Source organism: Serratia bockelmannii (assembly GCF_051803255.1).
In the GTDB taxonomy this organism is placed as follows: Bacteria; Pseudomonadota; Gammaproteobacteria; order Enterobacterales; family Enterobacteriaceae; genus Serratia; species Serratia bockelmannii.
The window spans coordinates 1,369,885-1,480,649 of sequence record NZ_CP196512.1 but is presented as its reverse complement, the minus strand read 5'-3'; the positions used below and the strand labels follow the sequence as shown (position 1 = coordinate 1,480,649).

The 110,765-nt window shown below is 61.0% G+C and carries 115 protein-coding genes (2 of these 115 only partly in view); 52 read left to right on the top strand and 63 right to left on the bottom strand.

The window, feature by feature from the left end; translation table 11 throughout:
- The 3 genes from ompC to ACSJLU_RS07135 all read left to right on the top strand — a co-directional run.
- A protein-coding gene (ompC, locus tag ACSJLU_RS07145; RefSeq protein WP_025302059.1) for a porin OmpC crosses the window boundary here: on the top strand, window positions 1-255 show its 3' end. The gene continues 843 nt to the left of window position 1, outside the view; the window shows 255 of its 1,098 coding nt (coding positions 844-1,098); the start codon falls outside the window, past its left edge; its stop codon occupies window positions 253-255.
- Window positions 256-434: 179 nt separating this feature from the next.
- Entirely contained in the window at window positions 435-1,286 is an 852-nt protein-coding gene (locus ACSJLU_RS07140) for a GNAT family N-acetyltransferase (RefSeq protein ID WP_127146413.1), read from the top strand.
- A gap of 17 nt (window positions 1,287-1,303) precedes the next feature.
- Window positions 1,304-2,134, top strand: a complete 831-nt coding sequence (locus tag ACSJLU_RS07135; RefSeq protein ID WP_197822195.1) for a 5'-nucleotidase, lipoprotein e(P4) family — start codon at window positions 1,304-1,306, stop codon at window positions 2,132-2,134.
- A 236-nt stretch (window positions 2,135-2,370) separates the two neighbouring features.
- On the opposite strand, the gene ACSJLU_RS07130 is transcribed toward ACSJLU_RS07135, so the two are convergent.
- Window positions 2,371-4,359: a sigma-54 interaction domain-containing protein gene (locus ACSJLU_RS07130; protein WP_053089865.1), complete on the bottom strand. Its 1,989-nt coding sequence runs from the start codon at window positions 4,357-4,359 to the stop codon at window positions 2,371-2,373.
- Between the two features lie 205 nt (window positions 4,360-4,564).
- Between ACSJLU_RS07130 and ACSJLU_RS07125 the strand changes: the two genes are divergently transcribed.
- The 4 genes from ACSJLU_RS07125 to iolE all read left to right on the top strand — a co-directional run bounded on the left by ACSJLU_RS07125 (window position 4,565) and on the right by iolE (window position 8,834).
- Window positions 4,565-6,016, top strand: coding sequence for a sugar porter family MFS transporter (locus ACSJLU_RS07125; RefSeq protein WP_380825815.1), 1,452 nt, complete (start codon window positions 4,565-4,567; stop codon window positions 6,014-6,016).
- Window positions 6,017-6,049: 33 nt separating this feature from the next.
- On the top strand, window positions 6,050-7,057 hold the full coding sequence (locus ACSJLU_RS07120) for a Gfo/Idh/MocA family oxidoreductase (RefSeq protein ID WP_048795070.1): 1,008 nt from the start codon (window positions 6,050-6,052) through the stop codon (window positions 7,055-7,057).
- 9 nt (window positions 7,058-7,066) lie between these two features.
- The gene (locus ACSJLU_RS07115; RefSeq protein ID WP_049208908.1) at window positions 7,067-7,846 is read left to right on the top strand and encodes a TIM barrel protein; all 780 of its coding nucleotides are present in this window, start codon (window positions 7,067-7,069) and stop codon (window positions 7,844-7,846) included.
- A gap of 91 nt (window positions 7,847-7,937) precedes the next feature.
- The gene (iolE, locus tag ACSJLU_RS07110; protein WP_049210261.1) at window positions 7,938-8,834 is read left to right on the top strand and encodes a myo-inosose-2 dehydratase; all 897 of its coding nucleotides are present in this window, start codon (window positions 7,938-7,940) and stop codon (window positions 8,832-8,834) included.
- A gap of 323 nt (window positions 8,835-9,157) precedes the next feature.
- Here the strand turns inward: iolE and ACSJLU_RS07105 are convergent, their stop codons facing one another.
- From ACSJLU_RS07105 to ACSJLU_RS07075, 7 genes are all read right to left on the bottom strand, one after another.
- A complete protein-coding gene (locus ACSJLU_RS07105) occupies window positions 9,158-9,541 on the bottom strand; it encodes a GNAT family N-acetyltransferase (RefSeq protein WP_314727669.1) in 384 nt (127 codons plus the stop codon).
- Window positions 9,542-9,606: 65 nt separating this feature from the next.
- Complete coding sequence (locus tag ACSJLU_RS07100; protein ID WP_043137032.1) at window positions 9,607-10,125, bottom strand: GNAT family N-acetyltransferase; 519 nt, start codon at window positions 10,123-10,125, stop codon at window positions 9,607-9,609.
- 2 nt (window positions 10,126-10,127) lie between these two features.
- Complete coding sequence (locus tag ACSJLU_RS07095; protein WP_060432694.1) at window positions 10,128-10,697, bottom strand: helix-turn-helix domain-containing protein; 570 nt, start codon at window positions 10,695-10,697, stop codon at window positions 10,128-10,130.
- Between the two features lie 70 nt (window positions 10,698-10,767).
- Window positions 10,768-11,079 carry an AzlD domain-containing protein gene (locus tag ACSJLU_RS07090; RefSeq protein WP_043137027.1) on the bottom strand — a complete coding sequence of 104 codons (312 nt, stop codon included), beginning with the start codon at window positions 11,077-11,079 and terminating at the stop codon, window positions 10,768-10,770.
- Window positions 11,076-11,786 (bottom strand): AzlC family ABC transporter permease, encoded by a 711-nt coding sequence (locus tag ACSJLU_RS07085; RefSeq protein WP_043137025.1) that lies wholly within the window; start codon window positions 11,784-11,786, stop codon window positions 11,076-11,078. The genes ACSJLU_RS07090 and ACSJLU_RS07085 overlap by 4 nt, the downstream gene beginning before the upstream one ends.
- 71 nt (window positions 11,787-11,857) lie before the next feature.
- On the bottom strand, window positions 11,858-12,706 hold the full coding sequence (locus ACSJLU_RS07080) for a helix-turn-helix transcriptional regulator (protein WP_025302052.1): 849 nt from the start codon (window positions 12,704-12,706) through the stop codon (window positions 11,858-11,860).
- A 30-nt stretch (window positions 12,707-12,736) separates the two neighbouring features.
- On the bottom strand, window positions 12,737-14,191 hold the full coding sequence (locus ACSJLU_RS07075) for an MFS transporter (protein ID WP_025302051.1): 1,455 nt from the start codon (window positions 14,189-14,191) through the stop codon (window positions 12,737-12,739).
- Between the two features lie 103 nt (window positions 14,192-14,294).
- On the opposite strand from ACSJLU_RS07075, the gene ACSJLU_RS07070 reads away from it, so the two are divergent.
- The 4 genes from ACSJLU_RS07070 to ACSJLU_RS07055 all read left to right on the top strand — a co-directional run bounded on the left by ACSJLU_RS07070 (window position 14,295) and on the right by ACSJLU_RS07055 (window position 16,933).
- Entirely contained in the window at window positions 14,295-14,948 is a 654-nt protein-coding gene (locus ACSJLU_RS07070) for a helix-turn-helix transcriptional regulator (protein ID WP_025302050.1), read from the top strand.
- Window positions 14,949-15,124: 176 nt separating this feature from the next.
- The gene (locus tag ACSJLU_RS07065; RefSeq protein ID WP_025302049.1) at window positions 15,125-15,619 is read left to right on the top strand and encodes a DUF2878 domain-containing protein; all 495 of its coding nucleotides are present in this window, start codon (window positions 15,125-15,127) and stop codon (window positions 15,617-15,619) included.
- A 110-nt stretch (window positions 15,620-15,729) separates the two neighbouring features.
- Complete coding sequence (gene yedA / locus ACSJLU_RS07060; protein WP_439041070.1) at window positions 15,730-16,653, top strand: drug/metabolite exporter YedA; 924 nt, start codon at window positions 15,730-15,732, stop codon at window positions 16,651-16,653.
- Window positions 16,654-16,756: 103 nt separating this feature from the next.
- Entirely contained in the window at window positions 16,757-16,933 is a 177-nt protein-coding gene (locus tag ACSJLU_RS07055; RefSeq protein ID WP_162837922.1) for a hypothetical protein, read from the top strand.
- Here the strand turns inward: ACSJLU_RS07055 and ACSJLU_RS07050 are convergent.
- Window positions 16,921-17,832, bottom strand: coding sequence for a LysR family transcriptional regulator (locus ACSJLU_RS07050; protein ID WP_025302047.1), 912 nt, complete (start codon window positions 17,830-17,832; stop codon window positions 16,921-16,923). The genes ACSJLU_RS07055 and ACSJLU_RS07050 overlap by 13 nt on opposite strands.
- 134 nt (window positions 17,833-17,966) lie before the next feature.
- On the opposite strand from ACSJLU_RS07050, the gene ACSJLU_RS07045 reads away from it, so the two are divergent.
- Window positions 17,967-18,686: an SDR family oxidoreductase gene (locus ACSJLU_RS07045; RefSeq protein WP_380825803.1), complete on the top strand. Its 720-nt coding sequence runs from the start codon at window positions 17,967-17,969 to the stop codon at window positions 18,684-18,686.
- Window positions 18,687-18,692: 6 nt separating this feature from the next.
- Here the strand turns inward: ACSJLU_RS07045 and ACSJLU_RS07040 are convergent, their stop codons facing one another.
- The 9 genes from ACSJLU_RS07040 to ACSJLU_RS07000 all read right to left on the bottom strand — a co-directional run bounded on the left by ACSJLU_RS07040 (window position 18,693) and on the right by ACSJLU_RS07000 (window position 26,442).
- On the bottom strand, window positions 18,693-19,454 hold the full coding sequence (locus tag ACSJLU_RS07040; RefSeq protein ID WP_261464472.1) for a phosphate/phosphite/phosphonate ABC transporter substrate-binding protein: 762 nt from the start codon (window positions 19,452-19,454) through the stop codon (window positions 18,693-18,695).
- 28 nt (window positions 19,455-19,482) lie between these two features.
- On the bottom strand, window positions 19,483-20,256 hold the full coding sequence (locus ACSJLU_RS07035; protein ID WP_261439045.1) for an ABC transporter permease: 774 nt from the start codon (window positions 20,254-20,256) through the stop codon (window positions 19,483-19,485).
- Window positions 20,253-21,188 carry an ABC transporter ATP-binding protein gene (locus ACSJLU_RS07030; RefSeq protein WP_049208912.1) on the bottom strand — a complete coding sequence of 312 codons (936 nt, stop codon included), beginning with the start codon at window positions 21,186-21,188 and terminating at the stop codon, window positions 20,253-20,255. The genes ACSJLU_RS07035 and ACSJLU_RS07030 overlap by 4 nt, the downstream gene beginning before the upstream one ends.
- Window positions 21,185-22,345, bottom strand: a complete 1,161-nt coding sequence (locus ACSJLU_RS07025; protein ID WP_046686654.1) for an ABC transporter permease — start codon at window positions 22,343-22,345, stop codon at window positions 21,185-21,187. Before ACSJLU_RS07025 ends, ACSJLU_RS07030 begins: the two co-directional genes overlap by 4 nt.
- Before the next feature lie 61 nt (window positions 22,346-22,406).
- Window positions 22,407-23,336: a glycine betaine ABC transporter substrate-binding protein OsmF gene (gene osmF, locus ACSJLU_RS07020; RefSeq protein WP_261464444.1), complete on the bottom strand. Its 930-nt coding sequence runs from the start codon at window positions 23,334-23,336 to the stop codon at window positions 22,407-22,409.
- 40 nt (window positions 23,337-23,376) lie between these two features.
- Window positions 23,377-24,408: a fatty acid desaturase gene (locus tag ACSJLU_RS07015; protein WP_261464445.1), complete on the bottom strand. Its 1,032-nt coding sequence runs from the start codon at window positions 24,406-24,408 to the stop codon at window positions 23,377-23,379.
- 89 nt (window positions 24,409-24,497) lie between these two features.
- Window positions 24,498-24,974 carry an OsmC family protein gene (locus ACSJLU_RS07010; RefSeq protein WP_033642352.1) on the bottom strand — a complete coding sequence of 159 codons (477 nt, stop codon included), beginning with the start codon at window positions 24,972-24,974 and terminating at the stop codon, window positions 24,498-24,500.
- Window positions 24,975-25,114: 140 nt separating this feature from the next.
- Window positions 25,115-25,489: a cell envelope integrity protein TolA gene (locus tag ACSJLU_RS07005; RefSeq protein ID WP_089195654.1), complete on the bottom strand. Its 375-nt coding sequence runs from the start codon at window positions 25,487-25,489 to the stop codon at window positions 25,115-25,117.
- A 41-nt stretch (window positions 25,490-25,530) separates the two neighbouring features.
- Window positions 25,531-26,442 (bottom strand): LysR substrate-binding domain-containing protein, encoded by a 912-nt coding sequence (locus ACSJLU_RS07000; RefSeq protein WP_025302038.1) that lies wholly within the window; start codon window positions 26,440-26,442, stop codon window positions 25,531-25,533.
- Window positions 26,443-26,582: 140 nt separating this feature from the next.
- Here ACSJLU_RS07000 and ACSJLU_RS06995 point away from each other — a divergent pair, with 140 nt between their 5' ends.
- From ACSJLU_RS06995 to ACSJLU_RS06985, 3 genes are read left to right on the top strand one after another with little or no spacing between them, the layout of a single operon-like run.
- Window positions 26,583-27,227, top strand: a complete 645-nt coding sequence (locus ACSJLU_RS06995) for a hydrolase (protein WP_004939390.1) — start codon at window positions 26,583-26,585, stop codon at window positions 27,225-27,227.
- Between the two features lie 48 nt (window positions 27,228-27,275).
- Window positions 27,276-27,821: an antibiotic biosynthesis monooxygenase gene (locus ACSJLU_RS06990; protein WP_025302037.1), complete on the top strand. Its 546-nt coding sequence runs from the start codon at window positions 27,276-27,278 to the stop codon at window positions 27,819-27,821.
- A 21-nt stretch (window positions 27,822-27,842) separates the two neighbouring features.
- Window positions 27,843-29,714 (top strand): amidohydrolase, encoded by a 1,872-nt coding sequence (locus ACSJLU_RS06985; protein WP_334671101.1) that lies wholly within the window; start codon window positions 27,843-27,845, stop codon window positions 29,712-29,714.
- A 101-nt stretch (window positions 29,715-29,815) separates the two neighbouring features.
- On the opposite strand, the gene ACSJLU_RS06980 is transcribed toward ACSJLU_RS06985, so the two are convergent.
- The 3 genes from ACSJLU_RS06980 to ACSJLU_RS06970 all read right to left on the bottom strand — a co-directional run bounded on the left by ACSJLU_RS06980 (window position 29,816) and on the right by ACSJLU_RS06970 (window position 31,996).
- Entirely contained in the window at window positions 29,816-30,946 is a 1,131-nt protein-coding gene (locus ACSJLU_RS06980) for a Gfo/Idh/MocA family protein (protein WP_043136982.1), read from the bottom strand.
- A gap of 228 nt (window positions 30,947-31,174) precedes the next feature.
- Window positions 31,175-31,798 carry a glutathione S-transferase family protein gene (locus tag ACSJLU_RS06975; protein ID WP_025302034.1) on the bottom strand — a complete coding sequence of 208 codons (624 nt, stop codon included), beginning with the start codon at window positions 31,796-31,798 and terminating at the stop codon, window positions 31,175-31,177.
- Window positions 31,799-31,813: 15 nt separating this feature from the next.
- The gene (locus tag ACSJLU_RS06970; protein ID WP_016928567.1) at window positions 31,814-31,996 is read right to left on the bottom strand and encodes a DUF1127 domain-containing protein; all 183 of its coding nucleotides are present in this window, start codon (window positions 31,994-31,996) and stop codon (window positions 31,814-31,816) included.
- A gap of 180 nt (window positions 31,997-32,176) precedes the next feature.
- Between ACSJLU_RS06970 and ACSJLU_RS06965 the strand changes: the two genes are divergently transcribed.
- The 3 genes from ACSJLU_RS06965 to ACSJLU_RS06955 all read left to right on the top strand — a co-directional run bounded on the left by ACSJLU_RS06965 (window position 32,177) and on the right by ACSJLU_RS06955 (window position 35,382).
- The gene (locus ACSJLU_RS06965; protein ID WP_380825791.1) at window positions 32,177-33,613 is read left to right on the top strand and encodes a PLP-dependent aminotransferase family protein; all 1,437 of its coding nucleotides are present in this window, start codon (window positions 32,177-32,179) and stop codon (window positions 33,611-33,613) included.
- 81 nt (window positions 33,614-33,694) lie between these two features.
- Entirely contained in the window at window positions 33,695-34,720 is a 1,026-nt protein-coding gene (locus ACSJLU_RS06960) for an AraC family transcriptional regulator (protein ID WP_149570239.1), read from the top strand.
- Window positions 34,717-35,382, top strand: a complete 666-nt coding sequence (locus ACSJLU_RS06955; RefSeq protein WP_043136971.1) for an epimerase — start codon at window positions 34,717-34,719, stop codon at window positions 35,380-35,382. Before ACSJLU_RS06960 ends, ACSJLU_RS06955 begins: the two co-directional genes overlap by 4 nt.
- A gap of 10 nt (window positions 35,383-35,392) precedes the next feature.
- On the opposite strand, the gene ACSJLU_RS06950 is transcribed toward ACSJLU_RS06955, so the two are convergent.
- Window positions 35,393-35,815 (bottom strand): NUDIX hydrolase, encoded by a 423-nt coding sequence (locus ACSJLU_RS06950; RefSeq protein ID WP_049203903.1) that lies wholly within the window; start codon window positions 35,813-35,815, stop codon window positions 35,393-35,395.
- Between the two features lie 106 nt (window positions 35,816-35,921).
- On the opposite strand from ACSJLU_RS06950, the gene sseA reads away from it, so the two are divergent.
- Window positions 35,922-36,767 carry a 3-mercaptopyruvate sulfurtransferase gene (gene sseA, locus ACSJLU_RS06945; protein WP_043136964.1) on the top strand — a complete coding sequence of 282 codons (846 nt, stop codon included), beginning with the start codon at window positions 35,922-35,924 and terminating at the stop codon, window positions 36,765-36,767.
- Here the strand turns inward: sseA and ACSJLU_RS06940 are convergent.
- On the bottom strand, window positions 36,764-37,633 hold the full coding sequence (locus ACSJLU_RS06940) for a LysR substrate-binding domain-containing protein (protein WP_261464448.1): 870 nt from the start codon (window positions 37,631-37,633) through the stop codon (window positions 36,764-36,766). The genes sseA and ACSJLU_RS06940 overlap by 4 nt on opposite strands.
- 105 nt (window positions 37,634-37,738) lie before the next feature.
- Between ACSJLU_RS06940 and ACSJLU_RS06935 the strand changes: the two genes are divergently transcribed.
- The 5 genes from ACSJLU_RS06935 to ACSJLU_RS06915 all read left to right on the top strand — a co-directional run bounded on the left by ACSJLU_RS06935 (window position 37,739) and on the right by ACSJLU_RS06915 (window position 40,793).
- Window positions 37,739-38,308, top strand: coding sequence for a DUF4865 family protein (locus tag ACSJLU_RS06935; RefSeq protein WP_141997551.1), 570 nt, complete (start codon window positions 37,739-37,741; stop codon window positions 38,306-38,308).
- A 76-nt stretch (window positions 38,309-38,384) separates the two neighbouring features.
- Window positions 38,385-39,620, top strand: coding sequence for an FAD-dependent oxidoreductase (locus ACSJLU_RS06930; protein WP_049208920.1), 1,236 nt, complete (start codon window positions 38,385-38,387; stop codon window positions 39,618-39,620).
- Between the two features lie 68 nt (window positions 39,621-39,688).
- Entirely contained in the window at window positions 39,689-39,949 is a 261-nt protein-coding gene (locus ACSJLU_RS06925) for a type II toxin-antitoxin system Phd/YefM family antitoxin (protein ID WP_016928576.1), read from the top strand.
- A complete protein-coding gene (locus tag ACSJLU_RS06920; protein ID WP_049203897.1) occupies window positions 39,909-40,256 on the top strand; it encodes a type II toxin-antitoxin system RelE/ParE family toxin in 348 nt (115 codons plus the stop codon). The genes ACSJLU_RS06925 and ACSJLU_RS06920 overlap by 41 nt, the downstream gene beginning before the upstream one ends.
- 24 nt (window positions 40,257-40,280) lie before the next feature.
- Window positions 40,281-40,793 (top strand): GNAT family N-acetyltransferase, encoded by a 513-nt coding sequence (locus tag ACSJLU_RS06915; RefSeq protein WP_164099761.1) that lies wholly within the window; start codon window positions 40,281-40,283, stop codon window positions 40,791-40,793.
- A gap of 22 nt (window positions 40,794-40,815) precedes the next feature.
- On the opposite strand, the gene ACSJLU_RS06910 is transcribed toward ACSJLU_RS06915, so the two are convergent.
- Complete coding sequence (locus tag ACSJLU_RS06910; RefSeq protein WP_439041069.1) at window positions 40,816-41,328, bottom strand: DUF2165 family protein; 513 nt, start codon at window positions 41,326-41,328, stop codon at window positions 40,816-40,818.
- Window positions 41,329-41,463: 135 nt separating this feature from the next.
- Here ACSJLU_RS06910 and ACSJLU_RS06905 point away from each other — a divergent pair, with 135 nt between their 5' ends.
- Both ACSJLU_RS06905 and ACSJLU_RS06900 read left to right on the top strand, forming a co-directional pair.
- Window positions 41,464-41,727: a type II toxin-antitoxin system ParD family antitoxin gene (locus ACSJLU_RS06905; RefSeq protein ID WP_004939442.1), complete on the top strand. Its 264-nt coding sequence runs from the start codon at window positions 41,464-41,466 to the stop codon at window positions 41,725-41,727.
- Window positions 41,675-42,010 (top strand): type II toxin-antitoxin system RelE/ParE family toxin, encoded by a 336-nt coding sequence (locus ACSJLU_RS06900; protein ID WP_342096500.1) that lies wholly within the window; start codon window positions 41,675-41,677, stop codon window positions 42,008-42,010. The genes ACSJLU_RS06905 and ACSJLU_RS06900 overlap by 53 nt, the downstream gene beginning before the upstream one ends.
- 7 nt (window positions 42,011-42,017) lie before the next feature.
- Here the strand turns inward: ACSJLU_RS06900 and urtE are convergent, their stop codons facing one another.
- The 15 genes from urtE to trpS form a co-directional block, all read right to left on the bottom strand.
- Window positions 42,018-42,716, bottom strand: a complete 699-nt coding sequence (urtE, locus tag ACSJLU_RS06895; RefSeq protein WP_261464451.1) for an urea ABC transporter ATP-binding subunit UrtE — start codon at window positions 42,714-42,716, stop codon at window positions 42,018-42,020.
- A 12-nt stretch (window positions 42,717-42,728) separates the two neighbouring features.
- The gene (gene urtD, locus ACSJLU_RS06890; RefSeq protein ID WP_147822953.1) at window positions 42,729-43,535 is read right to left on the bottom strand and encodes an urea ABC transporter ATP-binding protein UrtD; all 807 of its coding nucleotides are present in this window, start codon (window positions 43,533-43,535) and stop codon (window positions 42,729-42,731) included.
- The gene (gene urtC, locus ACSJLU_RS06885; protein ID WP_025302022.1) at window positions 43,532-44,608 is read right to left on the bottom strand and encodes an urea ABC transporter permease subunit UrtC; all 1,077 of its coding nucleotides are present in this window, start codon (window positions 44,606-44,608) and stop codon (window positions 43,532-43,534) included. Before urtC ends, urtD begins: the two co-directional genes overlap by 4 nt.
- The gene (urtB, locus tag ACSJLU_RS06880; RefSeq protein WP_099816748.1) at window positions 44,608-46,188 is read right to left on the bottom strand and encodes an urea ABC transporter permease subunit UrtB; all 1,581 of its coding nucleotides are present in this window, start codon (window positions 46,186-46,188) and stop codon (window positions 44,608-44,610) included. The genes urtC and urtB overlap by 1 nt, the downstream gene beginning before the upstream one ends.
- Window positions 46,189-46,244: 56 nt before the next feature.
- Window positions 46,245-47,513, bottom strand: a complete 1,269-nt coding sequence (gene urtA / locus ACSJLU_RS06875) for an urea ABC transporter substrate-binding protein (protein WP_025302020.1) — start codon at window positions 47,511-47,513, stop codon at window positions 46,245-46,247.
- Between the two features lie 35 nt (window positions 47,514-47,548).
- The gene (locus ACSJLU_RS06870) at window positions 47,549-48,259 is read right to left on the bottom strand and encodes a GntR family transcriptional regulator (protein WP_342096501.1); all 711 of its coding nucleotides are present in this window, start codon (window positions 48,257-48,259) and stop codon (window positions 47,549-47,551) included.
- A 14-nt stretch (window positions 48,260-48,273) separates the two neighbouring features.
- Entirely contained in the window at window positions 48,274-51,894 is a 3,621-nt protein-coding gene (gene uca, locus ACSJLU_RS06865) for an urea carboxylase (protein ID WP_342096502.1), read from the bottom strand.
- A 2-nt stretch (window positions 51,895-51,896) separates the two neighbouring features.
- Window positions 51,897-53,726 carry an allophanate hydrolase gene (gene atzF, locus ACSJLU_RS06860; protein WP_342096503.1) on the bottom strand — a complete coding sequence of 610 codons (1,830 nt, stop codon included), beginning with the start codon at window positions 53,724-53,726 and terminating at the stop codon, window positions 51,897-51,899.
- Window positions 53,727-53,978: 252 nt separating this feature from the next.
- Window positions 53,979-57,122, bottom strand: a complete 3,144-nt coding sequence (locus ACSJLU_RS06855; protein ID WP_164068166.1) for a right-handed parallel beta-helix repeat-containing protein — start codon at window positions 57,120-57,122, stop codon at window positions 53,979-53,981.
- Between the two features lie 188 nt (window positions 57,123-57,310).
- On the bottom strand, window positions 57,311-57,775 hold the full coding sequence (locus tag ACSJLU_RS06850) for a DUF1456 family protein (protein WP_004939471.1): 465 nt from the start codon (window positions 57,773-57,775) through the stop codon (window positions 57,311-57,313).
- Between the two features lie 109 nt (window positions 57,776-57,884).
- Entirely contained in the window at window positions 57,885-58,784 is a 900-nt protein-coding gene (gene phnE, locus ACSJLU_RS06845) for a phosphonate ABC transporter, permease protein PhnE (protein WP_169540383.1), read from the bottom strand.
- A complete protein-coding gene (gene phnE / locus ACSJLU_RS06840; protein ID WP_021503954.1) occupies window positions 58,781-59,644 on the bottom strand; it encodes a phosphonate ABC transporter, permease protein PhnE in 864 nt (287 codons plus the stop codon). The genes phnE (ACSJLU_RS06845) and phnE (ACSJLU_RS06840) overlap by 4 nt, the downstream gene beginning before the upstream one ends.
- A gap of 78 nt (window positions 59,645-59,722) precedes the next feature.
- Window positions 59,723-60,655 (bottom strand): phosphonate ABC transporter substrate-binding protein, encoded by a 933-nt coding sequence (gene phnD / locus ACSJLU_RS06835; protein WP_025302014.1) that lies wholly within the window; start codon window positions 60,653-60,655, stop codon window positions 59,723-59,725.
- A 47-nt stretch (window positions 60,656-60,702) separates the two neighbouring features.
- The gene (gene phnC, locus ACSJLU_RS06830; protein ID WP_019454697.1) at window positions 60,703-61,536 is read right to left on the bottom strand and encodes a phosphonate ABC transporter ATP-binding protein; all 834 of its coding nucleotides are present in this window, start codon (window positions 61,534-61,536) and stop codon (window positions 60,703-60,705) included.
- A gap of 117 nt (window positions 61,537-61,653) precedes the next feature.
- Window positions 61,654-62,661 (bottom strand): tryptophan--tRNA ligase, encoded by a 1,008-nt coding sequence (gene trpS / locus ACSJLU_RS06825; protein ID WP_043136919.1) that lies wholly within the window; start codon window positions 62,659-62,661, stop codon window positions 61,654-61,656.
- A gap of 290 nt (window positions 62,662-62,951) precedes the next feature.
- Between trpS and ACSJLU_RS06820 the strand changes: the two genes are divergently transcribed.
- Window positions 62,952-63,827, top strand: coding sequence for an NAD(P)-dependent oxidoreductase (locus ACSJLU_RS06820; RefSeq protein ID WP_025302011.1), 876 nt, complete (start codon window positions 62,952-62,954; stop codon window positions 63,825-63,827).
- 32 nt (window positions 63,828-63,859) lie between these two features.
- Here the strand turns inward: ACSJLU_RS06820 and ACSJLU_RS06815 are convergent, their stop codons facing one another.
- From ACSJLU_RS06815 to ACSJLU_RS06805, 3 genes are all read right to left on the bottom strand, one after another.
- A complete protein-coding gene (locus ACSJLU_RS06815; RefSeq protein ID WP_043136914.1) occupies window positions 63,860-64,387 on the bottom strand; it encodes a cysteine hydrolase family protein in 528 nt (175 codons plus the stop codon).
- 25 nt (window positions 64,388-64,412) lie between these two features.
- The gene (locus tag ACSJLU_RS06810) at window positions 64,413-65,516 is read right to left on the bottom strand and encodes a suppressor of fused domain protein (protein WP_025302009.1); all 1,104 of its coding nucleotides are present in this window, start codon (window positions 65,514-65,516) and stop codon (window positions 64,413-64,415) included.
- Between the two features lie 163 nt (window positions 65,517-65,679).
- On the bottom strand, window positions 65,680-66,552 hold the full coding sequence (locus tag ACSJLU_RS06805; protein WP_025302008.1) for an oxygenase MpaB family protein: 873 nt from the start codon (window positions 66,550-66,552) through the stop codon (window positions 65,680-65,682).
- A gap of 242 nt (window positions 66,553-66,794) precedes the next feature.
- Between ACSJLU_RS06805 and ACSJLU_RS06800 the strand changes: the two genes are divergently transcribed.
- From ACSJLU_RS06800 to ACSJLU_RS06785, 4 genes are all read left to right on the top strand, one after another.
- Window positions 66,795-67,238, top strand: a complete 444-nt coding sequence (locus ACSJLU_RS06800; RefSeq protein ID WP_016928596.1) for an acetyltransferase — start codon at window positions 66,795-66,797, stop codon at window positions 67,236-67,238.
- A gap of 262 nt (window positions 67,239-67,500) precedes the next feature.
- Entirely contained in the window at window positions 67,501-68,526 is a 1,026-nt protein-coding gene (locus ACSJLU_RS06795) for a methionine ABC transporter ATP-binding protein (RefSeq protein ID WP_380825766.1), read from the top strand.
- Window positions 68,519-69,187: a methionine ABC transporter permease gene (locus ACSJLU_RS06790; protein WP_004939505.1), complete on the top strand. Its 669-nt coding sequence runs from the start codon at window positions 68,519-68,521 to the stop codon at window positions 69,185-69,187. Before ACSJLU_RS06795 ends, ACSJLU_RS06790 begins: the two co-directional genes overlap by 8 nt.
- 19 nt (window positions 69,188-69,206) lie before the next feature.
- Window positions 69,207-70,025 (top strand): MetQ/NlpA family ABC transporter substrate-binding protein, encoded by an 819-nt coding sequence (locus ACSJLU_RS06785; RefSeq protein WP_043136906.1) that lies wholly within the window; start codon window positions 69,207-69,209, stop codon window positions 70,023-70,025.
- A 35-nt stretch (window positions 70,026-70,060) separates the two neighbouring features.
- On the opposite strand, the gene ACSJLU_RS06780 is transcribed toward ACSJLU_RS06785, so the two are convergent.
- The gene (locus ACSJLU_RS06780; protein WP_025302005.1) at window positions 70,061-70,705 is read right to left on the bottom strand and encodes a TetR/AcrR family transcriptional regulator; all 645 of its coding nucleotides are present in this window, start codon (window positions 70,703-70,705) and stop codon (window positions 70,061-70,063) included.
- A 176-nt stretch (window positions 70,706-70,881) separates the two neighbouring features.
- On the opposite strand from ACSJLU_RS06780, the gene bhsA (ACSJLU_RS06775) reads away from it, so the two are divergent.
- The 3 genes from bhsA (ACSJLU_RS06775) to dapF all read left to right on the top strand — a co-directional run bounded on the left by bhsA (ACSJLU_RS06775) (window position 70,882) and on the right by dapF (window position 72,577).
- Entirely contained in the window at window positions 70,882-71,139 is a 258-nt protein-coding gene (gene bhsA, locus ACSJLU_RS06775; protein WP_016928600.1) for a multiple stress resistance protein BhsA, read from the top strand.
- A gap of 191 nt (window positions 71,140-71,330) precedes the next feature.
- Window positions 71,331-71,588: a multiple stress resistance protein BhsA gene (gene bhsA / locus ACSJLU_RS06770; RefSeq protein ID WP_016928601.1), complete on the top strand. Its 258-nt coding sequence runs from the start codon at window positions 71,331-71,333 to the stop codon at window positions 71,586-71,588.
- 113 nt (window positions 71,589-71,701) lie between these two features.
- Complete coding sequence (gene dapF / locus ACSJLU_RS06765; RefSeq protein ID WP_167324930.1) at window positions 71,702-72,577, top strand: diaminopimelate epimerase; 876 nt, start codon at window positions 71,702-71,704, stop codon at window positions 72,575-72,577.
- Here dapF and ACSJLU_RS06760 read toward each other — a convergent pair.
- Both ACSJLU_RS06760 and ACSJLU_RS06755 read right to left on the bottom strand, forming a co-directional pair.
- Window positions 72,552-73,850, bottom strand: coding sequence for an SLC13 family permease (locus ACSJLU_RS06760; RefSeq protein ID WP_380825761.1), 1,299 nt, complete (start codon window positions 73,848-73,850; stop codon window positions 72,552-72,554). The genes dapF and ACSJLU_RS06760 overlap by 26 nt on opposite strands.
- Window positions 73,851-73,934: 84 nt before the next feature.
- Window positions 73,935-74,840, bottom strand: coding sequence for a GNAT family N-acetyltransferase (locus tag ACSJLU_RS06755; protein ID WP_197832372.1), 906 nt, complete (start codon window positions 74,838-74,840; stop codon window positions 73,935-73,937).
- Window positions 74,841-75,340: 500 nt separating this feature from the next.
- Between ACSJLU_RS06755 and amyA the strand changes: the two genes are divergently transcribed.
- Window positions 75,341-76,831, top strand: coding sequence for an alpha-amylase (gene amyA, locus ACSJLU_RS06750; protein WP_260515388.1), 1,491 nt, complete (start codon window positions 75,341-75,343; stop codon window positions 76,829-76,831).
- Between the two features lie 120 nt (window positions 76,832-76,951).
- Window positions 76,952-77,800: a PA4780 family RIO1-like protein kinase gene (locus ACSJLU_RS06745; RefSeq protein WP_142105549.1), complete on the top strand. Its 849-nt coding sequence runs from the start codon at window positions 76,952-76,954 to the stop codon at window positions 77,798-77,800.
- A gap of 9 nt (window positions 77,801-77,809) precedes the next feature.
- Here ACSJLU_RS06745 and ACSJLU_RS06740 read toward each other — a convergent pair whose 3' ends face one another.
- Window positions 77,810-78,028 (bottom strand): DUF7661 family protein, encoded by a 219-nt coding sequence (locus tag ACSJLU_RS06740; RefSeq protein ID WP_025301999.1) that lies wholly within the window; start codon window positions 78,026-78,028, stop codon window positions 77,810-77,812.
- A gap of 69 nt (window positions 78,029-78,097) precedes the next feature.
- Here ACSJLU_RS06740 and ACSJLU_RS06735 point away from each other — a divergent pair, with 69 nt between their 5' ends.
- Window positions 78,098-78,925, top strand: a complete 828-nt coding sequence (locus ACSJLU_RS06735) for an AraC family transcriptional regulator (RefSeq protein ID WP_025301998.1) — start codon at window positions 78,098-78,100, stop codon at window positions 78,923-78,925.
- On the opposite strand, the gene ACSJLU_RS06730 is transcribed toward ACSJLU_RS06735, so the two are convergent.
- From ACSJLU_RS06730 to lsrG, 3 genes are all read right to left on the bottom strand, one after another.
- Entirely contained in the window at window positions 78,901-79,491 is a 591-nt protein-coding gene (locus ACSJLU_RS06730; protein WP_025301997.1) for a LysE family translocator, read from the bottom strand. The genes ACSJLU_RS06735 and ACSJLU_RS06730 overlap by 25 nt on opposite strands.
- Before the next feature lie 83 nt (window positions 79,492-79,574).
- Window positions 79,575-80,480, bottom strand: coding sequence for an EamA family transporter (locus ACSJLU_RS06725; RefSeq protein ID WP_025301996.1), 906 nt, complete (start codon window positions 80,478-80,480; stop codon window positions 79,575-79,577).
- 87 nt (window positions 80,481-80,567) lie between these two features.
- Window positions 80,568-80,861, bottom strand: a complete 294-nt coding sequence (gene lsrG, locus ACSJLU_RS06720) for a (4S)-4-hydroxy-5-phosphonooxypentane-2,3-dione isomerase (RefSeq protein ID WP_033642299.1) — start codon at window positions 80,859-80,861, stop codon at window positions 80,568-80,570.
- 193 nt (window positions 80,862-81,054) lie between these two features.
- Here lsrG and lsrK point away from each other — a divergent pair, with 193 nt between their 5' ends.
- The 6 genes from lsrK (at window position 81,055) to ACSJLU_RS06690 (ending at window position 86,605) form a co-directional block, all read left to right on the top strand.
- Window positions 81,055-82,620 carry an autoinducer-2 kinase gene (lsrK, locus tag ACSJLU_RS06715; protein ID WP_439041068.1) on the top strand — a complete coding sequence of 522 codons (1,566 nt, stop codon included), beginning with the start codon at window positions 81,055-81,057 and terminating at the stop codon, window positions 82,618-82,620.
- 220 nt (window positions 82,621-82,840) lie between these two features.
- Window positions 82,841-84,025, top strand: a complete 1,185-nt coding sequence (locus ACSJLU_RS06710) for an MFS transporter (RefSeq protein WP_197770503.1) — start codon at window positions 82,841-82,843, stop codon at window positions 84,023-84,025.
- Window positions 84,026-84,084: 59 nt separating this feature from the next.
- Window positions 84,085-85,002: a LysR family transcriptional regulator gene (locus tag ACSJLU_RS06705; protein ID WP_049203865.1), complete on the top strand. Its 918-nt coding sequence runs from the start codon at window positions 84,085-84,087 to the stop codon at window positions 85,000-85,002.
- A 54-nt stretch (window positions 85,003-85,056) separates the two neighbouring features.
- The gene (gene yajD / locus ACSJLU_RS06700; protein ID WP_004939576.1) at window positions 85,057-85,398 is read left to right on the top strand and encodes an HNH nuclease YajD; all 342 of its coding nucleotides are present in this window, start codon (window positions 85,057-85,059) and stop codon (window positions 85,396-85,398) included.
- Between the two features lie 272 nt (window positions 85,399-85,670).
- A complete protein-coding gene (locus ACSJLU_RS06695) occupies window positions 85,671-86,306 on the top strand; it encodes an AAA family ATPase (RefSeq protein ID WP_025301991.1) in 636 nt (211 codons plus the stop codon).
- A complete protein-coding gene (locus ACSJLU_RS06690; RefSeq protein ID WP_033642294.1) occupies window positions 86,303-86,605 on the top strand; it encodes a hypothetical protein in 303 nt (100 codons plus the stop codon). Before ACSJLU_RS06695 ends, ACSJLU_RS06690 begins: the two co-directional genes overlap by 4 nt.
- 40 nt (window positions 86,606-86,645) lie before the next feature.
- On the opposite strand, the gene ACSJLU_RS06685 is transcribed toward ACSJLU_RS06690, so the two are convergent.
- From ACSJLU_RS06685 to ACSJLU_RS06665, 5 genes are all read right to left on the bottom strand, one after another.
- Entirely contained in the window at window positions 86,646-88,889 is a 2,244-nt protein-coding gene (locus ACSJLU_RS06685) for a xanthine dehydrogenase family protein molybdopterin-binding subunit (RefSeq protein ID WP_197835258.1), read from the bottom strand.
- A 2-nt stretch (window positions 88,890-88,891) separates the two neighbouring features.
- Window positions 88,892-89,344: a (2Fe-2S)-binding protein gene (locus ACSJLU_RS06680; RefSeq protein WP_060447591.1), complete on the bottom strand. Its 453-nt coding sequence runs from the start codon at window positions 89,342-89,344 to the stop codon at window positions 88,892-88,894.
- A gap of 16 nt (window positions 89,345-89,360) precedes the next feature.
- Window positions 89,361-90,692, bottom strand: a complete 1,332-nt coding sequence (locus tag ACSJLU_RS06675; RefSeq protein WP_342096505.1) for a c-type cytochrome — start codon at window positions 90,690-90,692, stop codon at window positions 89,361-89,363.
- Window positions 90,689-91,213: a MarR family winged helix-turn-helix transcriptional regulator gene (locus ACSJLU_RS06670; protein ID WP_049208938.1), complete on the bottom strand. Its 525-nt coding sequence runs from the start codon at window positions 91,211-91,213 to the stop codon at window positions 90,689-90,691. Before ACSJLU_RS06670 ends, ACSJLU_RS06675 begins: the two co-directional genes overlap by 4 nt.
- Window positions 91,214-91,381: 168 nt before the next feature.
- Window positions 91,382-92,137: a CDP-diacylglycerol diphosphatase gene (locus ACSJLU_RS06665; RefSeq protein ID WP_342096506.1), complete on the bottom strand. Its 756-nt coding sequence runs from the start codon at window positions 92,135-92,137 to the stop codon at window positions 91,382-91,384.
- Between the two features lie 238 nt (window positions 92,138-92,375).
- Here ACSJLU_RS06665 and ACSJLU_RS06660 point away from each other — a divergent pair, with 238 nt between their 5' ends.
- Window positions 92,376-93,176, top strand: a complete 801-nt coding sequence (locus tag ACSJLU_RS06660) for an alpha/beta fold hydrolase (RefSeq protein ID WP_080350744.1) — start codon at window positions 92,376-92,378, stop codon at window positions 93,174-93,176.
- A 28-nt stretch (window positions 93,177-93,204) separates the two neighbouring features.
- Here the strand turns inward: ACSJLU_RS06660 and ACSJLU_RS06655 are convergent, their stop codons facing one another.
- The 8 genes from ACSJLU_RS06655 to ACSJLU_RS06620 all read right to left on the bottom strand — a co-directional run bounded on the left by ACSJLU_RS06655 (window position 93,205) and on the right by ACSJLU_RS06620 (window position 102,622).
- Window positions 93,205-93,930, bottom strand: coding sequence for a substrate-binding domain-containing protein (locus tag ACSJLU_RS06655; protein ID WP_025301983.1), 726 nt, complete (start codon window positions 93,928-93,930; stop codon window positions 93,205-93,207).
- A complete protein-coding gene (locus ACSJLU_RS06650; RefSeq protein ID WP_089180660.1) occupies window positions 93,923-94,702 on the bottom strand; it encodes an ABC transporter ATP-binding protein in 780 nt (259 codons plus the stop codon). Before ACSJLU_RS06650 ends, ACSJLU_RS06655 begins: the two co-directional genes overlap by 8 nt.
- The gene (locus tag ACSJLU_RS06645) at window positions 94,695-95,696 is read right to left on the bottom strand and encodes a FecCD family ABC transporter permease (protein ID WP_049208942.1); all 1,002 of its coding nucleotides are present in this window, start codon (window positions 95,694-95,696) and stop codon (window positions 94,695-94,697) included. Before ACSJLU_RS06645 ends, ACSJLU_RS06650 begins: the two co-directional genes overlap by 8 nt.
- Window positions 95,693-96,742, bottom strand: a complete 1,050-nt coding sequence (locus tag ACSJLU_RS06640; protein WP_025301980.1) for an ABC transporter substrate-binding protein — start codon at window positions 96,740-96,742, stop codon at window positions 95,693-95,695. Before ACSJLU_RS06640 ends, ACSJLU_RS06645 begins: the two co-directional genes overlap by 4 nt.
- Window positions 96,743-96,928: 186 nt before the next feature.
- Window positions 96,929-97,321 carry a hypothetical protein gene (locus ACSJLU_RS06635; RefSeq protein ID WP_025301979.1) on the bottom strand — a complete coding sequence of 131 codons (393 nt, stop codon included), beginning with the start codon at window positions 97,319-97,321 and terminating at the stop codon, window positions 96,929-96,931.
- A 971-nt stretch (window positions 97,322-98,292) separates the two neighbouring features.
- Window positions 98,293-99,216, bottom strand: a complete 924-nt coding sequence (locus ACSJLU_RS06630; protein ID WP_043136840.1) for a DUF7916 family protein — start codon at window positions 99,214-99,216, stop codon at window positions 98,293-98,295.
- A 75-nt stretch (window positions 99,217-99,291) separates the two neighbouring features.
- Window positions 99,292-101,589: a beta-glucosidase BglX gene (gene bglX / locus ACSJLU_RS06625; RefSeq protein WP_197825071.1), complete on the bottom strand. Its 2,298-nt coding sequence runs from the start codon at window positions 101,587-101,589 to the stop codon at window positions 99,292-99,294.
- Between the two features lie 112 nt (window positions 101,590-101,701).
- Window positions 101,702-102,622: a LysR substrate-binding domain-containing protein gene (locus tag ACSJLU_RS06620; protein ID WP_060432645.1), complete on the bottom strand. Its 921-nt coding sequence runs from the start codon at window positions 102,620-102,622 to the stop codon at window positions 101,702-101,704.
- A 118-nt stretch (window positions 102,623-102,740) separates the two neighbouring features.
- On the opposite strand from ACSJLU_RS06620, the gene ACSJLU_RS06615 reads away from it, so the two are divergent.
- Complete coding sequence (locus tag ACSJLU_RS06615) at window positions 102,741-103,895, top strand: pyridoxal phosphate-dependent aminotransferase (protein WP_380825745.1); 1,155 nt, start codon at window positions 102,741-102,743, stop codon at window positions 103,893-103,895.
- Window positions 103,896-103,929: 34 nt separating this feature from the next.
- Window positions 103,930-104,709 carry an ABC transporter substrate-binding protein gene (locus tag ACSJLU_RS06610; protein ID WP_025301975.1) on the top strand — a complete coding sequence of 260 codons (780 nt, stop codon included), beginning with the start codon at window positions 103,930-103,932 and terminating at the stop codon, window positions 104,707-104,709.
- Window positions 104,710-104,743: 34 nt separating this feature from the next.
- Here ACSJLU_RS06610 and ddlA read toward each other — a convergent pair whose 3' ends face one another.
- Window positions 104,744-105,847, bottom strand: a complete 1,104-nt coding sequence (gene ddlA / locus ACSJLU_RS06605) for a D-alanine--D-alanine ligase (RefSeq protein WP_015377061.1) — start codon at window positions 105,845-105,847, stop codon at window positions 104,744-104,746.
- A 169-nt stretch (window positions 105,848-106,016) separates the two neighbouring features.
- Here ddlA and ACSJLU_RS06600 point away from each other — a divergent pair, with 169 nt between their 5' ends.
- The 6 genes from ACSJLU_RS06600 to ACSJLU_RS06575 form a co-directional block, all read left to right on the top strand.
- Window positions 106,017-106,220 carry a ParD-like family protein gene (locus ACSJLU_RS06600; protein WP_006324220.1) on the top strand — a complete coding sequence of 68 codons (204 nt, stop codon included), beginning with the start codon at window positions 106,017-106,019 and terminating at the stop codon, window positions 106,218-106,220.
- On the top strand, window positions 106,217-107,011 hold the full coding sequence (gene map / locus ACSJLU_RS06595) for a type I methionyl aminopeptidase (protein WP_380825741.1): 795 nt from the start codon (window positions 106,217-106,219) through the stop codon (window positions 107,009-107,011). The genes ACSJLU_RS06600 and map overlap by 4 nt, the downstream gene beginning before the upstream one ends.
- 125 nt (window positions 107,012-107,136) lie before the next feature.
- A complete protein-coding gene (dld, locus tag ACSJLU_RS06590; protein ID WP_025301973.1) occupies window positions 107,137-108,843 on the top strand; it encodes a D-lactate dehydrogenase in 1,707 nt (568 codons plus the stop codon).
- A 228-nt stretch (window positions 108,844-109,071) separates the two neighbouring features.
- Window positions 109,072-109,497: a PAS domain-containing protein gene (locus ACSJLU_RS06585; protein WP_023447580.1), complete on the top strand. Its 426-nt coding sequence runs from the start codon at window positions 109,072-109,074 to the stop codon at window positions 109,495-109,497.
- Window positions 109,498-109,502: 5 nt separating this feature from the next.
- Window positions 109,503-109,844, top strand: coding sequence for a flavodoxin domain-containing protein (locus ACSJLU_RS06580; protein WP_439040406.1), 342 nt, complete (start codon window positions 109,503-109,505; stop codon window positions 109,842-109,844).
- On the top strand, window positions 109,745-110,765 hold the 5' portion of the coding sequence (locus ACSJLU_RS06575) for a flavodoxin domain-containing protein (RefSeq protein ID WP_439041067.1). 260 nt of this gene lie beyond the right edge of the window; only the first 1,021 of its 1,281 coding nucleotides appear in the window; the start codon lies at window positions 109,745-109,747; its stop codon lies beyond the right edge, outside the window. The genes ACSJLU_RS06580 and ACSJLU_RS06575 overlap by 100 nt, the downstream gene beginning before the upstream one ends.

Below are 110,765 nucleotides of genomic sequence, written 5' to 3'. Positions count from 1 at the left end.
ATTGAATTGGTCGCGCAATATCAGTTCGACTTCGGTCTGCGCCCATCGCTGGGTTACGTTCAGCAGAAAGGCAAAGATATTGAAGGCATCGGCGATGTCGATCTGGTGAAATATTTCGACGTGGCGGCGACCTATTACTTCAACAAAAACATGTCCACTTATGTCGAATATAAAATCAACCAGCTCGATGACGACAACAAGCTGGGTCTGAAAAACGACGACGTCGTTGTTCTCGCCCTGACCTACCAGTTCTGATGTGATGAATGAATAACCACCACTGCAAACTTTAGCGTCACTTGATACCCAGAGTTTTATTTCGCCGGGCGGCTGCGTCCGGCTTTTTTGTTTTTATTTTCCCCGCCAACGAATCCCCCCGCTTGCCTTGCAAAACAAACGGGTCTACATGTATAGCTTTCCCCCGAGCGGAATCAGCCATGCACAACGACGGACGCTTCGACTTCCACAACGCCGTGCGCTACAGCAGCGACGAGCTGGCCAATATCCTCACCCACTGTTTTGAAAACTACATTGTACGCTTCGTGCTCGACGGGCCGACCTTCGCCGCCCGCTTCGGCGCCGAAGACCTCAGCCTGAACGACAGCCTGATCGTCACCCATCGCCAGGAACCGGTGGCGGTGGCGCTGATCGCCCGTCGCGGCCGACACAGCCGGGTCGCGGCCTTTTCCATACGCCCCGAGATGCGCGGTCAGGGGCTGGGTAAGGCGCTGATGCAGCGGGTGGTGGCGGATGCCCGTCAGCGCAGCGACCATCGGCTGTCGCTGGAAGTAATCGAAGGCAACGAAGCCGCGCTGGCGCTGTACCATCGCGCCGGACTGCGCATCGTGCGCACCCTGACCGGCCACCAGGCGCCGGCGGAAGTGCCGCCAGGCACGGCGGTGCTGCAGGCGGTCGATCCGTTGACCGTCAGCCATCGCCTGACGGCGGAAGGCGCCACCGACCTACCCTGGCTGATTGCCCCCGAATCGCTGTTCAAGCTGCCGGGCACACCGCGAGCCTATACGCTCAATCGTCAGGCCTACGCCGTGGTGATGCCCGGCGCCGAGCACTGCTGGCTGCGCCTGATCTACGTGCCCCCGCAGCACCGCGGTCAGGGGCATGCCCGCGCCTTGCTGGCCGCCCTGCAAGCGCAGTTCGCCCCTTTGCCGCTGACCGCCAACGTCTTTGTGCCCGAGGTGGCCGCCCCCTTCTTTACGCATCTTGGCTGGCGTCAGGAGCCCCTGCGCCAGTTCGAGATGGATATGCTGCTGGACAGCCCACAAGACTAAAACCGAGAGAGAGAACGATGGCAGGAAAACAGGCAAGGAAACTCACCCTTGGCGCGGCAGTTGGCGTCGCGCTGCTGACGCTGGCCGGTTGCGCGCAGCCGCCGTATACCGACGCTCAGGCCCAGCAGCAGCTGGCGGATCAGTCGGTGCTGGCGGTGAACTGGTTCCAACAGTCCGGTGAATACCAGGCGCTGGCGCATCAGGCGTTCAACAGCGCGCAGCGCGCCTTCGATCAGGCCAAGGCCGCACCGGGCCGCAAAAAGGCGGTGGTGGTCGATCTGGATGAAACCCTGCTGGACAACAGCGCCTACTCCGGCTGGCAGGCGCAGCAGGGCCAGCCGTACGACGGCGCCACCTGGGCCCGGTGGACGCAGGCCGAACAGGCCGGCGCGGTGCCGGGTGCCGTGTCGTTCGCCCTCTACGTTAACGCTCATCAGGGAACAATGTTCTACGTCTCGAACCGCAAGCAGAGCGAATACGCTGCCACGGTGGCCAACATGCAGAAGCTCGGCTTCACCGGCATGTCGGAAAAGACCGTCTTGCTCAGTACCGACACTTCCAATAAGCAGGCGCGCTTCGACGCCATCAAACAAGCCGGCTATGACATCGTGGTGTACGCGGGCGACAACCTGAACGACTTCGGCGCCGCGACTTACCACCAGGATAATGCGCAGCGCCGGGCGTTCGTCAGCGAGAACCAGAACAAGTTCGGCACCGAATTCATCGTGCTGCCCAACCCGCTGTACGGCGATTGGGAAAGCGGCCTGGCCCGCGACTACAACAAGCTGACGCCACAGCAGAAGCTGCAGGTGCGCCAACAGGCAATCAAAGCCTGGCACGGGCGCTGATTCAGGAATAGGGAGGAATGCTCCATATAACCTAATATTTTGTCAAAAAAGGATTAACGGCGCATGCCGCCGAACCAATGGGGACGTTAGTTCGGCGGCATGAACATGAAGAAATACGGATGCTCAAATTTTGAGTTGCGGGTACCAGAAATGTGAGAAATCGGCCATGGTTAGGCGAAGCAAACAGCAAGTGAGGAAAACAGACTGCCCATATTGAGCGGCCGGTTACCTCTGGTTCAGATTTCATGGTTCAACCTGCGGTAATCACTGGGTTCAATCCCATATCGCTTCATCTTGTTATACAACGCACCGCGTGAGAGATTGAGCGCGATGGCAACTTGGCGCATGTTGCCCTGTTTGTCCATCAGGCAGAGCTCGATTAGCGCCTTCTCGCCATCCTTCAGATTAAAACTTTTTGCGTTCTCGCGTGGTATGCCTAAATCAAAATTGGTGGGCAGACGAAGCTCCTCAGGGAGATCCTTGGCCCGGATATCGTTCGTATCGGTCAGATTAATTGTTCGCTCAACGATATTTTCCAGTTCACGCACATTTCCGGGCCAGTCGTAGTTTTCCATCAACTGCAACGCCGAACCGGAAAATAGTGCGCGTTCACGATTGAGTGCGCGACAAATTTTTTCACAGAACCAGTCAGCTAGCTCTTTGATATCTTCTTTTCTTGCACGCAATGGCGGAATAGGCAGGTTGATCACGTTCAGGCGAAAATAGAGGTCACGCCGGAATGAGCCATGCTCAATATCTCTTTTCAAATCGCGGTTGGTTGCGGCAACAATTCGCACATTCACTTTCAGCGGCCGCTTACCGCCGATACGCATCACTTCACCCTCTTGCAAGACTCGTAACAGGCTTGCCTGTGCATCGAGAGGCATATCGCCGATTTCATCGAGGAAAAGCGTTCCCCCATCTGCCAGTTCAAACTTTCCGGCAGCCCCACCACGTCTGGAGCCAGTAAACGCACCATCCTCGTAGCCAAACAATTCGCTTTGCACCAGATCGCGCGGAATTGCACCGCAGTTAACAGCCAGGAATGGACCGGTATTGCGATTGCTTCCATTATGGATGGACTGAGCAAATAGCTCCTTGCCCGTGCCGCTCTCACCCGTCAGAAGCACTGTACTGTCACTGCGCCCAGCGTTACGCGCTTTGTTGCGTGTGTCCTGCATCACTCGTGACTGGCCGAGAATCATGTCAAAGTTGTAACTGGCGCTGCTGCCAATAACGCGACGCGTCATATCACGCACGCGTCGGTTATCTCGCATTGAAATGACGCGACCACCTTCCGGCATGACGACAACCGAGATCACGCATGAGATGCGCGAATCAGGGCCTGGGCAAAGTGTGATGTTGCGATCTTTGCAGGCTGTCAGCTCCTTCAATGAGCAGTTTTCGGGCAGCAAGACGTCATCAACATCACGGAAGCGAACATCTTCTTGTATGTCCAATACCTGGCGGGCATAGCGGTTTAACTGTCGAATCGTGCCTTGCTCGCTGACGACCAACACCCCTTCATTGAGCGATTCCATCACCGACTCCTGCTCATTGACCAGATGACGCAAAATCAACTGCTGTGAAATGGCTTCGGCAGCGGCCTGAACCGTCCCCAATGTGTGGTAGTGAAAATACCCAGGATTGGCAGTCAACGTCAGAACGCCCAGCATGACGCCGTTTTCATCCCTGATGGGGGCTGCCGCGCAGTGCTTCCCTCGAACGCGCAGCGCTTCTTTATAGTTTTCTGCGCTCAGCATATAGACCAGCTTGTTCTCTTTCAGGCAGCGACCGGTGCAATTAGTACCTGATATAGCCTCGCTAAGAATACTGCCTACTGGCGTTAAATCCTGGCCACAATAATGCAGTGTCACGCCATTGGCATCGGTCAGATTGATGTGTCCATCGGGGTTGTAGGCAAGTAGATTACGCATGATGTCCCGCGCGATTGAGATTAACAGCACATTACGCGCCATTATTCTGCGAAGTTCGCCTTCATCGCAGAACTGGTATTCAAAGCAATACGCATCAATGTTTTCGGTGTGGCTGCGTAACCATGAAGCGTGAATAGCCGAACGCAAGCCTTGGGGCGTATCACCCTGTTGGAAAGCTTTCCAGGCCAATCCCAGCTCTTCAATGTACTCGGCAAACCCCTGTTCATGGTTCAGCTTAGCAAGCAGCCCCCATTCCTCGTTCCAGGCCTTCTCGTGAATATGGTTCATAAATTTCATTCCACCTGATTTTGAACATGTTCATTCTATAGGCACTTTATGGAGACATGTCTTTTTTATAAACACTTTGTGATCGATATCTTTTTTTATTTCCTTTTAAAACAGATAAATGCGACTTGGCACACCCATTGCTAAGCAGATACGTCTTACCTACAAAGACTAAAACTTAAAAAGACCAACGTGGAGAGGTAATGAAATGTCTACACGAAAACACAATGTACCTTACCTGATATTCATCTGTGCAATCGCTTCAGTTAGCGGGATCATCCTCGGCTATGACGCCTCCGTCATTTCAGGCGTTATTGATCCTCTGACCGAACATTTATCACTCACGCCAGCGGAAAGTGGTTGGGCTGTTTCTAACGTAATTTTTGGATGTGTTATCGGTGCCTGGGGGGTCGGACGCCTCACTGACCGTATTGGCCGTAAAGCAACACTGATCATCACCGCTGTACTGTTTGCCATTTCAGCCATCGGTGCGGCTTTAGCAACTGATCTGACCTGGTTCGTTGTTTATCGCATGATTGGCGGGCTGGCTGTAGGGATGGCCTCTGCCGTTACACCACTCTACATTGCAGAAGTGTCTCCCAAAGATCTGCGCGGGCGCATGTTAGGCATGCAGCAAATGCTGATGGTGAGCGGCCAGTTGGTGGTGTATGTGGTGAACTACCTGATCTCCAAAGGTGCTGCTCATGAATGGATTGTGTCTATGGGCTGGCGCTGGATGCTGGCATCTGCACTGGTTCCCTGCGTGCTGTTCCTCGTTATGGTCTTCTTTATGCCGGAATCACCCCGCTGGTATGCAATGCATAACAAGAAAGAGAAATCACTGAAAGTGCTGACCTCTCTTTCTAACGCCGCACATGCTGAGCGCCTGTATACCAAAATCCGCAGTTCCATTGCTGCTGATTCAGCTTCGTCCGGTGAACCAAATCAGCGCGGCATTCTGAAAGATAAAAAAGCTTCCTACATCTTATGGATTGGCTGTGCCATCGCCGTGCTTCAACAGGTTTCCGGTATCAATATCCTGATGTATTTTGCGCCGTCTCTTCTGCAAAACGTCACTGGTAGCACACAAGACTCGTTATTCCAGAGTATTTTTCTCGGTGTGGCGCTGTTAGCCGGTGTGAGCATCGCGCTTGTTGCCTTTGACCGCGTGGGCCGTATTCCTTTACTGCGCTGGGGTGCTCTGGGATGCGCTGCCTTTTTGTTCTTCACTTCCTGGGCATTTATGAAAGAAACCAAAGGCTTTCTGCCGGTGGTGGGATTAGTGGGCTTCATCTTTGTCTTTGGCCTGTCATGGAGCCTTGGTGCGTGGCTGCTGATTTCTGAGATTTTCCCGAACCGTATGCGCGCAGTCGCGATGGGCTACGCCTTCTGTTCTCTTTGGGTATCTAACTTCATCGTGACGCAAAGCTTCCCAATGATGAACCGCAGTCCAGCACTGGTGGAGCACTTCCACGGCGCCTTCCCGCTGCTGTTATGTGGTGGATTCAGCGTCATTGCTTTCTGGTTCGTTGGCCGTTTTCTGCCCGAAACCAAAGGGGTATCGCTGGAGCACATCGAACCACTGATGCTTTCCAAATCTCGTCGTTTTGGCCATAAGCAGCAACCGCTCATCACACCAGAATCTGTATCGCAAAAGTAAACCGTAAGTACCCTACATATTGAGGAGAGTTTCATGTCTATTAAAAATATTGTGCGCGTTGGTCTGATTGGCGCAGGTCGTATGGGCAGTTTCCATGGTGAGACAGTCGCTCAACGTATTCCAGGCGCAACCTTGGTTGCAGTGGCCGATCCCGTTCCAGGCGCAGCCGAGAAACTGGCTGCTAAACTGGGCGCACAAAAATCCTATACCGATCCGCAGGCGATGCTGAGTGACCCCGAGATCGACGCAGTCGTCATCGCATCTCCAGCGCGAACTCACGCTGAGCTAGTTGTGGCAGCAGCAAAAGCAGGTAAAGGCGTGTTCTGTGAGAAGCCAATGGCGGTGACGCTGGAAGAAGCGGATAAAGCCATCAACGCAGCTAAAGAAGCCGGTGTTGCATTACAGGTTGGCTTCAACCGTCGTTTCGTAAGTGGTTTCGCTGCCGCTTATGAAGAAATCAAGGCGGGTAAAATTGGCGTGCCTCAACTGTTACGCTCAACCACGCGCGACCCAGGCTTGGGCGATCCTACCCCCATCCCACACTGGACAATTTTCCTGGAAACCCTGATCCACGACTTCGACATCCTGCTGCACCTGAACCCAGGCGCAAAACCAACTCAGGTTTATGCTGTAGCCGATGCGTTAGTACGTCCGGATTTTAAAGATCGCGGATTGCTGGACACCGCCGTAGTAAATATCCGTTTTGATAACGGCGCGATCGCCACTGCTGAAGCCAACTTCCAGGCCGTGTATGGCTACGATGTCCGTGGAGAAGTGTTCGGCAGTAAAGGCATGCTTCAGGCTGGCAACATCAACGTGAACAACTGTGTGCGTTACACTGCTGACGGCATTTCTATCGAAACGGCTCGTCGTGATACCGATCTGCTACGTGACGCTTATGTGGCAGAGCTGACAGACTTCGTTCGTTGTGTGGCTACTGGTGAAGCCCCGAAAGCAACAGGCGAAGATGCACGTAATGCGCTGGAAATCGCTTTGGCATGTATCGCTTCCGTTCAACAGTCCCAGCCGATCACTCTCTAAGGATTACACATGTCTAACTACTCATTGTCCGTCTGCGCTGAAATGGTGTTTCTCGACCTGCCATTTATTGAGCGTGTAGAACGCATTCACGCTATGGGCTTCGGCGTTGAAATATGGGACTGGACCAAGAAAGACATCGATGCACTGGTAAAAACCGGTGCCCGTATTACTTCGATGACCGGCTATATCTCAGGCAACCTGACTGATGACGAAGAGATTGCTCAGCTGCTCTCTAGCGCCAAAGAGTCGATTGAAGTTGCTCGTCGCCTCGGCTGCCTAAATCTGAACCTGCATGGGACAGGTCTGAACAACGTGGGTTTGCCCGTAAAACCCGTTGAAGTTGTAACCGGTGCGATGTGGCTGAAGGCAAAAGAAACACTGGATGCGCTTGCTGCTTTGGGCGAAAAGGCGGGTAAGGTTTTCACACTGGAAAACCTGAATACTGCCGTTGACCATCCGGGAACACCTTTCGCGAAAGCGGAGGACACTCTGGCGCTGGTTACTGCGGTTAACAGCCCATACCTGAAAATGAACCTCGATATTTATCACGCGCAAATCGGTGAAGGTAATCTGATCGAACTGATCCAGAAAAGCGAAAAGCACATTGGTGAAATCCAGGTTGCTGACGTGCCTGGTCGTAAAGAGCCTGGTACAGGTGAGATCAACTACAAAGCCGTTGCCCGCGCTCTCCAGGGCATCAACTACCACGGTGTAGTCGCGCTTGAAGGTTGGGCATCTGGTGATTCTGTGGTGGCGTTGGAAGCTTTCCGCGAAGCGTTCTCCCTGTAATGTCTGACGTTCTTCAGAACCTCTGAGAACTTACTTAGCATCGCTTCTCAGGTCATCGGAAGCGGTGCTTTTTATTTTGAAGGATAGAGTTATGAACTTATCAAAGCGTATTCGTGTTGGCGTGAGCCCACTGTCTTGGACGAATGACGTGCTTGAAGATCTTGGTGGTGATATTCCACTGGAAACCTGCTTAGAAGAAGCCGCTGCTGCCGGCTATGAAGGGATTGAGTTGGGACGTAAATTCCCCAGAACGATTAACAAACTCCAGCCGATTCTTTCCGATGCAAAACTCAAACTGGCATCCGGCTGGTATAACGGATTCCTTGCTGAACGTAGCTTTGATGAGGAGCTTGAAGCCGTTCACGATCACGCATTACTTCTGAAGTCGCTTGGTGCGAAAGTCATGGTTTATGGTGAATGCGGAGGCATGCCGGGTAGTGCGCCATTAGATGAACCATTATCGCTTTCTCCAACCCTGGAGAACATCAGTCTAGAGCAATACGCGCAAAGGGTGAATAACCTGGCTGCCTCACTACAGAAAATTTACGGCTTGCGTCTCGCTTATCATCACCATTTGATGATGGTGGTCGAAACCAACGATGAACTGAAAGCATTTCTGGAAGCAACCGATGATTTAGTGGGTATCGTACTGGATTGCGGCCATGCAACAGTTGCTGGTGTGGACATAGGTTGGGTACTTGAAAATTATGGCAACCGTGTTGCCCACATCCATATGAAGGATGTCCGTGGTGATGTGTTAGACAATGTTATTAACAACGACATGAGCTTTAATGATGCTGTGAGGACCGGCTTGTTCACAGTTCCAGGAGATGGCATCGTTAATTACATACCAGTAATTAATTTCCTCAAAAATTCAAACTATAAGGGGTGGATAATTATCGAAGCAGAACAAGACCCTGAAAAAGCGCCCCCATTAGAGACGGTAAAAAAGGCGCGAGCATGGGTTCAAAAAGAGATTGGAATCTGAGCTAATACAAATAAAAAGTAGCCACCGAGTGACTATGTAGGGTCGATTGGCGCTCTTTGAACGCCCAGGCTGCTGACGAACCCCACGTTTTTGCATGGGGTTCTTCTATTTTAGCGACTGCAAGTCGCGGTCGCGATATTTTTGAGCCTGTACATAAAGTTGTGTAATTGCCTGATTTTGATATGTTCAACCCAACATCAAAAGAAGGTTAATTTGTGGACAAAAATCGTAGCGGCATCCGCTCTGTGATTTAATCTAGCCGTAACCTAAGCAGCAAGGCACGGATCTTCAATGTCAAATGGTTATAGGAGCTTGCAACATCATTACAGAACTTTTTCGAAACAGACCGCCTGCGCGTTACCTCGATAACGGCCATAGTTCTCGCGTACCCGATACCCCTGAGCCAGATAAAATTTGATGGCACGCAGGTTGACTCTTCGGGTTTCCAGCCACAGTTGTCGATACCCCAACCATCGAGCCTGCTGTTCCAGAGCATGCAATAATTTACGACCAATACCATTGCCAGGCTCACGTACATACATTCGTTTTAACTCTGCAACGCCCGACGTTAATCGACGCAGCGCTCCACAAGCTACGGCTTCATCGGCAGCATTGCGTACCAACATAAAACAACCTCCATCCGCTTCTATAGAAGCAGGATCAAACGAGGATGTACCGCTATCGCCGGTGATCTCAGCCAGTTGCACCGACAATTCCGCCATCAGTGCCAATGCGTCTGGGCTATCGACTTCACTTAATAGTATCCGAAGCCTCACAGCAGTTTGTACATATAGCAGGTGGCCTCCAACGCCCCGCCATCGCTGGCGCGGGCGTATTGCGGGATATCGCCCGCCGCCTCGAACCCCAATTGACGGTACAATCCCTGCGCCGCGCTGCCGCTCAGGGTATCCAGCACCAACAGGCTGCGCCGATGACGCGCCGCCAGCGCCTGCACTTCCTGCATCAACAGCCGGGCGATGCCCTGCCGCCGCGCCTGCGGATGCACCATCAGCTTGACCACTTCCGCCCGGTGACGGCCGTTGTCCGGCATCGCCAACAGCAGTTGCACGGTGCCGACCGGCCGACCGTTCTCGAGCGCCACCAGCATCGCACGCTCTCCCCGCACCAGGGCCGGCAGCAGCCCCAGCCAAAACGCCTGCGCCTGTTCCAACGTAAAGGGCATGACAAAACCGATGCTGGCGCCGTGCGCCACGCTGGCGTGCAGCATCTCGGCCAACTCGGCCATGGCACTTTGCGCCGCATCGGCGTCCCACTGTTGCAATTCAATCATGGCTATGGCCTGCAGATAACGAGCGTGTAATGGGCCGGCTCATCGCCGGGGACATGGAAACGGGAGGCGCCGAACAGGCGGTAGCGCAGGCAGTCGCCGGGCGACAGCCGGAAAACGCGCCCTTCCAGGGTCAATTCCAGCTGCCCGGACAACAGCCAGAGGTGATGCTCCAGCGCTGGAATCGACGGCAGGTCGTAATCGATCTGCGCGCCGGCATCCAGCCGGGCTTCGATAAACTCGGCCTTATACAATGCGCCGGGCGGGGAAACGGAGCGACGGTGAAAACCGCTGGCCCGATCGACCCACACCGGCTGTTGCGGCGGCCGCAGCAGCTCCGGCGGTTCGTCTTCGATTTCGCTCAGCAGGCGCGACATGGTCAACCCGTAGGCGGCGCACAGTCGGTTCAGCAGCGACGCCGTCGGGCTGGTTTCGGCGCGCTCCACCCGCGAGAGCGTCGCCCGGCTAAGGCCGGTGCGCTGCGCCAACTCCTCCAGCGACCACGCCCGCTGCTGGCGCAAATCCGCCAGCCGCTGCGCCAACCTCAGGTCGGCCGTCTCCAAACCATTATCCACCGCTCATACCTCGCCTAAAAAATCTCATAAAAGAGAAATAATCTCAAATTAGAGATATGGCAAGCGAATTTTAAAAAATGCCGCGCAGCGCGATGAAAATCAGCATGCTCAGCAACACCACCGCCAGCATATTGCGTAGAAAGAACGCCAGTATCACCGCAAACACCGCCCCCCACAGGTAAGGGTTATCCGGCGCGGCGCGCAGCTGGTCGCCGCTGAAGGCGACAATCGGCCCGCAGATCGCCGTCAGCACCGCCGGCACGGAAAAGCTCAGCAGGGTTTTAACGCGCGGCGACAGACGCAGCGGCAACCCGGGCGCCAGAAAACAGTAGCGGTTGAAAAACACCACCAGCCCCATCAAAACGATCGTCAGCCAGATCATCGGCGCCCCCCGCTGCACAGCAGCCCGACCAGCATCGCCGCCACGGTGGCGATCACCAATGCGCCCGGCGTCTGGAAATGGTGCAACACGATGGAAAGCAGCAGTGCGGTCAGCACGCAGGCCAACACCGGCAGGCTGCGCACCAGCGGCACCACGATGGCGATAAAGGTGGCGGCGATGGAGAAATCCAACCCGTAACCGTCCAGATCGCCGGCGCTGCCGGCGGCCACGATGCCAAGCAGCGTGGAGAGAAACCAGCACAGGTAAAAGGTCAGCCCGGCGCCCAGCGCATACCAGCGGTTGAAACGCGCCGGCGTCTGTTCGCCGGTCAGCGCGAACAGTTCATCGGTGAGCAAGAATCCCAGCGCCAGCCGCCAGCGCAACGGCAGCGGCGCGATACGCTCCCGCAGCCGCAGCGCGTAAAGAAAATGCTGGGCGGTGACGAAAAAGGTCGACAGCAGGATCGCCAGCAGCCCGGCGCTGCCCTTGATCATGCCCATCGCCACCAACTGCGACGCCCCGGCGAACACGATGGCCGACATGCCCAGCCCCTGCGCCGGCGTCAGGCCACTTTGCAGGGCCATCGAGCCCGCCAGTACTCCCCACGGCACCACCGCCAGGCACAGCGGCAAGATAGCCACCCCGCCCTGCAGCGCGGGGCGCAGGCGGGCGGAGGGCGGCGTGATGAGGGGGATTGAATCAGTCATGGGCTTCTCCTTGAGTTGAAGAAGCCAGCTTACGGCGCAGGCGTACACGGGTATTGCACCCGATTGCCCGGCTATTTCAGCGATTTGACGTAGTCGCCCGGCGTGACGCCCATCGACTTGCGAAAATGGCGGTGGAAATGGCTTTGATCGTGAAAGCCGCAGCTCAACGCACTGTCCAGCACGCTGTTGCCGGCCTTCAGCATGCCGCGCGCCTTGCGCAGCCGCGCCTGAATTTGATAGGCGTGCGGCGGCAGGCCGGTGGCCTGCTGAAACTGCCGCAGCAGGTAATAAGGACTGAGCGCCACGCGATCCGCCAGCTCCAGCAGCGAAATGTCCGCCTCGGGGAAATCGTCGAGAAAGGCTTTCACCCGCGCCACTTGGCTTTGCGCCCGGCTCTGCGGCGCAGGATCGATACGGCTTTTGCCGTGCCGCAGCATCAGCCAGGTCAGCGCCGAGAACACCATGGTCTCCTTCATCAGCCGGTTCTCATCGCTGCGCAGCAGGCTGAACGCCATGCGCAACTGGCCAGCCAGGCCGACGTCGTGCACCACCGGGTTGGGAAAATAAGGCGTCGCGCCGGCGCCGGTTTTCAGATCGCGCGATAAAAAGGCCAGTAGCTCCGGCGCCGGGTACATCGCCTGATACGACCAGCCCTCTTCGGTGGCGGAACTGCCAGTATGAATATCGTCGGCGTTGACCAGAATGATGCTGCCCAGCGGCGCCACGTGTTCGCCGCCGGTGCGGTAGAAGCGCTGGGCGCCATCGTCGATGACGCCCACGCAGAAGCCTTCATGGCTGTGGCGCGAGAAGGTTTGGCGGCGGTAGGTGGCCTGCAGCACTTCCAGCCCGCCAAGATCGTCGACGTGCATAAAATGGGCCTGCTCCCGGGATGCTTTGCGCGCTATGCCTTCCGCCTTCATCTTGCCTACCTCCGCTGAATGAGAGGCATTCTAGCACTCGCGCGAGGGCGGGTTTTGTACAAAATTGCCCGTCTCGGCCCCCGGCGGCGCGATCGCCGCGCAGCGCCAGGCGCTGAATACCGCCAGCAGCGGCGCCAGCGCGAACGCCAGGAACAGCCAACGCGCCGCCGATGCCGCGCCCGTCGCGCCACCCGGATCGTTCAGCCCCGCCAGGTTGGCGATCATCCCGGCCAGCGCCGCACCGAATGCGGTGGCGAACAGCTGCACCGTGGTAATTGAAGCGCCGGCGATATCTTTGTCCGCTTCAGGCGCCACCTGCAAAATGCGCGTCAGCAGGTGCGGCCAACCGAAGCCGATGCCGAATCCCACCAGCAACAGCGCAATGACGATCGGCGCCAACGCCTGCCAGTGGCCGCCGGACGGCATCGGCATCAGGATCGCCAGCGCCAGCAAGCCCACCAGCACGAACAGCGGCCCGCTGACGATCGCCCGGCGAATGCCCGCTCCGCGCCAGCCGGAGCTGAGGATCTCGGACAACGTCCAACCGGCGGCCATAGCGGCGGCGATATAGCCGGAGATCAGCGGCGACTGGCCGTGCAGCAGCTGCAGGAAATAAGGCACGAAGATTTCGCTGGTCATGCCGATCACCAGCAACGCGGTCGTGATGTACAACGCCGCCAGCGATGAGCCGCGCCGCAGTGCGCCGTGCGGCAACAGGCGGGCGCGCGAGTGCGCTTCGCGCTTCAGCAACCAGGCCATCAGCACCAGCGAGAGCGCGATGCCCGCCAGGTTGATCCAGGCACTGTGCGCCAGGCTGCCGGCGGACACCACCAGCACCGCCACGGTCAGCAACAGCAGCTGTGCGGTCGGCAACGGTGCGGCCGCCTGCTGCGCTTTGCCCTTGGGCAGGATCAGGAAGGTAAACGCGGCGTACAGCGCCATGATCGGCAGCAGAATGCCGAAGGCCCAGCGCCAGGCGTTCAGTTCGGCGAAAATACCGCCTACCGCCGGCCCCACCAGGGTGGCGATGCCCCACATCGCCGAGATGAGCGCCATGGCGCGCGGCCACAGCCGCTGCTCGAATACCAGATTGATCATCGCGTAGGAGAGCGCAAAGATCAGCCCGCCACCAAAGCCCTGCACCGTGCGGCCGATCAGCATCACCGGCATGCTCGGCGCCAGCGCGCACAGCGCCGCCCCGGCGATGAAGAACAGCGAAGCCACCAGATAGGCGCTGCGCGCACCGTAGCCGCTGAGCAAGCGGGCCGACAGCGCGGAGCCGAGGATAGACGCCACCACGAACAGCGTGGTGTTCCAGGCATAGAGATCCAGCCCGCCGATATCCTGCACCACCGAGGGCAAGATGGTGGTGGCGACCAGAATATTGATGGCATGCAGCGCCACGCCGAGCGAGAGCGCGATCGCACTGGCCGCATTTTTGCCAGAGAAAAGGTCGCTCCAGCGGCTATCGTCATGGGTTATCACGGTTGTCGTCCTGTTTTCAGAGGAATGGCATTGAGTTGATCATAAGATTGCGTTAAATTTAACAAGAGTTATCTTGGAATAAGTTAGGGCGAGGCGGAGAAATATGTCAAGAATAAACTTGGAAAATAGCGGAAAGACCGCACAATCGGTCAGTGACCGCTTGCTGACGCTATTGAAAACCCGCGGCCCGCAGCAAGCTTCTGACGCAGGAAAGGTGCTCGGCACCACCGGTGAGGCGGCCCGCCAGCAGTTCGTCAAGCTGGCGAAAGAGGGGCTGGTCGAAGCGGTGGCGGAAACGCGCGGCGTAGGCCGCCCGGTACAGCTGTGGCATTTGACCTCGGCCGGCAATGCGCGCTTTCCCGATACCCATGCGGACCTGACGGTTCAGCTGCTGCGCACCGTGCGCGACAAGCTGGGCGAACAGGCGCTCGACGTGCTGATCGAAACCCGCGAGCAGGAAAACCGCATCAACTACAAGCAGGCGATGATTGGCGCCGCCGATCTGCAGGAGCGCGTGGCGCGCCTGACCGAGATCCGCTGTCGCGAAGGGTATATGGCCGAATGGCGCCAGGAGGAGGACGGTGCCTATCTGCTGGTGGAAAACCACTGCCCGATTTGCGCCGCTGCCACCGTCTGCCAGGGCTTCTGCCGGGCGGAGCTGAGTATCTTCACCGAAGTGCTGCAGGCGCAGGTGGAGCGCGCCGAACACATTCTGGCCGGCTCGCGCCGCTGCGCCTACCGGATTTCGCTCCTGTAACACCGGTTTTTGCCCACGTTTTCAACCGGTACAGATTATTCTGCTTGTGCACCCCGCACCTTCCCTTCTAAGGTTGAATTAACGAACATTCAGGCAAACAGCGGGCCTCGCGCCCGCTTGGCAAATCCGTCGGCGCTAAGCGCGCAGCGGCAGAGTAACCCCACGGGAGTTGAACGATGAAGAAGCCGCATGCCGGATTCTGGCTGGCGACGCTGGGACTGGGCGTTTGCTGGCTGCTGGCGCTGCTGACTCGCGATCGGCTCAACGGCCTACTGCTGGCCGGCGCGGCGCTGGCGCTGATCTTTACCCCTGCCACCCGCCGTAAGGGCGCGGCTCTGGCTGCCCTGGGCGGTATCGGCATGGATGGGCTATGGAGCTACAGCGGCGTGCTGCACTACAGCGGGCAACACGGCCTGCCGCTCTGGACCCTCGCGCTGTGGATCGGCTTCGGCTGCTGGTGGTATTGGCTGCTGGACGTGGTCAGAGCGGCGCCCTGGCCGCTGGCGGTGCTGGGCGCCGCCGTCGGTCCTTTCGCCTACGCCGTCTCCTGGAAGCTGGGCGTGTTACTGCCCGGCGTGCCGCCGGAGTTCATGCTGCTGTTGCTGGCCGTCGGCTGGTCGATTTACCTGCCGGCCGTCAGTTGGCTGCAGTGGAAGCGGCGGAACAGCTGAACGGCTTGCGGCAGTCGGGAAAAATAATGCCGAAAGCCATTGCTTATCGGTTGCCCAATCGGGTTTACTGAGCGTTCTAATAATAATCATCCCTGCAAAAACACATCCCTATGCTTAGCCAACAAAGCCGTAGCGTCCTGCCGTTGATCGGGGCGTTATTCACGTTATATATCGTTTGGGGTTCCACCTATTTCGTCATTCGCCTCGGCGTCGCGCAGTGGCCGCCGCTGATGATGGCCGGGATTCGCTTTCTGATTGCCGGCATCGTGCTGTTCAGTTTCCTGGCCTGGCGCGGCCACGCGCTGCCGACGCCGAAGCAGTGGCTGGCCGCCGGCGCCATTGGCATTCTGTTGCTCGCGGTAGGCAACGGCCTGGTGACGGTGGCGGAACACCAACATGTGCCGTCCAGCATCGCCGCGGTGATGGTGGCGACGGTGCCGCTGTTCACCCTCTGCTTCAGCCTGCTGTGGGGCATGCGCAACACCAAACTGGAATGGGCCGGTATTGCGCTCGGGTTAGTGGGCATCGTGCTGCTCAACACCGGCAACAACCTGGTGGGCAACCCGACCGGCGCGCTGTTGATCTTGCTGGCGTCGGCCAGTTGGGCCTTTGGCTCGGTATTGGGATCGCGCATCTCGCTGCCGGCCGGGCCGATGGCCGGCGCGGCGGAGATGCTGGTCGCCGGCGTGGTGTTATTGGTCGCCAGCCGGCTGAGCGGCGAGCACCTGGCTCAGATGCCGAGCACCGGCGGCTTTCTGGCGCTCGGGTACTTGATTGTCTTCGGCTCGATGCTGGCGATCAGCGCCTATATGTTCTTGTTGAAGAATGTGCGCCCGGCGGTCGCCACCAGCTATGCCTACGTCAACCCGGTGGTGGCGGTGCTGCTCGGCATCGGCTTTGCCGGCGAATCGCTGGCGCCGCGCGAGTGGCTGGCGCTGGTGATCATCGTGGCGGCGGTGGTGCTGGTGACGCTGGGAAAATACCTGTTCGCCCGCCCGGCCAACGTACAGGCCATCGACTGCGAACGGCGGTGATCACAAAGGGCGGTCTGCGGGCCGCCGTTAAAAACGATTCTTGTTTCACCCGGCGAAGGGGCTATAATTCCCGCTGTTCCAAGCAACCTGCGAAATTATTCCTATGCTGAAAAAAGCGTTCCTCATCGTCATCGCCCTGTGCGCCTTCGGTTCTCTGGGCGGCGTATTCCTCGCCGGGCTGAACATCTACACCCGTTCCACCACCCCGCATGAAGAAAGCGCGCCTGCCGGGGATACCGCCGCCACGCCGGCGCAAACCGAAACCCTTCAGGCCAAGTGATCGTCCATCCAACGCTGACAGCGCTGCTGTAAAAAGCGCTGCAGCTGCCTGACGCGTTCCGACACCTGCGAGCGATGCGGGCAGACCAGATTGATCGGCACCGCGTCGCTGCGCCATTCCGGCAACAGCTGCACCAGCCGCCCGGCACGAATGTCGGCCACCACGTCGATCGCCGACTTGCGCACCACCCCGTGGCCAGCCAGCGCCCAGCGCCGCGCCACCTCGCCATCATCGGTAAAATAGCTGCCGTTCAACGGCACTTCGATCAGTTCCTCACCGCGCCATAGCCGCCATTCCACCTGTCGTTTGCCGCTGGGCTGATACACCAGAATGCTGTGCCGAACCAGATCGGCCGGCGTTTGCGGCGCGCCATGCCGCCGCAGGTAATCGGGGCTGGCGCAGATCAGCCGCCGGTGCTGCGGCAAAATGGGCAGCGCCACCAGCGAAGAGTCGGCCAACGGCCCGAAACGCAACGCCACGTCCACCGGTTCGCGAAACAGATCGGCCTGCCGATCGTTGATCAGGAGCTGCAGCTGAATATGCGGGTGCTGCAGGCGGAACTCATCCAGCCAGCAGAGCAGCAAATTGCGGCCAAAATCCGACGGCGCGGAAATCTGCAGTACCCCGGACAGCCCCTGATGCTTCTCGCGGATCGCCTGCTCTCCTTCGGCCAACGCGCCCAGCGCCAGGCGCGCGCTGTCGAGATAGCGGGCGCCCTCCTCCGTCAACCTCAGGCTGCGGGTGGAACGCACCAGCAGCCGCGCGCCCAGCTGCTGCTCCAGCCTTTTCACCGCGATGCTGGCCGCCGCCGGCGTCATGTCCAGCGCGCGCGCCGCGGCGGAAAAACTGCCGCCGTCCACCGTGCGGACAAACACCTCGAGATCGACAAATGAGGTCATGTATTTCCCCTCTTTTTAGCCCAATCAATTATTAATATTAATTTACAAGTGTTTGCTATTAGGCGGGCTTTTTTCCTCATTTTCAATCAGGAAAGATAGATCCCGTTGAAACTTACCTAAAAAGAGGCCTTAACATGACGATTCCCGACTCCCCCCTGAAACGACAAAAGCTGGTGATCCTGGGCGGCACCAGCGGCATTGGCGCCGCGGTGGCCTACGCGGCGGCGGCGCGCGGCGCTGAAGTGGTGCTGGCTTCGCGTCGCCTTTCCCACGCCGGGGAGAAAAACGACGCGCTGCATCTGATGCAGGCCGACCTGACCGATGAAGCATCACTGCATGCGCTGTTTGCCGCCGTCGGCGCTTTCGACCATCTGGTGATCACCGCCGGGCCGTTGGTGGACGCGAAACCGCTGGCGGAAACTGCCTTTGAGCAGGCGCAGGCCGACTTCAACGTCAAATTCTGGGGCAGTTTGCGCGCGGTGCAGGCGGCGCTGCCGACGCTGGCGCCGCAGGGCTCGATCACCCTGACCTCCGGCCAGCTGTCGCGGAAATACCTCAACGGTCAGTTGGTCAAAACCGCCATCAACGCCGCGCTGGAAGCGGTCGGCAAACAGCTAGCGAAGGAGCTGGCGCCGCGGCGGGTGAACGTGGTCAGCCCCGGCATCACCGCCACCGAAGCCTACGACGGCATGAGCGCCGCGCAGCGTCAGGCGCTGTTCGAGCGCGTAAGCGGCAGCCTGCCGGTCGGCCGGATCGGCCAGGCGGCCGACGTCGCGGCGGGTTACCTGCTGGCGATGGAGAACGGTTTCGTCACCGGCAGCGTGATCGACATCGACGGCGGCGGCCTGCTGTAACGGCGGCTAGAGCGCCGTCACGCCCTGTGCGGCGGCCTGCTGCTCCAGCACGGTGATAATCTGGTAGGCCGAGCGCGGCACCAGGCTGAAATCGCCGATCAGCAGGCGGTCGCTGACCGCCTCATCCAGCATCGCTCGGGCGCCGGCGCGCAGGATGTCCACCTGTTCCGGCGGCGTGCCGGCTGCGGTGATCAGCGGCAAACCGGGCACCGCCGCCGTGCGGCCGATGATTTTCAGTCCCTCCAGCGCCTGTGGCTGCGCGCGGCGCAGCAGTTCCATGCTGATGGAATCGATGGCGGCGATATCCGCCTGCCCGCTGCGGATCAGCTTCAGCGACTGGTAATGCGCCCCGGAGGCGATAGCCGCACCGAAGAATTTCCCGTCCTGCGCCAGCGGCGCGATCAGCGCGCGCAAGCCGTTGTAGCCGGACTGGGAATCGGTGCTGTTATACACCACCGTCCGGCCGCGAAAATCCGCCAGCCGTTCGCCGGAGTCGCCCGCGCGCACCACCAGCCAGCTGCGGTAATTTGGCCCGTCGCACCCTTCCACCCGATAATGATAGGTTCCGATCAGCTGCACCTGCGGCAGGCTGCTGACCAACGGATAACCGCAGGTTTGGCTGAGCAAGAGATCCTCGCGCCGCCAATGCTGCGCCAGATCGTCCGGCCAGCTAAGCCGTTCCGGCGCCGCTGGCAACCCCAGCCGCAGCAGCTTGCCGCGCAAGACCTGCCAGAAGGATTCGGCCTGCTCCCGGCCAACGCCGTACATCGGTAGAGACACCTGCATCATTTCCCCCTTACCCCGCCGGAGTGGTCGCCAGCGTCTGCTGGCGCCAGGCGGTGAGATAACGCACCCAACGTTCGAACAGCATATCGGTGATAATAGCCAACAACGCCACGACCGCCGCGCCCTGGATCACATAGGCGGTGTTAAACCCGCTCAGGCCGATGATGATCGGCGAACCGAGCGTTTTGGTACCGACGGTGGAAGCGATGGCCGCCGTGCCGATGTTAATGATCACCGACGTGCGGATCCCGGCGACAATCACCGGCGCCGCCAGCGGCAGTTCAACCCGCCACAGAATTTGCCAGGTGCTCATCCCCACGCCGCGGGCGATCTCGCGCGTGGCGGGCGGTACCGATTCGATGCCCGCCAGCGTGCCCTGCAGGATCGGCAGCAGGCCGTACAGCACCAACGCAATGATCGCCGGCTGCTCGCTGAAGCCCATCACCGGCACCGCTACCGCCAGCACCGCCACCGGCGGGAAGGTCTGCCCCACCGCCACTACCGTTTCCACCAGCGAACGAAACTCCCGGCCGCTGCGTCGGGTCACAGCGACGCCCGCCGCCACGCCGATTACCACCGCGATCAGGCTGGAGATCGCCACCAGCGACAGGTGCGCCCCCACCAGCGCGATAAAGCTGTCCTGCTGATAAATGGGCCGCTCCAAATCAGGGAACCAGGCGGCGAACAGGCCGCGCAGATGATCCATGCCGAACACCAGCGCCAACAGCAGCGCCAGCGTCCAGGGCAGCGGATCGCGCAGCAGGCGCCCGATGCGCCCGCTCATGACAGCGCCTGCCCGGCGATCAGATCGTTGAAATGCAACACCCCCAACGCTTCGCCCCGTTCATCCACCACCGGCAGGCAGTCGCTGCCGCGCGCCACGAACACCGACAGCGCCTCGCGTAGGCTCATGGCGGCGGCGATCGGCTCGCCCCCAGCGACGCCGGGCCGCACCCGCTCCGCCACCGTACCCAGCGACAGCAGCTTGATGCCGCGATCGCTGCGCCCGAAGAAATCGCGCACGAAATCGTTGGCCGGGGCGGTCAACAGCGTCAGCGGCGTGCCCTGTTGCACCACCCGCCCCTGATCGAGCAGCACCAGGCGATCCGCCAGGCTCAACGCCTCGTCGATGTCGTGCGTCACCAGCACAATGGTGCGGCCCGAGATCTGATGAATACGGGCGATCTCCGCCTGCAGCGCCGCGCGGGTGACCGGATCCAACGCGCCGAACGGTTCGTCCATCAACAACACCTCGGGATCGGCGGCGAGCGCGCGCGCCACTCCGACCCGCTGCTGCTGCCCGCCGGAAAGCTGGTGCGGGTAGCGACGGCGAAACAGATCCGGCTCCAGATGCAACAACTCCAGCAACTCGGTAACCCGATCGCGGATGCGCGCACGCGGCCATTTCAGCAGTTGCGGCACGGTGGCGATGTTCTCCTCCACCGTCCAGTGCGGGAACAGGCCGATCGACTGGATCGCATAGCCCATGCGTCGCCGCAGATCCTGCGGTTTGAACGACTGGATCTCTTCGCCGGCAAAGAGGATCTTGCCCCGATCGTGTTCGATCAGGCGATTGATCATTTTTAACGTCGTGGACTTGCCAGAACCCGAGGTGCCAATCAACACGGTGAATTCGCCCTCGGCGATGTGCAGCGTGAGATCGTCGACCGCCGGCTTGCCCTGAAAAATTTTGCTGACTTGCTCAAAGTGAATCATCGGCGCGATACGTCCAGGATTGAAACCCAAAATTTAAACAGCGAATCGACGATGACCGCCATCATGACCACCGGGATCACCCCCAGCAGAACCAGATCCAGCGCGCTGCTGAGCAGCCCCTGGAACACGATGGCGCCAAAACCGCCGGCGCCGATCAACGCCGCCACCACCGCCATGCCGACGGTTTGCACCGCCAGGATGCGCACGCCGGTCAGGAACAGCGGCAGCGCCAACGGCAGCTGCACGCGCAGGAAGATCTGTCCGCGCGTCAGCCCCATGCCGGTGGCGGATTCGATCACCCCGGCCGGCACGCTTTGCAGCCCCGCCACTACGCTGCGCACCAGCGGCAACAGCGCGTACAGCACCAGCGCCACGATCGCCGGCGCCATGCCGATGCCGCTGACGCCGTGCTCCGCCAGCCAGGGCACCGCCGTCGCCAGCCCCGCCAGCGGCGCGATCAGCAGGCCGAACAGCGCGATGGAAGGCACGGTCTGGATAATGTTCAGCGCGGAAAAAATCGGCCTCTGCCAGCGCTCGGAGCGAAAACACAGCACCCCGAGCGGCACGCCGATCGCCAGCGCCGGGGCCATCGTCGCCAGCAGAATGGTCAGGTGCTGCAACAGCGCGGCGTCAAACACCTCCTGACGATTGTGGTACTCCTTCAGCAGCGACAGCTGATCGAGCTGATGCCCGAACAGCAGCAGCGCCGGCGGCACCAGCACCAGCGCGTTGCCCAGCATGCGCCACAGGTGCGACGCGGTGAGGCGCGCCATGGCGTCGGCCGCGATCAGCAGGCTCAGCGCCATCGTCAGCCAGCAGCCGCTGCCCCAAGAGGTGCGCGCCAGGCGCGACCCCTCCTGCGCCAGGCGTTCGGCGGCCTGCCCACTGATCCAGAAGGCCAGCGTCAACACCCCGCAGGCGGCCAGCGCCGCCAGCAGCGCCCGCCCCCGCGTCGGCGGCAACAGGCTGAGGATCGCCAATGCCGCCAGCGGCAACAGCAGCCACAGCGCCGGGCCGTGCAGCAGGGAGAACAAGGAGAGGCTTTTGCCCGACAACAGGCGATTGGGGGCATAACTGAGGAACGGCAGGCCGAACGCGGCCAGCAGCAACAGCATGAACAGCGTCAACAAGACGCGATGTTTTACGGCGATAGTCAAAGAAACGCTCCGGCTCCCTCGGTTAACCCCCTCTCCCGACGGCAGAGGGGGCACCTCGGCATTATCCCTTAACAAACCCTTTCTCTTTCAGGTAAGCGGCCGCCACCTGTTTGGCGTCCTGGCCTTCCACGGCGATCTGCGCGTTGAGCTTTTGCAGCGTCGGCCCGTCCAGTGAGGCGAACACCGGCTTCAGCAGCTCAGGCAGATTGGCGTGCGCTTTCAGCGCCGCTTCGCGCACGATCGGCGCCGGCGCGTATATCGGCTGTACCCCTTTCGGGTCCGCCAAGGTCTGCAACCCCAGCGCCGCTACCGGGCCATCGGTGCCGTAGGCCATCGCCGCGTTGACGCCGGAGGTCTGCTCCGCCGCCGCCTTGATGGTCACCGCCGTATCACCGCCGGCCAGGGACAGCAGCTGATCCTGATTCAGTTTGAAACCGTAGGCGCTCTGGAACGCCGGCAGCGCATCCGGCCGTTCGATAAATTCCGCCGAGGCCGCCAGCTTGAACTTGCCGCCACCGTTGATCCACTTGCCGAGATCCGACAGCGTTTTCAGATGATTGGCCTCCGCCACGTCCTGGCGAATAGCGATGGTCCAGGTGTTGTTGGCCGGCGCCGCGTCCAGCCAGACGATTTTGTTTTTGTCGTAGTCGAGCTGTTTCACTTTCTCGAAGCCGGCCTGGGCGTTCTTCCACGCCGGATCTTTCTCATCGGAGAAGAAAAACGCGCCGTTGCCGGTGTACTCCGGGTAGATGTCGATCTCACCGGAGGTGATGGCGCCGCGCAGCACCTTGGTGGTGCCGAGCTGCAGCTTGTTGGTGGTCTTGATGCCGTTGGCTTCCAGCACCTGCACGATGATGTTGCCGAGCAGCGAACCTTCGGTATCGATCTTGGAGCCGACGCGCACCGAGTCGGCCGCCTGCGCCAGGCCGCCGGTGGCCAGCAGAGCCAGCACGACGGCAAAGGAACGTCCGCGTGATAAGGTGATTGCCATACTTTTCCTCTGGTTATACGTTTTCCGGCTCATGGGCCAGTTAGGTTGGAAAATCCTGAGAAACGCGCTTCCAGCGCGCAATAAATTTTTCCGTCGGCAGGGCATCGCCTTCCCCCTGCGGTTCATCGGCGCGCAACGGATGCACGCCAACGTCGATCGGCGTCAGGGCGTAATCGCGCAGCCACTCGCCGTAGCCTTGCGTGACAAATCCCTGACTGCGCCGCTGATACGCCTCGCGCTCCGCCAGATAGACGTCGCGCAAACCATACCAGGGCAGGCCGGGCAGATCGTGATGCACTAAATGGTAGTTCAAATTGAGAAACAACAGCCGCCACGGCCAGCCCGCCTCATTAATAATAGAACGTGCCTGCGGTGCGTCCACGGCGCGGTGCTCAAAAAACGATCTCACCTTGGTCAGCGCCAACGCCGGATAGCTGATGGCCAACAGGTAAAACGCCGTGCCGATACCCTGCATCTGCAACCAGTGCAGCAGTACCGCCAACAGCGACAGGTGCGCTAACCACCTCGCCCAGGCGCGCCACTCCCCTCCGGCGAGCGCTTTCACCGCCCCGGCCAGGGTCGCGGCAATATCCAGCGCCGGGCCGAGGAGCACCCGGCCGATCAGCGTATTGCGCACCGCGGCCAACAGCGGCAACAGGCGGGGATAACGCCGCCACTGCGCGGCGCTGAAGTAATAGCTTTCGGGATCTTCGTGCGGATCGGTCAGGTGGTCGTTGCGGTGGTGGCGCAGATGCGAATCGCGATACAGCCCATAGGGATACCACACCGCCAGCGGCAACAGGCCGAACAGCTGATTGACGCGCGGCCAGCGCGTCGGGTGGCCGTGGATCAGCTCGTGTTGCAACGACAGGTACCAGGTGGTCAGGAGGATCAGCAGCGGTGCGCCAAGCCACGGGCCCAGCGCCTGCCAAGAATACGCCACGCCGAACCAGCCGCCGTACACCGCCGCCATGATCCCCCAGGTGGGCAGCTCCAGCCGCCAATGCCGGCGCCGATAAAGCTGCCTGATTCGTTCGCGCTGTTCGGGGTGCAAATAGTGGGCGTGGGACATGCTGCGGCTCGCGGTAAGAGATTTTCTCTCAGTATCCGTGAGCCGTTGCGGCGTTCAAAATAACGAAAATGGCAAAGCTAAGTGAAAATTCAGCGGGTTGCGTACGCGGCCTGCGGCTCACACGCCACCGGGAAATTCACCGAGTTGGCGATAAAGCACAGGTGATGCGCCTTCTCGTGAAGCTGTTGCGCCAGCTGCAGATCGTCGCCATCGCGCACCGTGACCTGCGGCCGCAGCGTCACCGAGGTGAAAAAGCCGCCGCGCGCGGCGTCTTCGCGCATCACGCCCACGGCATCGTCCTGATAGGCCAGCACCGAAATCCCCGAGGTGGCGCACAGATGCAGGTACCATAATTTGTGGCAAGCGCTGAGCGATGCCACCAGCAAATCCTCCGGATTCCAGCGCGTCGCGTCACCGCGGAAGGCCGGATCGGCTGAGCCGGCGATATCTGCCTTGCCCACGGCGCCGATCAGGTGATCGCGTCCATAAGCGCGATAATCTTCCGTGCCTGCGCCCAGATTCCCCTGCCAGGTCACCGAGACCTGATAATGATGCTCGCCTTTCATGTCTTTTGCTCCCGTTGGCCGGCCAATGAAAAATTGTCTGGGTGCATGCCCGGAGAACACTATTGGCGGAAAAGCGTGAATACGCAAACGGCGAAACGAGAAAAAACGGGCCGCGCAGGCGGCCCGTCGGTCACATCCCTTCAGGGAACGAAATCGAGCACCACGGCGTTGAACAGCGCGTACTCGGTGGCGTTGGCCATCGGCGGAAACTGCGCGTGCTGCACCGCCGCGCTGGCCGCCGCACACAGGGGCGCATCGCCCCTCACGATCTTGCTGCTCACCAGCTTGCCGTCCGGCCGCAGCCGTATGCTGATGGTGCAGCGTTGGCCGCGCGCGTGTTCCGGCAAACGCAGCTCGCGGCTCACCGCGTTATGCACCCGCACCGGATAGCTGAGCGGCATCGCAGTCTGCGCCTCGGCCTGCGGCCCCGGCAACGGGGTGCCGGCCTGATGGCCGGCCCCCGCGCCGCAGCCGCTCAACAACAACAGCGCCAACAGGCTTAGTGTCTTTTTCATTCCCGATGTCCTTATTGGGGATTAATCTTTATCGAGCGCCCTTACTGCGCCGCTGGGTAAGCCTCACCGTCATCCGCGTAACGCTGCAGGCGCTCGCGCCACCACTTGGCCGCCAGGCCGCTGGCGCTTTCACGCCAGCCGAAATAGGCAGCGTCGCTGCAGCGCTCAGATTCAACGCGTTTCGCTACCAGTTCGCCGCTGTTCAGGTAAGGTTCCGCCAGAGAACGCGGCAGATAGCCACAGCCCAGCCCGGCCAACTGCGCCTGCAGTTTGGCGTCAAAGCCGAAGACCGTCAGCGTATCCTGTTCTTCCAGCAGGTTCAGGCTCTGCGGCGCGTTGACGCGCGAGGTATCGCGCACCACCACCGCCCGGTGCTGACGGATCTCATCCTTCGGCAACGGTTCCGGCAGCGCCGCCAGCGGATGCTGCGGCGCGACGGCGAACACGTAATCCAGCTGCCCCAGGCGGCTGAACGCATAGCCCACCCGCGACGGCGGCTCGCAAATGGCGCCGATGATAATGTCGGCGCAACCGTAAACCAGCGACTCCCAGGAACCGGCCAGCACCTCGTGGCTGAAACGCAGCCGGGTATGGTGATGCTGCCGATAGAACTCGTCGATCAGCGGCAACAGGCGGGCAAACGGGAAGGAGGCGTCGATCCCGAGCGTGATCTCGCTTTCCCAGCCGTTCTCCACGTAGCGCGCCTGCTGTTCCAGATCCTGCGCCGCGCGCAGCAACACCCGCCCTTTTTCCAGCATCAGCTTGCCGGTATCGGTGAACTTCGCCCGATGGCCGGAGCGGTCCAGCAGGGTGATGTCGAGATCGTTCTCGAGCTTTTGCACCATATAGCTCAGTGCCGAAGGGGTTTTAAACAGTGCGGCGGCCGCGGCGGCGAAAGATCCGTGCCGGTCCAGCGCGTCCAAAATCAGCAGCGCTTCCAGGTTTAATCTCATGCTTTCTCCCGTGTATAAAAAAACTCAACAAGTCGGCAAAAATTCTGCGGTATCTTTGAAATCGCCCTCTGCCTACCATGGGTTTTATCGGCGTTACACTCATCAGATGTTCAACCGAAATATCACTGGGAAGGTAAATTATGTCCAAGTTTCAACTGCTTGATAAAGACAATTCCGCACTGATTTTTATCGATCATCAACCACAAATGGCCTTCGGCGTGGCTAATATTGATCGTCAGCAACTGAAAAACAACGTTGTTGGTTTGGCGAAGGCAGGCAAGATTTTCAACGTCCCCACCCTTTTCACCTCGGTCGAAACCGAAAGCTTCAGCGGCTATATCTGGCCGGAACTGCTGGCGGTACACCCTGAAATCACCCCGATTGAACGTACCTCGATGAACTCCTGGGAAGACGCGGCCTTCGTCAAAGCCGTGGAAGCCACTGGCCGCAAAAAGCTGGTGATCTCCGCGCTGTGGACCGAAGTCTGCCTGACCTTCCCAGCGCTGATGGCGCTGGAAGCCGGCTATGAAGTGTATGTGGTGACCGACACCTCCGGCGGCACCTCCGTCGATGCGCACGAACGCTCGATCGATCGCATGGTGCAGGCCGGCGCCGTACCGGTGACCTGGCAACAGGTGCTGCTGGAGTACCAACGCGACTGGGCACGCAAAGACACCTACGACGCGGTGATGGCGCTGGTGCGCGAACACAGCGGCGCGTACGGCATGGGCGTCGACTACGCTTACACTATGGTGCACCACGCACCGGCCCGCACGGTGAAATAATTCCCCTTGCCCCGGCCCCGCGCCGGGGTATTTTCAGGAGTCGGTTTTATGGCCCATCCGCAGCATGTCACGCTGGTGATCACCCACCGTTTGGCGCCGGGGAACGAGCAGGCCTATGAGGCCTGGCTGAACCGCATCATGCCGAACGCCGCGGGCTTCACCGGCCATCTGGGCGTCAACGTCATCCGCCCATCCGACAGCGAACAGGCCTATACGGTGCTGGTCCGCTTCGACAATGTCGACAATCTCTACCGCTGGCTCAACTCGCCGCTGCGCAAGCAATACATCGAAGAAGTCACTCCGTTGTTGCTGGAGAACGACCATATCGAGATCCGCCCCGGCGCGGAGTTCTGGTTTACCCCACCCAACCCCAACGTGCGCCAGCCGCCCCAGTGGAAGCAGTTCATCATCACCCTGCTGGTGATCTTCCCTTCCACCAATCTGGTGCCCTGGTTTTGGGGGCTGGCGCTGCCGCAGCTGGACGGCACGCTGCTCGGCCATTTTCTCAATGACGCCACCGTGGTCGCCCTGGTGGTGTACCTGTGGATGCCCATCGTGACTCGCGTCTTTCATCAATGGCTGATCCGCCGCTAGGCGGTTCGCCGGGAGAATGTTATGAACCACCACGCTTCATTGATCATCACCAACGGCAAATTTCACACCGTCGATCGCCAAAATCCTACCGCACAGGCGGTCGCCATCCGCGACGGCAAGTTTATGGCGGTCGGCAGCGAAGCCGAAGTCATGCAACACGCCGGGCCGGAAACCCAGGTGATCGATCTGCACGGCCACACCGCCATTCCGGGCCTGAACGACTCGCACCTGCACCTGATCCGCGGCGGCCTGAACTACAACCTGGAGCTGCGCTGGGAAGGCGTGCCTTCGCTGGCCGACGCGCTGCGCATGTTGAAAGAGCAGGCGCTGCGCACGCCGAGCCCGCAATGGGTGCGGGTGGTCGGCGGCTGGACCGAGTTCCAGTTTGCCGAACGCCGCATGCCGACGCTGGACGAAATCAACCAGGCGGCGCCGGACACGCCGGTATTTATTCTGCATCTCTACGATCGCGCGCTGCTCAACCGCGCGGCGCTGAAAGTGGTCGGCTACACCAAAGACACGCCGAACCCGCCGGGCGGGGAGATCCAGCGCGACGCCAACGGCAACCCGACCGGCATGCTGATCGCCAAACCCAACGCCATGATCCTGTACGCCACGCTGGCGAAAGGGCCGAAGCTGCCGCTGGAACAGCAGGTCAACTCCACCCGCCAGTTCATGCGTGAGCTGAACCGCCTCGGCCTCACCAGCGCCATCGACGCCGGCGGCGGTTTCCAGAACTACCCGGAGGATTATCAGGTGATCGCCGAGCTGCACGAGAAAAAGCAGCTGACCATCCGTATCGCCTATAACCTGTTCACCCAGCGGCCGAAGCAGGAACTGGAAGACTTCGAGCTGTGGACTGATATGCTCAAGCCAGGCCAGGGCACCGATTTCTATCGCCACAACGGCGCCGGCGAGATGCTGGTGTTTTCCGCCGCCGACTTCGAAGACTTCCTGCAGCCGCGCCCGGATCTGCCGCCGGGCACCGAAGACGAGCTGGAGCGGGTGGTGCGCCATTTGGTCGAGCACCGCTGGCCGTTCCGCCTGCACGCCACCTATGACGAGTCCATCAGCCGCATGCTGGACGTGTTCGAGAAGGTGAACCGCGACATTCCGTTCAACGGGCTGCACTGGCTATTCGACCACGCCGAAACCATTACCGAACGCAATATCGAACGGGTCAAGGCGCTGGGCGGCGGCATTGCGGTGCAGCATCGCATGGCGTTCCAGGGCGAATATTTCGCCGATCGCTACGGCATCGAAGCCACCAAACATACGCCGCCGGTAGCGAAAATGCTGGCGGCTGAGCTGCCGGTCGGGCTGGGCACCGACGCCACCCGCGTCGCCAGCTACAACCCGTGGACGGCGCTGTACTGGCTGGTCTCCGGCCGCACCGTCGGCGGCATGGCGATGTACGACGACAGCGCCCGTCTGGATCGCGAAACGGCGCTGATGCTGTGGACGCAAGGGAGCGCCTGGTTCTCCACCGAACAGGGCAAGAAAGGCCAGATCAAGGTCGGTCAGTTGGCGGATATGGCGGTGCTGTCGCAGGACTATTTCAGCGTGCCGGAAGAGCAGATCAAAGGCATCGAGTCGGTGATGACGGTGGTGGATGGCAAAGTGGTCTACGCCGCTGGCAGCTTCTCGCCGCTGGCGCCACCGCCGCTACCGGTGCTGCCGGAGTGGTCACCGGTCACCCAAGTGCCGGGCCATTACCGCTCCGCGCCGCCGTCGGCGGCAGCCCGCGTCGGGGTCGTGAGCCAGGCGCACCAGTGCTGCGGCCCGTGCGGCGTACACGCGCATCAGCATGACATTGCGCGCCGCTCCAGCATCCCGGTGTCGGACGAGAATGCCTTCTGGGGCGCGTTCGGCTGTTCGTGCTTCTCGTTCTAAGTTGCCAGCCCAGCAACTTATTACGTAACTAGCTTAATAAGATACTAAGTTAGTAAAGTAGCAAATTAATGGCGCTGTCCGCGGAGAGCGCCATTTTATTGTCAATCGCGGTTGATCTCCAGCCAGCACCGCTGCTCGGCGGAGGCGGCTATCGCATCCAGCACGCAAGACACCTTCCAGCCTTCTTCAAAGTCCGGCCACATGCGATCGCCCGCGGCGATGCCGTTGACCAGATCGCGGATCTCCACCGTCTTCTGATCGTTAAAACCAATGCCGTGCCCGGCGCTGATGCAAAACGCCGCATAGTCCGGGTGCTTCGGCCCCACCAGCAGCGTCTTGAACCCCTGCCGCTCCACCGGTTCATCGTGCCGATACAGCTTCAGCTCCGCCATCCGTTCCTGGGTATAGCTCAGCGTGCCTTTAGTGCCGGTGACCACATAGGTCAGCCCCATCTTGCGCCCGCAGGCGATGCGCGACGTTTCGATCGTGCCCATCGCCCCGCCGGCGAAACGCAGCAGTGCACTGGCCTGATCTTCGTTTTCCACCGGCAGCAGGCGCGCCGGGTCTTGCGGGTCCGGGCGCTGCTTGATCACGGTCTGCATATCGCCAGAGACCGCCACGATATCGCCCACCAGGTAGTGCGCCATATTGACGATATGCGCCGCCAGATCCCCCAACGCGCCCAGCCCGGCGCTGGCGCGGCGGCAGTGCCAGTCGATCGGCGTGCGCGGGTCGGCCAGGTAATCCTCATTGTGGGTGCCGTAAAAATGCACCACCTCGCCGATTTCGCCGTTGGCGATGATCTCGCGCGCCAGCTGGCTGGTCGGGTTCTTCATGTAGTTGAAACCGACCAGCGTTTTCACGCCCTTGGCGCGGGCGGCCTGCACCATCTCCGCCGCGTCGGCGGCGTCCAGCGCCAGCGGTTTTTCCGAATATACGTGCTTGCCGTGGCGGATCGCCTCCAGCGCCATCTCTTTGTGCAAGAAATTAGGGGCGCAGATGTCTACCACGTCGATCGCCGGATCGGCCACCAGCTGCCGCCAGTCGCCGGTCGAACGCGCAAAGCCGAACTCGGCCGCGCGCTGCGCCGCCAGCTCGGGCGTCACCTCCGCCAGCATCTCCAGCACCAGATCCCCTTTAAGGGGAAATACCGTGGGGGCCTGCGCATAAGCGATAGCGTGACAACGCCCGATATAGCCGGTGCCGATTAACCCAACGCGTACCTGTTTCATCATTTTCTCCCGTGACCGAAATTCTGTGTAGAACCAGGCGCGGCTCAATGAAACGCGCCGATTGATAACGGGTTTATATGGAATATAAATTTCAATAACAAGCACGCGGGAAAATAAAGTTCATATTCGTGATGCCGTTCATGAAACGTTGACGGGATGATGCAATGAGGAAAGCCCGGACGCGGCTGGTCGTATCCGGACGGGATAAAATGAACCATTTATTTCATATTACGGCAAACCGTTGGCACCGTGTTGCACGTAGCCAGGGCGTTGCAGCAGGCGCTGCTGATAGGCCGCCAGCGCCGCATAATTCGGCCGCTCGAACGGCGTCATCAGCCAGCGGTTCAGCGACAGCCCCAGCACCACGTCCGCCAGCGTGAAGGTAGCGCCGGCGGCATAAGGGCCGTGCTGCGCCAAATGCCTGTCCAGCAGCCCCATCAGCCGATTCCACTCGCGTTCGGCGGCGGCCAGGCTGGCGGCATCCTGATAATCCGCATGCCCACGTACCCGCGACATGAACACATAGCGCCAGGCGCCGTTCAGATCGGTGGCCTGCCAGTCCATCCACATCTCCACCGCCGCGCGCGCGCCGGGTTCCTGCGGCAGCAGATCGCGGCGCCCTTCCCGCCCCACCAGATAGCGGCAAATGGTGTTCGACTCCCACAGCACCCGCTCGCCGTCAATCAGCACCGGCACCAGGCCGTTGGGATTCAGCGCCAGAAACGCCGGCTCCTGCGTGGAGCGAAAGCCGCTGCCCCAGTCTTCCCGTTCCAGCGTCAGCCCCAGCTCCTGACAGGTCCATAACACTTTGCGCACGTTGATTGATGAAGCCTTGCCCAAGACTCTCAGCATCGGTTTTCCTCTTATCTATTCTTTCCAGAAAGGTTTACATCCTTCACGCAGCGCTTCTGCACGCGACAAACCAATATCGATCAGCCGCGCATCGTCCAGCAATAATAATTCTTTTCGCGTCCTGTAGCGTTGCAGATACAGACGCCAGCGTGACCCACCGAATGAGCGCCGCCGCGGCGCGCCAGTAAACAGAGCCATCTTGTTATTCTCCCTGATGTTTTCGCGTTGCAGTCATCATGCTCGCCGAGAGAAAAACAATACAGATTCACGCTGGCGCTATTTTTTTCATACAGCTGCACCAAAAAACCCACTGAATGGTTTACTTTGAAAGCATCTGTACCGGTTTTTTAATTCTTACCGCCGATGAGAGGCCTCTGTATGACACGCTACGCCACGCTGGCCGCCATTCTCAGCCAACGCATTCAGCAAGGGTTGTATCCGGCCGGCCATCGCCTGCCTTCGGTGCGCGCATTGAGCCAGGAGCACGGCGTCAGCATCAGCACGGTGCAGCAAGCCTACCGGCTGCTCGAGGAACAGCGCCTGGTGGAAGCGCGGCCGAAGTCGGGCTACTTCGTGCATACGCGGCGCGCGCAGGCCGAGCTGCCCGCTATGACGGCGCCGGTGCAGCGGCCGGTGGACATTTCGCAATGGGAGCAGGTGCTGGAGCTGGTGCGCAGCCGGCCGCGCGAAGGCCTGATCCAACTGGGGCGCGGCATGCCGGACGTCGCCGAGCCGACGATGAAACCGCTGATTGTCGCCCTGCGCAACGCCGCCCGCCACGGCGACCTGCGCAGCCTTTATTACGACAGCATTCAGGGCGTGACCGCGCTGCGTGAACAGGTCGCTCGTCTGCTGCTGGATTCCGGCTGCCATATCAGTGCCGATCAGTTGCTGATCACCACCGGTTGCCAGGAAGCGATCTCCGCCGGGCTGCGCGCCGTTTGCCAACCCGGCGACATCGTGGCGGTCGATTCCCCCTGCTTCCACGGCACCATGCAAACGCTGAAGGGATTGGGCATCAAAGCGCTGGAAATCCCCACCGATCCGCTCACCGGCGTCAGCCTGGCCGCGCTGGAGATGGCCCTTGAACAATGGCCGATCAAGGCCATTCTGCTGACGCCCAACTGCAACAACCCGCTGGGCTACATCATGCCCGACGCCCATAAACAGCGGCTGCTGACGCTGGCGCAACGCCACGATGCGGCGATCATCGAGGATGACGTTTACGGCGACATCGCCTATCACTACCCGCGGCCGCGCACCATCAAGTCGTTCGACGACGACGGCCGCGTGCTGCTGTGTAGCTCGTTTTCCAAAACGCTGGCGCCGGGACTGCGCGTGGGCTGGATCGCGCCCGGCCGCTATCTGGAGCGGGTGCTACACATGAAGTTCATCGGCTCCGGCGCCACCGCCACCCAGCCGCAGCTGGCGATCGCCGAATTTATCCGCAGCGGGCACTATCTGCAGCACCTGCGGCGCATGCGCGCCCGCTACCAGCAGAACCGCGATCGCATGACCGATCTGATCCTGAAACACTTCCCGGTCAGCACCCGCGTCAGCCGGCCGCGCGGCGGTTTTATGCTGTGGATCGAATTGGACGAGGCGTTCGACACCCTGCGGCTGAACCGCCATCTCGAGCAGCAAGGCGTACAAATCGCCGTCGGCAGCATTTTTTCCGCCGCCGGCAAGTACCGCAACTGTCTGCGCATCAACTATGCGCCGACGCTGACGACGGAGATCGAACAGGCGGTACAACGGGTCGGCGCCACCATCCAGGCGCTGATGCCGGCCGGCAGTTTGGCGCAATCAGATTAAATCTTGACGCGATCGGATTATCGGCGCACGGACAGGCTGTTTTAGAGTAAGGCCTTCTCTTATCACTGGCAGGCAACAACCATGAGCAGCGATCAAATTCCGGTTTCCAACGCGTTGGCGGTGCGCCTCGCGGCGCAAGGCGTCGATCTCGAACGGGTCGGTCAGTTAGCCGGCTTGCCCGCCGGGCTGCTCAGCGAGCGGCGCGTAAAAGTGCGGTTGACCACCCACCAGTTCTTCGCCGTCTGGCGCGCCCTCGCCCAACTGAGCGACGATCCCGCCTTTGGTCTGCGGCTGGGCGGCGACGTCGCGCCGGAGCATTACGATATCGCGTCAGTCGCCGCACTGCACTCCGCCACGATGGGCGAGGCCCTGCGTAAAGTCGCGCGCTACAAACGGTTGGTGTGCCCGGAAGAACTGATGCTGGAGGAAGATGGCGACAGCGTTCGGCTGCATACGCGTTGGACGATGATCGAGGACCCTACGCCGGAATTGCTGATAGACACCATGTTCGCCTCTATCACCACCCTGTGCCGCCGTGGCACCGGTTTACCGCTGCAGCCCAAGGCGCTTGAGGTGACCCGCCGTCGCGATCCCCACTCGCCGCTGTTGCGCCACTTCGGCTGCCCGGTGCGATTCGATGCGCCGCAGGACGTGCTGGTGTTCGATCGCGCGCTGATGCGGCAGCCGCTCATCACTTATGATCAGGACATGTTGGCGCAGCTGCTGCCGGAGCTGGAGGCCGAGTTGGCCGAGGTGTGCGCCGAGCAAAACTTACCGATGCAGGTGATGGCGATCCTCGGCCGCAGCATGCGCGGCCAGCGCCCCAGCGTCAACAGCGTGGCCGCGGAGCTCTATCTCAGCCCGCGCACGCTGCAGCGCCGTCTGCAACGGCACGGCTACAGCTACCAGCAGCTGCTGGACAAAACTCGCCATCGTACCGCCTGCCGCTTGTTGGCGGATACCGATCTCGAGCCGGGCGAAATCGCCTTTGTGCTGGGATTCGAAGAGCTGAATTCGTTCAGCCGCGCCTTTATTCAGTGGGAAGCGCTGACGCCCAGCCGCTGGCGCACTCAGCGTGCAGCCGACCATCGGGAGGACAGAGCATGAAAGTGATTATCTTCGGCGCCAGCGGCATGGTGGGCCAGGGCGCGCTGCGAGAATGCCTGCGCGATCCGCGGGTCAGCGAAGTGCTCAGCATCGGCCGGCGCCCGTTGGCGCAGAGCCACGCCAAACTGCGCCAGCTTTCTGTGCCCGATCTGCGTGATCTGTCGGCGCTGGAGCCGCAGCTCGCCGGCTACGACGCCTGTTTCTTCTGCCTGGGGATTTCGTCCGCCGGCCTGAGCGAAGCCGAGTATCGCGCGGTGACTTACGATCTGACGCTGGCCGCCGCCCGCCCGCTGGCGAGGCTGAATCCGACGATGGTCTTCCTCTACGTTTCCGGCGTCGGCACCGACAGCAGCGAACGCGGCCGCAGCATGTGGGCCAGGGTCAAGGGCGCCACCGAAAACGCGCTGCTGGCGCTGCCGTTCCACGCGGTGATGTTCCGCCCCGGCGCCATTGTGCCGCTGCACGGCATTCGCTCCAAAGTCCGTACATACGATCTGATTTATCGGCTGTTCAAACCGCTGTGGCTCGGCGCATTGCGGCTGTTTCCCTCGCAGGTGAGCAGCACCGAACGAATCGGGCTGGCGATGCTGGCGGTGGCGCGCCGGGAAACCGCCTTGCGCATCCTGGAGCCGCCGCAGATCAATCAACTGGCGACGCGCTGAAATACCGTCATCAACCGCGCCGCCGCCAATACGCCGCCACCCGGCGGCGCAGATGCTCGATGCCCTGCGGATGCTCAATAAACTGCGCCACCGGCATCATCCGCCAGCGCTGGCCTTCGTCGCCAAAGCGAATGGCGGCGATCTGCGCCGGGGCGATCTCGCCGGCCATAAACCAGGTCGGCGGGGAGCCGGGCAGAACGCCATCGTAGCGCCGCCGCCAGACAACCTGACATTCCGCGATCGTCACGCCGAACTCTTCCTGCGTTTCCCGCTGCACGCACTGCAGCGGCGTTTCGCCGTTTTCCCGCCCGCCGCCAGGCAGATCCCATTGACCGGGCCATGGAATGCCCGGCTTGTCGTCCCGTTGGTAAACCAGCAAGCGATCGTCGCACAGCAGCGCGATCTTGGCCCCGCCAAACGCCTCGTCCGTCATGATTTCTCCGCTCCCGGCCCATCGCCTTTGACCGAACATCATACTTCATCCCCGCGCGGCCTGGTGTATAGTGAAAATCCGTTTTCACAACAGGCGAACAATAACGATGAACTCTCCGTTTCTGGTGACTCCCCAATGGCTTGCGCAACATATCAACGATGAAAATCTGGTGGTGATCGACGTTCGGATGTCGCCGGTGGGGCTAACGCCGAAAAAGGACATGCTTGCCGAGTTCGAACGCGGCCATATCCCCGGCGCGGTCTATTTTGATATCGACGACGTGGCGGACAAAAACACCGCGCTGCCGCACATGCTGCCGACGGCGGCGGAGTTTGGCGCGGCGGTGGGCAAACTGGGCATCAGCGAGCGCGATACCCTGGTGATTTACGACGAGGGCAACCAGTTCTCCGCACCGCGCGGCTGGTGGACCTTCCGCAATTTCGGCGCCGAGCATGTTTACGTACTGGACGAAGGGCTGAACGGCTGGACCGCGCTGGGGCAAGCGCTGGCAACCGGCCCGGCGCAGCCTGCCCCGCAGACGTTCAACGCCCGGTTCAACGCCGACGCGGTGGTGGATATGCGGCAAGTGGAACAGGCGCTAGGCACGCCGGTGCAAATTCTCGACGCGCGCGCCGCGCCGCGTTTCCATGCCGAAGCGCCGGAGCCGCGTCCCGGCCTGCACCGCGGCCACATTCCGGGCAGCATCAACATTCCGTACGGCGAGCTGCTGGAGAACGGCCGTTTCAAATCGCTGGAGGCACTGCGCCAAACCTTCAGCGACAAGGGGGTGGACATCAACGGCCCGATCATCACCAGCTGCGGCTCCGGCGTGACGGCGGCGGTGCTGGCGTTTGGCTTGTTGTCGCTCGGCGCGCCGCAGGTCAAGCTGTATGACGGTGCCTGGAGCGAATGGGGCCAGCTGAGCGGCAAGCAGCCAATCGCCCAAGATTAGGTTTCGATCCGCTCGACCACGATCTGCGCCAGCCGCTGCACGGCGGCCGAAGGCTGATCCTCGGCGCGGTGCAGCACCACGCCGAGTTGGCCAAGAGCGGGCAGCAGATCGGGGGCCAGCGGTGACAGGCCGGGCGGTAAGCCCGCCGCCGTGCGCACCGTGACGCCCAACCCGGCGCTCACCGCCGCCCAAACGCCATTCAGGCTGCGGCTGGTAAAGGCGATGCGCCAGGGAATACCGGCGCGATCCAGCGCCTGCGTCGCCGCGCTGCGCATCAGACAGGGCGCGTCGAACATCACCAACGGCAAGGGCTCATCCCCTTCTCGCCACGGCGCCAGCGCGAAGCCGGGCGAGGCGATCCAGTGCAGCTGCCGCTGCCCCAGCGCCTTATGAAACGGCGTGCTCAAACCGCCATCCCACGCCAGCGACAGATCCAGCTGGCCTTTCAGCACCCAGTCGATCAGCTCGGCATTGCGGGCGATGCGCGCCTCGATGCGCACCTTCGGATTGGCGCGCGCGAAGCTGCCCAACACCTGCGGCAGAAACGTCTCGCCGAAATCCTCCTGCAACCCCAGCCGCACCGTGCCCTGCAGATCCAACCCGCGCACCGCGGCGGCGGCTTCGTCATTGAGCTCCAGCAGACGGCGCGCGTAGCCGAGCAGGGTTTCCCCCGCCTCGGTCATCACCATGCCGCGCCCAGCCTTGCGCAGGATCGGCGCGCCGACCTGCTGTTCCAGCTTTTTCAGGTGGGCGCTGACCGCCGACGTCGAACGCCCCAGCCGTTCAGCCGCCTTGGCGAAGCTGCCCAGCTCGACGCCGGTGACGAAGCTGCGCAAATCCTCGAGATCGAACGTTATTCGCCCCATGCTGACCGTCCTGATTTTTTGAACCATCAATCAAAATAATACCGATTTTACTGATAAAGATGGCGTGTCACGCTCTCCGGGTCAATGTCTTTCCGGAGAATCCTTATGCTCGCGATGCAATACCGTTTCACCCTGCCCGTCGATTACGACATGGCGATCGTCCGCCGCCGTATCGCCGATGTCGGTCACCGGCTCGACGCCTGTCCGCAGCTGATCGTCAAAGCCTATTTGTACGCGCAGTGCAGCGAAGGCAGCGCCGAAAATCTCTACGCCCCCTTCTACCTGTGGAACAGCAGCGCCGGCATGAGCGACTTCCTGACCGGCGAAGGTTTCAAGGGCCTCAGTCAGGCGTTCGGCTGGCCGCGCGTCAATCACTGGCTGCCGTGGCTGACGCATTTCGATCGCCCTCATTTGGCCGAGGCCGCCTGGGCGACCTGTCAGGAGCAGATTATCGCCCCCTACAGCGATCTGCCTGCGCTGCGGCGGCAACAGCAGGCGGCGCCCGGCGCGCTGGCCTCCATCGTGGCGTTCGATCCCGCCGAGTGGCGATTAGTGCGGCTGGATGTCTGGCGTGCCCCCCCGCAGGCACAGCCGCAAAACCGCCAACTGTTCCGCGTCGGCCATCTGTCTGCCCCCTTTGACCACACTGCGCCGCGGGTTGACAGCCAAACTTGATATTGATAATCATTATCAACATTAAACATTCATTTGCGGCTCGCGGGATGCGGGCCGCTCTCCGGGGTCAACCGTCATGTCGTCATCACCAATCACACCTTACGCCACCACCTGCTGCATCGTGGGAGGCGGCCCCGCCGGGCTGATGCTCGGCTATCTGCTGGCGCGGGCGGGGATCGACGTGACGGTGCTGGAGAAGCACGCCGACTTCCTGCGCGATTTTCGCGGTGACACCATTCACCCGTCGACGCTGGAAGTCATGCATCAACTGGGCCTGCTCGACGAACTGCTGACGCTGCCGCATCAGCGCGCGGAATCTCTGCACGCCGAAGTCGCCGGGCGCGACATCAAGCTGGCGGATTTCACCCGCCTGCCGACGCGCTGCAAATTTATCGCCTTTATGCCGCAGTGGGAGTTCCTCAACTTTTTGGCCCAGCAGGCCGCCGCCTTCCCCAACTTCAGGCTGCTGACCTCAACGCAGGTTCACCAGTTGCTGTACGACCGCGGCCAGGTGTGCGGCGTGCTGGCCGACACGCCGGAAGGCCCGATCCGCGTGCGCAGCCAGTTGGTGGTCGGCACCGACGGCCGCAACTCGGTGGTGCGCGAACAGGCGGCGCTCAGCAGCCGATCCTTCGGCGCGCCGCGCGACGTAGTGTGGATGAAGCTCAGCAAGCAGCCGGGCGATCCGGCTTGGTCGATGGGCCACACCGGGCCGAAGCAAAACTTCATAATGATCGATCGCGGCGACTACTGGCAGTGCGGCTACTCGATCGATAAAGGCAGCTTCGACGCGATCCGCCGCAGCGGCCTGGAGAAATTTTTGCTGCACCTCGCCGAGGTGGCGCCATTCCAGGACGATCGCCTGCAGGAGATCGTCGAGTGGGATCAGGTGAAGCTGCTGAGCATCCGCATCGATCGTCTGGATCGCTGGGCCAAACCGGGGGTGCTGTGCATCGGCGACGCCGCGCACGCCATGTCACCGATCGGAGGCGTGGGCGTCAACCTGGCGATTCAGGACGCTGTGGCCGCCGCCAACGCCCTGATCCCGCCGCTGCGCCAGCATCGGCTGCAGCTGAAGCATCTGCTGAGCGTGCAGCGCCGGCGCGAATTCCCCACTCGCGCCATCCAGTTTTTGCAGATCAAAATGAGCCAGCGCAAGCCGGGCGAACGCCGCGCGGCGGGCGGCTCGCGCTTGATCGCCCGCGTCGGCAACAGCCGCTGGCTGCCGCGCCTGTTCGGCCGCATCATCGGCCTGGGTTTTCGCCGTGAAACGCCGCGGCATCTGTCCAACGAAACCTGCCCGCCGGAATAGCATTGGTGATTTTTTCATCGCGCCGTATAATGGTTAAATCGAACGATTTAATTAACTGGAGCGATTAAATGTACGCACTCACCGCGAACGAGGCCAAAACCCAATTCGGCGATTTGCTGCTCAAGGCGCAGCGTGAACCGGTGCAAATCAATCGCAACGGCAAACCGGTCGCCGTCGTCATGTCTGTAGAAGATTACCAGGCGCTGGAAGATCTCAAATTAAGTGCACTGCAGCAAAAAATCGCGCAGGCTACCGCCGAGGAAGACGCCGGTAAGGCGGTAGACGGCGATGCCTTCTTCAACCGTCTGCTCACCGATGAAACAGACTGAGATGCCCGCGTTTCGCCTCACCCCGCAGGCCCAACAAGATCTGCTGGCTATTCGTCATTTCACCATCGAGCACTGGGGCCAAGCGCAATCTCGCCGCTATCTTGAGCAGTTGAGAGAGGTCATGCATCATTTGGCAGATATGCCGGAAGCGGGTAAAGCTCACTTCCACGATCTGGGCGAAGAGATACGCAGTTTTCCTTACGCCAGCCATAGGATCTACTACCGCAACCGCCCTGCCGGCATCACCGTTCTCGCCATTCTGCATCAGGCGATGGTGCCTCACCGGCATCTGGAACAACGGCTGTAATTTTTCTTACTCAAAGGGGCACTGATGTTCACCGTTCGTCAGGCATTGCTGGAAGATTTAACCCTGGTGCGCGATATCGGCATCCGCACCTATCGCGCGCACTTCGGTGAGCTGTGGCACTACCCGCACGAGCTGGAGGCCTTTTTGGCCGAGGATTTTTCCGTCTCCGCGCTGGAACAGACGCTGCGCGATCCCGACGTGTGCTGGCTGTTAGCCTATGAGAATGACGCCCTCGTCGGCTATGCGCGGCTCAACGTCGACAGCCTGCTGGCGCCAACCGAGCACATCGGCGCAGAGCTGCAGAAAATCTATTTCCTGCCGGGCCATGCCGGCAATGGCTATGGCCAGCGCCTGTTCGAACAGGTGCAACAGCGGGCCATCGAGCGCCGGCAAAAGACGCTGTGGCTGGAGGTGCTGCAACGCAACACCGGCGCCCAACGCTTTTATCAGCGCCAGGGATTGAGCATTTGTGGCGAGACCTGCTACACCAGCGCCCAAGGCTCGATAGGCATCTGGTATATGAGCAAGGCGCTGTAACCGCGCCCCGCTCCGCCGTCGTTTAGCGCGGCTCCCGCTGCAGCATCAGGAACAGCAAGGCAAACGCATTGGGCGCCAGGTAGATCAGCGCCCCCAGCTGCACCGCCAGCGGATCCTTCTTGGCCTGCCAGGCCATAAACCAGTCGCCGGCGACCACCATAAAGCCGACGCCCCACACCGCAATTGCGCAAAGCGCCCCCAGCATCGCCCAGGCTTTGCCCTTGGCGAAAGCGGCGTAAGAGCCTTTCAATCGCCCGATCATCAACGCCACGCCCGCCGTCGCGAATAGGCCGGCCAGCGTTTCCAGCGCGGTGATGACCGCCAACCCCAACATGCAGGCCCAGTCGGCGCTGATCGCGCGCCACATCAGCCCCGGCGTTTGATAAGTATCCTGCATGGCGAGCAGCGGCCCCACCGCATTGCGCGCGATGCCGGCGAAATCCGCCGTATTGTTCAACAGGCTAAACAGCCCCCACAGGGCCGGAAACAGGGACAGGACGATGCAACCGAAGCGTGACACAGTGATTTCGTTCATGAATTATCCTTAATGAATAAACGGGTGGCTCCCGTCCTCATGACGGGACCGCTATTGAGATCCTGATAGTTTGACGCGCACAATGTAAGAACTAATCTTACAATGACGCAGCATAGCCGAAAGTGAGGAGGAACAATGGGCAGAACACTAACGGTAGATCTGGGTGACGAACTGCGTAGCTTCGTCGAAGACCTGGTGGCCAGCGGCGATTACCGAACGCCCAGCGAAGTCATCCGCGAATCCGTGCGCACTTTGCGCGAACGTACCGCCGCCTCAAAACTGGAAGAGCTTAGGCGCTTGATCGCCGAAGGAGAGAACAGCGGCGAAGCCGTCGAATGGGATCGTGATGTGTTCATGGAAAGAATACGGAGCAAAGCAAAAGGATGCGCAGGAGAGTAACCGTTCGTCCAAAAGCGCTGGACGATATGGAAGAGATCTATTTTACGGGTTGGCGCACTTTGGCTTGCAGGTGGCCGAAGATTATCTGCGCCGCCTGCATCAGGCTTTCGATAACCTTAGCCACCACCAACTCGGCAAAAACATCGATGCAATCGGCCCCGGCCTATGGGTATTGCCCGTCGCCAACCACCTGATTTATTTTCGACAGCACAGGCGGGAGGTGAATATCATCAGAGTGCTGCATCATTCCCGCGATCCGCTCAGCCAATCCTTTTTCAGCTGACCCAACGTTAAATCGCCACCAGCGCGCGGACGCCGTCCTGTTCCATAGCGCTGCCGGCGCCGCGCTGCACGATGCTGCCGCGCGACATCACCAGATAGCTGTCCGCCAGGTCGGCGGCGAAGTCATAGAACTGCTCCACCAGCAGGATCGCCATATCGCCCCGCGCCGCCAGCTGTTTGATCACCGCGCCGATCTCCTTGATCACCGAAGGTTGGATCCCTTCCGTCGGTTCGTCGAGGATCAACAGCTGCGGTCGGCAGGCCAGCGCCCGGCCGATCGCCAGCTGCTGTTGCTGCCCGCCGGAAAGATCGCCGCCGCGCCGATCCTTCATATGCCGCAGCACAGGAAACAGTTCATAGATCGGATCCGGCACCGCGCGCGCGTCGGCGCCGGAAAAACGCGCCAGCCCCATCAGCAGATTTTCCTCCACCGTCAGGCGCGGGAAAATCTCCCGCCCCTGCGGCACATAGGCGATGCCCGCCTGCACCCGCTGATGCGGCTTTTTACCGGTGATGGTTTCGCCCCGCCAACGGACGCTGCCGCTACGCGCCGGGATCAGCCCCATCAGGCATTTCAGCAGCGTGGTCTTGCCCACGCCATTGCGCCCCAGCAGGCAGGTCACCTCGCCGATGCGCGCCTCGAACGACAGGCCGCGCAGAATGTGGCTGCCGCCGTAATACTGATTCAATTCCTCTACCTGCAGCATGATTACGCCTCCTCAGCGCCCCAGATATACCTCAATCACCCGTTCATCGGCCTGCACCTGCGCCAGCGATCCTTCCGCCAGCACCTGTCCCTGATGCAGCACCGTCACGCGATCGGCAATGGTTTCCACAAACCCCATGTCGTGCTCCACCACCATCAGCGAATGCTTGCCCGCCAGCTCGCGGAACAGTTCGGCGGTGTAGTCGGTTTCGGCGTCGGTCATGCCGGCCGCCGGCTCGTCGAGCAGCAGCAGGTGCGGCTCCTGCACCAGCAGCATGCCGATCTCGAGAAACTGTTTCTGCCCGTGGGACAGCAGCCCGGCGGGCCGGTGGCGCTCATGCCCCAGCCGCAGGGTCTTCAGCATCTCGTCGATGCGGTCGCGCTGCTCGCTGCTTAGGCGGGCGCGCAGGCAGGCCCACACCGACTTACGGGTTTTCTGCGCGATCTCCAGATTTTCGAACACCGTCAGCGCCTCGAACACCGTCGGTTTTTGAAACTTGCGGCCGATGCCGGCGTGGGCGATCTGCATCGGCGCCAGCCGGGTCAGATCGACGGTCTGATCGTAAAACACCCTGCCGCTGTCCGGCCGGGTTTTGCCGGTGATCACATCCATCAGCGTGGTCTTGCCGGCGCCGTTGGGGCCGATCACGCAGCGCAGTTCGCCGACGCCAATGCGCAACGACAGATCGGTCAGCGCGCGAAAACCGTCGAAGCTGACGTTGACGTTGTCGAGCTGCAGCACCGGATCGGTTTGCTGCCGGTATTTGTCCGCCGGCAGCGGATGAGTAAACAGTTCGTCGGTCACTTGCATCACCTTCATGAGGATTTCCTTCGACGCAGCAGGCCAATCACCCCTTTGGGCAGAAACAACGTGACGACGATAAACATCAGGCCGAGGAAAAACTGCCAGTATTCGGGAATGGCCATGGTGAACCAGCTCTTGGCGCCGTTGACGATGCCGGCGCCGAGCAGCGGCCCCACCAGGGTGCCGCGCCCGCCGAGGGCGACCCAAATGGCGGCCTCGATCGAGTTGGTCGGCGACATTTCGCCGGGGTTGATGATGCCGACCTGCGGCACATAGAGCGCGCCGGCCAGCCCGCACAGCACCGCCGACAGCGTCCAGACGAACAGCTTGAAGCCCTTCGGATCGTAGCCGCAGAAGGTCAGGCGGTTTTCCGCATCGCGCACCGCGGTCAGCACCCGGCCGAACTTGCTGCGCGCCAGCGCAAAGCCGATGGCCAGGCTGGCGGCCAGCAGCAGCACCGTCGCCAGGAACAGCGCCACCCGCGTGCCGGCGGCGGTGATGGGAAAGCCGAGCAGCGTAGTGAAACCGGTAAAGCCGTTATTGCCGCCGAAACCGGTCTCGTTGCGAAAGAACAGCAGCATGCCGGCATAGGTCAGCGCCTGGGTCATGATCGAGAAGTACACCCCTTTGATTTTCGAGCGAAAGGCGAAGTAGCCGAACAGGAAAGCCAACAGGCCCGGCACCAGCACGATCAGGCACAGCGCCCAGGCGAAATGCTGGGTGCCGCTCCAGAACCACGGCAGCTCGTTCCAGGAGAGGAACGCCATAAACGCCGGCAGCCCGTCGCCCGCCGCCTGCCGCATCAGGTACATGCCCATGGCGTAGCCGCCGAGCGCGAAGAACAGCCCGTGGCCGAGCGACAGCAGCCCGGCATAGCCCCACACCAGATCGAGCGCCACCGCCACCACCGCGTAGCACAGGATCTTGCCCGCCAGCGTCAGGGTATAGGTGGACACCGCCAGCGGATGATCCGCCGGCAACAACGTCATGAACGGCATGACCAGCAGCGCCAGCAACGCCAGCCCGCCGATGCTCAACGCCAGCCGGGGCGCTTTCTGCACGCCGGTTACGGTCAATGGTTGGCTCATCAGTCAATCACCCTGCCCTTAAGGGCGAACAGCCCCTGCGGACGCTTTTGAATAAACAGAACGATCAGCACCAGGATCAGGATCTTGCCCAACACGGCGCCGATCTGCGGCTCGAGGATCTTGTTGACGATGCCGAGGCCGAAGGCCGCCGCCACCGTCCCCGCCAGCTGGCCGACGCCGCCGAGCACCACCACCAGGAACGAATCGATGATGTAACCTTGCCCCAGCTCCGGCCCAACGTTGCCCAACTGCGACAGCGCCACCCCGCCGAGCCCGGCGATGCCGGATCCCAACCCGAAGGCCAGCATGTCCACCCGCCCGGTGGGCACGCCGCAGCAGGCCGCCATCGCGCGGTTTTGCGTCACCGCGCGCACGTTCATGCCGAGCCGGGTTTTGTTCAGCAGCAGCCAGGTCAACGCCAGCACCAGCAGCACGAACACGATCACCGCGATGCGGTTCCACGGCAGCACCAGGTTCGGCAACAGCTGCACCCCGCCCGACAGCCACGCCGGGTTGGCGACCTCGACGTTCTGCGCGCCGAACAGCACCCGCACCAGCTGGATCAGCACCAGGCTGATGCCCCAGGTGGCCAGCAGGGTTTCCAGCGGCCGGCCGTACAGGTGGCGGATCACCGTACGCTCAAGCGCCATGCCGATCCCGGCGGTGATGGCGAACGCCACCGGCAGCGCCGCCAGCGGGTAGAGCGCCAGCCACTGCGGCGCAAATTGCTGAAACAGCCCCTGCACCAGATAGGCGGAATAGGCGCCGAGCATCAGCATTTCGCCGTGCGCCATATTGATGACGCCGAGCAGGCCGTAGGTGATCGCCAGGCCGAGCGCCGCCAGCAGCAGGATCGAACCGAGCGACAGGCCGCTGAACGCCTGGCCGAGCAGATCGCCGATCATCAGGCGGTGCTGCACGCGCTGCAGGCTGCGCTGCGCCTCGGCGCGCACCGCGGCGTCCGGCTCATTGGCCGCATCGGTCAAGGCTTGCAGCCGCGCGCGGGTTTCCGGCTCGCCCGATTCCCCCAGCAGCCGCACCGCATTGAAGCGCACCTGCGGGCTGGCATCGGCCAATTGCAGGTTCGCCAGCGCAATGCTCAGCGCGTCGCGTACCTGCGGGTCTTTCTCCTGCGCCAGCCGCCGGGTCAACAGCGGCAACTGCTCGCCCTGCGCCTCGCGCTGCAGCGCGGTCGCCGCCTGCAGCCGCACCGCCGCGTCCGCGCTGACCAACCGCTGCGCCGACAACGCGTTGGCAATCAGAATGCGCAGCCGGTTGTTCAGCCACACTTTCTTCGGCTCGCCAACCGGGGCCGCCTCACCTTCAAGCGGCAGATAGCGGTCGCCCTGGCGGATAAAGGCGCGCTTCGCCTCGTCGATCGCCACGGTTTCCTGCTGCAGCCCCTGCAGCAGCGGCAGGCGCGCGGCGTCCGGCTCGGCCGCCCACGCCTGCAGCAGTTTGGCCTGCTGCGCGCGATTGGCCGCAGCGAACTCATCGGCCGGCCCGGCCTGCGCCAGCAGGGGCCAGGCGCACAGCAGCCACAGCCCGGCGCGCAGAGAGGATAAAAACGGAGATTGCATCAGCTGCCTCTTCTGTTGGGCCGGCGCGCGTCGAGCCGCGCCGGCGCTGAGTGACGTTACTTGCCGCCTTTCACCGGGTAATCCGGTTTTTTGTCGTTGCCGGCGATATACGGACTCCACGGCTGCGCGCGCACCGGCGCTTCGGTCTGCCACACCACGTTGAACTGCCCGTTGCCCTCGATTTCGCCGATCATCACCGGTTTGTGCAGGTGGTGATTGGTCTTGTCCATGGTCAGCGTGAAGCCCGACGGCGCGGCGAAGGTTTGCCCGGCCATCGCCGCGCGCACCTTATCGACATCGGTAGTGCCGGCTTTTTCCACCGCCTGCGCCCACATGTGGAGGCCGACGTAGGTGGCCTCCATCGGATCGTTGGTCACCGCGGTGGCGTAATTCGGCAGATTGTGCGCCTTGGCGTAGGCTTTCCACTGGCTGACAAACTGTTTGTTGGTCGGGTTATCCAGCGATTCGAAGTAGTTCCAGGCCGCCAGGTTGCCCACCAGCGGTTTGGTGTCGATGCCGCGCAGCTCCTCCTCGCCGACCGAGAAGGCGATCACCGGCACGTCCGTGGCCTTGACGCCCTGGTTGGCGAGTTCTTTGTAGAACGGCACGTTGGAATCGCCGTTGATGGTGGAGATCACCGCAGTGTTGCCGCCGGCGGCGAACTTCTTGATGTTGGCGACGATGGTCTGGTAATCGCTGTAGCCGAACGGCGTATAGACCTCTTCGATATCCTTGTCCTGCACGCCTTTGCTGTGCAGGAAGGCGCGCAGGATCTTGTTGGTGGTGCGCGGATAGACGTAATCGGTGCCCAACAGGAAGAAGCGCTTGGCGCCGCCACCGTCCTCGCTCAGCAGGTATTCCACCGCCGGGATCGCCTGCTGGTTCGGCGCCGCGCCGGTGTAGAACACGTTCGGCGACATCTCTTCGCCTTCGTATTGCACCGGATAGAACAACAGTCCGTTCAGCTCCTCAAACACCGGCAGCACCGACTTGCGCGACACCGAAGTCCAGCAGCCGAACACCGCCGCCACCTTGTCCTGGCTCAGCAGCTGGCGCGCCTTTTCGGCGAACAGCGGCCAGTTGGAGGCCGGATCCACCACCACCGGCTCCAGCTTTTTGCCGAGCACCCCACCTTTGGCGTTGATCTCGTCGATGGTCATCAGCGCCACATCCTTGAGCGGCGTCTCGGAAATCGCCATGGTGCCAGAGAGCGAACTCAGAATACCGACCTTGATGGTGTCGGCGGCCTGCGCGCTCCAGGCCAGGCCCAGGCCGACAGCGGCGGCGGACAGCGCAAAAGCTTTGATAAAACGACGACGTTGCATAGTTCAAACTCCTGATGTGTGTGAAATCAAAATCGTTACGCCGAGCGCGCGGGCGGCTGAGCCCGCGCCTGGTGCAACATGTGCAGCGTTATTTTTCGCACTTCTGCCTTGCTGACGGCGATATGCTCGCCGAGCAGCGTTTGCGCCTCCCCGCTTTGCCGCCGCAGGATCGCCTGCAAAATGGCGGCGTGCTCGCGGTAGGTGGCGTCCACCCGCGCCTGCTGGGTGAAATCCAGCCGGCGAATGATGCGGATCTTTTCGGTCAGCTCGCGGTGGATGCGCGCCATTTCGCCGTTGCCCGCCGCGGCCACCAACGCCTGATGAAACTGCTCATCGTGCTGCGACACCGCCTTGCCGTCCGCCAGACGCGGCGCTTCGGTCCAAAAACGGCTCAGTGCCGCCAGCGCGTCCGGCGTTTCCCCGGCCGGGCGTTCGCACAGCCGTTTCACCGCCTCTTGCTCCAACACGATGCGCAGGTCGTACAGCTCTTCGAAGTAGGCGAAGTCGAACGGCCGCACCTGCCAGCCGCTGCGAAACAGCACCTCGACATAGCCTTCACGCTCGAGTCGAAACAGCGCCTGGCGCACCGGCGTGCGGCTGGCCGCCATGCGCTGCGCCACGTCGCTTTCGCTGAAGCGATCGCCTGGCAGCAGGCGAAACTCGAAGATGTCGGCCTTGAGCTGCAGATAAATGCGCTCCGCCAGCCCCTCCGGCCGCGCCTTGTGCTCTCCGTTGGTGATTTGCATCATCGCTCCTCCGTTCAGACCGCCTTTTCCAGCCACAGCAGGGCGTCGCCCGGCCCGACCGGCCGCCCCTGCCGGCAGCTGATGCGTTTAACGATCCCGGCGCGCGGTGCGGTGACCGCCAGCTCCATTTTCATCGCCTCGACCACGATCAGCGGCTGCCCGGCCGCCACCGCCTGCCCCGGTTCCACCAGGATCTTCCACACGCTGCCGTTCAGATCGGCGCTGACCCGATCGCCGTCGATGGCGTCTTCTTCCTCCGGCGGCAACAGCTGCGCCTCGGCCTCGTCGTCATCGCTGCGCCAGCGCGCCACTTCGGCGCTGAACGCCTGCTGCTGGCGATGCTGGAAGTCGGCGATCGCCTCGGCGTTGTCGGCCAGGAAACGGGTATAGGCGGCGAAGTCGAATTCGCTTTCTTCGATGCGCACCTGCATGCGCCCTTCACGGAACGCTTCGCGCTGCTCGTCCAGTTCTTGCTCGCTGACCGGGTAGAAGCGCACCTGATCGAAGAAGCGCAGCAGCCAGGGCTCACCGGCGGTGAACTGCGGGTTTTTGAGGAATTTGTTCCAGATCGGCAGCGTGCGCCCCACCAGCTGGTAACCGCCCGGCGAGTCCATGCCGTAGATGCACATGTACATGCCGCCGATGCCGACCGTCCCTTCGGCGGTGTGGGTGCGCGCCGGGTTGTATTTGGAGCTCAGCAGGCGATGGCGCGGATCGAGCGGCACCGCGCAGGGTGCGCCGAGGTAGACGTCTCCCAAACCGAGGATCAGGTAGCTGGCGTCGAACAGAATGTCGCGCACCTGCTCGCGTCGGCTCAGGCCGTTGATGCGCTGAATGAAATCGACGTTGTTCGGCAGCCAGGGCGCCGAGGCGCGCACCGTCTGTTGATAACGATCCACCGCCCCCAGCGTGGCCGAATCTTCGAACGCCATCGGTAGCCACACGGTGCGCGTCGGCACCTTCAGGCGGCTGACGTCCCCCAGTGCCCGTTCACGCGCCAGCAGGCGCTCTAGCAGATCGGCCTGGCTTATCCGCCGGCTGTCGTAGCGGATCTGCAGCGAACGCACGCCCGGCGCCAGCTCCGCCACGCCCGGTATCGCCTCCTCTCGCAGCGACTGCATCAGCAGATGAATGCGCAGCCGCAGCGCCAGATCGAGCACGTTGTCGCCGTACTCCATCAGGATGTAACCGTCCCCCGCCTGGCGATACGCCACCGCCGGGCGCCCGTCCGCCGCCGGCAGCGCCGCCAGTACCGCGGCGGAAACGGTCTCCGCCGGGGCCAGATCCGGCGGCGGCAGGGTGATGGCCTTCACCGCCGCCAGCGCTTCGATGCTGCCAAGCTGCGCCTGCTCCAGCGACTGCGCCTGGCGAAAGCCGATCGGATGGAACCGGATGCGGTCGCCCGACTTCACCTGCCCCACTTTCCACAGCTCGGCCTTGGCGATGGTCACCGGACAGACGAAGCCGCCGAGGCTCGGCCCGTCACGGGTCAGGATCACCGGGAAGTCGCCGGTGAAGTTGATGGCGCCGATGGCGTACTCGCAGTCGTGCACGTTGGAAGGATGCAAACCGGCCTCGCCGCCGTCCTCCCGCGCCCACTCGGGCTTCGGCCCCGCCAGGCGCACCCCGAGGCGGTTGGAGTTGTAATGCACCTGCCAGTCGGTGGCGAAAAAGGCCTCTATCGATTCAGCGGTGAAAAAGTCCGGCGCGCCGTGCGGCCCGTACAGCACGCCGATGTGCCACTGGTCGCCGTAGTGCGGGATCAGGCTGTCGTCCATCGCCTGCGGCGCGGCGATCGGCGCCGGCGTAGTGCTGGCCGCCAGCGCCGGTTGGGCGATCGCCAGCATGTCCGCCACCCGCAAGGTGCGCCCGGCGTGGCCGCCGAACTGGCCCAGCGCGAAGGTGGAGCGGCTGCCGAGATACACCGGCACGTCAAAGCCGTTGCGTACCGCCAGATAGGTGCGGCAGCCTTGCGTAGCACGCCCCAGCGTCAATACCTGCCCGGCCCGCACCGCGATCGGCCGCCAGTAGGCGACCGCCTCGCCATCCAGATCGGCCGGGCAGCTCGCGCCCGTCAGCGCGAGGGTGGCGTCGCAGTGAAAGCGCAGCGTCGGCCCCTGCAGGGTAAACTCCAACCCGGCGGCCGCCGGGTGGTTGCCGACGATGCGGTTGGCCAGCCGAAACGCGAAGTCGTCCATCGGGCCGGACGGCGGCACGCCGATGTCCCAATAGCCGAGGCGGCCGGGATAATCCTGCACGCTGCTGTAGGTACCGGGTTGCAGCACTTCGAGGCAGTGCGGCTGGAAACGCACATCGTCCAGCAGGCGCGTCCAGACGTCGCCGCGCTGAAATTGCGGCGTGGCGATCACCTGCCGCAGATAGTCGAGGTTGGTGGCGATGCCGTGCAAACGGGTCGCCGCCAACGCCACGCGCAATTTTTCCAGCGCCTGCGCCCGATCGGCGCCGTGCACGATCAGCTTGGCGATCATCGGGTCGTAAAACGCCGACACTTCGCTGCCGGTCGCCACCCAACCGTCGAGGCGCACGTCGTCAGGGAAATGCACCTCGGTCAGCACGCCGGGGCTGGGCTGGAAGTTTTTCAGCGGATCTTCGGCGTAGAGGCGCACTTCGATCGCCGCGCCCTGCGGCGCGCGTTGCAACGCCGCCCAATCCAGCGCGTCGCCCGCCGCCACCTGCAGCATGCATGCGATCAGATCCAGGCCGGTGACCATTTCTGTAACCGGGTGCTCGACCTGTAAGCGGGTGTTCACTTCCAGGAAATAAAACTCGTCGCGCGCGGCGTCATAGATAAATTCTACGGTGCCGGCGCTGCGGTAATTCACCGACTCGCCCAGCGCCACCGCCGCCCGGTGCAGCGCCTGGCGGGTCGCCGCCGGCAGATGCGGCGCCGGGGTTTCCTCCACCACCTTTTGGTTGCGCCGCTGCAGCGAACAGTCGCGCTCGCCGAGCGCCGCCACCCGCCCCTGGCCGTCGCCGAAAATCTGCACCTCGACGTGGCGCGCCCGATCGACGAAGCGTTCGATAAAGGCGCCGGCGTCGCGGAAGAACTGCTCTCCCAGCCGTTTGACGCTGTCGTACGCGTCGCGCAGCGCCGCCTCGTCGTCACAGCGCGTCAGACCGATGCCGCCACCGCCGGCGGTGCTTTTCAGCATCACCGGGTAGCCGATGCGCGCAGCGGCCGAGACCGCCTGCTCAACGCTCTCCAGCAAGCCGGTGCCCGGCGTCATCGGCACCCCGGCCAACGCCGCCAGCTCGCGCGCCCGGTGCTTGAGGCCGAACTCGCGCATCTGCGCCGCCGTCGGGCCGATAAAGGCGATGCCCGCCGCCTCGCAGGCGTCGGCAAACTCGGCGCTCTCGGACAAAAAGCCGTAGCCGGGGTAGATCGCCTGCGCGCCGGTGGCCGCGGCCGCCGCGAGGATCTTGTCGATGCGCAGGTAGCTGTCGGCGGCCTTGTCGCCGCCAAGCGCCACCGCCCTGTCGGCCTCGGCGACGTGCGGCGCATTGCGGTCGGCGTCGGAATAGACCGCCACGCTGGTTACGCCCAGGCGTTTCAGGGTGCGAATGGCGCGGCAGGCGATTTCGCCGCGGTTAGCGATCAGTACGGTAGTAAACATGTTCATGCCCCCTTAACGCTGGCGAGATAGTCGCGCCAGCCGCCAAACTCAGTGATATCCGTCGCGTCTTCCAGCGCCCAGGCTTCGCAGATAAACCCCTTCACCCGCCGGCCGTCCGCCAGCAGCAGCGTGCCGATGCCCAATGGCGCCGGAATTTCCGCCACAAACTCGCCGAAACGGGCCAGCGGGATGTCCCACAGCTCAACGCGGATCGCCGCCCCCTGCGCCGCGCGCGCCAGCCCCGGCTTCGGCGGCTCGGTATCGGCCAGCGCATACAGGCGATAGCAGGGGGCGGTAGCGGTTTGCTCCACCTGCACCGCGTCGCGCTGTGTCAGCTGGACGTTGAGCGGCATGCCGCTAAGGTGAGCGCCCACTACCGCCAGACGCACGTGCCCTGTGGACGGCGCAGGCACAGGCTGCGGCGGCAATGCCCGGCCGATAGCGCCGAGCGGCAAGGCGCTTTGCCGTTGCCAGCGCAGGCCAAACGCCGCCAACGCCCGGTCATGCCAGGCGGGCGCAATCAGGGTGATGCCCGCCGGTAGACCGTCTTCGCGCTGCGGCCCCGGCAGCGCCAGCGCGCTCAGATCGGCCAGGTTGGTGAAATTGGTGTAAGTGCCGAATTGCGAATTGAACAGCACCGGCTCCTGCGCCATCTCCGCCAGGGTGCGAATAGTGGGCGCGGTCGGCACCACCAGCGCGTCGAACGGCGCCAGCCGCTGGGCGATTTGCCGCGCCAGCTCGGCGCGCAGGTATTCCGCCTTGTAGGCGTCGCAGGCGCTGTAGCCGAGGCCGTTGCCGACGATGCCGCGCACCACCGGATCGATGGCCTGCGGGCTCGCTTCCAGCACCTGCTCAATGGCTACCGTGCGCTCCGCCACCCAGGGGCCGTAATACAGCTGTTCCGCCAGAGTGCGAAACGGCGCGAAATCGAGGGGTTCCAGCGTGGCGCCGCCCGCCTGCAGCTGCGCCAGCGCACGGTGAAACGCCCGCTCGGCCTGAACGTCGCCGAAAAACTCCAGCTGGGCGGGAACGGCGAAACGCGGTGCGGCGGGGATATCCGCCGGCGCGGTATGCGGATCGGCACGGGAATACGGGTCTGCCGCGTCAAAGCCGCTCGCCAACTCCGTCACCTGCGCGGCGTCGGCCACGGTCAGCGCGAAGACCGACACCGTATCGTTCAACCGACAGGCCGGCACCACGCCGCGGTTGGACAACCGCCCCTTGGTCGGCTTCAGCCCGACGATGTTGTTGAACCCGGCGGGCACGCGCCCCGAACCGGCGGTGTCGGTGCCGAGCGCGAACGGCACCAGGCCGCGTGCCACCACCGAGGCGGAGCCGGAGCTGGAACCGCCGCTGACGTAGCGGCTGTCGAAGCTGTTGACCACCGCGCCATACGGTGAGCGAGTGCCTACCAACCCGGTAGCGAACTGGTCGAGGTTGGTTTTACCGAGGGCGATCGCCCCGGCGGCGCGCAGGCGGGCGACCACGGTGGCGTCCGCCGCGGCCTGATAGGTGAACGCCGGGCAGGCGGCGCTGGTCGGCCAGCCGCCGACGTCGATATTGTCTTTGATGGCGAAGGGCACGCCGAACAGCGGCAGGCGGCTGAGATCGCCGGCGACTGCTTCCAGCCTTTGCGCCAGCTGTTGATACTGCTGCTCGCGCTGCGCCGGCGTGGCGAGATACAGCCAGGCGTTATCGTCTGGGCTCAGCCCGGCGACCAACGTTTCGATCGTCGCACTGACGCAGGCAAGGCGCTCGCCCGCCGGGCGGGTTTGGTAATGGTGTTGCCATTCACTGAGGGTAAAACCGCACGCTACAACAGATTCGCTCATCGGCTGAATTCCATCTGGTACACAAGATGGGATTCAACAGAGCAACCGGCGTGCCAATTTTTAATCTCATGATTTCAATGAATTATAATTAAAACTTATGACAGCGACGACGAACGGGCTGCACCAGCGGCGCGCAGCGGAAGAACAAAAAGAGTGCAATAAGGGGATGATGCAGAGGAAAATCGGGGCGACGACACTCGCCGCCCCGGAGGCCGATGTGGATAGGTCAACCGTCAACCGCAAGCTCAGCACCTACCATGTGGTGAGCGCTACCCTTCTCCAGGTATTGGCCGCCGTGCAAATATAAAAGAACGTGGAGTCTGCCGACCATTGGCCTATTTTACCGGGCGCAACGGCCGAAGCGGGGACAGCAACTCTGACACCTACAGGATCTCCGTTCACGTTCGCTGAATCATAAATATTCAACACTTTTATGTGGCCGGAGGAGAATTGGTTATTCGGCCCACCAATAGGATAAGCGCCGTTACCGGCCGGATAGATGCCATTATCCGCAACCGTTAACTGCTTGGTGTACAACCCGCTCCATTTAAATGAGGGTTGTCCTAAGGCGGTCGCGATATCCTTCTGCGGCGAAAAATCCGCCGGGGAGATGGACACGCCGCTGCTGGTCGTATTGTTATTAGCGCCAAGCGTAAACTTAGGTGAAAAACTAATTAAAGAAGCCCCGTCCTGAGCCAACCTGACGCCCGGTTCAAACCCCTGAAGGTTATTGCCTGGAGAAATGCCGCCAAAGTAATGGTAGCTGGTACTCCCTCCTTTGGCGGCATAGAACAGGTTATCGGATTCGCCCTTGATGCCATGGAAAATCGCCGGATAAGCGCCATGGCTGGCCCTGTCCGCCAAGGACCACGGAAGTTGCCTAGGAGCCATATCGGCGATTGCCGCGTTGGCGAATCTTGTCGTATTGCTCAGCATGTTATCAAACACAAATGCCGCCGCGATGCCGTTTACCGGTTCTGCAGCCACATTGTAAGTGGTATTACTCACATTATAGAAACCGCCTCGACATTCAAAAGTGCTTCCATCACTCTGAAGAATAGTTTCACCTTCGCAAGTAAACTGCCCCAGGATGTTATCGGTGTTGGTTCGGGTGAGTTTAATCGCCGTAGCGCCGACGCCACCGAACAGGTGGATATAGCAGAAACCGTTGTACCACGTTGCTCTGTTGGCGTTTCCTCTCAGCTCCAGCCCCACGCCGGCATCCGTATTTGTGCCACCATCGCCCGGATTGCCGGAGACTTTGATCTGACATTGAATTTCATGGAACCCCACGCCGTGGAAGGAGCTATCCCCGCCATTGCTCTCCATCAATATGTTGGACAGGCCGCGGTGGAACCGGCAAGAGTGAAAACTGACGAACTCGGTAAACGCACCGGCATAGCCGTTCAACAGATGTAAGTTCACAAAAAACTTCATAATCAGCAATCTTTCATGCCGCATGAAACAGGAACCATTGATCCGATAGCCGGTGCCCGTATATAACGCGCCCTTGGCCGGCGTAATCGTCACATCGCTGATATATCTGTTGGTATGGATCCCGGAACCGCCTTTCGACTCAAAACACGCATGATCATTAGACGTCGGCTTAAAGAAGAATTTCGTACTAATCCAATTTTCGCCCTCTATCGCAATGCCTTTATCTCCGGTGTAGTTTTCTCCCCCTAAATTTAAGGTATCTGTAATGTAATAGTTACCGGCAGGAACATAGAGCTTCTTGCAGCCTTGGCTAATCGCATAAGCGATAGCCTGTTTAAACGCCTGCGTATCATCCGTACCAACGCCAGCTGTATCATTCCAATCGCCCTTCGCGCCGAACATCTGAGGGGTAATGTGGGGCACGCCTTCATTCGGGAAGGAATACTGAATGAGTTGATTGCCCGTTACCCCTGCAATCGTAGAGAGAATCGGTTTAAAAGCGCAATCCCAGACGTTCTTGCCAATGAGAGTCGTTTCGTCAAATGCCCCGCCTAACTCCAGCGCCCGAGCAGGCGCAGCAAGCTTAATCACATTCCCTTCAATAATGGCGTTTTTCCCATTCAAAAAGCGGATATAGCCAAAATCAGAGTCCGTGACCCGGTTGCCGGAAAACACCGTACGGTCGCCATAGAGCTTGATCCATACCTGGCTGCTGGCCCACCCGGAGTTGGTTATCTTGTTACCGGTCATCACGCAGCTATTGGCGAACAGAGCGACCTTACAGTTATTGATAATATTGCCTGAAAGGGTCGCCTCCGTTGCGGCAATGCCATTGAAGGCCGACGTCGTGGAGGTACCACAGTAATTTAAAAAGTTATCTGCGATAACAGACTCCGCGACAGAAATATCGTTATTGCCGTGATAATCGATGCCATTCTCAACGGTATCTTCAACGTGATTCCCAATAATTCGTGAATTATTCGTAGAGATTTTGGTGGGGTTATTTACTAAGGAATAGTCTATCTGAATGCCGAACCTTTCGATCGTTTTGATGTAGTTATTAGAGATATTAATGTCACTGATTCCACCCAGCGAAATGCCATAGCTGGTATTAACAATATGGTTATTGGCAACGGTCAGGTTAGTGAATGAATGAGGCGTGCCGGTCACTTCATTATTCAATGTCACCCCGCCCCCTCTTTGCGTATGCCCGGCCCCAGCGGGTTTAGCGGGTTTATGTCCATCATGAATATGATTGTTCACAATCAAGATGTCATAAGCATCTCGGTTCACGCCCGTTTTCAGCAAGATCCCGTCACCCTGATGATTCGTCAGTTCGTTATTCTGGATTGTAATATGGCGTCCGCCACGAACGGCGATAGGTTCTTCACCCAGATCTTTAAGTAAATTGTTCTCAAGGGTAACTGACGTACAGTCAGAAAGGCCCAAAGCATCGGTATGCATGCTGATGACGCAATTTCTCACGGTGAAGTTTTCACAACGGGTGAAAGCCATGCCGGTACACGCGCGAGTGGCATACCACCAAATAGGATCTGCATCTTTCTGAGTCACCTTTCTCGTGATCCTCAGATCTTCCACGATGAAATTCGACTGTTCCACGGTATTAAAAATATTGATTTGAGGCGTATCGTCATCCAGGTGAATTTCACCACCGCCATAAATATGGCAGTTGCTGGGGATCTGTAGAGGCTGCCAAGCCGAACCCAACGTCAACCGATAGACATTCGCCATTCTGACCTGGCGTTTTTTCATCGAGTTAGCGGCGTCAATCGCCACTTTAGCGAACATGGCGCTGACGGCATCTCTATCGTCAGCCAGGCCATCGCCTACGGCGCCGAACTGTTCAGGGGTATATTCAGCGAATTCGCCGCCGTCATTGACCTGAGCGGCGGCATTTTTTGTGTTGAACTGTGGATCTTCTTTTGACATTTGAGCCATTGAATTACTCCTCTGGATTTTACGTTTCAATCGACATTGAACGAACCCTAGAAAAGTAAACGGACGGGCGGCTCGCCCTCCATCGATGACGGGTGGCTGAGGGCCAGTACAACAACGGCGAGCGGGAGAGCGGCAATAAAAAAGGCGCAACCTTGCGATTGCGCCTGATGTTCGGTGAACGCTGCGCGTTACTCGCCGCGAACGCGCTGCGCCAACCCTTTGAGGAAGTAGCGCAGCATCTGATCGCCGCACGGGCGGTAGTTCTTGGTGCCCTCTTTGCGGAACAGCGCGCTCAGCTCCGGCTTGGAGATGCGGAAGTCCACCGCGGTGAAAATCTGATGCATGTCGGTGTCTTTCAGCTCGAACGCCACGCGCAGCTTTTTCAGCACCAGGTTATTGGTGATCGGCAGTTCAACCGCCGGCGCCGGGAACTTGTCGTCCTTGCCGCGCTTGAAGAACACCAGGCCGTTGAGGAAGTGCGCCATCACTTCGTCAGGGCACTTCTCGTAGCCCGGCTCGCCTTCTTTGATCACGTAAGCGTCCATCGCCGACACCGCCACCTCGAAATCGTCCAGTTTGATAATCTCGACCATTTTGGCGTTGTTAATGCTCAGCATATAGCGCACGCTGCGCAGCACGTCGTTGTTCATCATGGGATTGCATTGCCTTTACTTGTCTAACGGGGACGTGCGCACATTGCGAAACGAAATGACTGCCACACACCTTGAATGTGCGGCAGTATAGGGATCGGCAAGGGGTTTCTCAATCGATTTGGCTTTTTTGCTGATACAGCGGGATGTCTTCGCCGATGATGTACTTGTTGCGCAGCATCGACGAGACCTTGTCCATGATCATCACCACCACCACCAGGATCAGGGTGATGAACATCACCACGTCCCAGTTCCACAGCCGCATGTTCTCCGCGTACACCAGGCCGATGCCGCCGGCGCCGACGAAGCCCAGCACCGCCGCTGAGCGGGTGTTGGACTCGATCTGGTACAGGCTGAGCGCCAGGAAGGTGGGGAACGATTGGGTGAAGATGCCGTAGCGGTGCTTCTGCAACCCGTTGGCGCCCACCGCCGTCAGGCCGCGGCTGGGGGACTTGTCCACCGCCTCGTGCCCTTCGGCGTACAGTTTGCCCAGCAGCCCGACGTCCTGCATCACGATCGCCAACACCCCGGCCAGCGGCCCCATGCCGACGGCGCGCACGAAGATCAGCCCCCAGATCGCCATGTCGATACCGCGCAGCACGTCCAGCAAGCGACGCACCAGCACGGAGATCGGCCGCAGCAGCGGCGTCGACATCACGTTGCGCGCGGCGAAAAACGACAGCGGCAGCGCGATCAGCGACGCGGTAATGGTGCCGGCGAACACGATGGCGATAGTAATGCCGATCTGCTGGAAGTAGTACATGAACGGCCAGTTGGCGAAGTCGTGCCAGACGAACATGCGCAGGAAATAGCGCCCCAGCTGCTGGCAGCCGTTGATAAACTGCGGCCAGCTAATGCCGAAGACCAGGAAGAAGAACACGTAATACAGCACGATCGCCAGTGCGATCAGGCCGACGGTGCGCAGGTAGCGCCCCTGCTGCGCGAAGATCGCCGGATGCTGCTGTTTCAACTGGTGCAGCGTTTCCGCCGATGCCGGAGTGCCCGCTATCATTTTGCCCCCTCCACCACGCGCTTGCGCAGCTCGCCCGACACATAGTCGAGCACGGAAACCACCACGATGATCAGCAGCAGCGTCATGCTGACCTGATCGTAGCGGTCGAGTTTAATGTTGGTCATCAGCTCCTGGCCGATGCCGCCCGCCCCCACCAGCCCCAAAATGGTCGACTGACGGAAGTTGATCTCCAGCCGCATGAAGCTGTAGGAGAGAAACACCGGCTTCACCTGCGGCCACAGGCCGAAGCGCATGCGCTGCAGCGGCGTGGCGCCACAGGCCGCCAGCCCGCGCACCGGTTTGTTGGAGGCGGTTTCGATCGATTCATAGAACAGTTTGGTCAGGCTGCCGATGGTGTGCAGCGCCAGCGCCAGGAAGCCGGGAATGGCGCCGATGCCGAACGCCATCACGAACATCACCGCCCACGCCAGCTCCGGCATGGTGCGCAAGAACGCCACCAGCGTGCGGATTGCCAGCCGCACCGAGGCCGGGGTATAGGTATTGCCGGCCGCCAGAAACGCCAGCACGGTCGCCACCAGCACCGAAAAAATGGTCGCCGCCAGCGCCAGCTGCAGGGTCTCCCAGATCAGCGGCAGCTGGATGTTCAGGCGGTAACCCCAATAGGCCAGCGAACCTTCGGTGCGCCCATCGGCGAACAGCAGGTGCCAGTGCAGCGTCGGCACGGTTTCGGCCAGGTAGTCGAAGAAGTGCGGAATAGACACCCAGACGGTGTGCAGGTTGAACTCGGCGAGGTTGCCGGCGCCCAGGTACAGCACCACCAGCCCGAGCGACCACAGCAGCGCTTCGCGTTTTTGCTTGCTGCGGATCCGTTGGTAATAGTGTGCGAAATCGGTATTCAAAGCAGGTCTTCCATCTTGATGGAACAAGGGGTTCAGCACGCTGAACCCCTTCATTCGGACGGCCGAGGCAGCCGGGAATTAACGGTCGCCTTTGGTCAGCTCGCGCTTCATATCGATGATGGTCTGGTATTCCGCCAGGGTAGTGTCGCCGATGTGCTGTTTGCCGCCCATCGCTTTGATAAAGCACTGGTGATCGTCTTTATCCAGCTTCTTGATGGCGGTGACCACTTTGGCTTTGAAGTCGGCCGGCAGCGAGTTGCTCACCAGGATCGGGCCGTTCGGGATCAGCGGCGACTGCCAGATGATGCGGATCTGTTTCATCAGGTCCGGGTGATCCATGCGGATCATGCGGGTGAACGCGCCGCTGGTGTAGCCGGTGTTGTAGTCGCCGATCATCGACGCCCAGGTCACCGCGCCTTCGAACTGGCCGTTCAGCACGCCAAGGATATCCTGCTCGTGGCCGCCGGAGAAGGTGACGCTGGAGAAGGTGTTGTTGTATTTGTTGTCGACCGTGCCGCCGAACAGCTTTTTAAACGCCTGATTCGGGATCAGGAAGCCGGAGGTGGAATCCGGATCGGCGAAGCCGATGGCCTTGCCCTTCAGATCTTCCAGTTTCTGGTACGGGCTGCCGGCCTTCACCACCACCACCGAGTGGTAGCCGCGCGACTGGTCGACGTCGTCGACCGCGATGCCGACGATGTCCACCGCTTTCGGATCCTTGATGTAGACCGAAGCGAACGATGACGGCGACATGCTCAGCACCAGGTCAATCTTGCCGCCCAGCAGGCCCTGGATCACGCCGGAATAGTCGGACGAGTTGCGCAGCTTGGTATCGACATTCAGTTCCTTGTCCAGGAACTGCTTCACGCACTGGTTATCGCCGATCTGCTGGGTGGCGTTCTGGCCGCCGAGAATGCCCAGGTTCAGCTCTTTCGGCGCATCCGCTGCGGCAGCATTAAATACCATCATCGCGCCGGCCATCAGGGTGGTCAGACTCAATACTTTTTTCATTAGGTGTGCCTTGTGTGTAAAGGTAAAGGGTAAAGGTCAAAAGTGCTTCAATGGATCTGATTGGCTTCTTCGCCATACAGCTGGTGCAGGATCCGTTCGTTCAGTTGCGAAGGATGCCCGTCAAACACGATCTTCCCGTGGGCGATGCCGATCACCCGCGAGCAATACTCTTTCACCAGTTCGACCGAGTGCAGGTTCACCATCACCGCGATGCCGTCTTCGCTGATTTTCTGCAGCGCGTCCATGATGCGGCGGGTGTTTTTCGGATCGAGCGACGCGACCGGCTCATCGGCCAGCAGGATTTGCGGGTTTTGCATCAGCGCGCGGCAGATGGCGACGCGCTGCATCTGGCCGCCGGAGAGGTGCTCGGCGCGCTGCAGCGCGTGCGGCAGCATGTTGAGCCACTGCAACAGCTCGATGGCGCGAGCGCGGTCGGCGTCATCGAACAGTTTGAAGAAGGATTTCAGGGTGGAGGTGTGGCTCAGGCGCCCCAGCAGCACGTTGGTCATCACGTCCAGCCGCGGCACCAGGCAGAAGTCCTGGAAGATCATGCCGCAGCGCGCGCGCCATTGGCGCATCTGGCGGCCGGCAAGCTGGGCGATATCCTGCGCTACGCCATCGTCTTCGAAGTGCAGCATCTCGCCGCAGCTGGAAGGAATGGTGCCGTTGAGGGTATGCAGCAGCGTGGACTTGCCTGCGCCGGAGCGGCCGATCACCGCCACGAACTCGCCGGCGTGCAGATCGAAATTGATGTCATCCAGCACGCGCTGCTGCGCTTTATAGGCCTTGCCGAGTCCCTTTACCGATAATACTTTGCGAGATGCGGCGGCGTGCTGCCCTGGAAAGTCGTGCTGTGCCAATTTTAACAGTGCCTGAGCCATATGATTTCTCTGGTTTCAGTGGCTAATCATTATGGGCACCTATTAACGGATAAGTTTATGACAGTGGGATGATCGTTTTATGGCCGGGGCGTGACGCGTGCCGCCCCGGCGTGCGCATCATTCCAGGCTAAAGAAGTCCAGCCCCAGCGCCATCTTGACCTGCTGCAGCGTCTGCTGGCTGACCTGATGCGCGCGGCGGGTGCCGTGCTGCAGGATACGCGTTAGCTCGCCTTTATCGGCAATGAATTCGGCGCGGCGGGTGCGGATCGGCTCGAGCAGGCTCTGCAGGCAATCCTCCAGCAGCCGTTTGATTTTCACGTCCCCCAACCCGCCGCGCCGATAGTGCGCCTTCAGCTCCGCCACCAGTGCGGCGTCTTCGCAGAAGGCGTCCAGATAGGTGAACACCATGTTGCCCTCCACCCGGCCGGGATCGCTGACGTTGAGATGGCCAGGATCGGTGAACATGCTCATCACCGCCTTGTGAACCTCGTCGGCGCCGGCGCCAAGCGGGATGGCGTTGCCGCGCGATTTCGACATCTTGCCCTGCCCGTCCAGCCCCGGCAGACGCCCGACGTTGCTCAACAGCGGCTGACACTCCGTTAATATCGGTTGGCCAACGATGTGGTTGAAGCGCCGCACGATCTCGTTGGTTTGCTCCAGCATCGGCAGCTGATCCTCGCCGACCGGCACGTGGGTGGCGCCGAAGGCGGTGATGTCCGCCGCCTGGCTGACCGGATAGATCAGAAAACCGGCCGGCAGGCTGCGGGCGAAATCCTTCTCGGCGATTTCGTTTTTCACCGTCGGGTTGCGTTCCAGCCGCGCCACGCTGACCAGATTGAGGTAGTACATCGTCAGCTCGGCCAACGCCGGCAGCGCCGACTGCAGGCAGATCGTGGTCTTGTGCGGATCGATGCCGACCGCCAGATAGTCGGCCACCACGTTGAGCACGTTGGCGCTGATTTTTTGCGGGTTGTTGCCGTTGTCGGTCAGGCCCTGCAGATCCGCCACCATCACCGTTTGGTTATGCTGGTGCTGCAGTTCGACGCGTTGGCGCAGCGAGCCGACAAAGTGACCTAAATGCAGTGGGCCGGTAGCGCGATCGCCGGTAAGAATGGTGTAGCTCATGACAGTGCTCCTGAAGGTCTGTAGACCGCCGGATCAACGCCACAAAAGATAATGCCGCCAAACCGGCGGCATTAAAAAGAGATGTGAATACTCGTGCCGCCTCAGAAGAGGCGCCACCATGACTGATTGTGGGTGGAGTGCATCGATATATTCATGCCATCAAGGTATACCCGCAGCGGCAATGCGTCAATAGCCCGCCGCCGGCGCGTAAGAAGGCGTTACACTCCGGCATTTGCGTTCCTGGCCCGGCGCGCTAGGGTAAAACCTTCAACCTGAAAAAGGAGCGCATGATGAAGATCGGATTTGCCGGACTGGGTGGGATGGGCAGCGCCATGGCAACTAACCTGGTGCAGGCGGGCTTCGCGTTGACGGTATGGAACCGCTCGCCGCAGGCGGCGCAGCCGCTGGTAAACGCCGGCGCGCGACAGGCCGAACGGCCAGAACAGTTGGCCGATGCCGACGTGCTGATCACCATGCTGGCCGACGATGCCGCCACGCAACAGGTGGTGGTGGACAGCGGATTGCTGCAGCGGATGAAACCGGGCGCGCTGCATATCAATATGGCGACCATCTCGGTCGAGCTCGCCAAACGCCTGACGACGCTGCATGCGGAACACGGCATCGGCTATCTCGCCGCACCGGTGCTGGGGCGGATCGACGTGGCCGCCGCCGGCAAGCTGAATATTCTGGCAGCCGGCGATAGCGAACGGCTGAAGCAAGCGCAGCCGCTGTTCGATGCCCTCGGCCAGAAAACCTGGCACTTCGGCGCCGACCCGGCGCAGGCCAACGTGGTCAAAATCGCCACCAACTTTACGCTGGCCAGCGCCATTGAAGCGATGGCGGAAGGCAGCGCGCTGGTGCGCAACTACGGCGTTTCCGGCGCCGACTACCTGCAGATGCTGAGCAGCACCGTCTTCGCCGCCCCGGCTTACCAGGGCTATGGTGCGCTGATCGCCGCCGAGAAGTATTCACCCGCCGGATTCCGGCTGGCGCTGGGGCTGAAGGACGTCGGGCTGGCGCTGGCCGCCGGCGCCGACAGCCATACGCCGATGCCGTTCGCCGGAGTGCTGAAGGACAACTTCCTCGACGCGATGGCGCAGGGGGATGCGGATCTGGACTGGGCCGCGCTGGCCAAGGTGGCGGCGCGGCGGGCGGGCCTGAAATAACGAACGGGGGCGCTGGCCCCCGTTTTCCGTTCTCAGAACACGATGTCCGCTGCGGGCACGGCGCGGATCGGCACGCCGAAGCTGTCGATATTCGACAGCGTCTCGTTATGGTGGGTACGGATCAGCAGGCCGTCGGCATAGGATTTGTCGTGGCAGGTGTGGGCATCCGCCGCCAGCGTCACCGGATAGCCGTGCGCCGCGGCGCTGCGCACCGTGGAATCGATGCAAAACGGCGTGGAGTAACCGCAAACCACCAACTGCGATACGCCGTTGGCGATCAGCAACGCGCCAAGCGAAGTGCGCAGGAACGAGTCCGGCGTGGTTTTATCCACCCGATGGTCGCTTGGCGCCACCTTCAGCGCCGCGAGCACTTGCCAGGCGGCGCTGCCGTGCGGCAGCTCGTCGTCCGGCGTATGGTGCTGAATGACGACAACCGGCACGCCCGCCCGGCGGGCGCGCTCGCTCAGCTGATTAATGCGCGTAACGGTGCCCGTGGCATCCGCCGGCGGCGGCGTAAACAATCCTTCCTGCACATCGATAATCAACAGCGCGGTGGTCATGGCGGCTCCCGAAGATTAAGCCGCGTCAGCACACCGGCTGGCGCGGGCGGAAAATATGATCGACGCCCTGCTCACGCAACCGGTTCACCAGATCGTGCCCGCCGTTCGGCGTGGCGTGCGCCAGCTGGCGCTCGGCGGTAAACACCGGGCTGGCCCAAAACAGGTTCACCGGGTCGCCGTACTGCTGCGGCAGAGTCAGGTGCGCGTGATGCGGGTAGAAGGACGACGATAAAATATAGCCCTCGTAGCCCAGCGGCGCCACGTCCGACTCCAGCGTATGCCCTTCGCCGATCCAGGTCAGCCGCGCCCAAGGCGCGTGCGCGAAACCGGCCAGCGCGCTGGCCATCTGCACCGCGTTGTCTTCGGTCATGTATTGGCTGTCGATGGCGATCGCCATCTCCATGCGGCGATAGCGCGAAGCCTCGTCGTTGAACAGAATCTCCACCCACGGCATCGGCCGAATGCTGACGCCCATGGTGAGGAAGTAATAGATGCCGTCGCGCTCGTGCTGGGTGATGGCCATCGGCGGCCACTTGCCCTGATCGATGGCGTAGTATTTTACCGAAGGGCCGAAATGCGGCTCATAGCGCGCCTGAAAATCGCGCTGCATCTTCGGCCACGGGTTGCCCTCTTCACGCTGCCAGCTGCGCCAAAACTGGCGGGTGCTTTCCGCCTGCGCATATTGCGTGTTGGTCGAGGCCGAGCCGAGCGGATAGGCCAACGGGCTCTCCTTGATGCAGCTGGCCGAATAGCACACCGAATGGTCGATATACAGGCTCCAACCGGGGATCACCGCCAGCAGCTGGCCGTAATACCACAGGGCCGCGCCGTCGTCGCTTTCGCTCCACACCACCATCAACCCTTCCGGGTTCAGCGGCGCTTCCCCTTCCAGGTTGCGGCAAAATTCCGCCGCCAGCATCGGCGGCTGCCCCTGCTCCAGCGCGGCGCGATCTTCCTGCAGCGGCGCGGCGGCCAGATTGCGCAGCCAACAGGCGCGCACCTGATAGCGATCGCTGTAGGCTTCGGCGGGATAGATATAAAAATAGGCTGCCCGGTGATCTTGCTGAACCACCGCGACCAGCGTCTGGTTCTCATTGCTGACTTCAGCAAGTACGTATGACTCGTTCATATCACCTCAATAGGGTCAGGGCGCGGCAGAATCGGCTGCGCGCAAAAAATGGAATGTGGCTTTGCCCCCAAGTGTAAAACGCATTACTGGCCGGATCACCCGTAAAAGTCTCAAAAGCGGCCGTAAACGAAGATAAACAAAGACTAATTATAGCGGCTGTGGCTCATGACGGCCGAGTAATGCGCCTCACCGCGCGCTGATAGGAACCGTTGCGCATCGACGCGCCCAGCACTTTGCCGAGGCCTGCGGCCCCCGTTCGCACCAGCCGCCGCCGCAGTGCGCCCGGATGAAAGCCGAACTGCCGCTGCGCCCAATCGGGCAACAGATCGATGCCTGCCTGCATCACCACCCCGCCGAGCGGGCGCGCCAATGCGCTAGGTGCCGGCGCTTTCAGCAGAATGCGCGCCACCTCTTGCGTGCGTTCATCGCAGACCAGCTGCGGCCGCATCGCCTGCAGGTACTCTTCGACCTCCGCGCAGGACTGAGGAATGGCGGTCGCCCCCAGCGCGGCGGCCACGCGCGCCGCTTCGCGGTAGTATTGATCCTGCAAATCGCGGGAAAGATGCGGGTTACGGTAGCGCAGGTGGCTGGCCAGAAAACGGCTGCTCTCCGCCACGTGCACCCAGGTGAGCAGCGCCGGATCGCTGGCGGCATAAGGCGTGCCGTCGCTGCCGACGCCGGTCACCCGCAGATGGATGGCTTTGACTTTGGCGATCAGCCGCTCCGCCTCGGCGGTCGGGCCGAAGGTGGTGACCGACACGAACTGGCTGGTGCGGCGCAGGCGGCCAATCATATCGTCGCGGAAGTTGGAGTGATCCCATACGCCGGCCAGCGCCAACGGGTGCAGCATTTGCAACAGCAAGGCGCTGACGCCGCCGCACAGCATCGGGGTGAAATCGCGGTGTACCTGCCAGATGACCGACTGCGGGCCGAACAGCCCCGGATCGCCGGGCGGATTCTCAAAATCGACGCCGCCGAGCGCCAACCCGGTCAGGCTGAGCACCTGTTTTTCTATCGCTGCGCGTACCGCTTCCATCCTGCCGCCCTCTTGCTCATTCAGCGGCCAGTGTATCACGCGGCGAGCGCCTCATTGCGCCCTGCGGCGGTTGAAAGCATTAACTTACTGAATTACAGTTGTTATACCGCTTGCAACCAGGCGGGCCTATTCGATCCACTGCAGAGGCGCTTTGCAGGGCGTTAACCCACGTTAATTCGGCACTAACCCCACAAAACCTCTATCTAGTTTCTTTTCCTTCAACTTAGATAGCAGAGAGTTCGATGATTACCATCAGAGCACGCGCGGCGGAAGACAACGCGCAATTGGCAGATATCTGGCTGCGTTCGGTGCGCGCCACTCACCACTTTTTAACCGAAGACAACATCGCACAGCTGTTCCCGCTGGTGCTGAACGACTACCTGCCGGCGGTCAACGTTTGGGTGGCCGAAGAGCGGCCGGGGCATCCCTGCGGCTTTATCGGTCTGAACGGCAACAAGGTGGAGATGCTGTTTATCGACGCCGATCAGCGCGGCAAAGGGGTGGGCAAAGCGCTGCTGACCCACGCGGAAACGCTGCACGATGAGCTGCAGCTGGACGTGAACGAGCAAAATCCGCAGGCCAGCGGCTTCTACCGTCACTACGGTTTTGTCATCACCGGCCGCTCGCCGCTCGACGGCCAGGGCAACCCGTTCCCGCTGCTGCACATGAAGCTGGAAAAACGCTAGCCCTCCACCGGCCGCCCAGCGGCCGGTTTTCTCCCCCCATGACGCCCGCCGTTTAATATATCAAATCAGAATAAGTAATAGATTTTACATTCTTCCTGTCACTATCAACCCTCGGTAGGATTGCCCGGTATTCACCCGCAACAGAGGTTCCGTCCGCCACTTCCCGCCGGGTTGTGCCCCGCTGAAAAGCCGAACGATCCCTGTCCGGCGCAACGCGCTCCGGACGGAATGCTGTGATGTATCGATAAGGATCCGCTTCGTTATGATCGTTCTTTCGAACGTTTGCAAAACTTTTGACAGCGCACAGGGCCGCGTCGTGGCAGTTGACGACGTCAGTCTGGCGATAGAGGCCGGGCAAATTTACGGCATCATCGGCTACAGCGGCGCCGGGAAAAGCACGCTGATCCGCCTGCTCAACGGCCTGGAAACGCCCACCAGCGGCCGCATTGACGTGGGCGGTTTCGATATCGCCCGCGCCAAAGGGAGCCATCTGCGCCAGGCGCGCCTGAAAATCAGCATGGTGTTTCAACACTTCAACCTGCTGTGGTCGCGCACCGTCAGCCAAAACATCGCTTTTTCCATGCAGATCGCCGGCGTGCCCAAGGCGCAGATTGCGCCGCGCGTGGCGGAACTGATCGCGCTGGTCGGCCTGCAGGGGCGCGAAAACGCCTATCCGTCGCAGCTCAGCGGCGGCCAGAAACAGCGCGTCGGCATCGCCCGCGCGCTGGCCAATAACCCGAGCGTGCTGCTGTGCGACGAGGCCACCTCGGCGCTCGATCCGCAAACCACCGACGCCATTCTCGACCTGCTGCTGGACATCAATCGCCAGCTGAAATTGACCATCGTGCTGATCACCCACGAGATGCACGTGGTGCGCAAAATCTGCCACCGCGTGGCGGTAATGGAAAACGGCCGCATCGTCGAAGAAGGCCCGGTGCTTGACGTGTTCACCCGGCCACAGCAGCCGATCACCCGGCAATTCGTCAAACAGGTGTCGCAGTATGCGGACACGGAAGAGAGCTTCAATCCGCTGCTCACCGCTCATCTGCCGGGGGCGATTTTCAAGCTGACCTTCGTGGGCGTGCAAACCCATCAGGCGGTGATCTCCGAAGTGATCCGGCGCTACGCCCTGACCGTCAACATTCTGCACGGCAAGATCAGCCACACCCTCAACGGTTCGTTCGGCGAACTGTACATTCACGCCGAAGGCAACGAACAACACGTCGCCGACATGCTCAGCCTGCTGCACGAAAGAGATATCGCCGTCGAGGTTATCCAACATGATTGAATCCCTGTTCCCCCACCTGCGCCTGGACCAACTGTGGGACGCCACCTGGGAAACGCTGTACATGACCGGCATCGCCGGTTTGGCCACGCTGGTGCTGGGCATCGTGCTCGGCGTGCTGCTGTTTTTAACCTCGAAGGGCCAGTTGCTGCAGAACCGGGCGGTCTACTCGCTGATCTCCGTACTGGTCAACGTCTTCCGCTCCATTCCGTTCATCATTCTGATCGTGCTGCTGATCCCGTTCACCAAGTCGCTGATCGGCACCATTCTCGGTGCGGACGCCGCCCTGCCGGCGCTGATCGTCGGCGCCGCGCCGTTCTACGCCCGGCTGGTGGAGATCGCGCTGCGCGAGGTCGATAAAGGGGTAATCGAAGCGGCGCGCTCGATGGGCGCCAAAAACCGCACCCTGATTTTCCGCGTATTGCTGCCGGAGAGCTCGCCGGCGCTGGTTTCCGGCATCACCGTCACCCTGATCGCACTGGTGAGCTACACCGCGATGGCCGGGGTGATCGGCGCCGGTGGCCTGGGCAACCTGGCCTATCTGGAAGGCTTCCAACGCAACCACAGTGACGTGACGCTGGTGGCGACGCTGACGATCCTGCTGATCGTTTTCGTCATTCAGTTCATTGGCGACACCCTGACAAGAACGCTCGATAAACGTTAATTAACCAAGGAAAACGATGATGAAAAAGCACCTACTGATGTTGGCTTTCGCCTCTGTCGCCACCCTCGCCTCTTACGGCGCCGCCGCGGCGACCAAGCTGGTGGTCGGCGCCTCCAACGTGCCGCACGCCGAGATCCTCGAACAGGCCAAACCGATACTGGCGAAGGAAGGCATCGATCTGCAGATCAAGCGCTTCCAGGATTACATTCTGCCGAACACCGCCTTGGCCAGCCACGACATCGACGCCAACTACTTCCAGCACGTGCCTTACCTGAACTCGGTGCTGAAAGACCACGCCGACGACAAGAGCTACGACTTCGTCAGCGCCGGCGCGATCCATATTGAGCCTATCGGCATCTACTCGAAGAAGTACAAGAGCCTGAAAGATCTGCCGGAAAACGGCAAAATCATCATGCGCGACGCGGTGGCGGAAGAAGGCCGTATTCTGTCAATCTTTGAGCAGCAAGGCGTGATCAAGCTGAAACCCGGGGTGAGCAAGGTGGACGCGCGCATCACCGACGTGGTGGAAAACCCGAAACACCTGAAGTTCCAGGCGAACGTTGAAGGCGCGCTGCTGCCGCAGATGTACAACAACAACGAAGGTGACGCGGTGGTGATCAACGCCAACTACGCCATCGACGCCGGGCTGAATCCGACCAAGGATCCAATCGCGGTCGAAAGCGGCGAAAACAACCCGTACGCCAACATCATCACCGTGCACAAAGCCGACGTGAACAAGCCGGAGATCGTGGCGCTGGTGAAGGTGCTGCACTCCAAGCCGATTCAGGACTTTATCCGCGAGAAATACCAGGGCGCGGTGATCCCGGTCAACCAGTAGTAGGTTATACGGCCCGGTGAAAACCGGGCCTGTTGTTACACCTTATTGCCAATCTGGCTGAGCCGCGGCCACACCAGCATCAGCGCCTCCAGCAACCGCAACAGATCGCTCCGGCTTGCCCCTTCTCGCGCCTGCACCGACATGCCTTCAATGGTGCAAATGACGTATTTCGCCAGCAGCGCAGTATCGGTTTTCGCCAGCAATTCGCCCTGCTGCACCTTGCGATCGAAGCAGACTTTCAGCGCCGCTTCCTGGGCATGATGTTTTTTGCGCAGCATCTGGGCGACGTCGTCGGAAGCGGACGACAGTGCCGCGGAGGCGCACACCATAAAACAGCCTGACGGCGTATCGGGGTCGGTAAACACTTCGACGGAAGAGCGCACGTAGGCCTCGACGATCTCGGCCACCGGCACATCCTGTTCCAACAGCTGGTTGGTGCAGGTGGTGTATTTTTGCAGATAGCGTTCCACCGCCGCGCGGAACATCCCCTCTTTGTTGCCGAATTCCGCATACAGCGTCGGCGCCTTGGCGCCGGTCACTTCCACCAGATCGGCCAGCGAGGTGGCTTCATAACCGTGCCGCCAGAACAGATCGAGCGCGCTTTCCAGCGCCCGGTCGCGATCAAATTGTTTTGGTCTGCCACGGCTTTTCTTGCCGCAGACCGCTTCATTGATGCTCATCGTTCCTCTCCTATCCCGCTCCACGGCAGGCTTAGCACAAATAACTTAACGATCATTATAAAAAAATATTGCGCGCTCGTCGAGAACCGATTAGCATTTAGTTATCGATCGTTAAGATAATTTAACGAAGCAGATTAAAACCCTCTATTGACCGTTATCGGAAAGGAATTAACATCATGAAAAACTTAAAATTAACCTTAGCAGCTCTCACTCTGGCCAGCGTTTCCTTCGGCAGCTTCGCCGCCGATTTAGTCCAGAACCAACCGGCAGACCAGCAGAAAGTGGGCGTTATCACCGTCAGCGGCGCATCCGATCTGACCTCGCTGGAAAACAGCCTGGCCGCCAAAGCCGATCAGGCCGGTGCAAAATCCTTCCGCATCATCGGTGCCGGCGGTAACAACCAGCTGCATGGCACCGCAGAAATCTATCAATAACAAAGTATTAAGCCAACTGATTGCCTGTCCTTTTGCTCACAACGCCAGGGCGTAAAAAAATTAATTAACGAGCATTAAAAAAATACTTGCAATCCGTCAAACCGGCATCTAACATTAAATTATCGATCGTTAATCAATTTAACGACCTTACAAAACAAACATCGTAAAGAACAAAGATAGGAAATAAGACCATGAAAAACCTGAAAATGACCATCGCAGCCATCGCACTGGCTTCCGTCTCCTTCGGCAGCTTCGCCGCCGATCTGGTTAACGCACAACCCGCCGACCTGCAAAAAGCCGGCGTCGTCACCGTCAGCGGTGCGTCCGACCTGAGCAGCCTGGAAAACAAACTGGCGGCCAAAGCCGACGCGGCGGGCGCCAAATCCTTCCAGATCATCGCCACCACCGGTGACAACAAACTGCACGGTACCGCGATCATCTACAATTAATGGCCAGATAGGCAATCGTGCAAAAGGGCGGCTCAGGCCGCCTTTTGTTTGTTTTGACGCCAACATTCTGTTGTAAGCTGTAGCCACCTTTTCTTGCTGAGCCGAGCAACGCCATGACTCCCCTGCTGTTTCACAAATATCACGGCCTGGGCAACGACTACCTGGTCTGCCACCGTTCGGTCGCCGATCGTCTGAGCCAGGAACAGATCCGCCTGTTGTGCCACCCGCATTACGGCATCGGTTCCGACGGCCTGCTGATCGACAGCGGTGACGCCGTCAATCCCACCCTGCGCATCATCAACCCGGACGGCTCCGAAGCGGAGAAAAGCGGCAACGGCCTGCGTATCTACGCGCGCTATCTGTTTGACAACGAGCGCGTAGGGCATCAGCCGTTTCTGGTGCACACCGCCGGCGGCGACGTGCGTTGCCAGGTGGCGGAAGACGCGCATCAGATAACCGTGGAGATGGGGCGCGCCAATTTCAGCCCGGCGGCGCTGCCGGCCTTGATCGATCTGCCGGAGGCGCTGAACTATCCGCTGCCCCTGAGGGAGGAGACGTTAAGCGTTTCGCTGGTGTCGATGGGTAACCCGCACTGCGTGGTGCCGGTGGAAAAACTAGATCTGGCGCAGGTGCATCGGCTCGGACCGCTGATTGAACGCCATCCGCTGTTCCCGAAACGCACCAATGTACAACTGGTGGAAGTGGTCGATCGCCAGACGCTGCGCATCGGCATCTGGGAGCGCGGCGCCGGCTTTACCCTCGCCTCCGGCAGCAGCAGCTGCGCCGCCGCCAGCGTGATGCGCAAGTTGGGACGAGTCGGCGATCGGGTTAGCGTGCGGATGCCGGGCGGCGAACTGCAGATCGCCTTCAGCGGCGATTTTCAGGTCAGCATGCGCGGGCCGGTGCATAAAATCGCCACCCTGACGCTGGACGAAGACTGCTTTGCCGGCGGCGCGGGGCTGTTTACGGGATCCACCCCAGCAGCCTGAACCACAGATAGTCCAACGGCACCAGCAGTGCGAAGCTGAGCGCAGCCAACAGCAGGCACAGCTTTAGCCCTTCGCGCGCCGGCACTTTGCCCATCCCCATCGCCACCACGATCGGCGAGGCCTGATACGGCAGCAGCGGGGTGGCATAACCGATCACCTGGGTCATCAACACCGTCAGCAGCGGCAGGCCGCTGCCCGCGGACAGCGCCTGCGCCAGCGGGGTAAACAGCGCCGGCACGCCGTTGGCGGTCACCACGAAATTCAACAGCGCGGTGACCCCCACCAGCGAACCGAATGCGGTAAACGGCTTGCCGTGCAGATCCGGCATCATCGCCAGCAGCGCGCCACCCAACCGATCGCCGAGCCCCGAGTGGCTGACCAATGCGGTCAGCCCCAGGATCCCCGCCACGTAAATGCAGGTGCGCACGTTAACGCCGGCGGCGAACTGTTCGCCGTTGAGAAAACCGATGCGCGGCAGCAGGCAGACGCAGGCCGCTGCCAACCCTATCCAGGCCGGGGCGATGCCGTGCCAGCTGTCGGTCATCCACAGCAACACCGTCATGCCCAACAGCGCGATCAGTCGCCACTCGGCGGCACTGAGCGGCGTTTGCCCCGCCTCGGCCACCACCGGTTGCGGCCGCGCCCGGAACAGGCCGCAGATGCACAACGTCAACAATGCGCCTTTGGCCCCCCCGAGCACCGGGGCATGCAACAGCAGATAAGAGAGATAGGCGAAGTGGCTGCCGTAGGCGCTTTCCGCCGCGCCGCTCATCACCAGGTTGGGCACGTTGGCCGGCAAAATGCTGGCGGAGAGCTGGAAGGTGCCGAACCCCACCGCCAGCGCCAAACCGATGCGGCCGCGCGAGCCTTCCGCCAGACCTGCGCGATCGGCCAACGCCATGACGATCGGCATCAGCAGCGTAATCCGCCCCATGTTCGAGGGCATGACAAACGCCAACGCGTAGCTTATCGCCACCACGCCGCCCACCAGGCGCGGCCAGGAACCGGCCAGATGCGGCAAGAGGCGGTTGGCCAGGCGATCCGCCAAGCCGGTGCTGCGGATGGCGCTGCCCAACACGAAACCGCTGAGCACCAGCCAGAATGCGGAGGACGCGAAACCGGAAAAGGTCACCGCGGCGGGCGCCAGCTGCAATACCATCACCGCCGCAAAGAACAGCAGCGCGACCAAATACTCCGGCAAGCGGGCGCTGGCCCATAGCGCGATGACCACCAGCGTGACCAGCGCGGACAGCGCCATCGGATCCCCCAACATAGTTTCCTCCCTGATAAAACGTTGTGATTGTTATCAAACGGTTAACAGGGTGACACAAGGCGCAGGCGTTAACCTTGAAACCGCTCACATATCGTCGTTCTGCAGATTTTTCAGCATGCACACATTACAGCCGTGGTGGCCGGTATGGCCGCGCCGTTCCGTCAACAGCGTGAAACCCAGCGCGTAATACAGCCCAATCGCCTCTTTCAACTGTTCGGTGGTTTCCAGATAGCAATAGCGATACCCTGCCGCCCGCGCCGCCTTCAGCGCCTGCACCACCATATAGCGCGCCATGCCCAACCCACGCACACCGGGTTTGAAGAACAGTTTTTGCAGTTCGCAATAGCCGGGCTCTTCGCCGGCCAGCGGCGCCATGCCGACGCCCCCCACCACCTGCCCGTCCCGCTCCAGCACCCAGTAGCGGCCGCCGTTGTCGTGATACAGGCCGGTCAGTCGATCGAGATCCGGATCGTGCAGGCTGACCCCTTCCATCTTGTCCATGCCGTACTCGCGAAACACGTCGCGAATGATCGCCGCCATCGCCGCATCGTCGCGCGCGGCGATCGGCCGCACCCGCAGGTTGGCGTTGCGCTGTTTGCGCGCGCTGCGCAGCGCCGCGGTCATCTTTTTCATCGCCGCAGTGGTGCTCGCCAGCTCATCGTCATCCAACTGCGCCAGCGCCGCCTGCATAAAACCGTCGGCGTCGCTCTCGATGCCGGCCAGCGCCTTGCCGCCCTGTTTACTCAGCCGATGCAGGTTGTGCCGCTTGTCATCCGGATGATCCACCGTTTCTATCACGCCGGCGGCGACCAGGCTGCGCAGCGCCCGGCTGGCGCTGGCCTTGTCGATGCAAAGTCGGGCCGCCAGCTCGGTGACGCCCAGCGGCTGCTCGCTGACTTCGATCATCAGATGGATCTGCAGCGGCGAAAAGCGCGAGCCGTTGCTCTGCTTGTTCAACATGCCGAATTCTCTGACCAAACTGCGCGCCAATGCTCTGAAATCCCTGATGTTCACGGCGTTATGCTCCCTTGTACTTCCACCTTCACGCTGCGTTGGATGGATTATTGGTTGATAGTGTTACCTAATTTAGAACATAACGATAACGCATAAACAATTGCGAATGAATAACCAACGGGGCATCTGAATATGTCAAAACATTTCATTAACCAGAATTTAAAACCATTTAATTGATTATTTTAAAAACTTAAATACAAATTAATATTTAAAATTAAAATAAAAAACCAATAAAAATGAGAGTAAAAACATCAAAATTTGACATAACAAAAAACAAAGCAAATATCTATTTGAAAAATAGTTAATAAAAACTAAAACGTGAAAACTTGATAGCAGCAACTTAATCGCTATCCCGTCAATATCGGTTACATATTTACGCCTGCCTTCGCGCGCCCCCCTACGCCATTGTCCCTTTTGCCAAAAGTAGCCCATGCTTTAACTGCTCCTTTCCTTCTGGCTAACCGGGACGCTGGCTCATGACGAAAAAAACCACCCTGCTGCAATTCTTCCACTGGTACTACCCCGACGGCGGCAAACTGTGGCAGGAGGCCGCCGAGCGCGCCCCGCACCTTGCCGAACTGGGCATCACCGATCTGTGGCTACCCCCCGCCTGCAAGGGCGCTTCCGGCGGCTACTCCGTCGGCTACGACACCTACGATCTGTTCGATCTGGGCGAATTTGACCAGAAAGGCAGCGTGGCCACCAAATACGGCGACAAGGCGGCGCTGGAACATGCCGCCACTACGCTGCGCGAACACGGCGTGGGGGTGATCTACGACGTGGTGTTCAACCACAAGCTCGGCGCGGACGAAAAAGAACGGGTACACGTGTTCAAGGTGGACGCCAACAACCGCAACGACATCAACGACCAGGGCTTCGACGCGCTGGCCTACACCCGCTTCACCTTTCCCGGCCGCCAGGGCGTGCATTCCGAGTTTATCTGGGATTACAAATGCTTCAGCGGCGTCGATTACGTTGAGCAGCCGGACGACAAAGGGGTGTTTAAAATCGCCAACGACTACGGCGACGACGGCTGGAACGATCAGGTCGACGACGAGAAAGGCAACTATGACTATCTGATGGGCGCCGACGTGGAGTTCCGCAATACCGCCGTGACGGAGGAGCTCAAATACTGGGCGCGCTGGCTGCTGGACACGCTGCCGTGCGACGGCTTCCGCCTCGACGCCGCCAAACACATCCCCGCCTGGTTTTTCAAAGAGTGGGCGGATCACGTGCGCGACAGCGCGCAGCGCGACCTGTTTATCGTTGCCGAATACTGGTCGCACGATCTCGGCGCGCTGCAACAATACATCGAGTTGGTGGACGGCAAGGTGATGCTGTTCGACGTAGCGCTGCACCTGAAGTTTCATCAGGCGTCGAAACAGGGCGACGGCTTCGACATGGCGCAGATCTTCACCGATACCCTGACCGCCGCCGATCCGGCCCACGCGGTGACGCTGGTCGCCAACCACGATACCCAGCCGCTGCAATCGCTGGAGGCGCCGGTGGAACCCTGGTTCAAACCGCTGGCCTACGCGCTGATCCTGCTGCGCGAACAGGGCGTGCCCTGCGTGTTTTACCCCGACCTGTATGGCGCCAGCTACCGCGACAAGGGGCGCGACGGCGGCGAGTACCAGATTGACATGCCGGCGATCCCGGAGCTGGAGAAGCTGATCGCCGCCCGCCAGCGTTTCGCCAACGGCCCGCAAACCGACTACTTCGACGACAGCCACTGCGTGGCCTTCAGCCGCGCCGGCACCGCCGAGGCCCCCGGCTGCGTGGTGGTGCTGACCAACGGCGGCGAGAGCGGCAAGACCGTCGCACTGGGCGCCGATTTGGCGCACACCGCCTGGCGCGATTTCCTCGGCAACCGTCAGGAGGAAATCACCACCGACGACCAGGGCAGCGCCCATTTCCCGGTCAACGCCGGCAGCGTCAGCGTCTGGGTGCCGGCCGCCAGCCTGTGAGTACCCGCCGCTGCGCAATGATGCCGCGGCGGCAAAACTAATGTTTACCTTTCGGGTCTAACTTACGCTATCAACTGCGCAAGCCATTCACACCGGAGCCTAAATAGGGTACAAGGCTGCATGAAAATTCCAAAACGACTCCAGCCGCTGGTTGATGACGGGTTAATCGACGACGTCATCCGCCGGTTGAAAAGCGGCAAAGAAGCCGACGTGTTTATCGTGCGCTGCGGCGATGAGATCCGCTGCGCCAAAGTGTACAAAGAGGCCGAGAAGCGCAACTTCAAGCAGGCCGTCCACTATCAGGAAGGGCGCAAGGTGCGCAACAGCCGCAACGCGCGCGCCATGAGCAAAGGCTCCAAATTCGGCCGCCAGCAGCAGGAAGAAGCCTGGCAAAACACCGAAGTGGACGCGCTGTATCTGCTGGCCAAGGCCGGTGTGCGGGTGCCGCAGCCGGATATCTGCCTGGACGGCGTGTTGCTGATGGAGCTGATCACCGACGAAGAAGGCCTGGTGGCGCCGCGCCTGAGCGATGTCATCCTGACGCCGGAACAGGCGCGGGCCGATCACGCCCTGATGATGAACTACGCGGTGCGCATGCTGTGCGCCGGGCTGGTGCACGGCGATCTGTCGGAATTCAATGTGCTGATGGATAAAGACGGGCCGGTGATCATCGATCTGCCGCAGGTGGTGGACGCCGCCGCCAACAACCACGCCAAAAGCATGTTCGAGCGCGATATCAACAATTTGGCGGAATATTATGGCCAATTCGCGCCGGAACTGCGCGACAGCCAATACGCCAAAGAGATTTGGGCGCTGTATCAGGAAGGCAATCTGACGCCGGACAGCGCCCTCAGCGGCCGGTTCAGCGAAATCCAGAAGCGCGCCGATGTCGGCTCGGTGCTGGAAGAGATCCAGGCCGCCAGCGAGGAACACCAGCGCCGCATCATGGCGCGCAACGCGGAAGAGTAACGCGCCGCGCTATTCGACGCGAAACACGTCCGGCCGCTGCGGCGTCGCGGCCTCGTGATAAATATCCCCCAGATAGCCGGCGATCTCCTCTTCGCGCAGATCGGCCGGCAGCACGATATCGTGGCTGGGGGCATACTTGCGCTCCGGCAGCGTCACGCGGAACAGCCGCCACTCATCCCCGATGCGCTTCACGCCCAGCAGACGGCCGAACACGTTAAAAATCATCATCCGCCATTCCCCCTCTCGTCGCTTTCAGGCTATAACACTGTGATGCCACCGCAGTGAAAAGGAAAGCGTATGAGTGAAAAAACGCCGCAGTTCTGGCGCGATCCGCAGTTGCCGTTCGTCGAAGCCCGCGCCATCGCGGATGGCCGCCAGGCGTGTTACAGCCTGCACAGCCACGAATTCTTTTCCATCGGTGCCATCACCGGCGGCGTCAGCACCTATGTCAACGGCGAGCGGCGCATGCAGGTTAGCGCCGGCGATCTGGTTGTCATCAACCCGCAGCAGGCGCATGCCTGTAATCCGATCGCCGACCGCCGTTGGTCATACATCATGTTCTATCTCGATCTCGCCTGGATCGGCGCGCTGCAGCAGGAGCTGCTCGGGGGCGAAGGCGAGCGTTTTGTTCCCTTCAGCCAGCCGCACAGCCGCGATCCGGCGCTGTTCCACGGCCTGAATCGGCTTTATGCGCTGCTGACGGATCCGCTGTGCAGCGCGCTGGAAAAACAGATCGCCATGGTGGAGTATTTCAGCGCCCTGCAGCTCGGGCTGGGCAGCGGCCGCCAGCCGGAGACACCGCCGCATGCCCGGCTGGAAGCGGCGGCGGCGTTTATCGACGCGCACTGCACCCGGCCGCTGACGCTGGACGATATTTGCCGCGCCGCCGCGCTCTCGCCCTCTTACCTGATCCGCGCCTTCCGCCAGCGTTACGGCATGACGCCGCACGCTTATCTGGTCAATCGCCGCGTGCAGCACGGCCATCGGCTATTGAAAAGCGGCCTGCCGATCGCCGCGGCCGCCAGCGAAAGCGGCTTTGCCGATCAGGCGCACTTTCAGCGCACCTTCAAACAGCTGCTGGCCGCCACGCCCGGCCAGTATCAAAAACCCTCCGCCAACAGATAGCAGGCGCTGGCCGCCAGCAACGCCGCCATCACGCGGTTGAAACGCTGTACGTTGCGCGCCTGCCTGAGCAGGCCGCGCAGCATCGCACCAACATAGGCCCAGCAGGCCACCGAGGCATAGCAAATCACGAAGTAGAGCCCGGCGAATTGCCACAGCAGCCGGATGTCGCCGTCGCCGACAAAAGCGCCGAGGCTGGCCACCGACGCCAACCATGCCTTGGGATTCAGCCATTGCATCAGCGCGCCGTACCAACAGGAAGGCGCCTGCGCCGCGCCGTTGCCCAGCCTGCCGTCGTCAAACGCCAGCCGGTAGGCCATAAACAGCAGGAAGGCCACGCCGGCCCACTGAATCAAGCGCGTCAACGCCGGCCACAGGATCAGCAGCTGGTGCATGCCCAATCCCAGCAGTAACAGCAACAGGGTAAACCCCAGCGTGGCGCCGAATACGTGACGCTGGGTCGCGCCAAAGCCGAATTGCGCCCCGGCGCTCAATGCGACGATGTTGACCGGGCCGGGGGTGATGGAGGCCGCCAGCGCAAACGCGGCCATGGAAATGTAGATATTCATGATGGGCACCTGAGAAAATATTCACAGGTGCCAGAGTGCCGGGCCGCGCCGACAACGTATTGAACAGAATTGCCCTGTTCAATTTAGCGCACGGCGACGGCCCGGCGGCGCGGCAGCCCAAAGGTGTTGACCGCCATGCCGGCCAGCACCAGCAATGCGCCGCCGAACTGCGCCGGCGACAGCGCTTCGTCCAGCAGCAGCCAGGCGGCGAACAGCCCGACCAACGGTACCAGCAGCGTCAACGGCGCGACGCGCCAGGTTTCGTAGCGCCCCAGCAGGCTGCCCCACACAGAATAACCGAACAGCGTGGCGGCGAACGCCAGATAGGCAATCGCCAGCCAGGTGCCGACCTGCACATGGCTCAGGCTGGCGAGCACCACCTGCGGGCCGTCGAACAGCCAGCTGCAGACCAGGAACGGCACGACCGGGATCGGCGCGCTCCACACCACCAGCGACAAAATGTTGCGCTGCGGGAAACCGGCCAGGATCTTCTTGTTGGTCAGGTTGCCCAGCGCCCAGGAAAACGCCGCCGCCAGGGTCAGCAGCAGGCCCGCCAGGGGGACCGCGCCGCTGCCCGGCTTATGCAGGCTGGCCTGCGCCAGCACCAGCATGCCGCCGCTGGCGATAGCAATGCCGACGAAATGGTTGACGCGCAGCTTTTCGCCCATCAGGACGACACCCAACAGCAGGGTGAAGAACACCTGCGCCTGCAGCACCAGCGAGGCCAGCCCCGCCGGCATGCCCACCTTGATGGCGACGAACAAAAACGCGAACTGCGCGAAGCTCATGGTCATGCCGTACAGCAACAGCCATTTCCACGGGATCGTCGGGCGCGGAATAAAGAAGATCGCCGGCAGCGCCACCAGCAAAAAGCGCATCCCAGCCAGCAGAAACGGGGGCATGCCCTGTAAACCGAACTTGATGACGACGAAATTCACACCCCAGATCACCACCACCAACAGCGCCAACAGCCGATCGCGCAATGTCATCCTCGCCCCGCTTATCCCATTGAAAATTCGCTTTACCTTGCAGATTACAACCAAACCGGGGACATGGACACCGGCAAACGCCGGCGCTTATTCCGGCATCAGACCGATAAAGGTGGTTTTCTTGCGCGGGCCGGTCATCAGCGCCTCCAGCTTCTCTACGCACTGCAGGTAGTGCGGGGTCTGCTTGTGCGCCGCCACCGCCTGCTCGTCGCGATAGGCTTCGTAGATGTAAAACCGCGTCGGAATATGCTCATCCTGCAGCACGTCGAAGCGCAGGTTGCCCGGCTCTTCGATCGCCCCCAGATGATTGGCGCGGAAAACGTCGATAAATTCGTCGATTTTGTCCTGTTTAACGTTGATCTCTACCAATGTGACGTGCATGACAGCTCCTTGTTTGAACGGCGCGCCGTAGCATGGCGCTTTCCAACCATAGGTTCATTCCCGTCGATTGCCCTGCCGCAACGGCAATTTTGCCGCCTGGCTCACAAATCGCACCGGCGATGCCCACCCCACCCCCGGCGAGGGAAGACGGCGGCATCTATAGTTAACACTCCTCCCCCTGAGAGCATAGGCTATGGATAACTACTTGATGGCGCTGGATGCAGGAACAGGCAGCATTCGCGCCGTGATCTTCAATTTGGCGGGTAACCAGATCGCGCACAGCCAGGCGGAGTGGCAACACCTGGCGGTGCCGGGCGTACCCGGCTCAATGGAGTTTGACCTCACCCGCAACTGGCAGCTGGCCTGCCAGTGCATCCGCCAGGCAATGCAACGCGCTGGATTGAGCGCTCAGGCGATCCGCGCGGTGGCCTGCTGCTCGATGCGCGAAGGCATCGTTCTGTACGATCGCAACGGCGTGCCGATCTGGGCCTGTGCCAACGTCGATGCGCGCGCCAGCCATGAGGTCAGTGAACTGAAAGAGCTGCACAACCACGGCTTCGAACGCGAGGTGTATCAATACTCCGGCCAGACGCTGGCGCTGAGCGCCATGCCGCGCCTGCTATGGCTGGCGCACCACCGCCCGGACATCTATCGCCAGGCGGCGACGCTGACCATGATCAGCGACTGGCTGGCCAACATGCTGAGCGGCGAGCTGGCGGTCGATCCTTCCAACGCCGGCACCACCGGCATGCTGGATCTGAGCAGCCGTGACTGGCGGCCGGCGCTGCTCGATATGGCCGGGCTGCGCGCCGATATTCTGTCGCCGGTGAAAGAGACCGGCAGCGTGCTGGGGTGCGTCACCGAACAGGCGGCGCAGGAAAGCGGGCTGCTGCGCGGCACCCCGGTGGTGATGGGCGGCGGCGACGTGCAGCTCGGCAGCCTGGGGCTTGGCATCGTGCGCGCCGGGCAGACGGCGGTGCTCGGCGGCACCTTCTGGCAGCAAATCGTCAACCTGCCGGAGCCGGCCATCGATCCGGAGATGAACATCCGCATCAACCCTCACGTCATTCCCGGCATGGCGCAGGCAGAATCCATCAGCTTCTTTACCGGCCTGACCATGCGCTGGTTCCGCGACGCGTTCTGCGCCGAAGAGAAACTGCTGGCGGAGCGGCTGGGCGTCGATGCCTATAGCCTGCTGGAAGAGATGGCGGCCAGAGTGCCGCCGGGCGCCTACGGCGTGATGCCCATCTTTTCCGACGCCATGCATTTCAAAACCTGGTATCACGCGGCGCCGTCGTTCATCAACATGTCTATCGATCCGGAGCGCTGCAACAAACAGACGCTGTTCCGCGCGCTGGAGGAGAATGCCGCCATCGTCTCCGCCTGCAATCTGGAGCAGATCGCCGCCTTCTCCGGCGTGCAGGCGCGCTCGCTGGTGTTCGCCGGCGGCGGTGCCAAGGGCAAACTGTGGAGTCAGATCCTCAGCGACGTCACCGGGCTGACGGTGCGGGTACCGGTGGTGAAAGAGGCCACCGCGCTGGGCTGCGCGATCGCCGCCGGCGTCGGCGCCGGGTTATACGAGTCGCTGGCCGAAACCGGCGAGCGATTGGTGCGCTGGGAGCGCGAGCATCAGCCGGACATGACCCACCACGCGCTGTATCAGGAACAGAAAGAAACCTGGCGGCGGGTCTACGCCGATCAGCTGACGCTGGTGGACAACGGCCTGACCACCTCGCTGTGGAAAGCGCCGGGGCTATAAGCGCCACGCGGCATTCGGTCATAACCTTATGCCGTTTTATTCCTTTCTCTTAGGCGCGGCGCGAGCCGCGTTTTCACTCGCCGCCGCGATTGTTTCCCTTCAGAAACAGTGTAACCACCGCAGATGGATTTATCTGCGCCTTCGGCCTGCCGTAGATTGTGACTTTGATCACGCCGCGCCCCGAGCGCGGCCTGCGCATTCACCTGAGACGAGCGGCATTATGCTGAATAATAAAGATAACTCTGCATTATCCCCGTGGCCGGCGATCTTTTCGCTGACGGTCGCCTGTTTTGTCATGGTCACCACCGAGTTCTTGCCGATCGGCCTGCTGACCAACATCGCCCCTTCACTTGGCGTCAGCACCGGCACCGCCGGGCTGATGGTCACCATGCCCGGCATCGTAGCTGCGGTGGCCGCTCCCGCATTGAGCCTGATTTCCGGCCGTCTGGATCGGCGTTTACTGATGCTGGGGCTGTCGCTGCTGCTGATGGTGTCCAACCTGGTGGCGGCGCTGGCCGTCAACTTCCCGATGATGCTGCTGGGCCGCGTGCTGCTGGGCATCTGCGTCGGCGGTTTCTGGTCGTTTGCCGCCAACTACGGCCGCCATCTGGTGCCGGAAGCCAGCCAGGGCCGCGCCACCGCGCTGATCCTCAGCGGCATCTCGGTCGGCGCGGTGTGCGGCGTGCCGGCCGGGGCGCTGATCGGCGATCTGTTCGGCTGGCGCGCCGCCTTCTTCGGCGGTGCGGCATTGGCGGTCGGCGTGCTGTTGGCGCAGCTGCGTTTGCTGACCTCGGTACCACCGTCCCGGCCGGTCACACCGCGCGATCTGGTACTGCCGCTGCGCCTGCCGATGGCGCGCATCGGCCTGATCGCCATCGTGCTGTTGTTCATCGGCCACTTCGCCGCCTACACCTACCTGCGGCCCCTGCTGCAGCAGGTGTTCGTCCTCAGCCCATCGGCTATCTCACTGCAGCTGTTGGCCTATGGCGCCATCGGCCTGCTGGGCACCTTCCTCGGCGAGCGTCTGGGGGAATACAGCCTGCGCGCCACCTTTATTCTGATCGCCGCCATGCTGGCGGGCATTTTGATCGTTTCGCCGCTGCTCAGCGGCCTCGCCGGCGCCACGCTGATGGTGCTGGTATGGGGGCTGGCCTTTGGCGCCGTGCCGGTCTGCGCCACCAACTGGATGTTCGCCGCCGTGCCGCAGGCGCCGGAAGCCGGTCAGGCGCTATTGGTGTGCGTCATCCAGATCGCGCTGGCTTCCGGCGCCCTGCTGGGCGGCGAGGTGGTGGACTGGCAGGGCGTCAGCAGCGCCATGCTGTTCGGCGGCGCGCTGATCCTTTCCGCCACGCTGGTATTCGGCCTCAGCTTGCGCTCCGGCACGATTGGCGCTAAACAGTGTTAATCATTATCTATCTGCAGAAACATGCCCCGGCCGTCGCCGGGGCATGGCGTTGAGAACCTATGGACCATCATTTGCTCGCTATCCGGGTATTTAACCGCGTGGTGGAAACCGGCGGCTTTACCCGCGCCGCCGAGTCGCTGGGCATGCCGAAAGCGACGGTCACCAAGCTGATCCAGAATCTGGAGGATCACCTGCAGACCAAGCTGTTCCAGCGCACCACCCGCAGCGTGTCGGTCACCCGCGAAGGTGAATGCTATTACCAGAATACGGTGAAATGGCTGGCGGATTTGGAGCAGATGGAGGGCTGCCTGACCGAATCGCAAAGCTCTCCGCAGGGCGTGCTGCGTATCGACACCGGCGGTGGCACCGCACGTCGCTTACTGCTGCCGGCACTGCCCGACTTTCTGGCACGCTATCCGCAGATACAGATCGATCTGAGCGTCGGCGACCGCGTGATCGATCTGATCAGCGACAGCACCGACTGCGTGATCCGCAGCGGTCCGTTGGCCGACTCCAGCCTGATCGCCCGGCGCCTGTTCGATTTGGACTGGGTCAGCTGCGCCACCCCAGCCTACCTGGCGCTTCACGGTACGCCGCGCCACCCGTGCGATCTGGAACAGGGTTTTCCGATGGTGCACTATCGCCACCCGCTTAACGACCGCATCCACCCGCAGCGCTATGCCGAACACGGCAAAGAGATCGCCATTCAACAGCGTTCCCCGGTCAGCATCAATGAAGGCAACGCGCTGCTGGCGGCGAGCCTGGCCGGATTGGGCATCATCCAGATCTATCGGTTTATGGCGCAGCCGCACCTCGACAGCGGCGAGCTGGTCAGTCTGCTGCACGATTGGCAGCCGCCGCCGGAGCAAATGTACGTGGTCTACCCGTCCAATCGCCACCTCAGCGGCAAGCTGCGGGCGTTTATCGACTGGGCGGTGGAGACGTTTGACAGCGGCAAGATGAGCCGCACGTTGTAGCCGCACGCAGTGTGGTATTATTTGCCGCATAGTGATTCACGACGGACAACCACCATGGCCTATATCCCCAAAAACTATGCGAAGCTGGAAACCGGCTACCGCGAAAAAGCGCTGAAACTGTTCCCCTGGGTGTGCGGGCGCTGCTCACGCGAATTCGTCTATTCCAACCTGCGCGAACTGACGGTGCACCATATCGATCACGATCACAGCAACAACCCCGAAGACGGCAGCAACTGGGAAATGCTGTGCCTGTATTGTCACGACCACGAGCACTCGAAATACACCGAGGCCGATCAATACGGTTCAACGGTGGTGGCCGGTGAAGACGCTCAGAAAGATATCGGCGTCGCCACCCACAACCCGTTCGCCAACCTGAAGGCGATGATGAAGAAGTAACGCCATCGACAGCTTAATGAGTCACTAACTTATTAAGCTGTTAAATTAACAAAAAATCTCTTCCGTTCCGCCACTTCCCAGAGAATTCCTACTTACCCACCCGGCCGATTCACCGCAAAATAAGCTGCGCAGTTAACAACATACTGGCTTGGCAAGCCGCCGCAGTTGGTGCATATTGTTCGCGAGTTGTTCTTGTTAACCTGTTTGATTATCAACCTAATAAGCATATTAACTTAATAAGTTATCAGCTTAATAACTTGAGAGATGGCAGCATGATTGTCCTGATTGGCTCGCAAAAAGGCGGCGTCGGCAAGTCGACGAAAGCGGTGAACATCGCCGGGTATCTGATTCTTAAGCAAGGCAAGACGGCGATCATCGTCGATGCCGACGACCAGAAATCGATCATGACCTGGTACAACGACCGTCAGAACGTCGAGGGGCTGCCGCACATTCCGGTGGTGGCCGCGTCGGGTAAAATCAAGGAAACGCTGCTGGAGCTCGATCGCCATTACGACTACGTGATCGTCGACACCGCCGGCCGCGACAGCGCCGAACTGCGCTCCGGCCTGCTGGCCGCCGATCTGTTCCTCTCGCCGCTGCGCCCTTCGCAGATGGATCTCGACACCATTGGCTATCTGTCGGAGATGTTCTCCACCGCGCAGGAATACAACGAGAAGGTCAAAGGCTACATCGTATTGAACATGTGCCCGACCAATATCTTCATTAATGAAGCCAACGAAGCGGCGCAGGTGCTGAGCGAATACCCGGAGTTCACCCTGGTGAGCAACCGCCTGTGCGACCGCAAGATTTACCGTGACGCCTGGGGTGAAGCCATCACCGTGCACGAGGCGAACAACGAAAAGGCGCAGAGCGAAATTGAATGCCTGGTGAAAGAGGTGATCCTGTGAAAAAACGCACCCCCACCCACCGCATGTCGGAAGACGAATTCATCAACAGCGCCACCTCGCACACGCTGCCGGTCGCGGCACCCGCGCCAGAAGCCAAACCGGCCGGCCGCAAGCGCACCTATAAGGCGATCTCCGTCAGCCTGACGGACAACCACATTGAGGCTATCGATGAAGTGATCGTGCAGGCGGCGCGCAACGGCATCGTGCGCATCACCCGTTCCGACATCATCAAACTGGCGATCGACGGATTGGCGGAGAAAAGCGAAGCGCAACTGCTGGCGCTGCTGAAAAAGCTCTGACCTCAGGACAACCGCCGGCTGGCCAAACCGGCGGCTGCCGTTACACCGACGAGAACTCGCGTGGGAACGGCATAGTACGATAGGTTTTACCGGTGGCCTTATGCAGCGCGCTGGCTATCGCCGGGGCGACCACCGCAGTCGATACTTCCCCGCATCCCTGCGGTGCACGCGCGCTATCGAGCACCACGACCTCCACCTTGGGCATTTCGGCGATCGCGAGCAGCGGATAGCGATCGAAATTCCCTTCCACCACGCCGCCCCGTTCAAAATGCAGCTCGCTGTGCAGACAGGTGGTCAGCGCAAAGCCGATGCCGCCCTCTACGTTGGCACGCACCAGGTTCGGGTTTATCACCTTGCCACAGTCAATCGCACATACCGCGCGCAGCACCCGTAGTCGCCCCCCCTGGATGGCGATTTCAACCACCAAACCGACGTAGGTGGTGAAAGCGTTATTGCGGCCGACCCAAATATTGCACGCCATACCGCGATAAACGCCCAGCGGCGGCTCATGCTGCCAACCGGCCGCCGCCGCGGTGGCGTCCAGGACGCGCAACGCTTCCGGGCTGTCCTGCAACAGATGCCGCCGATACGAATATTCGTCCCGGTTGGCCTTATGGCTGAGTTCGCTGATAAAGCTTTCCAAAAAGAACAGACTGGCGACGCTGCCGACACCGCGCAGATAGCTCAGGGAGATCGGCTGTTCGACGATGCCGGCCTCCACCTTCAGGTGTGGGATGCGATACGGCGTGCTGTAAACGCACTCCACCATACTTTCATCCCATCCCCCGGCCTCATTGACCGTTTCGCGCCGCATTTGCCAGAAGAGAGACTGCCCGGCATAGCGCGCCCACAGCGCCTGCGGGTAGCCGTTTTCATCCAACAGCGCCCGATAATGGCTGATGCAGGCCGGACGATAGTATTCATGCCGCATGTCGATCTCGCGCGGATAGATCACTTTGACCGGTTTCCCCACCGCCCGGGAGGCGGCGGTAGCATGCATCACGGCATCCGGCAGATATTTGCGCCCAAAGCTGCCTCCCAGATAGGTCGTATTCACCACCACATCCGTCGGCTTCAGCCCGAACATTTTCGCCAGAACGTTGCGTACCATGTCCTGGCCCTGGAAAGGGCCCCAGGTTTCGATACGGCCCTCGCCGTAATGGCTGGTGGCATTGCAAGGCTCCAGGGTGGCGTGCGCCACATAAGGTGCGCTGTAACGCGCCTCATGCAAGCGTGAACCTTGTTCAGCGCCACGAATCAACGCCGACGCCTCGCCGCGATCGACCGCCGGCACCAGCGTATCGCCATCCAGCATCGCCAGATTCTCTGCCGCAATCGCACTATCGGTCAGCGCTTTTCCTGTGCCCGGCAGCCAGTCGACCTCCAGCAAATCCGCCGCCTTTTTGGCCTGCCAGTAGCTCGCCGCCACCACGATCACCGTATTGAGCGACATATCGTGATCCAATCCGACCATGTTGTTCATCGACCACTGCCGGGTCAGCACCAGATCCACCACGCCCGGCATGGCCCGAATCTGCCGTTCATTGCGCACGGCGACCAGCTTTCCGCTGAGATCGGGCACCATCCAGGGGACGCCGATCAGCATCTCCGGCAAGTCGATATCGATACCGTAAATCGCACTGCCGTCCACTTTCTCCGGCGTATCGACCCGCAACAGCGGCTTGCCAATGACACTCTCTCGCTCTTGCGCCTCACTCTTTAAACCAGGCTGCGGATCCAAAGGCAGCTCGGCGGCATAGCGCACCAGATCGCCGTAGGCGACCTTGCGCTGTCCGCCTTTCTCAAGCACCCAGCCTTTCTCCGTGCGGCACTGCGCCGGTGAAAGCGCGAAATGTTTTGCGCCGGCCCGCAGAAAAAAATCTCTCGCCTGTGCGCCGGCCAGCCGGGCACGCTGATAAAATTTGGTCATGGAGGTTGAGGCGGCGACAAACTGTGCGAAAGCCTCGCCCCCGGCAACCTGACGGTAAGCGTCACGGCCGGTGACGAATTTCACCGTCACCTGCGCCCAATCGGCATCCATCTCCGCCGCCACCACTTCGGCTAGGCCGGTGTAAATCCCCTGCCCGACCTCACATTGCGACACGCCGATAACGATGCGCCCATCGCGATCGATCCAGATCCAATCGTTCAATTCATGCTGACCGTCCGGTGGCGCCACGTCCTGTGAAACCACGGCCGCCAGGCTGCGCGTCGATATCGGCAGCAGCATGGCGGCCACTGCCAACGCGCTGCCTTTTATCAAGGCTCTGCGGGTGATCGCCATACTCAAGATCCTCCCTTGTCCGCGGCGCGGTGCACCGCCGCACGGATCCGGTGGTAGGTGGCGCAGCGGCACAGATTGGTCAGGCCCGCATCTATCTGCCGATCGTCCGGCCTCGGGTGTTCCGCCAGCAGCGCGCTGACCGCCATGATCATGCCTGATTGGCAGTAGCCGCACTGCGGCACATCCTCCGCAATCCAGGCCTGCTGCACCGGATGACGGCGATCGAGGGACAGCCCTTCGATGGTGGTCACCTGCCGATCGCGCACCAATTGCAGCGGATAGCAACATGAACGCACTGCCTTACCGTCGACATGTACCGTACAGGCGCCACAGGCGCCAATACCGCAGCCGAACTTGGTGCCGGTTAACTTAAAATGTTCTCGGACCACCCACAGCAGCGGCGTATCCGGCTCGCCGTTAAATTCGACCGCCTGGCCGTTCAAATTGAACTTCATGCCATCCTCTCTTGGATCAATGCTTCACCCGACGTTTCACCCACGCCCCAATGACGATCAATACCAGCAATACGCCGCCCCAGAACACATAAGGCAATGACGTAATCAACAACGGTTTTTCACCGCCCGCCCGCTGCAGAGCCACTTGCTCCGGCGTTATCCTGACCGCCGGATTGCCGAATTGCTGCAATACGTAATTGCCCAACTCGGCCAGTTGCCGGTCATCCAGGCTATCGGCGAACCCCGGCATCCAGGTCTGCAGCGTCTCCCCCTGGCGCTGCACGCCATGCAGCATCACCATGATCAGGTTATTGGCCTGCTCGCTGCCTACGGTGGAGTTGTGCGTCAAAGAAGGGAAATGGCCGTCGTAAGCCCCCTCGCCGCCCAGGCGATGGCAGCTGGCGCAGGCAGCGGCATACAGCGCCTGCCCAGCAGGGTCGCCTTGGCCACCTCCCTGATAGTGATAGGCCGCTTTCGTTCCTTGTACGGTGACGATCGGCGGCGTTTGTTTAAGCCAATCGGCGATGGCATCGAGATCGTCGTCACTCAGGAAACGCAGGCTATGCTCCACCGCCTCCGCCATGCCGCCGGCCGCCTGGGCTTTGTCATTGCGCCCGGTACGCAGATACTGCACCAATTCTTCCCGGCTCCAGCCACCGATGCCGCTCACAGGATCCGAGGTGATATTCGGCGCGATCCAACCGCCTGCCTCCCCGCCCGCCAGGTAGCGATCGTCGCGTTCAGCCATCATCCCATTACGTGGGCTGTGACACGCCGAGCAATGCCCCAGCACATCCACCAGATAGCGACCACGCGTCTTCTTCTCGTCTGCATCGACGGGCGTTTTTTTCAGAAACAGCCAGTTCCAGCCGTGGATCGCATAACGCCAGGAAAAAGGGAACCTCAGTTGGGCCTCAGGCACCGCACGATCGACCGGTGCGACCCCGGCCATAAAATAGCGATACAACGCGCGCAGATCGTCATCGCTCAACCCCTGATAAGCGGTATAGGGCATGGCGGGATACAAGGGTTGACCGTCCCGCCGAATGCCCTGCGTTAAGGCGCGGCGAAACTCCGGTTCACTGTAGTCGCCAATGCCGGTTCCTTTGGCGGGCGTGATATTACTGGCGATGATGTCGCCCATCGGCGAAGCGATGGCATAACCGCCGACATAGGGGGCGTCCTGTTGGGCGCTGCCGCGGTGACAAGCCGCGCAATCTGCGGCGGTAGCCAGGTATTTTCCCCGTGCGATGACCTGTTGGTCATTCTGGCTGGCGAAGACCGAGCAGGAGAAGATCCCCAACGCGATAACGCACCGCTGTTGTGCTCTCCGCCAGCGGCCGTTCACGCTTCACCTTCCGGCTTCATCGCCCCCGCTCGCTCCTCCGCCAACAGCGCAAACTCGTCCGGCAACAGATTGTCCTGTTCGAGCATCGCTATCGCGTTATGTTTGATGCCAAACAATACGCGGTAAAAAGCCTCCAGATCGTCGGCCGAAATACCGCTAAGCAGCTTTTGCCGCGCCTGTTGGCTGGAATGATCCAACTGCGCCAGCATCTCCTGCCCGGCCTCGGTCATTCTCACGCCTTTGGCGCGCTTATCTTCGGACAGAGCATCGCGAGCGATAAGCCGATTTTTTTCCAGAAACAGCAGCGCGCGCGACATCGTCGAGACTTCGGCGTTCAAATGCTGCGAAACGTCTTTCAACGTGCAGCCCTCCCCCAAGTCGGCAATCGCACTCAGCGCCAGCCAATGCGGGCGCGTCAGATTGGTCATTTTCACCGACTGGTCCATCGCCGTGCGCCACAGGCGATTGGTCACATCCAGATGGATGCCCAGCGCAGCAGGGAGTTTACGTGGTTGTGGCATATCGGATTACTCTCGATTATTTATTTGCTTGTGCAAACAAATAGTAGATCGAACATGAGAACAGGATCAAGCAGATGAGGGAAAATAAAGTAAAAACGAGTTAATACACTTGGTTAGTTCGTATCGCACGGCATACGCTCCCCCACGACGGGGAGCGATAAGAAAAATTCAGTTCCCCGCCACCTTGCACCGGTAGTCCTGAATTTCACCGGCCGAGCCCAGGTTGAGATCGGTCAACTTCAAACGGTTTGCCAACAGCAGCATCTCGCCCTGTGGGCTGACCGCCAGCGCCAGGCCATAATTGCCGATGCTGTCGCCCTGCTCGACCACATAGTTGTGCAGTAAACGGAAAGGATCTTCCTGAGTTAAATCGGTGCCCGCCAATTTTCTGGCCAGATATTGGTGGCCGACCAATTTCACCGCCAGCGGGCGCCACTGTTGATCTAATTGCTCCGCCTGCTGCCCCAGCGCGTTATAGACATCCTGACGCAGGCAGGCAACGTGAATATGCAGCTGATTCTGAGAGCGACCATATTCCGAATTGACCGCCAGAGAAAGCCACGCATCTTTTAGCGGTTTACCCAACTCGCTGGATATATGTTCCCGGTTATTCCACGCCTGGGCGAAATAAGGCGGCGCGTGCTCCGTCTGCAATGCCGGGCTCTCGATGCCGCTGACCTTTTCGGTTGGCATCACCAGATCGTGATAGGGGCCTTTGCTGTCCTTAAACAGCACATAATCCTCGGTTAAATCAACCTTTAAGCAGGGCGCCGGATCGTGGTTCTGCTGCTGATTGGGCACGCACTGTTGGCTGACGATTTGCCACAGCGCATTCGGATTGCCGCGCCCGAAGAACCACCACAGCACCGCCGCCAGCAGCAAAATGACAAGCAAAATAATTAATAGTCTGAAAAGTCTTTTCATCGCGACGCCCTGTTTATCTATTCCATACCGAAAGGAGCGCCAGCATAAACCAAGGCTCTGGCATCGACCAGAATATTATCCTTAATGTCACCTTTCATTGACGTCTTGTTAGCAATGGATAATTAAAAATAAGCCTCCACCTGAGTAATTTAAGGTAAATTAATACCGCAGGTTGAATATGAGTGTGATATAAGCAGCCGGGACTCTCTTTATATAAGGAACCGATAAGATGCCAACGATGGGCAAATCCCTCCATTACCTCGACGTAGGGTCGGGCTTTCCGTTGCTGCTGGGCCACAGCTATCTGTTCGATCTGAATATGTGGGCGCCGCAGTTTGAAGCGCTGGCTAAACGCTACCGCCTGATCGTGCCGGATCTCTGGGGCCACGGCGATTCACCGGCGCTGCCGCCCGGGCGAAACAGCCTGTCGGATATCGCCGCCGACCATTTGGCGCTGATGGATCGTTTGGATATCGAAGAGTTCGGCATCGTCGGCCTGTCCGTCGGCGGCATGTGGGGCGCCGAACTGGCGGCGCTGGCGCCGGAGCGGGTGAAAGTGCTGGCGCTGCTGGACAGCTACCTGGGCGACGAAACCCCAGAAGCGCGGCAGCGCTATATGGGCATGTTGGCCGCCGTGGAGCAGGCCGGCGCCATCACGTCGCCCCTGCTGGAACATGTCGCGTCGCTGTTTTATTCCGATGATGTCCCCGATGCCTTATTGCAATCGCTGTTGTGTCAGCTCCAGAGCCTGCCTGCCGATCGCCTGCGCGAGAGCATCGTACCGCTGGGCCGGATGATCTTTGGCCGCCCCGACAAGCTGGCGCTGCTGGAACACATCACCGCCGCCAGCATCGTCATTACCGGCGCACAGGATAAACCGCGCCCACCGGCAGAGGGCCAGCGCATGGCGGATCTTCTCGGCTGCCAACATGTGCTGATCCCCAACGCCGGGCATATCAGTAACAAGGAAAACCCGGCGGCGGTCAACGAAACGCTGCTGGCATTTCTGGCTGAAAACACCACGCCGCTGTTCTGGTAAGATTCTCCGGGCCGCCAGGCCCGGCGAGTCATTCCGTACGCCGCATAAATCCGTGTCGGCTCAGTATGCCCTGCCCTTGTTCGCTCAAGATAAATGCGGCCAACCGCTGCGCACCGTCATCCAACAGGCATAAACCATAATCCGCCTCGATATCCAACGGTGGCGCCAGCGGCCGCACCGCCAACGCCGGGTAGGCCGCCAACGCCGGAGCATAGCTGGCGTAGCCGAGAAAAATATCTGCCTGCCCGCCGGCTATCAGATATTCCGCCGCCAGTCGGCCTGCCGGCACCGGGGCAGAATCTATCCCGCCGACTAACGGTAACGCCCGCCGGCGTAGCGCTTCCCCCTGCCCCGGCCAGTATTGCTCGCAGCGTTCAAAAAGCTGCAGCGCATAATCGCCGGAAGGATCCGCTCCCGGTGTCGAAGTGGCCAGCCGCCAGCGCGGATCGCACAATACCTCAGGAAGCGGACGCTCAGTTAATGCCGGCACGTTGCGAACCGTCACGCAGAGCCGATTGCGCGCAAAAACCTGCACCGCCCCCGCCATCCCGAGATCCGCCAACCTTTGCGGGTGCGCCACGTTGGCCGAGGCGAACAGCTGTGGCCGCTCGCCGTTCTCTATCCGTTGGCGCAACAACCCCGCCGGGCCGAATTCCGCCGAAACCTTTTGCCCGGTGTCGCGCTGAAATGCCGACAGCAGCGGCGTAAACGCCAGCCGCAGGCTGCCGGCGGCAAACAGCAGGATATCACTCATCATGTCGCTCCAATTGGCTGCGATACAGCGGCACCAGCGTCGCGTAGCGGCGGCCCGCCACCGTCAGCGGCACCCGTTCGATCGCTAGGCCGAACAAGGGTGACAGGGAATGTGCCGTTAACACCTCGCGGCAGGCACCGAGCTGGCTGCGCCCTTCCTTGCCCAGCAGCAAAGCCCGATCCGCCACCGCATGTGCATGGTTGGGCTGATGCGTGGAGAACACCACCGCCAACTGCTGTTCCCGCGCCAGGCGCGCCATCAGACTCAATACCCGATCCTGGTAGTGCAGATCCAGCGCCGAAGTCGGTTCATCCAGAATCAACACCTCGCAGCGCATCGCCAATGCGCGGGCGATCATCACCAACTGGCGTTGGCCGCCGGATAGGCTGCCAAACTCACGCTCTGCCAGGTGCTGTAAATCCAACGACTGCAACGCTTCTCTGGCCAGCCGATGATCCTTGGCTGACGGTGAACGGAACAGGCCAACATGGCGTGCTCGCCCCATCAACACGATATCCAGCACCCGATAGGCAAACGGCGGCGAAAAGTGCTGCGGGACAAAGCCTATCTCGCCGCGGCGCTCAATCTCGCCGGATTGCGGCGTCAGGCTGCCTAACAGCAGCTGCAGCAGCGTGCTTTTACCGCGCCCATTCGGGCCCAATACCGCCAGCACTTCACCGCGCCGCAGCTGAATATCCAGGTGTTGGAACAGCGGGGGCCCGCCAGGCCAGGCAAAACTCACGCCCTTGGCGGCCAATAACGTGTCAGTCATGCCAGCCTCTCACTTGCGCGCGGCGCAGCAGCAGTGCGAACAATGGCGCGCCAATCAGCGCAGTCAAAATGCCCAGCGGGATTTCGCTGCTGCTCAACGTGCGCGCCAAATCGTCGATCAACAGCATGTACAGGGCGCCCAGGCAAAGCGAAGCCGGCAACAGGCGCCGGTGATCCGGCCCCACCAGTCGTCTTGCGACGTGCGGGATCACCAAGCCGACCCACCCGATGCTGCCGCTGACCGCCACCTGAGCGGCCACGATGGCGGCACACAGCGTCAGTATCAGCCAGCGGGTACGCTCAACGTTGATGCCGAGCGCACCGGCATCTTCATCGCCTAACGACAGCAGATTGATGCGCCAGCGCAGCGCCAGCAGCAGACCGCCGGCCAACAGTAAAGGTAAAAACAGCATCAGCAGCTTTTGCCGATCGGCGGTGGCAAAGCTGCCGAGCAGCCAAAACACGATGCTCGGCAGCTTCTCTTCGGTATCCGCCAGATATTGCATCAGGCTAACGCAGGCGGAGAAAAAACCGCTGAGGATCACCCCCGCCAGTACCAACGAGAGAATATTGCGCCGTGCAATGACGCTGGTGAGGGTGAAAATCAACAGCAGTGCCGCCATGCCGAAAACAAAAGCCGACAGCAGCAGCGCCGCCAACGGCAGGCTGAGCAGGATAGCCAGCGTACCGCCAAAGGCCGCGCCGGAAGACACGCCGATAATATGCGGATCGACCAGCGGATTGCGAAAGACGCCTTGCAAAGCCGCGCCACACAGGGCCAGCGCCGCGCCGGCGCCCATCGCCAACAGCACCCGCGGCAAGCGCACCCCCAGGATCACCTGGCGTTGGACAGCATCGATGCCGGCATAATGCTGCCCGGTGAGCGGCTCCAGCAAAATCATCAGGCTGTGCGTAATCGGCACCTGAAAGCGGCCAACGCCGAGCGAAAACAGCGCGCAGCAAAGCGTCAGCAGCGCCAGCCAACCCAGCTTCATTGCCCGCTCTGGCAACAGGTGGCGCGGTAATAGCGTTGATAGTAAGTATCGACCCGCTGCTGCAGATGGATATCGGCAAAACGCTGCGGGTAAAGTTTTTTCGCCATCCACAACTCACCCAACGCCATCGCCTCCGGCATCGGATATCCCCAGGCCTTGGCGTACTCCGGCATCAGGTAGACCCGCTTATTCTTCACCGCGTCAATCGGCTGCCACTGCGGTGACGTCAGGATCTGTTTCACCACGTCCGGGTAGCGTTCTTGCACGAAAATCACCGCCGGATCCCACTTCAGGACATCCTCGATAGAAACCTGTTTAAACCCCTGGATCTCTTTCGCCGCCACGTTGAGCGCACCCGCGTGCCGCATCATCAACCCGGTATATTTGCCGGCACCGTAGGTGGTGAGATCGGGGTTGGCCATATACACCCGCACCCGCCGATCGTCCGGCAGCGTGCCCAGCCGTTCGGCGACCAGGGCACGCTGCTGAGTGACGTCCTTAATCAGCGCTTCGGCCTGAGGCTGACGCTCCATCACCTCGCCAATCAGCCGAATACCGTCCTGCAGCCCCAGCGTATAGGCCCGATCTTCATCGCTCAGTTGAGGGTTCATTTTGCCCGCCTGATCGGCCGCCTCGCGGCGCAGCGAGATAGCCACCACCGGAATGCCCACCCGTTCGATCTGTGCAATCATTTCCGGCGGCGCATAGTTGGCCACAAACACCACCTGTGGATGCAGGCCGAGCAGGCTTTCAATATTCACCGAAGTCAGATCGCCCGGCATCGGCAGGGTTGCCAGCGTCGGTGCCAGCCGCAGGTAGTTTGGCCCCAGCTGCTTTTTCCAACTGCTAAGCACGCCGACCACCTGCGGCATCGCATCAAGCTGCACCAATAGGTTCAGCGTCTGGTGTTGCAACACCACGGCACGGGTAATGTGATCGGGCAGCGTGACCTGACGGTTGAGCTGATCGGTGACCTGGCGATCCGCCAGGGCGGCGGTAGAGAACAACGCGAGCGCCAGCATCAGGCGCGGGAGAAAGTTAAACATGGCAGTGACCGGTTGATTATCGTTATATATCTAATAATATAGCGATGGGCATGGCGAAACAATCAGCGAGATCAAACCCTATGCCATGTATGCAGGAAGAAAAACGAGGAGATAACGATGGGAAAGAAGCGGATCCGCCGGAACGCCGGCAGATCCTGAGCACCAGAACGAGCGCGTGAAAAGCGCTTATTGGCCGATAGACGTCAGGCCCTGGCGGATCCCTTCGTCAGCCTGCTGGCACCACGCCTGCAGCCCCTGCGGCGCTTCCTTCTCCAACGCGACCACTTTGCCGTCGTCGTTCAGCACATTGCCTTCACGGCCCATCGCTTCACGCTTGTCGCCATCGCGGGTATCAACGCCGCCCGGAATAGCCGCCACGTAGGCCACCATTTTCTTGGCGTTGTCGATACTCTCCGCTTTCAGGAAACCTTTATCGACGCAGTAGGACATCAGCCCGGCGGTATTACGCGTGATGTCATAGACGTTCTTCAACGCGGCAGGATCCATCCCTTCGGCATTGGCGGTGTTAAACAGGCCCAGAGTCGCGGCAATCATGCCGGTCAGAATGCTCTTTTTCATTGTTATCTCGTTTTAATAATGAAGTAGTTAATTTTTAATTATTCACAAAAAAATGTGAATGCCGGTACGATATAACGGCGCCCTAGATTAACACAACACTAACGCGTTAATAACTGTGGTTAAGTTAGCGCCTAATAAAATAAAAACGCATGGTGGGGTTATTGCCTCCTCCCGGCGTCAGTTTTTTACGTTCGACATTGACCGCGCTCAATTCAAATTTAAAATAGTCTCATCATGGAATTATTCGTAACGAAATCGTTGGCCCGCGGTCAATCACGTTCCGCACTTTGCCAACCCGCCCCGGCGTGGCATAGCCTGTTAAGACGCGCCATGCCATAGTGGAAGGGGATTCGCTTGAACCCTTCCGTCCGGCCGCCGCAATGCGACGATAAAACCCTTCTCGATATCACGATGAATTTATATCTTTATCCGGCGGTGCTTATTGCGTACCGCTTGGGCATCTTTGAGTTTATTGCTCAGCCCCCCGCAGCCTGGCCAATATATGCACTCAGGCCAATCTGGAAAGACGCCCAGCGGAAACGTTGGCCATGGCGCTATTGGCATTGAAATTGATCGCCAGAGACGGCGATACATTCTCTCTCTAGCCGGAAGCGGAAACCTTTTTGTTAAAAAACAACCCGCATTACTTCGGTTATTTTTGGGATTTGATGATTGAAAACAGCGAGATTTTCTCGCTGAAAAACCTGGAAAACGCCATCAGAAAAAATACCTCGCCGATCTACGACGAGCAGGAGCTGTTCGAAGCGCATACGCTCGACGCCGACAGAATGCGGCGTTTTACCCACGCCATACCCAGCCTGAGCGTGGGATCGGCCAGCGTTTGGCCGCGCTGCCCCCCCTCGCTCGGCGCTGGATATCGCCGACCAACTGCTCGACGTCGGCGTCGGGCCTGCTCAATTACTGCCGTCGCTCGGCTACTACAGCATCGTGACGGCGCAAAAAACCCAGGCTTAGCGGTTCACCGAACGCGCCATGCGGCTGTAGGTGTGGCGCACGCCGCGAATCGCCACGCTGTAGGCGAAGATGTTTTCCGGCAGCGCCAGCCCCAGATAGCCGGTATCGCCGATATGGTGCAGGTCCGCGCCGGCCATTTTGCTCATCAGCGCAATCTGCCGCACGGTCTGCACGTCGGCCCCCTCTTGCGAGGTGCCGATCGCCGTCATCGCCAGCGCTCCCTGCCGCTGGGCATAGGCGATCAGCGCCGCCACTTTTTCCTGCGACATGCCGGGAATGGTGCCCGGCGCCGGCAATAGCACGATATCCGCACCGTTCTCCACGAACAGCGCGATGTCCTGCTCGCCGATCAGCTGGCTGCCGCTTTCGCGCACAATGCCGGCGCCGTGCATTTTGCCGGTCACCAGCACCATCTCGTCGCCCACTTCATCACGAATCGCTTTCAGCGCGGCGGCGATCGCCTGATTGCTGACGCCGTTGTTCGGGTTGCCGGTCAGCACCAGCATGCGCGCACCGAGCTGATACAGCTTGCGGGCATTCTCGGCGGTGGCGGCGCGGCCCGCCGTCATCTGCCAGAAGTCGTTATGTTCGGTGGCGAAAGCCGGATCGACGGCCTCCAGGTTCACCCCGATCACCCGCCCGGTCAGGCGCTGCAGCGTGCGCAGCGCCTCCTGCGGCGACACGTCGGCGGGCAGGCCCGCGATATGCGGACGATCGACGTCGAACAGGTTCAACAGCAGCAGGTCGGCGCCCTGGCTGGCCGCCAGTTCGGCGTTGGTGACGTTATTGAGCAGCGGCTGAGTGACCGCGATGGTTTCGCTGACCAAGATGCGCCCTTCGCTGGCGCGGATGGCATAGAGCAGATCGGCTTTGCCGATATCGGCCAGATCGCTGGCGCTGCAGTCCAGATAGCGTTTCATGAGGCAAGCTCCGGTGACGTTAGCGGAAAGGGATGGATGCCCCCTCTCCCACCGCAGTGAAAGAGGGGGAAAAGGTTACTTCAGCGTAAAGCTTTGCGCCTGCACGTTGTCGGAATCCAGGCCGACGAACACGTTGAATTTGCCCGGCTCCGCCCCCCATTTCAGGCTGGCGTTGTAGAACTTCAGATCGTCTTCGCTAATCGGCAGCTCAACCTGCTGCGACTGACCGGCCTTCAGCGTCACTTTCTTGAAGTTGCGCAGCTCTTTCACCGGGCGGCTGACCGAGGCGGTCACGTCCTGCAGATACAGCTGCACCACCGTGGCGCCGTCGTACTTGCCGGTATTCTTCAGCGTGACGCTGGCGGTTAACTTGCCGTTGCGCGCCATCGTCGGGCTGGACAATTTCAGGTCCGACAGGCTGAAGGTGGTGTAGCTCAGGCCGTAGCCGAACGGATACAGCGGGCCGTTCGGCGAATCGAAGTAGCGCGAGGTGTACTTGCCCGGATTCTCCTTGCCGAACGGCCGACCGGTGTTCAGGTGGTTGTAGTACATTGGGATCTGGCCGACCGAGCGCGGGAAGGTCATCGGCAGCTTGCCCGACGGGTTGTAATCGCCGAACAGCACGTCCGCCACCGCGTTGCCGCCCTCGGTGCCGCTGTACCAGGTTTCCAGCATCGCGTCCGCCTGCTCGCTCTCCCAGCTCAGCGCCAGCGGCCGGCCGTTCATCAGCACCAGCACCAGCGGCTTGCCGGTGGCTTTCAGCGCGGCAATCAGATCGCGTTGGCTCTGCGGGATCGTGATGTCGGCGCGGCTGGAGGCCTCGTGCGCCATGCCCTGCGATTCCCCCACCACCGCCACCACCACGTCGGCCTTGTTCGCCGCCTGTACCGCTTCGTCGATCATTTGCTGCGGCGAACGGGTATCGAACGCCACCGCCGGCTCATACTCGTTCAAATAGTCGATGATGCCTTTATCCTGCGTGACGTTGGCGCCCTTGGCGTACAGAATGCGCGCCTTGTCGCCCACCCCCCGCTCCAGCCCCTCACGCAGGGTGACCGACTGTTTGACCACCCCGGCGGCCGACCAACTGCCCATCACGTCACGCTGGCTGTCGGCCATCGGCCCGACCAGCGCGATGGTCGCCTGCTTGCTCAGCGGCAGCGTCTGCTTATCGTTCTTCAGCAGCACCATCGTCTTGCGCGCCACCACCCGCGCTTCGGCGCGGTGCAGGCGGCTTTCGGCGTTGGTGTCCTGCGGATCGGAACCCGCCGGGCCCAGATGCACGTAAGGATTGGTGAACAGCCCCATGTCGTATTTGGTGTTCAGCACGTCGCGGCAGGCGCGGTCGATATCGCTTTCAGGCACCAGCCCGTCTTTCACCAGGCCCGGCAGGTATTTGTCGTAAAACTCGTCGCTCATGCTCATGTCGACGCCGGAGGTGATCGCCAGCCGCACCGCGTCGCGCGCATCGGCGGCCACGCCGTGTTTAATCAGCTCTTTGATCGCGCCGTGGTCGCTGATGGTGATGCCTTTAAAGCCCCACTGCTCGCGCAGCAGATCTTTCAGCAGCCACGGGTTGGCGGTGGCCGGCACGCCGTTGATCGCGTTGAGCGACACCATCACCCCGCCGCTGCCGGCGTCCACCGCCGCTTTGTAAGGCGGCAGATAGTCCTGATGCATGCGCAGCGGGCTCATGTCGACGGTGTTGTAATCGCGGCCGCCTTCGACGGCGCCGTACAATGCAAAGTGCTTGACGCTGGCCATCACCGAACCGGGTTTGGCCGGATCGCCGTTCTGGAAACCGTCGACCATCACCTTGGCGATTTTCGAGACCAGCCAGGTGTCTTCGCCGAAGCCTTCGGAGACCCGGCCCCAGCGCGGATCGCGGGTGATATCGACCATCGGCGCGAAGGTCATGTTCAGGCCGTCGTCGCTGGCCTCTTGTGCCGCGACCCTGGCGCTGAGCGCGATGGCTTCCAGATCGAAGCTGGCCGCCAGCCCCAGGCTGATCGGGAACACGGTGCGCTGGCCGTGCACCACGTCATAGGCAAAGAACAACGGGATTTTCAGGCGGCTGAGCTGCATCGCCTGATCTTGCATCACCCGGATATCCGGCCGGGTGACGGTATTGAAGATGGCGCCGATCTGCCCTTTGCGAATTCCCTCGCGGATCGCTTCTTTCGGGTTATCCGGCCCGACGCTGATCAGCCGCAGCTGGCCGATCTTCTCTTCCAGCGTCATCTGCTTCATCAAATTGGACACGAAGGCGTCGCGCTGCTGGGCGTGAATGCCCTGCGTTATCGGCGTTTCCTGCGCAAAAGCCGGACTGAGGGCCAGACCGGACAACATACTCACCACACAAAGCCATTTCATCTTGTTTTATCTCAGGCGTGTTTCCGCCGCTAAAGCCGCGGGGTTTAATCGGAGTGAAGAAACAGTTTGCCACACTCTGTTTCATCGCCAAGGGAATTCGCATCGCTAATGTTTACAAAGCATTACAGGTCATCGGCAGGTAATTCTGTAGCCGGGCGCGGCTGTCGGCGGCCTCCGCCGCCAGAAAATCGACCAGCGCGGTTAACGTCGGCGGCGCCACCGTGCGTTCAGGATAGACCAAATAATAGGCCGCGCCGCTGCTGACGCAGAGCGGGAACGGCGTCACGATACGCTGCGCCTGAATATCCTCCTCCAGCAGGCACAGATCGCCGATGGCGATGCCAAACCCCTGCAGCGCGGCGCTCATCGCCAGATCGAGGGTATCAAAATGCTGGGCCTTGCCGGACGGCAACGCATCGGCGCCCGCTGCCTTCAGCCAGCGCAGCCAGTCGCGCCGATCGCGCGTCGGGTGCAGCAGGGTTTTGTCCGTCAAGTCCGTCAGCCGAGGCGTCGGCGGCAGAAATGTCGGCGTGCAGACCGGCGTGAGGATTTCATCGAACAGCAGATGCGCGGTCAGCTTTTTACCCGGCGGCCGGCCGAATACCACCGCGGCGTCAAACTGCTCGGTACTGAAATCCAGGCCGTGCGACACCGAAGCGGTCAGCTCGATATGCATGTCCGGCCGTTCATTTTGCAGGCGAATAATGCGCGGCAGCACCCAACGCATGGCGCAGGTCGGGCATTTGATGCGCAGCGCCCCTGGCGGGGCGGCGGCCCGCGTCAGGGCTTCATCCAACTGCCCCAGCGCTTGCTGCACCGGCGCCAGCAGCTGCGCGCCCTGCGGCGTCAGCGCCAAACCGCGCGCCTGACGGCTGAACAGCGGATAGCCCAGACGCTGTTCCAGCCCGAGAATTTGCCGGCTGACCGCCCCCTGCGTCAGGTGCAGCTGCCGGGCGGCATGGGTAAAGTTGAGGCGTTGCGCCACCACCACAAAGGTTTTCAATACGTCGAGCGACGGCAGGGATATCGGCATAGCGTGCCTCGATTAGGTATGATCGTAGTGCATGGCAAGTATGACAAACTTTCCCTTGTCCGCCTACGCCGGCTGATGCTTAATCGCTCAACACTTCCCTGTTTGCCTGGAGCCCATCATGCAGAGCGCCTGCTCACCCCGCTCGAAGCTGCCGGACGTCGGCATCACCATCTTCACCGTCATTGGCCAACTCAGCGCCGAACATCAGGCCCTCAACCTGTCGCAGGGCGCGCCCAATTTCGCCGGAGACCCACAGCTGATCGAGGCAACGGCACAAGCCATGCGCGCAGGTCATAACCAATACGCGCCGATGAGCGGCGTGGCGGCATTACGTGCTGCTCTGGCGGAAAAAGCTGAACGATTGTATGGCGCGCGCTATGACGCCGACGAAGAAATCACGGTGATCGCCAGCGCCAGCGAAGGGCTGTACTCGGCGATCAGCGCGCTGGTGCATCCCGGCGACGAGGTGATCTATTTCGAACCGGCGTTCGACAGCTATGCGCCGATCGTGCGCCTGCAGGGCGCCACGCCGGTGGCGATCAAACTGTCGCTGCAGGATTTTCGCGTCGACTGGGACGAAGTGGCCGCCGCCATCAACGGCAAAACGCGCATGATCATCGTCAACACGCCGCACAACCCGACCGGCTCGGTGTTCGACGCGCAGGATATCGACCGCCTGACCGCCCTGACCCGCGACACCGACATCGTGATCCTGTCCGACGAGGTCTACGAGCACGTGGTGTTCGACGGCGATATTCACCACAGCATGGCGCGCTATCCGCAGTTGGCCGAACGCAGCGTGATCGTGTCGTCGTTCGGTAAAACCTACCACGTCACCGGCTGGCGCGTTGGCTATTGCCTGGCGCCGGCGGCGTTGATGGACGAGATCCGCAAGGTGCACCAGTTCATGGTGTTCTCCGCCGATACGCCGATGCAGCACGCCTTCGCCGCCGCGCTCGCCAACCCGCAGAGTTACCTGGGGCTGGCGGCGTTTTACCAACAAAAGCGCGATCTGCTGGCCAGCGCCCTGCAGGATTCGCGCTTTGAGCTGCTGCCCAGCCGCGGCAGCTTCTTCATGCTGGCCCGCTTTAGCGGCTTCAGCCACGAAAGCGACAATGATTTCGCCGTGCGCTTGATCCGCGAAGCGAAGGTGGCGACGATCCCGCTGTCGGCGTTCTACAGCGACGGCACCGATACCGGCCTTATTCGGCTGAGTTTTTCCAAAGATAACGAGACCCTGCTGGAAGGCGCGCGCCGTCTGAGCCAGGTGTAATTTTTTGTCCGACCATGGGAAAGGGGCACTGCCTATGAAAGCTTTAAAAACGCTGTTCGCCGCCGGATGCCTGCTGGCCGCCGGCTCTTCTCTGGCGGCGGAAAACAGCCTGCGCTTCGGTCTGGAAGCGCTGTATCCGCCGTTCGAATCCAAATCCGCCAGCGGCAAACTGGAAGGGTTCGACATCGAGCTGGGCGACGCGGTGTGCGCCGCCGCACAGTTGAAATGCAGCTGGGTGGAAACCTCGTTCGACAGCCTGATCCCGGCGCTGCAGGCGCGCAAGTTCGACGCCATCAACTCGGCGATGAACGTGACCGAACAGCGGCGCCAGGCGATCGCCTTTACCGACGCCATCTATCAGGTGCCGAACCGCCTGATCGCCAAGGCCGACAGCGGCCTGCTACCGGACGCCAAAGCGCTGGCAGGCAAACACGTGGGCGTGCTGCAAGGCTCGATTCAGGAGATTTACGCCAAAACCCATTGGGCGCCGGCGGGCGTGGACGTGGTGTCTTATCAGGATCAGAATCAGGTTTACCTTGACCTGGCGGCCGGTCGGCTCGACGCCACGCTGGTGATGGCACCGTCGGGGCAAAGCGGCTTCCTGTCGCAGCCGGACGGCAAGGGCTTCGCCTTCGTCGGCGAGGCGGTGCGCGACGACAAGATCCTCGGTGAAGGCATTGCCTTCGGCCTGCGTAAAGGGGATGAGGCGCTGAAGAAGAAACTGGATGCCGCCATCGCCAAAGTGAAACAGCAAGGCACAGTGGCGGCGCTGTCGAAGAAGTATTTCGGCGATATCGACGTGACGGTGAAGTGATGGACGGGGGCGGCACCGCCGCCCCCTGCCGCGTTTAGCGATCGAACACCGAACTGTTCAGCGCGCGATCCTGCTGGTGGCGCTCCAGCGCCAATTCGATCAGGCGCGTGATCAGCGCCTGGTAGCTGACGCCGCTGGCGGCCCACAGCTTGGGATACATGCTGATGTTGGTGAAGCCCGGCAGCGTGTTGATCTCGTTGATCACCACCTGGTTATCCGGCGTCAGGAACACATCCACCCGCGCCAGCCCGAAGCACTCCAGCGCGCGGAACGCCTTCAGCGCCACCTCACGGATGTGGTCGCTCACTTCCGGCGCGATCGCCGCCGGCACCACCACCTGAGCACCCTGCTCATTGATGTATTTGGTGTCGTAGGAGTAGAAAGCGTCGCTCAGCACGATCTCGCCGCACACGCTGGCCTGCGGATCGTCGTTCCCCAGCACCGCGCACTCGATCTCGCGGCCGACGATCGCCGACTCCACCAGCACTTTGTGATCGAAGCTGAAGGCCAGTGCCACCGCCGCGTCAAACTCGGCGCGGTTTTCCACCTTGCTGACCCCGACCGACGAGCCCTGGTTGGCCGGCTTGACGAACAGCGGCAGGCCTAGGCGCTCGCTCAGTTGCTCAAACGTGAACCCGGCGCGGTTGGCGCGGGTCAGGGTGACGAAAGGCGCCACCGCCAGCCCGGCGTCGCGCAGCAGGCGCTTGGTCACGTCTTTATCCATGCTGACCGCCGAGCCGAGCACGCCGGCGCCGACGAACGGCATATTGGCCATGCGCAGCAGCCCCTGCAGCGAGCCGTCTTCCCCCAGCGTGCCGTGTACGATCGGGAAAATGACGTCGAGCTGGCCCAGCGCACCGGCGCTACCCGCTTCGATCAGCTGCTGTTTTTCCTGGCCCGGGATCAGCGCCACGTTCTTGTTCGAGCGGTTCAGCGCGATCAGCGCCGGGTTCTCGGCGTTGAGCAGGTAGTTGGAGGCGTCGTTGATGTGCCACTGCCCCTGTTTGTCGATCCCCAGCAGCGTGACGTCAAACTTCTCTTTGTCGATTGCATCCACAATGTTTTTGGCCGACTGCAGCGACACCTCATGCTCCGCCGATTTACCGCCAAAAATCACCCCAACACGTAGTTTAGTCACGCCTTAAATCCTTCTGAAAAAATCATGGCAAAAAAGTCGTTCATCACAATAAACGCATTGCCTGGCGGCGGCAATCGTTGTTGCCAGAATCTTCTTACGCCACGGAATGCCACATCGCGACCATCCTAAACGTATACACTTCATATATTGTTTACTTATGGAGACGCCGATGGGCATCGTAAAAATTTCGGACGCGCTGCATGACGATCTGCGCCTCGCCAGCCTGACCATGACGCGTTCGATCAACGCGCAGGCCGAGTACTGGATCAAGATTGGCATGTTGGCGGAGTTCCATCCGGAACTGACTTACCCGCAACTGGTAAAAAAAATGATGAAAGATAACGCGCTGACGCTGAAGGAGATTGTCGGGTGAAAGAGATTGTGATTAAAACGCCGGAAGAGATTGCCAAAATGCGCCATTCCGGCGCCCTGCTGGCCAAAGTCTTTGCTATGCTCGATGAGGTCATCGTCGAAGGCATCTCCACCATGGAGATCAACGACCGCGCCGAGGCGTTTATCGTCGAAGAACTGAAATCGCGCCCGGCCAGCAAGGGGCAGTATGATTTCCCCTATGTGCTCAACACCTCAATCGACGATGTGGTGTGCCACGGGGTGCCGTCGGCCAGCAAAATCCTGCGTTCCGGTATGATTGTCAACGTAGATATCACGCTGGAAAACGGCGGCTACATCGCCGACTCCAGCAAGATGTACTGCATCGGCCAGGTGACGCCGCTGGCCAAACGGCTGGTGAACAACGTCTATGAATCGATGTGGCAGGGCATTCGCGCGGTGAAACCGGGCGCCACCCTGGGTGATATCGGCCACGCCATCCAGCGGCATGCCGAGCAGGCCGGCTACAGCATCGTGCGGGAGTATTGCGGCCACGGCATCGGCCGCGACATGCACGAAGAGCCGGCGGTATTGCACTACGGTCAACCCGGCAGCGGTCTGGTGCTGCAAGAGGGCATGGTGTTCACCATCGAGCCGATGATCAACCAGGGCGACCGCCGCATCAAGCAGAAGAAGGACGGCTGGACCGTGGTGACGCGCGACAAAAAACTGTCGGCGCAGTGGGAACATACCGTGGCGGTCACCGCCGACGGCGTGGAGATTCTGACGCTGCGCGACGAAGAGCGCCGCGCCAGCTACGCCGAACGCGACTAAATACGCAAGCCATTAGCTTAACAAGCTGATAGCTTAATAAGTTATTCACTTGATAACCTCTTAGCTTATGTGCGGCACTCCGGCGCCGCGGTTAAAGCGACGGAGATGACAGGGAGACAGGCAGTATGCAGTCAGGCAATCAGACGTTTATCAATCAGCTCAAAGACATCGTCGGCGGCCCGCAACTGTTGACCGGCGATCGCAACACCGAGCGGTATCGCAAGGGGTTCCGCTCCGGCGAAGGCCAGGCGCTGGCGGTGGTGTTTCCCACTAGCCTGCTGCAGCTGTGGCGCATTTTGCAGGCCTGCGTGGCTGCTGACAAAATCGTCATTATGCAGGCCGCCAATACCGGCCTGACCGAAGGGTCAACCCCCAGCGGCAACGACTATGACCGCGACATCGTCATCGTCAGCACTCTGCGCCTCGATCATATTCAGGTGCTGGACAACGGCAAGCAGGTGGTCGGCTTCCCCGGCAGCACCCTGCACCACCTCGAGAAATTGCTCAAACCCTACGGCCGCGAACCGCATTCGGTGATCGGCTCCTCCTGCATCGGCGCCTCGGTGATCGGCGGCGTATGCAACAACTCCGGCGGCTCGCTGGTGAAACGCGGCCCGGCCTATACCGAAATGGCGCTGTACGCCCAGTTAGGGGAAGACGGCCAGCTGCGCCTGGTGAACCATCTGGGCATCCGGCTTGGCGACACGCCGGAAGAGATCCTCACCCGGTTAGAAAAAGGCGACTATCGCCCGACAGACGTCGAGTACGGCGAGTTGCGCGCCTCGGATAACGAATACGCCAGCCGGGTGCGCGACGTCGATGCCGACACCCCTTCCCGCTTCAACGCCGACAAACGCCGCCTGTACGAAGCTTCCGGCTGCGCCGGCAAGCTGGCGGTGTTCGCGGTGCGGCTCGACACCTTCGAGAAAGAAGGCAAAGAGCAGGTGTTCTATATCGGCACCAACCACACCGCGGTGCTGACCGAACTGCGCCGCCACATGCTGAGCAAATTCGAAAACCTGCCGGTGGCCGGTGAATACATGCACCGCGATATCTTCGACATCGCCGAGGTGTACGGCAAAGACACCTTCATGATGATCGACAAGCTCGGCACCGATCAGATGCCGCGCTTCTTCACCCTGAAAGGCCGCATGGATGCCAGCCTCAACAAGCTGCCGCTGCTGCCGCACAACCTGACCGATCGGCTGATGCAGGGCCTGAGCCATCTGGCACCGAGCCACCTGCCGAAGCGCATGAAGGAATACCGCGAACGTTTCGAACACCACCTGCTGCTGAAGATGGCCGGCCCCGGCGTAGACGAAGCACAGCGCTATCTGACCGACTATTTCGCCCAGGCCGAAGGCGCCTTCTTCGCCTGCACGCCTGACGAAGGCAAAAAGGCCTTCCTGCACCGCTTCGCCGCCGCCGGTGCCGCCGTGCGCTACCACGCGGTGCACGCCGACAAGGTGGAGGATATTCTGGCGCTGGATATCGCCCTGCGCCGCAACGACACCGACTGGTTTGAAACGCTGCCGCCGGAAATCGACAGCCAGCTGGTGCATAAGCTGTATTACGGCCACTTTATGTGCCACGTCTTCCATCAGGACTACGTGGTGAAAAAAGGCGTGGACAGCCATGCGCTGAAAGAAAAGATGCTCGAGATCCTCAACCGGCGCGGCGCCGAGTACCCGGCGGAGCATAACGTTGGCCACCTGTACCACGCCAAACCGGATCTGCAAACGTTCTACCGCACCGCCGATCCAACCAACAGCTTCAACCCTGGCATCGGCAAAACCAGCAAACGCAAAGGCTGGGCCGAAGACCCCCGCTAAACGCCTCACGATCGGCCCGCCGCCGCACCCGGCGCGGGCCTCCTCTGCCCTACCTGCCTCATCGCGATCTTTCTGCGCCTTTAAAGATGCATTTTTATTGCAACTTATAAAATTCCCGATTACCATTCACCCCATCATCGCAAATGAGAATTAATTACAAAGCTGTCATGACGGATACATGACATCCGCCGTGGCATTCACCGCGAAGTTAATGAGAAGGAACCTACCATGAGTCAAACCCTCGATTCCGCCCAGCTGCTGGCCGCGCTCGATAAAGTGATGGTGATCTCCACCACCGATCTGCAGGGCACCATCACCTACGTCAATGACCTGTTCTGTCAACTGACCGGTTTTTCCCGGGAAGAGCTGGTGGGCCAGCCCCACAGCATCGTGCGCCACCCTTCCGTGCCGAAAGCCGTTTACAAAGCGATGTGGGACACCATCAAGGCGGGCGGTATCTGGACCGGCATCATTCCGAACGTCGGCAAGGGCGGCGTGCTGTACGTGGTCGACACCACGGTGCAGCCGCTGTATGACGCCCAGGGCAATATCGAGGCCTATATCAGCATCCGCCGCGTGATCAACGATCTGATGACCGACTTCGAATCGGTGGAATTCGCCAAAGAACAGTTCGACAACCACTACGACAAGTAACCGCTATGGCCGACATCATCGAACGCATCCTGATTGGTTACGGTTCGGAGTCGGGCAACGCCCGGGCGCTGGCGATGCGCCTGGGCGAGCAAAGCAGCCTGCAACCCTACCGCCCCATGGTTAAAGAACTCAACGCCATCCAGCCCGCCGATGTGGGCGAGCGTGACATCCTGTTGATCGTCTCGAGCTCATTTGGCGACGGCGAACCGCCCGCCAACGCCGAGCGTTTTTCCGACGCGCTGGCGCAATGGCCGGATCCCCCCGGTTGCGCTACGCCATCTTTGGTCTCGGCGACACCGCGTACCCGCATTTCTGCGGCTTCACGCAGGCGCTGGATGCGCGCCTGACGCAATACGGCGCCCGCGCCATCGTCAATCGCGTCGACGCCGACGTTAACTTCGAACCGTTCTTCACCACCTGGCTGACGACGCTGGGTAAGGTGCTGGCCGGCGATGCCCAGGCGGGTCGCGACTTGCATCTGCGCGTGACCGCCTACGGTGAAGACCATGCGTTCAGCGCCGCCCTCCTCGAACGACGGCCGCTCAGCGCTCGCACGCCGCAAGCCTGGCATCTGCGGCTGAATATCGCCGGCAGCGGCATCGTTTACCGGGCGGGAGATACCGTCTATCTGTTGCCGGAGAACGACGAAGGATTATTGTCCCGGCTGGCAGACTGGCTCGGCAGGCCGGAGGCCGTCGACGCGCTGCGGCGCCGGGAGCTGCGCCAGCTCAGCAAAACGACGCTGCGCGAACTGGCGCAGTTGGCCGACAGCGAAGAGCTCAAAGGCCTGCTGAAGATCCGTCAGCGCAAAGCCCTGGAGAGTTATCTGTACGGCGCCGATCTGCTGGACGTGCTGCACGATTTTTGCCCGCCGAACGCGATCACGCTGGAGAACCTGTTGGCGCTGCTGCCCGTTTGCCTACCGCGCGCCTACTCCATCGCTTCGGCAACGCGGGAAGAGAGCCTCGATCTGTGCGTTCGCGACGTGCGTTATGAACGCGGCGGCCGCACGCGGCGCGGCACGGCAACCGGCTGGCTGCTCAAGCATCCCGGTCCTTTCCGCCTTTTCTGCCGCGCCAACCCCGGCTTTTACCTGCCGCGCGACACCGCCTTGCCTGTGCTGCTTATCGGTACCGGTACCGGCATCGCACCGTTGATTGGCTTGCTGCGCGAAATGGCCGCCCAGGGCGAACGGCGTGAAACCGTCCTGATCTTCGGTGAGAAAAGGCGCGATGAAGACTTCCTGTATGGCGAGGAGTTGGTCACGC

Coding starts and splice junctions, on each gene's coding strand:
- ACSJLU_RS06940 (WP_261464448.1), bottom strand. CDS start 37,633: ATGGGGCGAATAACGTTCGATCTCGAGGATTTGCGCAGCTTCGTCACC.
- ACSJLU_RS06760 (WP_380825761.1), bottom strand. CDS start 73,850: ATGTTGGGGGATCCGATGGCGCTGTCCGCGCTGGTCACGCTGGTGGTC.
- ACSJLU_RS06975 (WP_025302034.1), bottom strand. CDS start 31,798: ATGCTGAGAGTCTTGGGCAAGGCTTCATCAATCAACGTGCGCAAAGTG.
- ACSJLU_RS06670 (WP_049208938.1), bottom strand. CDS start 91,213: ATGCCACAACCACGTAAACTCCCTGCTGCGCTGGGCATCCATCTGGAT.
- ACSJLU_RS06620 (WP_060432645.1), bottom strand. CDS start 102,622: ATGCCGATATCCCTGCCGTCGCTCGACGTATTGAAAACCTTTGTGGTG.
- ACSJLU_RS06645 (WP_049208942.1), bottom strand. CDS start 95,696: ATGAAGCTGGGTTGGCTGGCGCTGCTGACGCTTTGCTGCGCGCTGTTT.
- trpS (WP_043136919.1), bottom strand. CDS start 62,661: ATGAGCTACACCATTCTTACCGGCGATCGCGCTACCGGCCCACTGCAT.
- ACSJLU_RS06685 (WP_197835258.1), bottom strand. CDS start 88,889: ATGGCGATCACCCGCAGAGCCTTGATAAAAGGCAGCGCGTTGGCAGTG.
- phnD (WP_025302014.1), bottom strand. CDS start 60,655: ATGAAAAAAGTATTGAGTCTGACCACCCTGATGGCCGGCGCGATGATG.
- ACSJLU_RS06585 (WP_023447580.1), top strand. CDS start 109,072: ATGAGTCAAACCCTCGATTCCGCCCAGCTGCTGGCCGCGCTCGATAAA.
- ACSJLU_RS06925 (WP_016928576.1), top strand. CDS start 39,689: ATGTACGCACTCACCGCGAACGAGGCCAAAACCCAATTCGGCGATTTG.
- lsrK (WP_439041068.1), top strand. CDS start 81,055: ATGGATAACTACTTGATGGCGCTGGATGCAGGAACAGGCAGCATTCGC.
- ACSJLU_RS06610 (WP_025301975.1), top strand. CDS start 103,930: ATGAAAGCTTTAAAAACGCTGTTCGCCGCCGGATGCCTGCTGGCCGCC.
- ACSJLU_RS06910 (WP_439041069.1), bottom strand. CDS start 41,328: ATGAACGAAATCACTGTGTCACGCTTCGGTTGCATCGTCCTGTCCCTG.
- ACSJLU_RS07015 (WP_261464445.1), bottom strand. CDS start 24,408: ATGTCCCACGCCCACTATTTGCACCCCGAACAGCGCGAACGAATCAGG.
- ACSJLU_RS07100 (WP_043137032.1), bottom strand. CDS start 10,125: ATGATTGAATTGCAACAGTGGGACGCCGATGCGGCGCAAAGTGCCATG.
- ACSJLU_RS06965 (WP_380825791.1), top strand. CDS start 32,177: ATGACACGCTACGCCACGCTGGCCGCCATTCTCAGCCAACGCATTCAG.
- ACSJLU_RS07070 (WP_025302050.1), top strand. CDS start 14,295: ATGTCAAGAATAAACTTGGAAAATAGCGGAAAGACCGCACAATCGGTC.
- ACSJLU_RS07140 (WP_127146413.1), top strand. CDS start 435: ATGCACAACGACGGACGCTTCGACTTCCACAACGCCGTGCGCTACAGC.
- ACSJLU_RS07000 (WP_025302038.1), bottom strand. CDS start 26,442: ATGAGATTAAACCTGGAAGCGCTGCTGATTTTGGACGCGCTGGACCGG.
- phnE (WP_169540383.1), bottom strand. CDS start 58,784: ATGATAGCGGGCACTCCGGCATCGGCGGAAACGCTGCACCAGTTGAAA.
- ACSJLU_RS06935 (WP_141997551.1), top strand. CDS start 37,739: ATGCTCGCGATGCAATACCGTTTCACCCTGCCCGTCGATTACGACATG.
- ACSJLU_RS06665 (WP_342096506.1), bottom strand. CDS start 92,137: ATGAAAAGACTTTTCAGACTATTAATTATTTTGCTTGTCATTTTGCTG.
- ACSJLU_RS07005 (WP_089195654.1), bottom strand. CDS start 25,489: ATGAAAAAGACACTAAGCCTGTTGGCGCTGTTGTTGTTGAGCGGCTGC.
- ACSJLU_RS06740 (WP_025301999.1), bottom strand. CDS start 78,028: ATGATGATTTTTAACGTGTTCGGCCGTCTGCTGGGCGTGAAGCGCATC.
- ACSJLU_RS07035 (WP_261439045.1), bottom strand. CDS start 20,256: ATGAGCGGGCGCATCGGGCGCCTGCTGCGCGATCCGCTGCCCTGGACG.
- ACSJLU_RS06600 (WP_006324220.1), top strand. CDS start 106,017: ATGGGCATCGTAAAAATTTCGGACGCGCTGCATGACGATCTGCGCCTC.
- ACSJLU_RS07120 (WP_048795070.1), top strand. CDS start 6,050: ATGTCTATTAAAAATATTGTGCGCGTTGGTCTGATTGGCGCAGGTCGT.
- ACSJLU_RS06635 (WP_025301979.1), bottom strand. CDS start 97,321: ATGAAAAAGAGCATTCTGACCGGCATGATTGCCGCGACTCTGGGCCTG.
- uca (WP_342096502.1), bottom strand. CDS start 51,894: ATGTTTACTACCGTACTGATCGCTAACCGCGGCGAAATCGCCTGCCGC.
- ACSJLU_RS06930 (WP_049208920.1), top strand. CDS start 38,385: ATGTCGTCATCACCAATCACACCTTACGCCACCACCTGCTGCATCGTG.
- ACSJLU_RS06995 (WP_004939390.1), top strand. CDS start 26,583: ATGTCCAAGTTTCAACTGCTTGATAAAGACAATTCCGCACTGATTTTT.
- osmF (WP_261464444.1), bottom strand. CDS start 23,336: ATGGCAATCACCTTATCACGCGGACGTTCCTTTGCCGTCGTGCTGGCT.
- ACSJLU_RS06870 (WP_342096501.1), bottom strand. CDS start 48,259: ATGCAAATCACCAACGGAGAGCACAAGGCGCGGCCGGAGGGGCTGGCG.
- ACSJLU_RS06615 (WP_380825745.1), top strand. CDS start 102,741: ATGCAGAGCGCCTGCTCACCCCGCTCGAAGCTGCCGGACGTCGGCATC.
- iolE (WP_049210261.1), top strand. CDS start 7,938: ATGAACTTATCAAAGCGTATTCGTGTTGGCGTGAGCCCACTGTCTTGG.
- ACSJLU_RS06660 (WP_080350744.1), top strand. CDS start 92,376: ATGGGCAAATCCCTCCATTACCTCGACGTAGGGTCGGGCTTTCCGTTG.
- ACSJLU_RS07130 (WP_053089865.1), bottom strand. CDS start 4,359: ATGAACCATATTCACGAGAAGGCCTGGAACGAGGAATGGGGGCTGCTT.
- ACSJLU_RS07030 (WP_049208912.1), bottom strand. CDS start 21,188: ATGATTCACTTTGAGCAAGTCAGCAAAATTTTTCAGGGCAAGCCGGCG.
- urtC (WP_025302022.1), bottom strand. CDS start 44,608: ATGAGCCAACCATTGACCGTAACCGGCGTGCAGAAAGCGCCCCGGCTG.
- ACSJLU_RS07065 (WP_025302049.1), top strand. CDS start 15,125: ATGAAGAAGCCGCATGCCGGATTCTGGCTGGCGACGCTGGGACTGGGC.
- ACSJLU_RS07055 (WP_162837922.1), top strand. CDS start 16,757: ATGCTGAAAAAAGCGTTCCTCATCGTCATCGCCCTGTGCGCCTTCGGT.
- ACSJLU_RS07050 (WP_025302047.1), bottom strand. CDS start 17,832: ATGACCTCATTTGTCGATCTCGAGGTGTTTGTCCGCACGGTGGACGGC.
- ACSJLU_RS06960 (WP_149570239.1), top strand. CDS start 33,695: ATGAGCAGCGATCAAATTCCGGTTTCCAACGCGTTGGCGGTGCGCCTC.
- amyA (WP_260515388.1), top strand. CDS start 75,341: ATGACGAAAAAAACCACCCTGCTGCAATTCTTCCACTGGTACTACCCC.
- ACSJLU_RS06705 (WP_049203865.1), top strand. CDS start 84,085: ATGGACCATCATTTGCTCGCTATCCGGGTATTTAACCGCGTGGTGGAA.
- ACSJLU_RS06780 (WP_025302005.1), bottom strand. CDS start 70,705: ATGAGCATCAATGAAGCGGTCTGCGGCAAGAAAAGCCGTGGCAGACCA.
- sseA (WP_043136964.1), top strand. CDS start 35,922: ATGAACTCTCCGTTTCTGGTGACTCCCCAATGGCTTGCGCAACATATC.
- dld (WP_025301973.1), top strand. CDS start 107,137: ATGCAGTCAGGCAATCAGACGTTTATCAATCAGCTCAAAGACATCGTC.
- yedA (WP_439041070.1), top strand. CDS start 15,730: ATGCTTAGCCAACAAAGCCGTAGCGTCCTGCCGTTGATCGGGGCGTTA.
- bglX (WP_197825071.1), bottom strand. CDS start 101,589: ATGAAATGGCTTTGTGTGGTGAGTATGTTGTCCGGTCTGGCCCTCAGT.
- ACSJLU_RS07125 (WP_380825815.1), top strand. CDS start 4,565: ATGTCTACACGAAAACACAATGTACCTTACCTGATATTCATCTGTGCA.
- ACSJLU_RS07090 (WP_043137027.1), bottom strand. CDS start 11,079: ATGATCTGGCTGACGATCGTTTTGATGGGGCTGGTGGTGTTTTTCAAC.
- yajD (WP_004939576.1), top strand. CDS start 85,057: ATGGCCTATATCCCCAAAAACTATGCGAAGCTGGAAACCGGCTACCGC.
- ACSJLU_RS06795 (WP_380825766.1), top strand. CDS start 67,501: ATGATCGTTCTTTCGAACGTTTGCAAAACTTTTGACAGCGCACAGGGC.
- ACSJLU_RS06970 (WP_016928567.1), bottom strand. CDS start 31,996: ATGGCTCTGTTTACTGGCGCGCCGCGGCGGCGCTCATTCGGTGGGTCA.
- ACSJLU_RS06650 (WP_089180660.1), bottom strand. CDS start 94,702: ATGACTGACACGTTATTGGCCGCCAAGGGCGTGAGTTTTGCCTGGCCT.
- ACSJLU_RS06680 (WP_060447591.1), bottom strand. CDS start 89,344: ATGAAGTTCAATTTGAACGGCCAGGCGGTCGAATTTAACGGCGAGCCG.
- urtA (WP_025302020.1), bottom strand. CDS start 47,513: ATGCAACGTCGTCGTTTTATCAAAGCTTTTGCGCTGTCCGCCGCCGCT.
- ACSJLU_RS07115 (WP_049208908.1), top strand. CDS start 7,067: ATGTCTAACTACTCATTGTCCGTCTGCGCTGAAATGGTGTTTCTCGAC.
- ACSJLU_RS06745 (WP_142105549.1), top strand. CDS start 76,952: ATGAAAATTCCAAAACGACTCCAGCCGCTGGTTGATGACGGGTTAATC.
- ACSJLU_RS06850 (WP_004939471.1), bottom strand. CDS start 57,775: ATGATGAACAACGACGTGCTGCGCAGCGTGCGCTATATGCTGAGCATT.
- ACSJLU_RS06985 (WP_334671101.1), top strand. CDS start 27,843: ATGAACCACCACGCTTCATTGATCATCACCAACGGCAAATTTCACACC.
- ACSJLU_RS06950 (WP_049203903.1), bottom strand. CDS start 35,815: ATGACGGACGAGGCGTTTGGCGGGGCCAAGATCGCGCTGCTGTGCGAC.
- ACSJLU_RS06955 (WP_043136971.1), top strand. CDS start 34,717: ATGAAAGTGATTATCTTCGGCGCCAGCGGCATGGTGGGCCAGGGCGCG.
- ACSJLU_RS07040 (WP_261464472.1), bottom strand. CDS start 19,454: ATGTACGGCGTTGGCCGGGAGCAGGCCGAATCCTTCTGGCAGGTCTTG.
- ACSJLU_RS06630 (WP_043136840.1), bottom strand. CDS start 99,216: ATGAAACGCTATCTGGACTGCAGCGCCAGCGATCTGGCCGATATCGGC.
- ACSJLU_RS06785 (WP_043136906.1), top strand. CDS start 69,207: ATGAAAAAGCACCTACTGATGTTGGCTTTCGCCTCTGTCGCCACCCTC.
- ACSJLU_RS07135 (WP_197822195.1), top strand. CDS start 1,304: ATGGCAGGAAAACAGGCAAGGAAACTCACCCTTGGCGCGGCAGTTGGC.
- bhsA (WP_016928600.1), top strand. CDS start 70,882: ATGAAAAACTTAAAATTAACCTTAGCAGCTCTCACTCTGGCCAGCGTT.
- ACSJLU_RS06710 (WP_197770503.1), top strand. CDS start 82,841: ATGCTGAATAATAAAGATAACTCTGCATTATCCCCGTGGCCGGCGATC.
- ACSJLU_RS06980 (WP_043136982.1), bottom strand. CDS start 30,946: ATGAAACAGGTACGCGTTGGGTTAATCGGCACCGGCTATATCGGGCGT.
- ACSJLU_RS06695 (WP_025301991.1), top strand. CDS start 85,671: ATGATTGTCCTGATTGGCTCGCAAAAAGGCGGCGTCGGCAAGTCGACG.
- ACSJLU_RS06900 (WP_342096500.1), top strand. CDS start 41,675: ATGTGTTCATGGAAAGAATACGGAGCAAAGCAAAAGGATGCGCAGGAG.
- ACSJLU_RS06990 (WP_025302037.1), top strand. CDS start 27,276: ATGGCCCATCCGCAGCATGTCACGCTGGTGATCACCCACCGTTTGGCG.
- ACSJLU_RS06640 (WP_025301980.1), bottom strand. CDS start 96,742: ATGTTTAACTTTCTCCCGCGCCTGATGCTGGCGCTCGCGTTGTTCTCT.
- ACSJLU_RS07045 (WP_380825803.1), top strand. CDS start 17,967: ATGACGATTCCCGACTCCCCCCTGAAACGACAAAAGCTGGTGATCCTG.
- urtD (WP_147822953.1), bottom strand. CDS start 43,535: ATGAAGGTGATGCAAGTGACCGACGAACTGTTTACTCATCCGCTGCCG.
- ACSJLU_RS06920 (WP_049203897.1), top strand. CDS start 39,909: ATGCCTTCTTCAACCGTCTGCTCACCGATGAAACAGACTGAGATGCCC.
- ACSJLU_RS06790 (WP_004939505.1), top strand. CDS start 68,519: ATGATTGAATCCCTGTTCCCCCACCTGCGCCTGGACCAACTGTGGGAC.
- ACSJLU_RS06820 (WP_025302011.1), top strand. CDS start 62,952: ATGAAGATCGGATTTGCCGGACTGGGTGGGATGGGCAGCGCCATGGCA.
- lsrG (WP_033642299.1), bottom strand. CDS start 80,861: ATGCACGTCACATTGGTAGAGATCAACGTTAAACAGGACAAAATCGAC.
- atzF (WP_342096503.1), bottom strand. CDS start 53,726: ATGAGCGAATCTGTTGTAGCGTGCGGTTTTACCCTCAGTGAATGGCAA.
- ACSJLU_RS06730 (WP_025301997.1), bottom strand. CDS start 79,491: ATGAATATCTACATTTCCATGGCCGCGTTTGCGCTGGCGGCCTCCATC.
- ACSJLU_RS06735 (WP_025301998.1), top strand. CDS start 78,098: ATGAGTGAAAAAACGCCGCAGTTCTGGCGCGATCCGCAGTTGCCGTTC.
- ACSJLU_RS06905 (WP_004939442.1), top strand. CDS start 41,464: ATGGGCAGAACACTAACGGTAGATCTGGGTGACGAACTGCGTAGCTTC.
- ACSJLU_RS06855 (WP_164068166.1), bottom strand. CDS start 57,122: ATGGCTCAAATGTCAAAAGAAGATCCACAGTTCAACACAAAAAATGCC.
- bhsA (WP_016928601.1), top strand. CDS start 71,331: ATGAAAAACCTGAAAATGACCATCGCAGCCATCGCACTGGCTTCCGTC.
- dapF (WP_167324930.1), top strand. CDS start 71,702: ATGACTCCCCTGCTGTTTCACAAATATCACGGCCTGGGCAACGACTAC.
- urtB (WP_099816748.1), bottom strand. CDS start 46,188: ATGCAATCTCCGTTTTTATCCTCTCTGCGCGCCGGGCTGTGGCTGCTG.
- ACSJLU_RS06725 (WP_025301996.1), bottom strand. CDS start 80,480: ATGACATTGCGCGATCGGCTGTTGGCGCTGTTGGTGGTGGTGATCTGG.
- ACSJLU_RS06815 (WP_043136914.1), bottom strand. CDS start 64,387: ATGACCACCGCGCTGTTGATTATCGATGTGCAGGAAGGATTGTTTACG.
- ACSJLU_RS06655 (WP_025301983.1), bottom strand. CDS start 93,930: ATGAGTGATATCCTGCTGTTTGCCGCCGGCAGCCTGCGGCTGGCGTTT.
- urtE (WP_261464451.1), bottom strand. CDS start 42,716: ATGCTGCAGGTAGAGGAATTGAATCAGTATTACGGCGGCAGCCACATT.
- ACSJLU_RS06810 (WP_025302009.1), bottom strand. CDS start 65,516: ATGAACGAGTCATACGTACTTGCTGAAGTCAGCAATGAGAACCAGACG.
- ACSJLU_RS06805 (WP_025302008.1), bottom strand. CDS start 66,552: ATGGAAGCGGTACGCGCAGCGATAGAAAAACAGGTGCTCAGCCTGACC.
- ACSJLU_RS06580 (WP_439040406.1), top strand. CDS start 109,503: ATGGCCGACATCATCGAACGCATCCTGATTGGTTACGGTTCGGAGTCG.
- phnC (WP_019454697.1), bottom strand. CDS start 61,536: ATGGCTCAGGCACTGTTAAAATTGGCACAGCACGACTTTCCAGGGCAG.
- ACSJLU_RS07080 (WP_025302052.1), bottom strand. CDS start 12,706: ATGAAGGCGGAAGGCATAGCGCGCAAAGCATCCCGGGAGCAGGCCCAT.
- ACSJLU_RS07010 (WP_033642352.1), bottom strand. CDS start 24,974: ATGAAAGGCGAGCATCATTATCAGGTCTCGGTGACCTGGCAGGGGAAT.
- ACSJLU_RS06800 (WP_016928596.1), top strand. CDS start 66,795: ATGATTACCATCAGAGCACGCGCGGCGGAAGACAACGCGCAATTGGCA.
- ACSJLU_RS07085 (WP_043137025.1), bottom strand. CDS start 11,786: ATGACTGATTCAATCCCCCTCATCACGCCGCCCTCCGCCCGCCTGCGC.
- ACSJLU_RS06915 (WP_164099761.1), top strand. CDS start 40,281: ATGTTCACCGTTCGTCAGGCATTGCTGGAAGATTTAACCCTGGTGCGC.